The sequence below is a fragment of the Paenibacillus sp. NPDC057934 genome (assembly GCF_042887565.1).
GTDB lineage: Bacteria > Bacillota > Bacilli > Paenibacillales > Paenibacillaceae > Paenibacillus_AQ.
This window is the reverse complement of sequence record NZ_JBHVPB010000007.1, coordinates 230,686-346,028: the sequence shown is the minus strand read 5'-3', so window position 1 is coordinate 346,028 and position 115,343 is coordinate 230,686. Positions and strand designations below refer to the sequence as shown.

The 115,343-nt window shown below is 46.1% G+C and carries 95 protein-coding genes and 3 pseudogenes (2 of these 98 only partly in view); 80 read left to right on the top strand and 18 right to left on the bottom strand.

The features are described 5' to 3' along the window. From solA to ACFVRY_RS18245, 7 genes are all read left to right on the top strand, one after another. On the top strand, positions 1–592 hold the 3' portion of the coding sequence (gene solA / locus ACFVRY_RS18275; protein ID WP_387501692.1) for an N-methyl-L-tryptophan oxidase. It extends 536 nt beyond the left edge of the window; only the last 592 of its 1,128 coding nucleotides appear in the window; the start codon falls outside the window, past its left edge; it ends in the stop codon at positions 590–592. A 188-nt stretch (positions 593–780) separates the two neighbouring features. After that, positions 781–1,260 (top strand): DUF6530 family protein, encoded by a 480-nt coding sequence (locus ACFVRY_RS18270; protein WP_175372366.1) that lies wholly within the window; start codon positions 781–783, stop codon positions 1,258–1,260. Between the two features lie 2 nt (positions 1,261–1,262). Continuing rightward, the gene (locus ACFVRY_RS18265) at positions 1,263–2,471 is read left to right on the top strand and encodes an MFS transporter (RefSeq protein WP_387501690.1); all 1,209 of its coding nucleotides are present in this window, start codon (positions 1,263–1,265) and stop codon (positions 2,469–2,471) included. Positions 2,472–2,494: 23 nt separating this feature from the next. Continuing rightward, positions 2,495–3,622 carry an AAA family ATPase gene (locus ACFVRY_RS18260; protein WP_387501689.1) on the top strand — a complete coding sequence of 376 codons (1,128 nt, stop codon included), beginning with the start codon at positions 2,495–2,497 and terminating at the stop codon, positions 3,620–3,622. Positions 3,623–3,708: 86 nt separating this feature from the next. Beyond that, a complete protein-coding gene (locus ACFVRY_RS18255) occupies positions 3,709–4,716 on the top strand; it encodes a vWA domain-containing protein (protein ID WP_387501688.1) in 1,008 nt (335 codons plus the stop codon). A gap of 289 nt (positions 4,717–5,005) precedes the next feature. Then, on the top strand, positions 5,006–5,365 hold the full coding sequence (locus ACFVRY_RS18250; protein ID WP_387501687.1) for a GIY-YIG nuclease family protein: 360 nt from the start codon (positions 5,006–5,008) through the stop codon (positions 5,363–5,365). Between the two features lie 11 nt (positions 5,366–5,376). Further along, entirely contained in the window at positions 5,377–5,475 is a 99-nt protein-coding gene (locus ACFVRY_RS18245; RefSeq protein WP_387501686.1) for a DUF6530 family protein, read from the top strand. 74 nt (positions 5,476–5,549) lie between these two features. Here the strand turns inward: ACFVRY_RS18245 and ACFVRY_RS18240 are convergent, their stop codons facing one another. Then, complete coding sequence (locus tag ACFVRY_RS18240) at positions 5,550–6,194, bottom strand: class I SAM-dependent methyltransferase (RefSeq protein ID WP_387501685.1); 645 nt, start codon at positions 6,192–6,194, stop codon at positions 5,550–5,552. Positions 6,195–6,287: 93 nt separating this feature from the next. On the opposite strand from ACFVRY_RS18240, the gene yeiL reads away from it, so the two are divergent. The 4 genes from yeiL to ACFVRY_RS18220 all read left to right on the top strand — a co-directional run bounded on the left by yeiL (position 6,288) and on the right by ACFVRY_RS18220 (position 9,660). Further along, positions 6,288–6,950 carry a transcriptional regulator YeiL gene (gene yeiL / locus ACFVRY_RS18235; RefSeq protein WP_387501684.1) on the top strand — a complete coding sequence of 221 codons (663 nt, stop codon included), beginning with the start codon at positions 6,288–6,290 and terminating at the stop codon, positions 6,948–6,950. Positions 6,951–7,228: 278 nt separating this feature from the next. Further along, a complete protein-coding gene (locus ACFVRY_RS18230) occupies positions 7,229–7,708 on the top strand; it encodes a DUF6530 family protein (protein ID WP_175372361.1) in 480 nt (159 codons plus the stop codon). Between the two features lie 485 nt (positions 7,709–8,193). Further along, positions 8,194–9,087: a copper amine oxidase N-terminal domain-containing protein gene (locus tag ACFVRY_RS18225; RefSeq protein WP_387501683.1), complete on the top strand. Its 894-nt coding sequence runs from the start codon at positions 8,194–8,196 to the stop codon at positions 9,085–9,087. 15 nt (positions 9,088–9,102) lie between these two features. Further along, a complete protein-coding gene (locus ACFVRY_RS18220; RefSeq protein ID WP_387501682.1) occupies positions 9,103–9,660 on the top strand; it encodes a hypothetical protein in 558 nt (185 codons plus the stop codon). Positions 9,661–9,727: 67 nt separating this feature from the next. Here the strand turns inward: ACFVRY_RS18220 and ACFVRY_RS18215 are convergent. After that, positions 9,728–10,423, bottom strand: a pseudogene (locus ACFVRY_RS18215) (IS6 family transposase). 288 nt (positions 10,424–10,711) lie between these two features. Between ACFVRY_RS18215 and ACFVRY_RS18210 the strand changes: the two are divergent. From ACFVRY_RS18210 to ACFVRY_RS18180, 7 genes are all read left to right on the top strand, one after another. Beyond that, positions 10,712–12,463: a sensor histidine kinase gene (locus ACFVRY_RS18210; RefSeq protein WP_387501681.1), complete on the top strand. Its 1,752-nt coding sequence runs from the start codon at positions 10,712–10,714 to the stop codon at positions 12,461–12,463. A 5-nt stretch (positions 12,464–12,468) separates the two neighbouring features. Next, complete coding sequence (locus ACFVRY_RS18205; RefSeq protein WP_387501680.1) at positions 12,469–14,082, top strand: response regulator transcription factor; 1,614 nt, start codon at positions 12,469–12,471, stop codon at positions 14,080–14,082. A 159-nt stretch (positions 14,083–14,241) separates the two neighbouring features. Continuing rightward, a complete protein-coding gene (locus ACFVRY_RS18200) occupies positions 14,242–15,756 on the top strand; it encodes an ABC transporter substrate-binding protein (protein ID WP_387501679.1) in 1,515 nt (504 codons plus the stop codon). A 65-nt stretch (positions 15,757–15,821) separates the two neighbouring features. Next, on the top strand, positions 15,822–16,739 hold the full coding sequence (locus ACFVRY_RS18195; RefSeq protein ID WP_387501793.1) for an ABC transporter permease: 918 nt from the start codon (positions 15,822–15,824) through the stop codon (positions 16,737–16,739). Positions 16,740–16,755: 16 nt separating this feature from the next. After that, entirely contained in the window at positions 16,756–17,643 is an 888-nt protein-coding gene (locus ACFVRY_RS18190) for a carbohydrate ABC transporter permease (protein WP_387501678.1), read from the top strand. 46 nt (positions 17,644–17,689) lie between these two features. After that, complete coding sequence (gene bglX, locus ACFVRY_RS18185) at positions 17,690–20,212, top strand: beta-glucosidase BglX (RefSeq protein ID WP_387501677.1); 2,523 nt, start codon at positions 17,690–17,692, stop codon at positions 20,210–20,212. Between the two features lie 513 nt (positions 20,213–20,725). After that, positions 20,726–22,294 (top strand): MDR family MFS transporter, encoded by a 1,569-nt coding sequence (locus ACFVRY_RS18180; RefSeq protein WP_387501792.1) that lies wholly within the window; start codon positions 20,726–20,728, stop codon positions 22,292–22,294. Positions 22,295–22,378: 84 nt separating this feature from the next. Here ACFVRY_RS18180 and ACFVRY_RS18175 read toward each other — a convergent pair whose 3' ends face one another. Next, positions 22,379–22,576 carry a hypothetical protein gene (locus tag ACFVRY_RS18175; RefSeq protein WP_387501676.1) on the bottom strand — a complete coding sequence of 66 codons (198 nt, stop codon included), beginning with the start codon at positions 22,574–22,576 and terminating at the stop codon, positions 22,379–22,381. A 113-nt stretch (positions 22,577–22,689) separates the two neighbouring features. Between ACFVRY_RS18175 and ACFVRY_RS18170 the strand changes: the two genes are divergently transcribed. Next, complete coding sequence (locus ACFVRY_RS18170) at positions 22,690–24,939, top strand: glycoside hydrolase family 3 protein (RefSeq protein ID WP_387501675.1); 2,250 nt, start codon at positions 22,690–22,692, stop codon at positions 24,937–24,939. Positions 24,940–25,210: 271 nt separating this feature from the next. On the opposite strand, the pseudogene ACFVRY_RS18165 reads toward ACFVRY_RS18170, so the two are convergent. The 3 genes and pseudogenes from ACFVRY_RS18165 to ACFVRY_RS18155 form a co-directional block, all read right to left on the bottom strand. After that, positions 25,211–25,474, bottom strand: a pseudogene (locus ACFVRY_RS18165) (SGNH/GDSL hydrolase family protein); the annotation flags it as partial. Between the two features lie 191 nt (positions 25,475–25,665). After that, entirely contained in the window at positions 25,666–26,271 is a 606-nt protein-coding gene (locus tag ACFVRY_RS18160; RefSeq protein ID WP_387501674.1) for an NAD(P)H oxidoreductase, read from the bottom strand. A gap of 24 nt (positions 26,272–26,295) precedes the next feature. Then, a complete protein-coding gene (locus ACFVRY_RS18155; protein ID WP_387501673.1) occupies positions 26,296–27,300 on the bottom strand; it encodes an LLM class flavin-dependent oxidoreductase in 1,005 nt (334 codons plus the stop codon). A gap of 395 nt (positions 27,301–27,695) precedes the next feature. Between ACFVRY_RS18155 and ACFVRY_RS18150 the strand changes: the two genes are divergently transcribed. The 10 genes from ACFVRY_RS18150 to ACFVRY_RS18105 all read left to right on the top strand — a co-directional run bounded on the left by ACFVRY_RS18150 (position 27,696) and on the right by ACFVRY_RS18105 (position 39,294). After that, positions 27,696–28,052, top strand: a complete 357-nt coding sequence (locus tag ACFVRY_RS18150) for a winged helix-turn-helix transcriptional regulator (RefSeq protein WP_066364843.1) — start codon at positions 27,696–27,698, stop codon at positions 28,050–28,052. A 223-nt stretch (positions 28,053–28,275) separates the two neighbouring features. Continuing rightward, on the top strand, positions 28,276–29,634 hold the full coding sequence (gene bioA, locus ACFVRY_RS18145) for an adenosylmethionine--8-amino-7-oxononanoate transaminase (RefSeq protein ID WP_387501672.1): 1,359 nt from the start codon (positions 28,276–28,278) through the stop codon (positions 29,632–29,634). After that, entirely contained in the window at positions 29,631–30,377 is a 747-nt protein-coding gene (gene bioD / locus ACFVRY_RS18140) for a dethiobiotin synthase (RefSeq protein WP_387501671.1), read from the top strand. Before bioA ends, bioD begins: the two co-directional genes overlap by 4 nt. 5 nt (positions 30,378–30,382) lie before the next feature. Further along, on the top strand, positions 30,383–31,381 hold the full coding sequence (bioB, locus tag ACFVRY_RS18135) for a biotin synthase BioB (RefSeq protein WP_387501670.1): 999 nt from the start codon (positions 30,383–30,385) through the stop codon (positions 31,379–31,381). Between the two features lie 13 nt (positions 31,382–31,394). Next, a complete protein-coding gene (bioF, locus tag ACFVRY_RS18130; RefSeq protein ID WP_387501669.1) occupies positions 31,395–32,573 on the top strand; it encodes an 8-amino-7-oxononanoate synthase in 1,179 nt (392 codons plus the stop codon). Next, the gene (locus tag ACFVRY_RS18125; RefSeq protein ID WP_387501668.1) at positions 32,570–33,358 is read left to right on the top strand and encodes an alpha/beta fold hydrolase; all 789 of its coding nucleotides are present in this window, start codon (positions 32,570–32,572) and stop codon (positions 33,356–33,358) included. Before bioF ends, ACFVRY_RS18125 begins: the two co-directional genes overlap by 4 nt. Further along, entirely contained in the window at positions 33,348–34,214 is an 867-nt protein-coding gene (gene bioC / locus ACFVRY_RS18120) for a malonyl-ACP O-methyltransferase BioC (RefSeq protein WP_387501667.1), read from the top strand. Before ACFVRY_RS18125 ends, bioC begins: the two co-directional genes overlap by 11 nt. A 265-nt stretch (positions 34,215–34,479) precedes the next feature. Next, the gene (locus ACFVRY_RS18115; RefSeq protein ID WP_387501666.1) at positions 34,480–34,806 is read left to right on the top strand and encodes an ArsR/SmtB family transcription factor; all 327 of its coding nucleotides are present in this window, start codon (positions 34,480–34,482) and stop codon (positions 34,804–34,806) included. Between the two features lie 359 nt (positions 34,807–35,165). Then, entirely contained in the window at positions 35,166–36,167 is a 1,002-nt protein-coding gene (locus tag ACFVRY_RS18110) for an NADP-dependent oxidoreductase (protein WP_387501791.1), read from the top strand. Between the two features lie 19 nt (positions 36,168–36,186). Next, positions 36,187–39,294, top strand: a complete 3,108-nt coding sequence (locus ACFVRY_RS18105) for an MMPL family transporter (RefSeq protein ID WP_387501665.1) — start codon at positions 36,187–36,189, stop codon at positions 39,292–39,294. Between the two features lie 567 nt (positions 39,295–39,861). Here the strand turns inward: ACFVRY_RS18105 and ACFVRY_RS18100 are convergent. From ACFVRY_RS18100 to ACFVRY_RS18090, 3 genes are all read right to left on the bottom strand, one after another. Then, positions 39,862–40,383 carry a CcdC protein domain-containing protein gene (locus ACFVRY_RS18100; RefSeq protein WP_387501664.1) on the bottom strand — a complete coding sequence of 174 codons (522 nt, stop codon included), beginning with the start codon at positions 40,381–40,383 and terminating at the stop codon, positions 39,862–39,864. Between the two features lie 207 nt (positions 40,384–40,590). Next, positions 40,591–41,292 carry a response regulator gene (locus ACFVRY_RS18095; protein WP_387501663.1) on the bottom strand — a complete coding sequence of 234 codons (702 nt, stop codon included), beginning with the start codon at positions 41,290–41,292 and terminating at the stop codon, positions 40,591–40,593. Next, positions 41,285–42,523 carry a sensor histidine kinase gene (locus tag ACFVRY_RS18090; RefSeq protein WP_387501662.1) on the bottom strand — a complete coding sequence of 413 codons (1,239 nt, stop codon included), beginning with the start codon at positions 42,521–42,523 and terminating at the stop codon, positions 41,285–41,287. Before ACFVRY_RS18090 ends, ACFVRY_RS18095 begins: the two co-directional genes overlap by 8 nt. Positions 42,524–43,181: 658 nt before the next feature. On the opposite strand from ACFVRY_RS18090, the gene ACFVRY_RS18085 reads away from it, so the two are divergent. Together ACFVRY_RS18085 and ACFVRY_RS18080 are read left to right on the top strand one after the other, a co-directional pair. Continuing rightward, the gene (locus ACFVRY_RS18085) at positions 43,182–44,147 is read left to right on the top strand and encodes an NAD(P)/FAD-dependent oxidoreductase (RefSeq protein WP_387501790.1); all 966 of its coding nucleotides are present in this window, start codon (positions 43,182–43,184) and stop codon (positions 44,145–44,147) included. 13 nt (positions 44,148–44,160) lie between these two features. Then, a complete protein-coding gene (locus ACFVRY_RS18080) occupies positions 44,161–44,517 on the top strand; it encodes a HesB/IscA family protein (RefSeq protein ID WP_387501661.1) in 357 nt (118 codons plus the stop codon). Between the two features lie 126 nt (positions 44,518–44,643). Here the strand turns inward: ACFVRY_RS18080 and ACFVRY_RS18075 are convergent, their stop codons facing one another. Further along, complete coding sequence (locus ACFVRY_RS18075) at positions 44,644–44,898, bottom strand: DUF1450 domain-containing protein (RefSeq protein WP_387501660.1); 255 nt, start codon at positions 44,896–44,898, stop codon at positions 44,644–44,646. Positions 44,899–44,907: 9 nt separating this feature from the next. Continuing rightward, positions 44,908–45,558, bottom strand: a complete 651-nt coding sequence (locus ACFVRY_RS18070; protein WP_387501659.1) for a helix-turn-helix transcriptional regulator — start codon at positions 45,556–45,558, stop codon at positions 44,908–44,910. A gap of 216 nt (positions 45,559–45,774) precedes the next feature. Between ACFVRY_RS18070 and ACFVRY_RS18065 the strand changes: the two are divergent. Further along, positions 45,775–46,013, top strand: a pseudogene (locus tag ACFVRY_RS18065) (indolepyruvate ferredoxin oxidoreductase subunit alpha). Between the two features lie 68 nt (positions 46,014–46,081). Here the strand turns inward: ACFVRY_RS18065 and ACFVRY_RS18060 are convergent. Both ACFVRY_RS18060 and ACFVRY_RS18055 read right to left on the bottom strand, forming a co-directional pair. After that, complete coding sequence (locus tag ACFVRY_RS18060; protein ID WP_387501658.1) at positions 46,082–46,357, bottom strand: HesB/YadR/YfhF family protein; 276 nt, start codon at positions 46,355–46,357, stop codon at positions 46,082–46,084. 134 nt (positions 46,358–46,491) lie between these two features. Continuing rightward, the gene (locus ACFVRY_RS18055) at positions 46,492–47,091 is read right to left on the bottom strand and encodes a DUF4062 domain-containing protein (protein WP_387501657.1); all 600 of its coding nucleotides are present in this window, start codon (positions 47,089–47,091) and stop codon (positions 46,492–46,494) included. Positions 47,092–47,357: 266 nt separating this feature from the next. Here ACFVRY_RS18055 and ACFVRY_RS18050 point away from each other — a divergent pair, with 266 nt between their 5' ends. Further along, positions 47,358–48,209 carry an alpha/beta fold hydrolase gene (locus tag ACFVRY_RS18050; RefSeq protein ID WP_387501656.1) on the top strand — a complete coding sequence of 284 codons (852 nt, stop codon included), beginning with the start codon at positions 47,358–47,360 and terminating at the stop codon, positions 48,207–48,209. A gap of 107 nt (positions 48,210–48,316) precedes the next feature. Here the strand turns inward: ACFVRY_RS18050 and ACFVRY_RS18045 are convergent, their stop codons facing one another. Both ACFVRY_RS18045 and ACFVRY_RS18040 read right to left on the bottom strand, forming a co-directional pair. Continuing rightward, a complete protein-coding gene (locus tag ACFVRY_RS18045) occupies positions 48,317–49,822 on the bottom strand; it encodes an IMP dehydrogenase (RefSeq protein WP_387501655.1) in 1,506 nt (501 codons plus the stop codon). Positions 49,823–49,856: 34 nt separating this feature from the next. Then, a complete protein-coding gene (locus ACFVRY_RS18040) occupies positions 49,857–50,423 on the bottom strand; it encodes a TetR/AcrR family transcriptional regulator (RefSeq protein ID WP_387501654.1) in 567 nt (188 codons plus the stop codon). 226 nt (positions 50,424–50,649) lie between these two features. Between ACFVRY_RS18040 and ACFVRY_RS18035 the strand changes: the two genes are divergently transcribed. Next, positions 50,650–51,348, top strand: coding sequence for an SDR family oxidoreductase (locus ACFVRY_RS18035; protein ID WP_387501653.1), 699 nt, complete (start codon positions 50,650–50,652; stop codon positions 51,346–51,348). A gap of 183 nt (positions 51,349–51,531) precedes the next feature. On the opposite strand, the gene ACFVRY_RS18030 is transcribed toward ACFVRY_RS18035, so the two are convergent. Next, a complete protein-coding gene (locus ACFVRY_RS18030) occupies positions 51,532–52,410 on the bottom strand; it encodes a LysR family transcriptional regulator (protein ID WP_387501652.1) in 879 nt (292 codons plus the stop codon). 179 nt (positions 52,411–52,589) lie between these two features. On the opposite strand from ACFVRY_RS18030, the gene zwf reads away from it, so the two are divergent. The 3 genes from zwf (at position 52,590) to gndA (ending at position 56,679) form a co-directional block, all read left to right on the top strand. Then, complete coding sequence (gene zwf / locus ACFVRY_RS18025) at positions 52,590–54,110, top strand: glucose-6-phosphate dehydrogenase (RefSeq protein WP_387501651.1); 1,521 nt, start codon at positions 52,590–52,592, stop codon at positions 54,108–54,110. Between the two features lie 340 nt (positions 54,111–54,450). Then, the gene (gene fsa, locus ACFVRY_RS18020) at positions 54,451–55,116 is read left to right on the top strand and encodes a fructose-6-phosphate aldolase (RefSeq protein ID WP_387501650.1); all 666 of its coding nucleotides are present in this window, start codon (positions 54,451–54,453) and stop codon (positions 55,114–55,116) included. Positions 55,117–55,260: 144 nt separating this feature from the next. After that, positions 55,261–56,679: an NADP-dependent phosphogluconate dehydrogenase gene (gene gndA, locus ACFVRY_RS18015; protein WP_387501648.1), complete on the top strand. Its 1,419-nt coding sequence runs from the start codon at positions 55,261–55,263 to the stop codon at positions 56,677–56,679. A 132-nt stretch (positions 56,680–56,811) separates the two neighbouring features. Here gndA and ACFVRY_RS18010 read toward each other — a convergent pair whose 3' ends face one another. Further along, a complete protein-coding gene (locus ACFVRY_RS18010) occupies positions 56,812–58,941 on the bottom strand; it encodes an alpha-galactosidase (protein WP_387501647.1) in 2,130 nt (709 codons plus the stop codon). 354 nt (positions 58,942–59,295) lie between these two features. On the opposite strand from ACFVRY_RS18010, the gene ACFVRY_RS18005 reads away from it, so the two are divergent. The 32 genes from ACFVRY_RS18005 to ACFVRY_RS17850 all read left to right on the top strand — a co-directional run bounded on the left by ACFVRY_RS18005 (position 59,296) and on the right by ACFVRY_RS17850 (position 98,358). After that, entirely contained in the window at positions 59,296–60,306 is a 1,011-nt protein-coding gene (locus ACFVRY_RS18005; protein ID WP_387501646.1) for a LacI family DNA-binding transcriptional regulator, read from the top strand. A 180-nt stretch (positions 60,307–60,486) separates the two neighbouring features. After that, positions 60,487–61,890 carry an extracellular solute-binding protein gene (locus tag ACFVRY_RS18000; protein WP_387501645.1) on the top strand — a complete coding sequence of 468 codons (1,404 nt, stop codon included), beginning with the start codon at positions 60,487–60,489 and terminating at the stop codon, positions 61,888–61,890. A gap of 117 nt (positions 61,891–62,007) precedes the next feature. Continuing rightward, positions 62,008–64,902: an extracellular solute-binding protein gene (locus tag ACFVRY_RS17995; RefSeq protein ID WP_387501644.1), complete on the top strand. Its 2,895-nt coding sequence runs from the start codon at positions 62,008–62,010 to the stop codon at positions 64,900–64,902. 117 nt (positions 64,903–65,019) lie between these two features. Then, the gene (locus ACFVRY_RS17990) at positions 65,020–65,892 is read left to right on the top strand and encodes a carbohydrate ABC transporter permease (protein ID WP_387501788.1); all 873 of its coding nucleotides are present in this window, start codon (positions 65,020–65,022) and stop codon (positions 65,890–65,892) included. Positions 65,893–65,896: 4 nt separating this feature from the next. Beyond that, positions 65,897–66,772, top strand: a complete 876-nt coding sequence (locus ACFVRY_RS17985; RefSeq protein ID WP_387501643.1) for a carbohydrate ABC transporter permease — start codon at positions 65,897–65,899, stop codon at positions 66,770–66,772. A 16-nt stretch (positions 66,773–66,788) separates the two neighbouring features. Continuing rightward, entirely contained in the window at positions 66,789–68,243 is a 1,455-nt protein-coding gene (locus tag ACFVRY_RS17980; protein WP_387501642.1) for a gluconolactonase, read from the top strand. Next, positions 68,227–68,853: a Yip1 family protein gene (locus tag ACFVRY_RS17975; RefSeq protein ID WP_387501641.1), complete on the top strand. Its 627-nt coding sequence runs from the start codon at positions 68,227–68,229 to the stop codon at positions 68,851–68,853. Before ACFVRY_RS17980 ends, ACFVRY_RS17975 begins: the two co-directional genes overlap by 17 nt. A 17-nt stretch (positions 68,854–68,870) precedes the next feature. Next, positions 68,871–71,426: a DUF5696 domain-containing protein gene (locus ACFVRY_RS17970; RefSeq protein WP_387501640.1), complete on the top strand. Its 2,556-nt coding sequence runs from the start codon at positions 68,871–68,873 to the stop codon at positions 71,424–71,426. Next, a complete protein-coding gene (locus ACFVRY_RS17965; RefSeq protein ID WP_387501639.1) occupies positions 71,423–72,328 on the top strand; it encodes a carbohydrate ABC transporter permease in 906 nt (301 codons plus the stop codon). The genes ACFVRY_RS17970 and ACFVRY_RS17965 overlap by 4 nt, the downstream gene beginning before the upstream one ends. 18 nt (positions 72,329–72,346) lie before the next feature. Next, positions 72,347–73,354, top strand: coding sequence for a carbohydrate ABC transporter permease (locus ACFVRY_RS17960; RefSeq protein ID WP_387501638.1), 1,008 nt, complete (start codon positions 72,347–72,349; stop codon positions 73,352–73,354). Positions 73,355–73,805: 451 nt separating this feature from the next. After that, entirely contained in the window at positions 73,806–76,370 is a 2,565-nt protein-coding gene (locus ACFVRY_RS17955) for a carbohydrate-binding protein (RefSeq protein ID WP_387501637.1), read from the top strand. Positions 76,371–76,798: 428 nt separating this feature from the next. Continuing rightward, positions 76,799–77,575, top strand: coding sequence for an ABC transporter ATP-binding protein (locus tag ACFVRY_RS17950; RefSeq protein WP_387501636.1), 777 nt, complete (start codon positions 76,799–76,801; stop codon positions 77,573–77,575). A gap of 62 nt (positions 77,576–77,637) precedes the next feature. Further along, positions 77,638–78,489 carry an ABC transporter permease gene (locus tag ACFVRY_RS17945; protein WP_387501635.1) on the top strand — a complete coding sequence of 284 codons (852 nt, stop codon included), beginning with the start codon at positions 77,638–77,640 and terminating at the stop codon, positions 78,487–78,489. Between the two features lie 55 nt (positions 78,490–78,544). Next, positions 78,545–79,687: an ABC transporter substrate-binding protein gene (locus tag ACFVRY_RS17940; RefSeq protein ID WP_387501634.1), complete on the top strand. Its 1,143-nt coding sequence runs from the start codon at positions 78,545–78,547 to the stop codon at positions 79,685–79,687. Between the two features lie 28 nt (positions 79,688–79,715). After that, the gene (locus tag ACFVRY_RS17935) at positions 79,716–80,792 is read left to right on the top strand and encodes an LLM class flavin-dependent oxidoreductase (RefSeq protein WP_387501633.1); all 1,077 of its coding nucleotides are present in this window, start codon (positions 79,716–79,718) and stop codon (positions 80,790–80,792) included. After that, positions 80,789–81,397 (top strand): cysteine hydrolase family protein, encoded by a 609-nt coding sequence (locus ACFVRY_RS17930; RefSeq protein ID WP_387501632.1) that lies wholly within the window; start codon positions 80,789–80,791, stop codon positions 81,395–81,397. Before ACFVRY_RS17935 ends, ACFVRY_RS17930 begins: the two co-directional genes overlap by 4 nt. 2 nt (positions 81,398–81,399) lie before the next feature. Further along, positions 81,400–82,737: a zinc-binding metallopeptidase family protein gene (locus ACFVRY_RS17925; RefSeq protein ID WP_387501631.1), complete on the top strand. Its 1,338-nt coding sequence runs from the start codon at positions 81,400–81,402 to the stop codon at positions 82,735–82,737. A 56-nt stretch (positions 82,738–82,793) separates the two neighbouring features. Next, positions 82,794–83,282, top strand: a complete 489-nt coding sequence (locus tag ACFVRY_RS17920) for a flavin reductase family protein (RefSeq protein ID WP_387501630.1) — start codon at positions 82,794–82,796, stop codon at positions 83,280–83,282. A 13-nt stretch (positions 83,283–83,295) separates the two neighbouring features. Next, positions 83,296–83,805, top strand: coding sequence for an NADPH-dependent FMN reductase (locus ACFVRY_RS17915; RefSeq protein ID WP_387501629.1), 510 nt, complete (start codon positions 83,296–83,298; stop codon positions 83,803–83,805). A gap of 36 nt (positions 83,806–83,841) precedes the next feature. Beyond that, positions 83,842–84,927 (top strand): TetR/AcrR family transcriptional regulator, encoded by a 1,086-nt coding sequence (locus ACFVRY_RS17910; RefSeq protein WP_387501628.1) that lies wholly within the window; start codon positions 83,842–83,844, stop codon positions 84,925–84,927. Positions 84,928–84,960: 33 nt separating this feature from the next. Then, positions 84,961–86,490 (top strand): MDR family MFS transporter, encoded by a 1,530-nt coding sequence (locus ACFVRY_RS17905; protein ID WP_387501627.1) that lies wholly within the window; start codon positions 84,961–84,963, stop codon positions 86,488–86,490. Between the two features lie 233 nt (positions 86,491–86,723). After that, a complete protein-coding gene (locus ACFVRY_RS17900; protein WP_387501626.1) occupies positions 86,724–87,668 on the top strand; it encodes an iron-hydroxamate ABC transporter substrate-binding protein in 945 nt (314 codons plus the stop codon). Then, positions 87,646–87,879, top strand: coding sequence for a hypothetical protein (locus ACFVRY_RS17895; RefSeq protein WP_387501625.1), 234 nt, complete (start codon positions 87,646–87,648; stop codon positions 87,877–87,879). The genes ACFVRY_RS17900 and ACFVRY_RS17895 overlap by 23 nt, the downstream gene beginning before the upstream one ends. A gap of 79 nt (positions 87,880–87,958) precedes the next feature. Next, positions 87,959–88,627: a Crp/Fnr family transcriptional regulator gene (locus tag ACFVRY_RS17890; RefSeq protein ID WP_387501624.1), complete on the top strand. Its 669-nt coding sequence runs from the start codon at positions 87,959–87,961 to the stop codon at positions 88,625–88,627. 4 nt (positions 88,628–88,631) lie between these two features. Further along, on the top strand, positions 88,632–89,357 hold the full coding sequence (locus ACFVRY_RS17885) for a nucleoside phosphorylase (RefSeq protein ID WP_387501623.1): 726 nt from the start codon (positions 88,632–88,634) through the stop codon (positions 89,355–89,357). 5 nt (positions 89,358–89,362) lie between these two features. Next, on the top strand, positions 89,363–90,073 hold the full coding sequence (gene pnuC / locus ACFVRY_RS17880; protein WP_387501622.1) for a nicotinamide riboside transporter PnuC: 711 nt from the start codon (positions 89,363–89,365) through the stop codon (positions 90,071–90,073). A 204-nt stretch (positions 90,074–90,277) separates the two neighbouring features. Next, positions 90,278–91,657 (top strand): LLM class flavin-dependent oxidoreductase, encoded by a 1,380-nt coding sequence (locus ACFVRY_RS17875; protein WP_387501621.1) that lies wholly within the window; start codon positions 90,278–90,280, stop codon positions 91,655–91,657. 66 nt (positions 91,658–91,723) lie between these two features. Next, the gene (locus tag ACFVRY_RS17870) at positions 91,724–92,656 is read left to right on the top strand and encodes an ABC transporter substrate-binding protein (protein WP_387501619.1); all 933 of its coding nucleotides are present in this window, start codon (positions 91,724–91,726) and stop codon (positions 92,654–92,656) included. Positions 92,657–93,170: 514 nt separating this feature from the next. Continuing rightward, complete coding sequence (locus ACFVRY_RS17865) at positions 93,171–94,604, top strand: aldehyde dehydrogenase family protein (protein ID WP_387501617.1); 1,434 nt, start codon at positions 93,171–93,173, stop codon at positions 94,602–94,604. A 286-nt stretch (positions 94,605–94,890) separates the two neighbouring features. Then, on the top strand, positions 94,891–96,324 hold the full coding sequence (locus ACFVRY_RS17860; protein ID WP_387501616.1) for an MDR family MFS transporter: 1,434 nt from the start codon (positions 94,891–94,893) through the stop codon (positions 96,322–96,324). Positions 96,325–96,455: 131 nt separating this feature from the next. Further along, positions 96,456–97,637, top strand: coding sequence for an FAD-dependent oxidoreductase (locus ACFVRY_RS17855; RefSeq protein WP_387501615.1), 1,182 nt, complete (start codon positions 96,456–96,458; stop codon positions 97,635–97,637). A 40-nt stretch (positions 97,638–97,677) separates the two neighbouring features. After that, positions 97,678–98,358: a TetR/AcrR family transcriptional regulator gene (locus ACFVRY_RS17850; protein ID WP_387501613.1), complete on the top strand. Its 681-nt coding sequence runs from the start codon at positions 97,678–97,680 to the stop codon at positions 98,356–98,358. 83 nt (positions 98,359–98,441) lie between these two features. Here ACFVRY_RS17850 and ACFVRY_RS17845 read toward each other — a convergent pair whose 3' ends face one another. After that, on the bottom strand, positions 98,442–99,329 hold the full coding sequence (locus ACFVRY_RS17845; RefSeq protein ID WP_387501612.1) for a TetR/AcrR family transcriptional regulator: 888 nt from the start codon (positions 99,327–99,329) through the stop codon (positions 98,442–98,444). A gap of 148 nt (positions 99,330–99,477) precedes the next feature. On the opposite strand from ACFVRY_RS17845, the gene ACFVRY_RS17840 reads away from it, so the two are divergent. The 11 genes from ACFVRY_RS17840 to ACFVRY_RS17790 all read left to right on the top strand — a co-directional run. After that, positions 99,478–100,206: an MBL fold metallo-hydrolase gene (locus ACFVRY_RS17840; RefSeq protein WP_387501611.1), complete on the top strand. Its 729-nt coding sequence runs from the start codon at positions 99,478–99,480 to the stop codon at positions 100,204–100,206. Then, positions 100,206–101,333 (top strand): AbrB family transcriptional regulator, encoded by a 1,128-nt coding sequence (locus ACFVRY_RS17835; RefSeq protein WP_387501610.1) that lies wholly within the window; start codon positions 100,206–100,208, stop codon positions 101,331–101,333. Before ACFVRY_RS17840 ends, ACFVRY_RS17835 begins: the two co-directional genes overlap by 1 nt. A gap of 970 nt (positions 101,334–102,303) precedes the next feature. After that, a complete protein-coding gene (locus ACFVRY_RS17830) occupies positions 102,304–104,613 on the top strand; it encodes a glycoside hydrolase family 95 protein (RefSeq protein WP_387501608.1) in 2,310 nt (769 codons plus the stop codon). Positions 104,614–104,839: 226 nt separating this feature from the next. Beyond that, positions 104,840–105,250 carry a MerR family transcriptional regulator gene (locus ACFVRY_RS17825; RefSeq protein WP_387501605.1) on the top strand — a complete coding sequence of 137 codons (411 nt, stop codon included), beginning with the start codon at positions 104,840–104,842 and terminating at the stop codon, positions 105,248–105,250. 309 nt (positions 105,251–105,559) lie between these two features. Continuing rightward, positions 105,560–107,119 carry an MFS transporter gene (locus ACFVRY_RS17820; protein WP_387501604.1) on the top strand — a complete coding sequence of 520 codons (1,560 nt, stop codon included), beginning with the start codon at positions 105,560–105,562 and terminating at the stop codon, positions 107,117–107,119. A gap of 41 nt (positions 107,120–107,160) precedes the next feature. Beyond that, entirely contained in the window at positions 107,161–108,105 is a 945-nt protein-coding gene (locus ACFVRY_RS17815) for an ABC transporter ATP-binding protein (RefSeq protein WP_387501603.1), read from the top strand. Position 108,106: 1 nt separating this feature from the next. Then, positions 108,107–108,853: an ABC transporter permease subunit gene (locus tag ACFVRY_RS17810; protein ID WP_387501602.1), complete on the top strand. Its 747-nt coding sequence runs from the start codon at positions 108,107–108,109 to the stop codon at positions 108,851–108,853. A gap of 171 nt (positions 108,854–109,024) precedes the next feature. Then, positions 109,025–109,624, top strand: a complete 600-nt coding sequence (locus ACFVRY_RS17805) for an acyl-CoA-like ligand-binding transcription factor (protein ID WP_387501601.1) — start codon at positions 109,025–109,027, stop codon at positions 109,622–109,624. 1,445 nt (positions 109,625–111,069) lie between these two features. Next, a complete protein-coding gene (locus ACFVRY_RS17800; protein ID WP_387501600.1) occupies positions 111,070–111,669 on the top strand; it encodes an acyl-CoA-like ligand-binding transcription factor in 600 nt (199 codons plus the stop codon). Positions 111,670–112,664: 995 nt separating this feature from the next. Continuing rightward, a complete protein-coding gene (locus ACFVRY_RS17795; RefSeq protein WP_387501599.1) occupies positions 112,665–112,823 on the top strand; it encodes a hypothetical protein in 159 nt (52 codons plus the stop codon). 169 nt (positions 112,824–112,992) lie between these two features. Next, a protein-coding gene (locus ACFVRY_RS17790; RefSeq protein WP_387501598.1) for a condensation domain-containing protein crosses the window boundary here: on the top strand, positions 112,993–115,343 show its 5' portion. It continues 1,096 nt past the right edge of the window; the window shows 2,351 of its 3,447 coding nt (coding positions 1–2,351); the start codon lies at positions 112,993–112,995; its stop codon lies off the right edge, out of view.

The following is a 115,343-nucleotide window of genomic DNA, read 5'->3' as shown; positions in this document are numbered from 1 at the left end:
CAGAGTAATCATTAAAACGGACGAACAGACCTTTTACAGTGATGCATTAGTTGTTTCTGCAGGGTCATGGTCAGGGGGGGTACTCTCTACGATGCTCGATTTGGACCTTCCTCTTACAGCCGTGCGAAAAACATTTGCTTGGTTTGACGCTAATGAAAATATTTATAATCATGATCAGTTCCCTGCCTTTAACTTTGAGACTCCTGAGGGCATCTATTACGGTTTTCCAAGTATGGATGGCTGCGGCTTAAAGGTAGGTCGACATGATGGCGGAGATGAAATAAATCCAGATGAATCGATGCAAGAGTTTGGTGAAGTAGCAGGCGATAAGGAAGATTTGAGGGAATTTTTGAATGGATATCTTCCTGATATTGAGCAATTGAAGTATGGAAAAACGTGCATGTATCCGATGATCCCTGATGAAAAATTTATTATTGATTTACATCCAAGGTATCCTAACGTTGCAATTGCAGCAGGGTTCTCTGGACATGGATTCAAATTTAGCAGTGCAGTTGGACAAGCCTTGAGCAACCTGATTATTTCAGGTAAGAATGACATTGATATTTCGCAGTTTTCGCTCACGGGGCGATAACTAGAGCAGGTACTTAAAAGGTGACTTCTGAATGAATCAGAAGTCACCTTTTTTGTTCTTGTCCTATAATTCCCACTAAGAAGAGATTTCCAAAATTTAAAAGCGGCTTGACGAACGAAAAAGTTCAAGATATTATTGAGCAGTAAATTAGTAATTTAGTAAATTAGTAAATGAGAAGAGGGAGCAAGATGAAAATTCCTACAACGTTAAAGCATAAACCTGTAGTTGTAGTGGAGAATTATGAGAAGGTTGACGGCCGATTGGCGAGAAACACGGACGCGCAGGGCCTTTCCCTGGGATTGGCGCAGTGGAACGATCGGGGAAAGGTCGATATTTCGGCTAAAGTATGGAGATACACGGGAGAAAAGTGGTCAAGACAATCGGAAGAACTGCCTCTCCATCGTGTTCTGGATTTGTCCATTTTGATCTGCCGGACCTTGGCCCATTTTCAAGAGGCTTATCGCTATGAGCATTTATATGATCCGAAGCAGCCGGTTCTCGATCGTATTGCCCTGCAAGGTGATGCTATGACTGTGGCGGTCGATGTCGCCAATGAAAAGATTAATAAAGATATTCAGCTGTTCAGTCAGGCACTGAGTGATGATGATGAAATGATCAGCGAGCGTCTGAGTGCGCTATCGAAAATTTTAGAGGATATGGGGTATTAAAAATGTTTGCGAATCGCTATGTTCGAACAATTATCCTCTCCCGGGTCCTGCTGCAACTGGGGATATGGATCCGTAATTATGCTGTCCTGCTGTATGTTTCCGAACTGACGCATAATAATCCGGTGGATATATCATTGATTTCGGTTGCAGAATTTGCACCGATCTTTATATTTGGCCTGATTGGCGGAACCTTTGCCGACAGGTGGCGGCCAAAGAGAACGATGGTCTGGAGTGATTTGTTGTCTGGTTTGTCCGTTGGGGCTGTGCTGCTAGCGGTCATAAACGGCGGATGGGTTGCCCTTCTGATCGGGTCTTTTGTTTCTGCCAGCTTGTCGCAATTTTCTCAGCCTTCGGCGATGAAACTGTACAAGCGACATGTACCTGCTGAACAACTGCAGGGCGTGATGGCAATGTCTCAAACGTTGGTCGCTGTCTTTACGGTGCTTGGACCGGTCATCGGTACGTTTATTTTTATTAAGTTTGGGATTAACGTTTCTCTGATTTTGACGGCAGTGATGTTCCTGGGCTCTTCCTTCATACTATCAACCCTTCCGCGTGATGAGGCAGAACCGAAGTCAGAGAATGCCGGTGGCTTCATCAAGGAGCTGACGGCTGGACTACGTTATATCAAGAACAATAAGTCGTTAAGAACGCTGAGTATGACATTCTCAGCAGTCGGTTTGGCTTCCGGATTGACTCAGCCGCTGCAAATCTTCTTGGTTATCGAAAACTTGGGACGGGATAGACAATTTCTGCAATGGCTCGTGATGGCCAATGGTGCAGCTATGCTGGTAGGCGGAGCCGCCATTATCGCGATAGCCAAGAAGTTTAAGCCACAGACATTGCTTTTAGTCGGCTTGCTTGTCAATGCCGTCTGTACGGTGGGAATGGGCGCGTCCAAGCAAATTTGGCTGACTATTGTTCTGCTCGTAATCAGCGGTCTGTTCTACCCTTGTATCCAAGGTGGAATTCAGACGCTTCTTGTACGGAACACAGAGGGAGCGTTTATTGGCCGGGTATCCGGAACGATTATGCCGATTTTTATGGGGATGATGGTCGTTGGGATGTTCATCTCCGGTTATCTCAAGGATGCGTTTTCCTTACTAGGGGTATTTGCGGCGAGTGGTATGTTTGCGATGATCGGTGCGCTGTTGCTGCTTCCTATTGTTGTTAAGAAGAGTAGTAAAGCCGAAGCAGGCCCGACAGCATGACGGGCAAGAAGGAGAGATAAATAATGCAAGAACATGAGGAATATTATTTGTCACCTGAGAGATCATTGACGGATGCGGAAAAAAAGCTGATGTGGCAAAAGCCCATGTCTCATAAGCCCGGCGAAGAAGAACAGCGTATCAGTAACGAAGTGAAACGGAACTGGAATCGCGGTGAAATGAAAATTGCTAATATTCTATTAGAAGGCGATGCTGGTTCCGGCAAAACCCAATTGGCAAAAGCATTATCCGCTAATTTTGGGCTCCCCTACACAAAGGTGACCTGTTTTGCGGACATGGATAAATCGGATATCATTGGCGCGATTTTACCGGTAATTTCTTCTGAACAATTAGAGAAACTGGAGCCTGTAGAGCAAGCGGTTTTGAAAGCTCTGTATGAAAGCGACGGGTTTCAGAGCGCTACTGAAATTTTAATGGATGCTTTGGAGATTACCCAAGAAAAAGCAGGCTTAAAAATGAAGCAATTGCTGAAGCTAGCTGCAGAACAAAGTGATGGTGAAACTGTGGAGTACCGTTTTTACCCTTCAGAGATCGTTAGGGCTTATCAGCAAGGCTATCTTCTAGAAATACAGGAACCAAACGTCATTCGTGATGCAGCGGTACTCATGGCGCTCAACTCTGCTTTGGAACTGGACGGCAGCATTAATCTTCCTACTGAAATCATTCACAGACATCCCGACTTTATCGCAGTCATTACCACCAATCGGAGTTATGCTGGGGCGAGACCGCTCAATGAAGCGTTGCGGGACAGAGTCCAACATTCGGAGAAGATGAATCTGCCAACGAAAGAAGTCATGGTTGAACGGGCAAAAGTCAAAACCGGTTATCAAGATGATCGAGTACTCAGCGTATTAGCAGATACGATTATCATTTTGGATACTACAGCCCGGACCAATGCCATCAAAGGTGTGGCGGGAATGCGTTCCTTCTTTTACTGGGCAGATGCGGTTGCGGGAGGCACCTCGGCCAAAGAGTCTTTGTATCATAAGGTGATTTACAAAATAACCACCGATGCAGAGGAAATTAAAATTTTGGAAGAAGCGCTCGAAAAACATGGTCTGATCATAAGCTTAGAGACCGTTGCGACGAGTGAGGTAAAAAAAAACGAAAATCTAGCGATGACGCAGCAATAGAGATCAAGCTATGGGGAGATATTGGCGCTACTGAGGTTGATCATGACAACGGGGCAGACGAAGAGGGAATCGCACTAAAGAAATCTGTGGATAGTGAAGAGAACTCTTCCCGTGTATCCGATGACTCCACTGACATGAGAAGTACGGATACCGGAGAAAACGGCTCTCCGCAATACCATAAGGCCAACCCCGAACCGATGTCTGAGGAGGAGAAACAAAAAGAGCGCAAATTCCGTAAAAAACTAAATCAGACTGCAAGAGCGATGGTGTCAGATTCCATTCATGAGCGGGTTAAACTTATTGTTCATCGTCCCGATTACGATCAGAAACTCAAAGCGGAATATGCCACTCTAAGCAAGGAGCTTATGCCGATCGTGCAGGAAATTGCCAGAAAGACACTTCCGCTCCTGGAACATGAGACATCTTCCGATTTTGAGCGGAATCGTTACTATGGCAGTAAGTTTCAAGCAGACAGTGTGGCGTATAAGGATTATAGGTATTTTTCCAAAAAACGTCCTCCAACGGAATCCCCTTCCCTTGTGGTTGCTCTAAGAGTGGACGAATCCGCATCAATGGCAGCATTCGGGAGATTAGAAGTGGCCAAGCGAGCAGTCATCGCGGTATATGAGTTTTGTCAAATCTGCAATATTCCTGTATTAATCTATGGCGATACTGCGGATGTGTCCAGGTTGGAGCAAATGTCGATCTTTGCTTATGCGGACTTTGATAAACGAGATGACAATGACCGGTACAGGCTGATGCGTATTCAGGCTCGAAGCAACAATCGTGACGGAATGGCCCTTCGAATTATGGGAGAACGGTTAGCCGTTTCATCAGAACAGACCAAGCTGTTGATTAGTATTAGTGATGGGCAGCCCAAAGCAATGGACAATTATACTGGAAGATATGCCATTACAGACATGCAGCAGACGATAGAGGAATATGAACGGAAAGGCATCACCTTTCTTGCAGCCGCAATCGGCCAAGACAAGGATGTCATTAGTGAGATTTATGGTAACGAAAGATTTTTGGACATTACAAATTTAAGTGAGCTTCCTGCGAAGCTAGTGCGGATTATTGCCCGGTATTTGTAGGTTCGATGAATATTGATTATATAGATTGAACTGAAAAATAAAAGAGGGGGTAGGAGTGAAGGGAAGGTTTGGAACTGTAGGAGCGGTAGCGACCGCCTGAAAGCTTTCCGCAGGAAAGCTCGCATCGGAAGCATAGGCTGTACGCAGATTTCAACCGCAAGTAGCTTTGTAATTGAAAGAAATCTGGAAACAACAGCGGCCGAAAGTCCAAACATTTTCGAAATGACGTATTTACTCCAACTAAAGTTTTTAAGTTCAATTTATATAGCTAAGATGAGGAGAGAAAGATATGGATATGAAGAAGCGCAAGGAGCTGCTTGAGGAATACAAGCAAATTAAGGTTTATATGGGTGTCGCCCAAATCAAAAATAACGTCAACGGCAAAATCTTCATCGACAGCTATCCCAACTTGAAGAACAAATGGTTTACTCTCCAGATGCAGCTGGATCAAGGACGATTCGCAAATGCCCAGTTGCAAAAGGATTGGAAGGAATTCGGAGCGGATGCGTTCACTTATGAGGTATTACAGCAGAAGGAAACCGATAAGATCACGGATATACGGTGGGAACAGAAACAAATCTTGAAGCCTTGGCTAGAGAAGCTACAGCCCTATGAAGACAAAGGATACAATAAGCCTCCAAAGGAGTAAATGAATAATACATGGAAGAGAAATGGCCAAGGCAATCGGAGGAATTACTACTCCATCGCGTTCTTGATTTGTCCATTCAACTCTGCTGGGAGTGGCAGTTATTCGGATAAAGGTACATCCGCGTGCCTGCCACTTTTTTATAGAGTTCAAATCATTTCTCCGTTGCATTTACTCCTCTAATTTATTAGTAAAAGCTCATGGGTTTAGTCCCAATGAAATAAAAACCATTCGATGAATGACCGTTCATTGTTGTGAAAATAAGATGTTCATATTTAACGGTAGAAAAACCAGATAAAAGCTTGTGTAACCATCCCTCATCATGGTGCCTGCATATAGCCCCTTCTGGGAGTTCAAAGACTCCATACCTCCCATACTTATCTTGAAATTTTTCATAACGTTCTACATTACGCTCATCCGTATTTAACAAGAAATCATTGACATAGAGCACGCCATTTGGCTTTAATACTCTATTAATCTCATCTATAAGAATTTGTTGTTCTTCATTAGTCTTAATACAAGTCAGGACTGCAAAAAGGATGACCGCATCAACGCTTTCATCTGGAAAATTTAATTGATCAGTTTCTTTCACTCTCAAGTCCAGATGGGGGAATTGTGATTGTCCCCTATTTATCATGCCTTCTGAAAAATCAATTCCTATTAAATTGGCATAGCCTAACTGATATAGTTCCTCTAATGTACGTCCGTAACCACAGCCGACATCCAGAACCACTTTTTTCTTGTCGATATATTTAGCAAATTCCTTAGCTTGAAAAGGGGTGGTAAATTCTTTCTTTTCGGATGCATCATTCCAATAATCTCTTTGTTTCATGTCTCCCGGCCCTTTCTTTTTTGATTGTATTTTATCAGTCGGGGCGTTAATATAGCATGAGAAATCTCATGTCATTTGAGTTAGGAGCTTCATATGAAGACGATTGAAAATCCAACGATTTTGGAAGAGTATTACAATAATTTCCCGCTTTCTGATTTTTTTAACTTCGGTGTGAAGCCCTATGTTTCGATTGTTAAATTTGATAGTGACGAAAGTATATTAAAAGAAGGAGAAGTTCCTTTTTATTTATATTATTTATTGGATGGCCGGGCAAAATTGTACTTGTCCCATGAAAATGGCCGGGTTTCTTTAATTAACTTTCTTACCGCGCCTAGTTTTATCGGTGAAATGGAATTGATAGGTGCGCAGCCGATCTCAAAAGGAGTAACTGCAATTACCCCATGTACTTGTTACGCTATTAATATAAAAAATTGTAAAACGTCCATCCTCAATGATACGAAATTTCTCCGTTATCTCAGTTTTTTTCTAAGCAAAAAAGCACTCGACAATACGTATCATTATTCGAAAAATCAAGCATATCCACTAGAAAATCGTTTAGCGACTTTTATTTTGATGGCTGCACACAAGGATACTTATCGTGAGCGTCATACAGAAGTTTCTGAATTTCTGGGCGTTACTTATCGGCATCTGCTGTATGTAATATCAAATTTCGTGAAAAAAGGGATTTTGGTTAAAACAGAGCAAGGATATGTAATTAAGGATAAAGCAGCTTTAAGTAATATTTCACATCTATAAAAAGGCCAAAGAATCGCTACATCATAAGGTCATCTACAAAATAACCATCGATGCAGAGGAAATAAAAATTTGGAAGAAGCGCTCGAAAAGTATGGTCTGATCACTAGTTTAGAGACCATTATGAGTGAGGTGAATAAAACGAGAATCTCGCGATGAGACCTAGAGAAGTTCAGCCCAAGCCTGCCCAGAGACGGATTTGACTAACGCTGAAATTAAAGATAAGATGAAACCGTCGTTTACTAAATTAGTAAATAGGTAAATGGAATGAGGGAATTATAATGAAAATACCTACAACGTTAAAACATAAACCTGTTGTCGTGTCGGAGAATTATGAGAAGGTTGACGGCCGGATGGCCGGTAACACGGACGCGAAAGGTCTTTCTCTGGGACTAGCCCAGTGGAACGATAGAGGAAAGGTCGATATTTCCGCTAAGGTCTGGAGATATACAGGAGAGAAATGGTCCAGACAATCGGAAGAACTGCCACTTCACCGTGTTCTTGATTTGTCCATTCTAATCTGCCGGTCTTTGGAACATTTTCGCGAAGCGTATCGATATGAGAATTTGTATGACCCAGAGCAGCCCGTGATCGACCGGGTTGGCCTGCAGGGGGATGCCATGACGGTATCAGTATGTACGGACAATGAGCGGATTAATGAAGATATTAAGCTATTCAGCCAAGCGCTAAGTGATGACGACGAGATGATCGGTGAGCGTCTGCGTACGTTATCCAAAATATTAAAGGATATGGGATACTAATATTTCCCTACCCGATATCGGCACTCATGGAGTCCTGCCTCCATGAGATATAGAAGACCCGAAGAGAAATCTTCGGGTCTTTATCATTTTCATAGATTATAGAAGAGCTAATTTGATTTCTTCTTTCATGATAAGTTCTAATTTGTCTTGAAAAAAACCATTTCCATATTTTTTCAGTAGATTAGATAGACCTGATTCGTGCAGAGTAGTAGTTTTCATGGAGTAAGGTCCTTTCTTGGTGGTTTCGCAATCCCGAGAATACCCTGCTTTTTTGTTGTCAAGGAAGACTCCAAATTTTGTTACACAAACTATTTTACTTCATCGGGACTACCTGTGATTCGATTATAAAGGATCTTTATAAAGAGTATTTTTTATGCTAAGATACTGTAATTACAGAAAACATTGAAAATTCAGAGGATATTCATGCAACACTAGTGGTAATGTATAGAATTTCATTTTGGATAATTTAGGAGGCCAACAGAACAATGAATAAGAAAATAATTGCATTAGTTATGTCATTGCTATTAATTACAGCACCAGTAACGGTATTGGCACAAGAATCTGTCTCAAAAGAGGTTGCAATCAAGGTAAATGGTTATAAGATTCAGATCTACGAAGCACCTGCTTATATTGACGCAAAGTCTAACCTGACTTATGTACCTTTGCGCTTCGTATCAGAAGCATTGGGTGCAGAGATTGAGTATGTTAATGCTAAGACTCCAATTACGACCTCAATCGACAAGTCAATTCATCATGAAGTAAAGGTTTTACTTGATAGTAAAAAGGCTGAATTTGATGGCAAGGTTGAAACTATCGAAGGCGCACCTAAGCTCAATAATGGTCGTACTATGGTTCCTCTCCGCGTGATCTCAGAGGGTCTTGGTGCCGACGTTAAATGGGTACCTAATAAAGGCGGAAGTGGTACAGTAGAAATCAATACGCCTTGGGAAACTCCTAAGCCGGAGCAAAGTAGTTTATCTTGGAATCCTGATAAAATCCAGAAAGAATACGCGCAAAAAGTATTCAAAGAATTCAAGTGGAATGATTCAACTCGCACTTTGAGCTTCAATATTCCTAAGATGGATGGGGTTAATCCTCTCATTGCTATTAAGTACGGGACTACTGAAACGCCTATCACTCTTGGAAAAGACTATACATTCAAGAATTTGCCTGCTGAATTCAAAGTCTACGTACCTATATTCTCTGACGACACATTCACATCTGTTTTGGATAATTATATAATCATGTCTTATGGCTACGCTAATAATCATAAATGGGCTGAAGGTCTTTCATCTAAAGACCTTGTAGTTCAGGATCAGTATGAAAAAAATGTATCCTTAACTGCGGTACAGAGAGTTCTTGGAATTTCTAAGTACTAGGAGGTCAACAGAACAATGAATAAGAAAATAATTGCATTAGGCATGTCATTGCTATTAATTACAGCACTAGTAACGGTATTGGCACAAAAGTCTGTCTCACCTAATAAAGGCGGAAGTGGTACAGTAGAAATCAATACGCCTTGGGAAACTCCTAAGCCGGAGCAAAGTAGTTTATCTTGGAATCCTGATAAAATCCAGAAAGAATACGCGCAAAAAGTATTCAAAGAATTCAAGTGGAATGATTCAACTCGCACTTTGAGTTTCAATATTCCTAAGATGGATGGGGTTAATCCTCTCATTGCTATTAAGTACGGGACTACTGAAACGCCTATCACTCTTGGAAAAGACTATACATTCAAGAATCTGCCTGCTGAATTCAAAGTCTACGTACCTATATTCTCTGACGACACATTCACATCTGTTTTGGATAATTATATAATCATGTCTTATGGCTACGCTAATAATCATAAATGGGCTGACGGTCTTTCATCTAAAGACCTTGTAGTTCAGGATCAGTATGAAAAAAATGTATCCTTAACTGAAGTACAGAGAGCTCTTGGAATTTCTAAGTAATATTGACGCATTTACTATCTATATTGTGATTCAACTATGCCATTATACGAAATACTATATTGAGCCATTAAACAGTAGAAAGGACAGACGAATTATTTTCCGTCTGTCCTTTCCTAATCATACGCATGGCCTCGATCACCTTCAACGTCTGTTCAGCAGTGCGAAATGTTTTGGAACCAAGTATTGGTTTCGTAATTTCCTTTATGAATCGATGATATTGTTCCACAATGTTGTTTAAAAACTTTGTCTATCTAACCAAAGTTTCTTTTGGAATAGCTTTTTCATTTATTAATTCTTGTATGGCTGGTGGATAAGCAGGGTTTTTATCCAAAGTGATCACACGTGGGAATTGATTATGTGGTGAGGTGAATGCTTTTGTAAAGAAACGCTTAGCTGCTAGTATATCTCGATTTTCAGATAACATAAAATCAATCGTTTTCCCCATTGAATCAACTGTTCTATATAAATACTTCCATTGACCTTTGACTTTGATGTAAGTTTCGTCCGTTCTGTACGTATCATTTGTAGGTCTTAAATAGGGGTGGATTCGTTTATCTATTTCGGGCCCAAACTCATGGACCCATCTCATGATTGTCGTATGGGAAAGATCTAATCCCCGCTCGCTCATTATTTCTACTATGTTTCGATAGCTTAAACTATATTTTAAATACCATCGAACTGTTAGTAAGATGATTGACGCTTCATACTGCTTCCATTTAAATAAATCCAGTTTGGTTTCCGTATTAAGTTGCTCAAATCCCATGACTTTATTATCAGTTACGTTGTCATGAATTAGAGCTTTGCACCACAACCTATTTTGGCGAGGTTAAGACAAATCTCAAGGACAATTTATACCGTATCGAAACGTTAAAAGACGGATGCTCGAGGGCAACCGTCTTTTATTTTATCGGCAGCCCGTGCGAGCATACAAATGGTCTACCTCATATCACGAATAAGTCGACATTCTGTTAGATGATATAAGTAGGAATACTTTAAGATAGTCTATATTGGGGTATCATGGCCATTTGAGACAAAAAGAGGAGCGATCTTTATGACAAACAGTGTTTTTCGGCTTACCTGGAATTCCATTCGTTTTAAGCTGGTCGCAGGTTTGCTGCTAATCACGCTGCCGACTGTTGCGCTTCTTATCTATAACAACGACTATGCGATCCGCGTCGTCCACAACCAGGTTGCGGAATCCAGCCACAGTCTGATCTCGATGTATATGGCCCAAATCGACAATAACTTGAACGACGTCGACAAGTATTTGACGAACCTCGTCGTGAATGACAAAGATCTTCAGGAAATGGAATACCATTCCTCGGAGCAGGATCGTACCTTGGCCAAAGTCCGCTTGGACCACAAGCTGAACGGAGATATCGCGACGTTCCAGTCTGTTGATTCGATGTTCGTGTACTCGATACCCGGGCAGGATTACTTTGAGGTGTTTCAGGATTTTGAGGGCGTACAGGAGAGGGGAGAGGTCAGGAGCTATATTCGAGACTTGCTTCGCGAGCTTCAAAGTACAGGTGAATTCAAGATTCGAAAATGGTACGTCAAACAAATCGGCCAGAGCTACTACTTATTTCGGGTGCTGCAGACGAGCGAGGCCTATGTGGGCGCCTGGGTAAATATCAATAAATTGTCGATCTCGCTGGATTTGCTCAAACTTGGGGAGAACGGGGTTTCGCTTTTCGCTGACGAGAACGGCAAGCCGTTGACTTATGCACACGCCGTGCGAGAGAATGGCATCGATTTAACTCGCGGCGTCCAGCAGTATTATTTATCCGGAAAACCCAATCCATTCCTGGTCGTAGGCGAGAAGTCGGCCAAGGGCAATTTCAGTCTCATTGCTCTCATTCCAGATAAGTATATTTTAGAAAATTTACCTTATATAAGGAAAATTTCTTTCGTGATCCCGATCGCCGCGATCATCCTGGTGCCCGCCTGCCTGTTTCTGCTTCGTAAGATGGTGCTAAGGCCACTCAACCGGATAATGACGGCCATGAGACGAATCGGAGAAGGAAACCTGAATACCCGGATCGATCCGTATCCGACGTCTGATGAATTCCGGATCGTGAACGAAACGTTCAACAAAATGATCAAACACGTTCAGGAGCTGCGCATTCACGTCTATGAAGAACAGTTGAGCAAGCAAAAGGCCGAGCTTCAGCACCTGCAACTGCAGATCAACCCTCATTTTTTCATGAATTCATTGAACATCATCTATAACCTAGCCCTTGTCAAAAATTACGGACTAATCCAGGAGATGGCATTGAGTTTGGTCCAATATTTCCGCTACATGTTCCGAAGCAATTTAACGTTCGTGCCCCTGAAAGACGAGCTTCAGCATGTACGCAATTATAATCGCATCCAGGAGCTGAGGTTTCCCGGTAAGCTCGTCTTCGAGGTATCGGCTCCCGATTTCCTGTTGGACACGCGGATTCCGCCACTGATCGTTCAGACGTTCGTCGAGAATTCGATCAAGCATGCAGCAATCGTCAGCTCTTCGATCCAGGGATCCGTCCGTATTGATCTGGACGATTCCGGCCCGGATCCCCGGCTTTTGATCGAGATTCGGGATACCGGCAAAGGCTTCGCAAAGGACATCTTGGAGCAAATTAGCGCTGGAGAAAAAATAGAAGACGAACAGGGAGATCATATCGGTATTTGGAACGTGAAGCGGCGACTCGGCTTGCTATACGGGGATGAAGCCCATATATCGTTCTCGAACGTCGAGCCGTCAGGAGCTCTCGTCGAGATATTGCTCCCACTGAACCCGGAATCGGAGAAAGGAGAATAATGAACATGTCTCGGTTGTTACTCGTAGACGACGAAGTTCATGCTGTGGAAGGCATCAAAGCGGCTGTAAACTGGGCGAAGCTTGGTATCTCCGAGGTGCTTACTGCTTATGACATCCATCAAGCAAGAGAAATCTATAACAGAAATAGCCCCATAGACATTATGCTGTGCGACATCGAAATGCCTATGGGCAGTGGCCTGGAGTTGCTGGGCTGGGTCAAGGAGCATTCTCCCGATACGGAATCGATTTTTCTGACCTGCCATGCAGATTTCCATTATGCAAAGCAGGCAATCCAGCTCGGCAGCTTCGATTACTTGCTGAAGCCGATGCCGATCCCCGAACTGGAAAGCGTCATCGCCAAAGCAATCGACAAGAAGGCCGAGGAAAGCAAAAAAACGGCGTTCAGCCAATACGGCCAGTATTGGATCCAGCATCAGCCGCTGCTCATTGAACGGTTCTGGCTGGATATCTTAAACCGGTCGATTCCGTCACGTTCGGACACGATCCGCATCGCTGCGGAGGATCGGAACATTCCCTACTCGGAGCAAATGAGATTTGTTCCAGTAATGATCACGGTGAAGCGGTGGCACAAAAGCTTGAATATGCGAGATGAGAAAATTCTCGAATACGCGCTCCGGAATTCCGCTGAAGAACTGCTTCTTAAGCTGGGCAGTTACGGACAGCTCCTTCCCTTAAGCAAAGGCAGCTTGCTAGCTATCCTTTCATTTGAGTCGTGGACGGACAATGAAGCGCAGCGACTAAGGAAAAACTGCGAGGCGTACATTCGCTCGTGCCGCCAATATTTCTATTGTGATCTGAGCTGCTATGTCGGCAATCGGGCCCGTGCGCACGAATTACCGGTGATGACCGATCGGCTGCAGGATCTTGATCGAAACAATGTCGCGTTCGACAACCTCGTACTTCTCGTGGAAGGACAACCGTCCGCGCCGCCCCCCCCATACGAGCCGGAGCTGCAGGTATGGTCCGTCATGCTGACGGAGGGTTCTCCTGAGAAGCTCGCTGAAGAAGTCGCCCGCTACTTGAACGGGTTAACACAGGTCGCAGGGTTGGATGCGAAGCGACTGCACCAGTTCCTCCAGGATTTCCTGCAGATGGTGTATTCTTTCTTGCAGTCGAAAGATATTCAAGCCCGTCAGCTGTTCGGTGACGATGAGTCGATGGAGATGTCGCTACATGCATCTCGTTCGGTGAAGGATATGATCGATTGGAGCCGCCATATTGTCTCCAAAGCGACGGAATATGTCCGGTCGGTTGAACGATCCGCGTCCGTCGTCGACCGCGCGATAGGCTATGTGGGGCAGCATCTGGACAAGTCATTGACGCGGGACGACATCGCCAAACATGTCTATCTGAATCCTGACTACCTGGACAGAATTTTCAAGAAAGAGACGGGGATTTCCGTCACGGAATATGTCGTCCAAGAGAGGATGGCTGTCGCCCGTCGGCTGCTAAGCAATTCAAATCTCCCGGTATATGCGGTAGCGCTGCAGGTCGGATTCACGAATTTCTCGCATTTCGCGCGTATTTTCAAGAAATATACGAACCGCAGTCCGCTCGAATTCCGGCATGAAGAATTGACCCGTTCCGATGACCGATAGAAGAATCGATAGAGGTCGACCACATGTCATTACAAAGTCGACATCTCGGTAGTTGAAGTTTCTGCGATGAATTATGATGGTTTTAGATCCGAACCGGGAATACGGCCGAGGGCCAAACGAACCGTACCGAATCCAATTATAAAGTAACGGAGGGGTCACATGAAACGGAAGTTAAGTTGGATCAGCGCTTTACTCGCCATCACTCTTTTACTTGCCGCGTGCAGTACGAACAAAGTCTCAAATGAAGCGGCTAGCTCGTCATTAAGTGAGGCGGCTACGAGCGAGGACGCCGGAGAACCTTACCAATTGACGATGGCGTATTACACCTTCGGCAGCGTACCGAAAGATCAACTGCTCGTGGAGGAAGAAATCAACAAGATTACGGAAGCCAAGCTGAATACGACCGTGAAATTGCTGCCGATCAGCATTAGCGCCTGGACAAACCAAGTCAACCTGATGCTGACGAGCAACGAGAAGCTTGATGTGTTGCCGATTTTCGGAAGCACGTACGCAAATCAAGTCTCGAAAGGCCAAATGGTTCAGATCGACGATCTACTCTCGAAATATGGGGAAGGGATTGAGAAGGCGCTCGGTCCGGATTACGTTAATGCGGCCAAAATCGACGGCAAAAACTATGCCGTACCTACCATCCGCGATCTGGCCCAAAGCTACGGATTCCAGATCCGTAAGGATCTCGTGGACAAATACAATCTGAATCTGGGTCAAGTGAAGAAGTTGGACGACCTGGCGCCGATTCTAAAGGTGATCAAGGAAAATGAACCGAAAATGATTCCACTCATCAACGCCGCCAACCAATCACCGATCGCTCCTTTCAGCACGCGGGATTCTCTCGGCGACGATATGGGCGTGCTGCTGAATAACGGCCAGGACTTGAAAGTTGTGAACTGGTTCGAAACGGAAGAGTACGCGGCCAGCCTGAAGATGATGAGAGAATGGTACCAAGCCGGATACATCGCCAAGGACGCGATCACCAACAAGGAATCGGAGTCTGACATCATCAAAAGCGGCAAAGGAGCCGGTAATCTGGCAAACATGAAACCGGGCTACGATGTCCAAGAAACCCGTCAAGCCGGAATGCCGATCGTTTCCGTCGAGATGATGCCGGCGGTCGCGAAGACGAGCACAGTCACAAATGTCATGTGGGGAATCGCGAAGAACTCGGAAAACCCGAAGAAGTCGATGCAATTCCTAAATCTGATGTATTCGGACAAGGCGCTCGTCAATCTGCTGGTCTGGGGAATCGAAGGCAAACACTACGTGAAAGTATCCGATAACGTTATTGATTACCCGCAAGGCGTAACCGCGGACAATGTCGGCTATTCGGGATTGGGATGGTTGTTCGGAAATCAGTTTCTCTCCTATATCTTCAAGGGAGATGACGAGCAGCTCTGGGAGAAGATGAAGCAATTCAACGAAAATGCGATTAAGTCGAAGGCGCTTGGCTTTACATTTGATTCGACCGTGGTGAAAACGGAATTTGCCGCCGTCTCCAACGTTTTTAGCCAATATCGGATCGCGCTCGAATGTGGAGCTTTGGATCCGGACAAAGTGCTCCCCGAGTTCATCACGAAGATGAAGGATGCGGGCATCGACAAGATTATCGCGGAGAAGCAGAAGCAACTGGACGCATGGGCTGCATCCAAGGACAAATAAGCAAATTCATATAACTCTATGACGTTTATTCAATCCAATCAATTCATGAAAAGGTAGTGAACAACATGGGCTTCTCGGCCAAACGACTCAAAAAGTTCGCACCGCTGTTCCTGCTCATGCTGCCAGGGCTAGCGTATTTGATCATCAACAACTACCTGCCCATGTTCGGGATGATCATCGCCTTCAAGGATTTCAATTTCGCCAAAGGAATTCTCGGCAGCGATTGGGCAGGGCTTAAAAACTTCGAATATTTGTTCAAGACGCAAGACGCTTATATCATTACTAGGAACACGATCCTTTACAACGGTTTGTTCATTGTCATCAATACGATCGGGGCAATAGGAATTGCGATCCTTCTGAATGAAATCCGGAGAAAAATTTTCCAACGATTCTACCAGAGCATCATTATCCTGCCTCACCTGATCTCAATGGTTATCGTCAGCTATCTCGTGTACGCCATGCTTAGCAGTGACACGGGACTGATCAACAAATCGATTTTACCGCTGCTTGGGATGGAAGATATCTCGTGGTACTCAAGTAAAGAATATTGGCCGTACATTCTGACCGCCGTAAACATCTGGAAAGGCATCGGCTATCTGAGCGTGATATATTTGGCATCGATCATCAGCATCGATCCCGAGTATTACGAGGCTGCCACCCTCGACGGCGCATCGAAATGGCAGCAAATCAGCTCCGTCACGGTCCCGCTCATCACACCGGTCATCACGATGATGACGCTGTTGGCAATCGGCCGGATTTTCTACTCTGATTTCGGTCTATTCTACCAGGTACCGATGGACTCGGGCGTCCTGTCGGAGACGACGAACGTTATTGATACTTATGTATACCGGGCGTTGATGAATTTGGGTGATATCGGTATGTCGTCAGCCGCGGGCGTCTATCAATCAATCGTCGGGTTCTTGCTCGTGATCTTATCTAACTATACGGTCCGTAAATTCAGCAAAGACAATGCTCTATTCTAGACGGAGGTGAAAGACAATGGCGCACGATAGCAGATGGATCAGGTGGACCGCCCACGTTGCACTTTTGGGCTTCTCGATCGTTTGTCTCATTCCCTTTATTCTGCTGATCATGTCCTCGATATCGAGCGAAGACAGTATCATCCAGCACGGTTATTCATTTTTCCCGGAACATTTCAGTGGCAAGGCGTTCGAATACCTATGGGCTCATAGGGGAGAGTTGGGACGCGCTTACGGCGTGACCGTGTTCATTACGGTATTCGGCACCGCGGCCAGCCTCGCGATGACGTCAATGCTCGCGTATCCGATGTCGAAGAAGGATATCCCGATGAAGAACTTCTGGGCATTCCTCGTATTCTTCACGCTGCTGTTCAACGGAGGGCTTGTCCCGACCTATATAATCTACACGCAGGTGTTCGATATCAAGAACACGATCTGGGCACTGCTCGTGCCGGGCCTTCTCATGAATGGCTTCAACGTGCTGCTCGTCCGGACGTTCTTCATGACCTCGATTCCACCGGCTTTGATCGAGGCCGCTCAAATTGACGGTGCGGGAGAGATCAAGGTGTTCTACAAAATCGTCCTCCCGCTTTCGAAGCCCGTCATGGCCACGATCGGTTTGTTCGAAGCAATTCTTTACTGGAACGACTGGTTTAACGGCATGACCTATGTAACTAATCCGAAGCTTTTCAGTATCCAGAACATTCTGAACCGCATCATCTCGGACATTCAGTTCCTATCGAGTAACAGCAACCTTTCGTCGACTGCGAGCAGTGCCATGGCGGAACTGCCGAGCACGACCGTCCGAATGGCGATCGCCGTCGTTGGGGTGCTTCCGATTCTGATAGCGTACCCGTTTTTCCAGAAGTATTTTATCAAAGGCATTACGATCGGCGCCGTGAAATAAAGTGTTTGTGCAACACGAATCAAACTTATTCGAGGAGTGGTAATGAATGATTGGGATTTGGAACGCGAGACTCAAGTTGAATGGGTCGACAGTAAAAATGATTTTTTCGGTGGAGGTGAACGAAGGGTACAGGCTAATCGTGAAGACGGAACCGACTCCGTTCTTCATCCAGCCAATGGACGCGGTCGTCGAAGGGAATCAACTGAAGGCGTCCGGGCGCACTTACTCCTCGACCGATCCGGTGATCGTCTCGCTTGAGTTCGAGGAAGAGACGTTCAGTGGCACGGTCACGCTCCCTTCTACGGGTGAGATTCAAGTTCACGGCGTGAGGGGACGGGGCGCTTCCTTGGCTGCGGAGCTCATTCCTCTTGTGGCTCCGTACCGGAAATTGGACGTGAAACCGCGATCGGACGAGGACATTTGCCGGGAAGTTGACCGGCTGCTCACCAGGATGTCCATCGCCGATAAGATCGGGCAGATGAGTCAGATCGGGGCGTCTGACTTCTCCTTCGGCTCTGACGTGAAATCCGATCCTCCGGAGAAAATGGTGGCGGAAGGAAAAGTTGGAACGATTCTCGGCGCCTTCGACAGCAAGCGAGTGTTTGAGTTGCAGAAAATCGCCGTTGAGCAATCGCCGCACGGCATTCCGCTCCTATTTAATGCCGACTTTATCCACGGCTTCCAGACGATTTTTCCCGTACCGCTAGCTTGGGCGTGCAGCTGGGACATGGATGCGATTAAGCAGGCTTGTGCCATCACGGCTAAGGAAGCATCGGCTTCCGGCACAATGTACAACAACGCTCCGATGGTCGATATCTCGCGGGATCCCCGCTGGGGACGTGTCGTCGAAGGAGTGGGCGAGGATCCTTACTTGGGCGCACTTATCGCGAAAGCCCAGGTGGAAGGATTTCAGGGAGAGAGCCTGTTCGACAACGAGACGGTCATCGCTTGCCTGAAGCATTTTATCGGTTATGGCGCGGGGGAGGGCGGACGTGACTACAACACGGTCGACATCTCCGAAGGGACGATGCGGAACGTTTACTTGCCGCCGTTTAAGGCGGGAATCGATGCTGGAGCGGGTTCTGTCATGAATTCCTTCAACATTTATCAAGGTGTTCCGGTCGCGGGGAACTCCGATCTGCTGAAGAACCTGCTCCGGGATGAACTTGGTTTCGAAGGTATCCTGATATCCGATTACGGATCGATCAAGGAAATCTTAGTTCATGGCGCGGCCCAAGACGAAGAAGAAGCGTCCAAGCTCGCCTTGAACGCAACGATGGACATCGAGATGGTGACGCGGTTGTACTACAAGCATCTACCAAGTCTGATCGATAAAGGCCTCGTGAAAGAAGAACAATTGGACGAGGCGGTGAGGCGCATCTTGTCTTACAAATACAAAATCGGCATCATGGACGATCCGTTCCGGTACGTGCAGCCGGAGAAAGAGTTGGAGTATCACTTTAGCGCTGCGAACCTGGAAGCAAGTCGCGACCTAGCCCGCAAGTCGATCGTCCTGCTTAAGAACGATAATGTGCTGCCTCTTGCGAACGACGGACGTAAAGTCGCGCTCGTTGGACCGTTCTCCGCCAGCAAGGATCTGCTTGGTCCTTGGCAGTTTTCACGGTATAGTATCGAGACTGTCACCGTAAAGGAAGGGATTGCCGGGAAAGGATTCGATCAGTACCGATTGCTCGTTGCGGCGGGCTGCGGCGTCGACAGAGAAATCGAAGGCGGTTTCGAACGGGCGATCGCTTGCGCGAAGGAGGCGGACGTCGTCATCCTAGCGCTCGGCGAGGATAGTAACATGTCGGGCGAAGCCGCGTCGCGGACGAACATCGCGCTGCCTGAGGTTCAGCAGCGGCTGGCGGAAGAGATCGTTAAGCTGGGCAAGCCGACGGCGCTCTTGCTCGTGAACGGCCGCCCGCTTGTGCTGGATTGGTATGAGCGTAACGTGGGCGCGATCGTAGAGACGTGGTTCTTAGGCTCGCAGGCCGGCCATGCGATCGCCGACGTATTGTTCGGCGACTACAATCCTTCAGGCAGGCTGACAATGAGCTTTCCACAGCATGCAGGTCAGGTGCCGATTTATTATAACCATTTCAACACAGGGCGTCCTGTCACGCCGAAGAAGAAGCATGTGAAGTTCATTTCTAAATACTTGGACTGCCAGAACGAGCCTCAGTATCCGTTCGGCTTCGGACTCAGCTATACGACGATCGAGTACTCGGAGCTTCGACTGGACAAGAATGAGATAACCCGTTCTGACGAGTTAACAGCAAGCGTCACGGTAACCAATGCCGGCGATCGCGCGGGAGAAGAAACCGTTCAGCTGTACATTCAGGATGTGCACGGCAGCGTCGTGCGGCCGGTCAAGGAGTTGAAGGGCTTCCGGAAAATACGGCTGGAGCCGGGGGAAAGCAGCGAGGTTGTGTTCACTATTACCGAAGAGGATCTCAAGTACTACTTACCAGACCGGAGCTTCCGTGCTGAGTCCGGAGGGTTCAGGTTATACGTCGGACCGAACTCCAGAGACGTGAAGGAAGCGGCTTTCAAGCTGATTGAAAGCTAATCAAACATGACAAAGCAGTTATAATGGGAGGAATCGGAATGGAACGCGACTTGAAGACATTGATTTCTCAGATGACACTCATCTAGGCCATTTGAAGTTCTGCCTAGAGTGCTTGACCATCACGTACAGTGGCAGACTAAGACTTTATTTTCGAGTCCTAGTCGCTGCTGTATCATTTCCTGGACCCATTCTAATGCTTAATTTAATAAATCTGACGATAATTCAATTTATAAACCCCGTAATATCAAGGGGTTTAGTCTAGTACAATATTTTTTAAAGACAATTCGAAAGCTTGTTGAAGGATCGGTTTTTCATCGGTTATGCGCTGTCCTTGGGCCGACCAGTTCTTCCTTCGCTCTACAAAGCAAGGGGAAATCGGCAGGTAGTGCGGAGGCATTTCTTGGCGTCTTGTCATTACTTTTCGGAGCTGTAACCTGATTAAGCACTTGTTAATTACTCAAATTTGAAAAAATAATTAACATTAGGTATTAAAGTGAAAATGAGGGTGAAATGATGGTTAACAAAAAATCTAACGTCCGTCTGACGATCGTCGGATTAATGCTGGGTCTGTTGCTGGCTACACTAAACCAAACGATTGTCTCCACGGCGATGCCAACGATCGTTGGAGAGTTAGGGGGCTTGGATAAGTTTGTGTGGGTATTCTCCGCATATTTGATTGCGAATGTCGTATCGATGCCGATTTTCGGTAAATTGTCCGATATGTACGGACGCAAGAAATTTTTCCTGCTAGGCTTGGTCGTGTTCATGATCGGCTCTGTCTTATGCGGGACTTCAACGAGTATGTTTCAATTGATCGTTTATCGAGCGATTCAGGGTATTGGCGGTGGTGCTCTGATGCCGATTACGTTCACTATCGTATATGATCTCTTTCCACCTGAGAAGCGGGGGAAAATGCAGGGTTTGTTCGGTGCCATTTATGGAATTTCAAGTGTGTTGGGACCACTGGCCGGAGCCTATTTTACGGATTATGTGAATTGGAAATGGATATTTTTCATTACCTTGCCGTTGGGCGTAGTCTCTTTCTTGCTGATCACTTTATTTTATCACGCGACACTGCCAAATAATCCGAATCAAAAAATCGACTGGTGGGGCACCATCACTTTTGCCGCATCTGTGTTGTGCCTGATGTTCGCGCTAGAGCTTGGGGGAACGGAGTTCACCTGGAACTCTCTGCAGAGCTATGGCTTGTTTAGCGGTTTTGCCATTTTTCTGGCGTTATTTCTCTGGATCGAGACTAAAGTATCGGCTCCTATCGTACCGCTCAAATTGTTCCGCAATAAGCTGTTTACAGCGAGTATGGGAACAAGCCTGTTCTATGGAGCGATCCTGATATCTGCCGCTTCTTACATTCCACTGTTCATACAGGGGGTGTATCAAGGCTCAGCTTCGAGTGCTGGACAAGTGCTGACTCCGATGATGCTGGGTGTTGTCGTCAGCAGTGTATTTGGAGGCCGCTTTGTAAGTAAATTGCCTTACCGTAATATATTGCTAGTATCGTGTGCACTTTTGCTTATAGCAACCTCATTGTTATCGACGTTGTCCTATTATTCACCTGCGTGGGTCCAATCGATGTTTAATATATTTGGAGGTACGACTCCACAGCTGACACCAAGACCATTGGTTATCTTTTATATGATTCTTATGGGTCTGGGGATCGGGGCATCCTTTACTGTGGTCTCAATGTCGTCGTTGCATAATGTAGGCTCTGAGTCTCGCGGTACCGTGATGTCCATGGTTACCTTTTTTCGTTCGATCGGCTCGGCTATCGGGGTGACCATACTTGGAAGTGTGCAGACGGGTGCACTGACTTCGCGGCTGACAGAGCTGCTTCCAGGCTCCAATATGACACAAATCGATCCGCGAGCACTATTACAGACTGATGTGAGAGCTGAGATTTCACCGCAAGTATTGGAAAAGCTGACGATTGGGTTGGCAGATTCGATTGCTATTGTTTTTCAGTGTACACTGATTATGGCGGTGGTCGCCTTGATCTGCATTTTGCTGATGGGTAAGGCGAGAATGGAAATTCCGTCTCATACGAAGCAAAAGGCAGTGTCATAACTCGATATCCTCAGAAATAAGGTGAGTGCTCCATGTCCATGAAGCTGGTTATTCTCCGGTTTTAATGGAAAAAGAAAGCCATCCCTACGAAATCAAGCAGACAATGATGGATATAAGCATGGTCTCACCCAGCTGCACTGGCTGGAGCGTCTGGTGAAGGAGGCCATGGGAGCGCGACTGAGCGAGAAGACTTTTCACTGGATGAGCAGGCGTAGTCTCCATATTTTTGAAAAAGGAAGCCTCCGGATCGCTGCAAAGCGGAATGGAGGCCTCATTTTTCATATATCCATATGCCGGATCGGACCATATGCCGGATTTCACCAATTGGCAAAGTTTTGTTTCAAAATACTGAGTTAGCTTTCTGTGAAGATATCATAATCTTAGGAGTGAATATCATGTCTAAAATTAAAGCTAAGGATAATATCAATTATATCAAAAATACGAATGGACCGACACTAGGCTATTCTACATTATCTGGAGTAGGAGTTATCAATGAAGATGGAAAGTTCTTTAAGGATCTTAATAAAGACGGAAAACTAGATAAATACGAAGACTGGCGGTTGTCGCCTGATGAGAGGGCGCAGGACTTAGCCTCCAAAATGTCTATAGAACAAATCGCTGGTATTATGCTATATAGCACCCATCAGGCAATACCTGCAAGCCTGGGCTGGTCCCCAGCGACTTACAACGGAAAGAGCTTTGTGCATAGTGGTATGGATCCTGATGATCTATCTGACCAACAGAAGGAGTTCATCACGAAAGATCATATTCGGCATGTACTTATAACAGCTGTACAAAGTACAGAGACAGTTGCTTACTGGAATAATAACATTCAATCATTGGCAGAAAGTTCAGACCTGGGTATCCCCATTAATAACAGCTCGGATCCACGGCACACAGCGGACTCATCGAAAGAGTTCAATGCTGGTGCGGGAGGTAAGATATCAATGTGGCCGGAAGCTATTGGGCTCGCCGCGACGTTTGATCCTTCATTAACTGAGAAGTTTGGTAGTATAGCCGCGAAAGAATATCGTGCACTTGGGTTGACAACAGCACTATCGCCTCAAATTGATATCGCAACCGATCCGCGTTGGAACCGTTTCGGTATGTCTTTCGGGGAGGATCCGATGCTGGCTGCAGATATGGCACGTGCTTATATTGATGGTTTTCAAACCTCGGTTGGAGATACTGAAATTTCAGGAGGTTGGGGAATTGAAAGCGTGAATGCCATGGCTAAACATTGGCCAGGTGGCGGTTCAGGCGAAGCCGGGAGGGATGCTCATTTTGGCTATGGTAAATACGCTGTATATCCGGGCGATAATTTCGAACAGCACTTGATACCCTTTACGGAGGGAGCATTTAGGCTAGATGGTCCGACGGGGCATGCTTCTGCTGTTATGCCCTATTATACAATTTCCTACGGACAAGACCCTAGTGGAGAGAATAGTGGTAACTCCTATAACTCTTATATCATACAAGATTTATTACGAAACAAATTCGGTTATGATGGGGTTGTTTGCACAGATTGGGGAATCACTAGCAACGAGCCGGAGGACATTACCCGTTTAGGTGGCCGCTGTTGGGGGGTAGAGGAAGGTTATTCGGTCGCGGAGCGCCACTATAAGCTTTTAATGGCTGGTGTAGATCAATTTGGTGGCAACAATGAAATTACCCCTATAATCGAGGCATTTCAAATCGGCGTAAAAGTGCATGGTGAAGTTTTTATGCGTAAACGCTTCGAACAATCAGCAGTACGACTGCTCCGCAATATGTTTCGTCTGGGGTTATTTGAGAACCCTTATTTAGAGGTAGACAAATCGGTAGTGACAGTCGGTAATGCTGAATTTATGGAAGCTGGATTCGATGCACAATTGAAATCGTTAGTGATACTCAAGAATAAACATGGAGTACTGCCACTCCAACGTAACCAAAAAGTATATATTCCGCAAAGATATCGCCCTAGCTCAACGAACTGGTTTGGCATACCTACACCTGAAGTGAAGAAACTTCCGATTAGTGAAGAACTTGTAAGTAGTTATTTTGATTTAACAGATAATCCAGAGGATGCAGATTTTGCACTTGTTTTCATTGAGAGCCCGATCACCACTTATGGTTATAGTAAGTCTGATATCGAGGTTGGTGGGAATGGTTATGTTCCAATTAGCCTCCAATATAGACCGTATACAGCGGAATATGCCCGAGAAGAGAGTATCGCTGGTGATCCTCGTGATATATTAAACCGAACATACAAGAATAAAACTGTTCAAATTGTAAATGAATCTGACCTTGACGCAGTGTTAACAACTAAAGAACGAATGAAGGGGAAACCTGTAATTGTATCCCTTCAAATGAATAATCCAGCTATAGTAAACGAGTTTGAACAAGAAGTAACTGCAATTGTGGCTAACTTTGGAGTTCAGGACCAAGCTATTTTAGATGTATTAGTTGGCAGAGTAGAGCCCACTGGACTCTTACCTTTTCAAATGCCTGCAAACATGAGAACCGTCGAAGAGCAATTTGAGGACGTGCCTCATGATATGCAAGTCCACGTGGATTCCGAAGGTAACGAATATGACTTCGCGTTTGGATTGAATTGGAAAGGTATTATCAGGGATGAGCGTACATCCAAGTATACAATCAAATAGAAAATACTATTAAGTCGTGACACGAGTTATTTAAAAGCTACAAGCTGGTGTCTATAGGTATAGACACCAGCTGTTTGTGATGAGAACATTATCTCATTAATGGCCAGAAGATCATCTGTCTGAGGCGCTATATGGTTCATAAGCAAACTAAAATGACGTTTCCACCGAAGGAGTAGAGGAAAAAGAACTATCGAGAACGGATGGAAAGTCTTATTATATGATATTAGGCGTTATTTCTTGGTTTTAGTCTTATTTATAGATATTACGCACACCAGGCGTCATTGGCCCCTATTAAAATGCTAATCACATCAGGCTTCAGTGCGATGGCATCCTCATTCCAGCGAGCATATAAATCCGAAACACGATTGCCGCTGATTCCGCGATTGATAATCAAAGGCTGTTTCTCAGCCAGATCATAACCAAGCTTAGATCCAATCAGATACACGTAGCTGTGTCCCAAAATATGATTCGGATCATCACTGCGGCCTCTTGATCCATCTGTGATGGAATCGCCTTGGAACAGTATCGTTGTCATCGTCCATTCCTCCAAAAATAATAAGTATTCGTATCCTAATCTGTAGTATATACGACAAGCCGCTTTGAACCAATACGGTCAGATATTAGATTCTACAATTGCCTGCGCAATCTATTTTAAGTCGCTAATGACGGCGCCATAATGAAACGAAAACAGCCCGTTAGAGGAAGTTCTCTAATGGGCTTAACCTGTTAAAATTGTTGGCCAATACGATAAGCTTCGTTTAAGATAGCGTCGTAATGTCTTTTCTCTTTTTCCGGATCGTCAGGGAATTTCTCAATGGTCTCATACAAGTAGTGAACCCCTGCTTCTTTAACTCCAACGTAATCCACCAAGTAGGTCAATTCTCTATTTATTGCAACATCATGTCCGTGTTTCTCGAAATGCGGCTGTGTTCCTCCAACTAATGACACCCAACTTATTTTTTCTACCGGCAAACGGTATCTTTCATTGGTAACACTATCTTGTCCGTAGGCAAATCCATTATTCCATACCCGGTCGATATAGCCCTTCAGCATGGCAGGTAAGCCAAACCACCACAATGGGAAGACGAATAGAATGGCATCATTGTTTCGGGTGCGCTCTATTTCCCGCATTACTTCTTCTGAATATATTTTATTCGGATTGTCCCAATCCGGCTCATCAGCTTGATAAAGGAGAGGGTTAAATCCTTCTGCATACAAATCTGCTATTTCGTATTCATGCCCAGCTTCCGTGAGGCCCTTTATTAATTGTTTCGTGACGCTTCCCGTTAATGAATCTTGTCTTGGATGCGTTACTACCACTAGTACCTTCATTATATAATTCCTCCACTTTGTAAGTTAGTTGAGATTAAAGGCATCGGCCAGTAACCGGTAACCTTCGATTTTTTGTTCGTAATCAGGCGTCAGAGATACAAGCATAAATTCGTCTACGGAATAGGTGGCTTGCAGTTCTTCCAGTTGTGCTTTGATCGTTGCTGGGGAGCCTACCAGAACTCGATTTCTATTCTCCCGGATTCGCTCTAGAAGGCCAGGCTCCTTGGGTAATTGACTCGCGGTGGCTAAGCTTGGAATACCTTGAAGCGTCACACCCGATTCGATCAGAATTACCGCCCAATCTGTGCTTTGGGCAAGCTCCTCTGCCTGTTCATCCGTCGCTGCTGTCACGGCTTGGATGCTTACGACGACTTTGGGCTTTGGGTAATAAAGGGAGGGCTTAAAATGATCCATATAGTATTTGACCGCAGCTCTTCCGTCATAAGCATTAATAAAATGGGCGAAAGAGAAGGGAAGACCTTTTTCAGCGGCAAGCTCGGCAGTATAGCTACTTGAGCCTAACATCCAAATGTGCGGATGGTTTGTCAACCTCGGTGTCGCATGCAATCCCTGGAATCGATGCCCTTCCGGCAGCTCTCCATGCGTATAAGCCAGTAATTCGTCAACTTGCACGGGAAAATGCTTGTTATTTCGAGCTTGGCCGTCTTGCAAAGCCAGTGTAGATAGTGGTGCTCCTCCAGGCGCTCTGCCGATACCCATATCAATTCTTCCTGGAGCAAGTGCTTCCAGTACATTGAAATTTTCTGCCACTTTATATGCGCTATAGTGAGGCAGCATAATTCCGCCGGAGCCGATTCGAATCCGCTCTGTCTTAGCCGCCAGGTGGGACACGAGAACTTCAGGTGAAGAGCCAGTTAGGCTAGGAGTGTTATGATGTTCAGATACCCAGAACCGGGTATAGCCAAGTTTGTCAGCTTCTTGGGCAAGCTTGATTGTATTTTGTAAGGCTTCTGCTTGTGTTTGTTGTTCAGCGACGGGCGATTGATCAAGAATACTTAATTGAATCAAGTTGTGCCCTCCTTTCTTTTTGTTAATCATTGTCTGAATGCTATTATGTAGTATGGATGTTAAAATAGGAAGTAGGCACTATATTGTTCTATAGGCACATAAAAGGTCTCTATAGGCTATTTCGAACCTTTGTTTATTATTTGATTTTGGCTCTATCCAAAAATCAGAGGTTGAAATTTCGCAGACATTAGAGCGGAGGATCGGAGGGATTCTGGAGAAACGATAGTGTTCACCTTTAAAGCCCGATTTCAATCTATGCATCTTTTTACAATCAAGAAATCGGGTTTTAACAGTGATCAGAAGAACCCTCCGCATCCGTAGCGGTCTTTATGGAGCGTCAACCACTGATTTTGGTTTTGAGCCTTAATTTTGATGTAAATTAGGAGGACTTAGATATGAATAAGCAAAATAAATATATGATTGGCGTTGAGGTTACTCTGGAAGTGATCGGGGGGAAGTGGAAGGGGGTCATCCTTTACCATCTGACCAACGGGAAGAAACGGACGAACGAATTACGAAGTTTAATGCCTGAAATCACGCAACGAATGTTAACCAAGCAGTTACGGGAATTGGAACGAGACAAAGTGATTAATCGTCATATGTACAATGAAATTCCACTTCGGGTAGAATACGAGCTTACTGAATATGGCTTGAGTCTGAAGACGATCTTGGATCACTTTTGCTTGTGGGGGGAGAATCATTTAGAACATATCCATGGAAATAAAGACTTGCTTGAGCAGTGGAAATATTGATTCGTAGAACCTAATTTAAATATTCCCAGATTGGCCCTTTTGCGATTTATGCAGAAGGGTTTTTGGTGTTTTATATCTTTTTCGTGAAGCAAATGGTCAATCTTTCACTTTGAATTGTCTTTACAGAGGCGTCCGGGTCTGCTAAAATGACCAAATCCGATTGTGAACCTAAATTTATATTTTGGTTTACAATTGAAAAATTAACGGATGGTGATAATTTGTGATGACGAATTACGAACGGCTTGCTGCTATGAATAAGGATCACTTATGGCATCCTTTTACGCAAATGAAAGACTACAATAACTCTGATCCACTCATTATTGAACGCGGCGAAGGCATCATGCTGTATGACGTCCAAGGGCGTGCTTATTATGATGGTTTCTCATCCGTTTGGCTCAATGTACATGGACACAACGTGCCGGAGCTAAATCAGGCCATCACAGAGCAGTTAGGGCGAGTCGCCCATTCGACCCTTCTCGGCATGGCCAATGTACCAGCAATTGAGCTTGCAGAAAAGTTGGTGGAGATCACTCCGGAAGGGCTCAACAAAGTGTTTTACTCAGATTCAGGAGCAACGGGTGTTGAGATCGCGATTAAAATGGCGTTTCAATACTGGCATAACAAGGGAGTAAGGGGTAAAACGAAGTTTATCACGATGAATCAAGCTTACCACGGAGATACAGTTGGAGCCGTAAGTGTCGGTGCGATTCCGCTGTACCATGAAGTGTTTCGGCCCATGCTATTTCCTTCCCACACCATTCCATATCCCTACTCTTATCGCCATGAGGGCGGTGAGACGAAGGCGATGGAAGATACACTAACCGCGCTACGTCATTTGCTCGAGACTCGGGCGGATGAGATTGCAGCTCTCATAGTGGAACCAATCGTTCAAGGAGCTAGTGGCATCATCGTCATGCCCCCAGGCTGTTTAAGCCAAATGGCTAATCTGTGCCGGCAGTATGGTGTGCTGCTCATCGCTGATGAGGTGGCGACCGGTTTCGGCCGGACCGGGGCTATGTTCGCTTGTGATCTCGAAAATGTCTCACCTGATTTGCTGGTGATCGGGAAAGGGTTGACTGGTGGTTATTTGCCTGTAGCGGCGACGCTTGCCACTGACGAGGTGTATGAGGCGTTCTATGCGGATTATCAAGAGCAGAAAACATTTTTCCACGGCCATTCCTTCACAGGAAATCCCCTCGGCTGTGCGGTTGCTTTGGCCAGCTTGAAGCTGTTTGAGGAGCGCAACTTGATCGAAGGCGTGCAAGCAAAGGCGTCATTTGCCCAGCAAAAACTCGCAGCACTAAAGGATTATCCGCATGTCGGTGAAATCCGGCAAAAGGGACTAATGATTGGAATCGAGCTCGTACGCGATAAAATGTCGCGTGAGCCGTACGATTGGGGAGATCAAATCGGCGTTCGCACAAGCTTGCGGGCCAGAGAACTCGGCATGCTGACGAGACCGCTTGGCAATGTGATTGTCTTCATTCCTCCGCTGGTCAGTACTGAAGCTGAACTTGCTGCCATGATAGATATTTTGGCGGAATCCATTGTTCAAGTCACTGAAGGTGGTCCGGTTAAATGAATAAAACGAACCATGAAACGGTACGTGGATTATTTGTGACAGGTACAGATACTGACATCGGGAAGACGGTGATAACCGCAGCTATTACCGCTACGCTCCGATCCGAAGGGGTGAATGCTGGTGTTTGGAAGCCGATTCAATCGGGTGCACCTCTTGGAAGCGGACTTACCGATGCTGAACGACTGCTGAAAAGCACGGGAATTAATGAACGGCCCGAGGCAGTCGCACCCTTTACCTTTGAAGCTCCACTTACTCCAATGCTCGCCGCTAGACAAGCTGGGGTAAATCTTACACTACAGGAAATTATCGCCGCAGGTCTGCCGCTGACTAAACGTTTCGAGGCATTACTTATCGAAGGCGCAGGCGGCGTCGCTGTCCCGCTAACCGATGACGCTCTCATCGTGGACTTCATCTCAGAGCTTCGGGTACCTGCATTAATTGTCGCCCGTTCTGGCCTAGGCACTATCAATCATACACTTCTGACTGCTTCATTCCTTCGGGATCGCGGGGTTCCAATTGTTGGCATCATATTGAATGATGGGGAGTCAATGGAACCCCACGATGATCCAAGTGTGGCTACGAATGCACAACTCATTGAACAATACAGCGGTCTAAAGGTTCTCGGCCGATTTCCCCGTTTACAGGCCGAAGCAGCTCCAGAGACGTTGATATCCATCGTACGAGAAACCATACAATTCACGCCTATCAAAGAAGCAATCGCAAATCAAACTATAGGAGGATGATTAAGATGAATACAGTTGCAGCGGAGACGGATTGGCTAGCGTTTGCCCAAAAAGCTTTGAACGGAGAATGTTTAACGGTAGAGGAAGGGCTTGCTGTGCTAGGCGCCGACAATGATGAGGTCCTACTGCTTATGCAGGCCGCGTTTAAGGTGAGAAAGCATTTTTACGGTAAAAAAGTGAAGCTCAACATGATCATCAATGCCAAAAGCGGCCTTTGTCCTGAGGACTGTGGCTACTGCTCGCAATCGATTGTTTCGACAGCCCCGGTTGAAAAATACACCCTGCTTGATAAGGAGACGCTGGTATCAGGTGCACGTGAAGCGCTGGCACGCAAAGCCGGAACCTATTGCATTGTAGCGTCCGGGAAAGGTCCGACAGACAAGGAATTAGATCAAGTGGTGGACGCGGTCAGAGAGATCCGTAATACAATGCCACTGAAAATTTGCGCATGTCTGGGGATTCTCAAGGACGATCAAGCCGAACGTCTAGCTGAAGCAGGCGTACATCGCTACAACCACAATTTGAACACCAGTAAGGCCAACTACCCCTCTATCACGACGACCCATACCTATGATCAACGTGTTGAAACCGTAGAGAAGGTAAAGACACACGGTATGTCCCCTTGCTCTGGTGTCATTATCGGCATGGGTGAGACCGATCAAGAAATGGTTGAAATGGCATATGCACTCCGCGAACTAGATGCGGATTCAATTCCAATCAATTTCCTGAACGCGATACCGGGAACACCTCTGGAACATGCAGGCCGTACACCGGCAATGAAAGCGTTGAAGGTACTAGCGCTACTTCGTTTCATCTGTCCTTCGAAAGAAATCCGCGTGGCAGGTGGCCGGGAGGTCAACCTTCGTACGCTGCAGCCCTTATCTCTGTACGCTGCAAATTCACTCTTTGTAGGTGACTATTTAACGACAGCAGGTCAAGACGTTACCGCAGATCATCAGATCATTGAGGATTTGGGCTTCGAGATTGAATTAAATGCCCTTTAAGGCGGTGCCAACCATGTACTGGATGGAAAAGGAACTTGAGTTATTGACGGATGCTTCATTGGAGCGTTCCTTGCGTACAAGTCATTCCGTATCCGGATCTCCCGGCTACATGCTGCGCGGAGAACAAGTGCTACTCAACCTGTCCTCCAATGACTACCTTGGACTCTCCCAGCATACTGCGATACTTGAAGTCATGCGCGAGGCGCTGCTTACAGAGGGAGCTGGCTCAGGTGCTTCACGCCATGTGACAGGTAACCGGGGTCCTTATAGCCGTCTGGAAGAAGCACTGGCTGATTGGCAGAACTGCGAAGCTGCACTGGTTCTTGCTAATGGATACATGGCGAATTCAGGTGTCATTAGTGCACTAGTAGGCCGGGGAGATGTTGTTTTCAGCGATCAGTTCAACCATGCAAGCATTGTGGATGGTATCGGGTTGAGCCGGGCGGAGCATGCCCGGTACCGTCATAACGATATGAACCATTTGCGCACACTATTGGAAAAGTATCGTGATAAACGGCGGAAGCTGATCGTTACAGATGCTGTGTTCTCCATGGATGGCGATCAGGCTCCATTGCGAGAACTTGCTGCGCTCAAACGCGAGTACGGAGCGATGCTCATGGTGGATGAGGCACATAGCGGGGGGATCTACGGGGGGCGAGGCCAGGGATTATGTTATGAGCTCGGGCTGAAGGATGATGTAGATATACATATGGGAACCTTCAGCAAATCCTTCGGCGTCTATGGTGCTTATATTTGTGGCAGCCGCACATTAATCCGATGGTTGGTGAACAAGACCAGACCACTAATCTATTCAACGGCGTTGCCGCCTTCTATTGTAGCTGGAATTTCAAAAGCGTTGGTGTTGGTTCAAGAGGAGCACTGGCGCCGAGAACGGCTTTATGCGGCTAGCAGGTTATTTCGGTCCTTGCTTGGCGAAGCCGGGTTTAACATAAGTGCCGGTGATTCCCCGATTGTACCGTTAATCATTGGAGATAACGATACGGCATTACGCTTCAGCGGAGCTCTTGAAGAAGAGGGAATTGCAGCGATTTCCATTCGTCCACCTACTGTGCCTGAGGGCACAGCTCGTATTCGCTTTTCCTTGTCAGCCGTTCATACGAATCAGGAGTTGGCCCTTGCAACCGCACGCATCCACAGTATCGGACTTCGATTAGGAGTGTTGAAGTCATGATTGGATTGGATGATATTTCAATGAAGGCTCATCCAAAGACAAGCGGCACTATATTATGGTTGTGCGGATGGGGGATGCCGGATGCGGTTTTCGATGTGACTCGGGAGTTACTTCCAGATTTCCAGCATGTTTCTGTAGATTACAGTGATGCTGGTTCTCCAGAGGAAATGCTACTCCTGACTGAAATAGCAGTGAACAATTTGCTGTATCCAGATGGAGAGGCGTGCAGAACAAAGGCTTTTCGCAGTTCGCTGTTGATCGGAGGATGGTCTCTCGGAAGTTTACTGGCAATGAAGCTAGCGATCAAAGGGCTCGCTGATGGCCTTGTGTTGTTCGGGGCAACGGCCCGATTTACTAGGTCGCGAGAGGAGTCTGACCTCGGTTGGGCAGATGTATACGTCAGGAAGATGATTGCAGGACTCGCACAGAACCGACAAGATGTTGAAGCAAAGTTCCGACAGCTCATTTCTACGGAGGCGGAAGGGGAGGCTGGTCTTGCCGAAAGCCTTCCTCCAATCGGTAGCTGGACCACCCCAGCGCTAATCGCAGGCCTTCAAATCTTGCGAAGCGAGGAGTGCCTGTCTCAACTGAAGAGTATCACTTGTCCGGTATTTCTCGTGCACGGGACGGAGGATCGTATTTGTTCTTATGGCGCTGCATTGGAGCTGATGGCCCAGTTACCCAAAGCAAACTTACTCACGATACCTGACAGCGGACATGCCCCGTTCTTGGGGAGGGAACATCAAATAGCTAACGAACTGAGGAGATGGTGGCATGAGCAGTAGGATAAGTGATGTCCGGCGTCAATTTAACCGGAATGCAAATTCGTATGACGCTCACGCTCATATTCAGCGTTTGATGTCAGATCGGCTTGCACAGTCTTTCTTAGGGCTGAAGAACAAAAGTAACATCGCCGGGCTTAACATTCTGGAGATCGGCTGCGGTACGGGGAAGCTGACCGAAACGTTAGTCACTGAATGGCCCAGTGCTAGTATTACTGCCCTTGATATTGCGCCTGAGATGATCAAATTGGCTGAACAACGTCTCCTATCAGCTGATACGAATTTTAATGGCATCAGGAAAAAATCTTCGGATTCTTTACACTTTCTTCATGCGGATGTTGAAATGTGGGCGCCAGATGCTAAGTCAGCTTCGTTTGATCTCATTGTCTCCAATGCCTGCTTTCAATGGCTGAGCAATCCTGGGCCAACACTGGGTCACCTTCGGCGGATGCTTCGTCCAGGGGGCTCGCTACTATTCACGACATTCGGGCCTGACACATTCTGCGAGATGCATGAGGCGTTTAATGAAGTTTATCGAGTGAATGGAATGGAGCCGCAGCGGCACGGATTGCGCTTTCTATCGACCGATGAATGGAGCAGCTTACTCAAGGAAGCAGAATTTTCAAGCATCCATTGTGAACGCTGGGTGCAAACGGAAAAGTATGCTTCAGCAAGAGATTTTCTCCACTCGGTAAAAGCGATGGGAGCCAGCACTTCTGAGGCTATTACTGTGCGTGGTCTCAGTTCGCGCCGCCTATTCGCCAGCATGTATAAGGAATACGAGGAGAAGTTCAGCATACAGGGAGGTGTTGCTGCCAGTTATGATCTTCTATTGATCCAAACATTAGCAGACGGGTAAATAAGCTCTATAACTGACAACAGCAGTCCAATAACGGCAGCGGCGTCTAGAACATTGTATTTTATGTTCCAGACGCCGCTGCCGTTATTGGTTTTTCTATAGTGAATACTTTTTTTAATGAAAAATGCTGATACTCAATTTAATTTGTATACCTCTACTAAGAGAGTAAGTGCCTGTCTACCTCGAGTTTGCGCTTGATTTTATTAAGAAGATGTTTATAATATGTTTATGTAATTAAACGGATCAACGAAAGGGAGGGAGTGGTATGTGCCAGGAGACTGAGCTTATTGTGGAACAATTTAAAGAATGTATTCCTTTGCTGGATGTGCTGACAGATGAGAAGCGTCAAGCAATCATTTTACTGCTTGCTCAGCATAAAATGGGACTTAATGTTAACACTATAGCGGAGCATATCAATTTGTCCAGGCCTGCCGTTTCCCATCATTTGAAGGTGTTGAAACAGTCTGGTTATGTTAGTTTTGAGAAAAAGAGTGTAGAAAATCACTATATCCTGACTGTTCGCAAACCATTAGAGCAACTCAAATCATTAATTGCGGCCATTGAAACCCAGTGTCAAGACATTAATAATTAGTTATTGATTTAACTAAGTTTTTCTTGCATAATAGGTCCATATGTTTAAACTAATGATCATATGTTATACAAGACGAAAAAAAAAGTAATAAAGAGCGAGAAGGAATGAAGGGGAAGGCTTGGAACTGTAGGAGCGTTAGCGGTCGCCTTTGTAGCCAGATTTCAACCGCTAAAAGCGGTTTATAAAGAAGAAATCTGGCTACAACAGCGACCGGAAGTCCAAACATTCACCGTAGTGACGACCGAGCCTTAAGTGAGAACCTTAAACTCGTCTTAAAGCAAAATGCTGTTGCCAAAACTAAAATTGATGCGCTATTCGTTCGTTTGTTTAAACTTATGATCTTAATAGGAGTGATAGAAATGAAAGCTATGTTGATTGAGAAATACGGAAAAGATGTGCCTTTATTGATGAAAGACAGACCTATGCCTGAGATTGGAGAAGATGATGTACTGGTTGAAATTCACGCAGCCAGCTTGAATCCTATCGACTTTAAAGTAAAAGGGGGAAAAGCAAAATTCCTGCTCAAGTATGATATGCCTTTAATTTTAGGCAATGATTTTGCGGGAGTGATCACTAAAGTTGGCAGCCGAGTGAAAGACTACAAACCTGGGGATGAGGTGTACGGGCGACCGCGCAAAGGCAGAATCGGAACTTTAGCTGAGTATATAGCCGTTCATCAGGATGATATTTCACCCAAGCCACGGAACCTAAATTTTGTAGAAGCAGCCTCCATACCGCTGGTCGGACTTACGACGTATCAAGCCTTTCACGATATTTTGAAGCTGCAAAAAGGACAGAAGATCTTAATCCACGCCGGAGCAGGCGGTGTAGGCACCTTCGCTATCCAACTGGCTAAATTAATGGGTGCTTTTGTCGCCACGACGGCAAGTGATAAAGGATATGAATTGGTCAAATTGATGGGTGCCGATCAGGTTATCAATTATAAGAAAGAGAATTTTGAAGAACTGCTTACGGGATACGATGCTGTGTATGATACCTTGGGTGGCGAAGCCTTGGAGAAATCATTCCAGATCCTGAAGCCATATGGAAAAATCGTCTCTGTCTCCGGTCTTCCTAACGCAAGGTTTGGGAAAGAAGCACAGCTAGGCTGGTTGAAGACAACCCTTTTATCCTTCGCCAGTCATAAACTCACTGCACTCGAGAAGAAGACTCAGAGTAGTTATCATTTCCTTTTTATGAAACCAAGCGGAGCGCAGTTAAAGATCATTAAGAAATTTATTGAAGAAGGCCACATTAAGCCGGTGATTGATAAGGTGTTTGATTTCAACAATGCCGCGCAAGCGCTGAAATATTTGGAGGGCGGAAGTGCCAAAGGAAAAGTTGTCGTTAAAATAAAGTGATTGCAAAGGGAGACTAATAATGAAACTGATATTGAAATGGAAATGGCCCATTGTGGCAGTTTGGATTGTGGCTGTAGCCTTGTTGATTCATTTTATGCCGGATATGGAGCAGCTTGTTCGCGAAAAGGGTCAGGCCGGTGTTCCGGAGCGGTACTCTTCCAAACAAGCAGAACGGCTGATTCACGAGTTAAATGGAAAAGCAGAGAACGCGAATGAAATGTCAGTCGTCGCCGTTTTTTATAGCAAGGATAAGCTGAATACAGAGCAGATGGATCAGATTGGGTCAGGAATCCAAACGCTGGAGCAGCAAAAAGCGGACTTAGGTATTCGTACCATTTTGTCACCGGATAATGAGGATATGAAAGAGCAGCTTCGCTCTAAAGACGGAACTACGGCTCTTGCTGTGGTCACAGTGGATATAGGCAACCGCTCGAAAGAAGAGATCAGAAATCTTCTGATGGACAAATTAGCCCCTGTGCAGGTGGAACATTATCTAACTGGATCTGATCTGATTATGGAGGATTTCGTCAAGACCACCCAAGCCGGTGTTAAGAAAACAGAAGGTGTTGCAGTCGTCTTCATTATCGTCGTTCTGATCTTAATCTTCCGCTCACCGGTGACTCCGCTTATTTCGCTTGTTACCGTGGGAATAACCTTCCTAATCTCGTTAGGTATCGTAACACAGTTAGTCGATAAGCTCAATTTTCCATTCTCCGGATTTACGCAAATTTTCTTGATACTGGTCCTTTTCGGAATTGGCACAGATTATATCATTCTCTTATTTATGCGATTCAAAGAAGAGTTGTCCCGGCAGGAATCCACATTGGAGGCCATTATTCATACCTACAAAACCGCAGGCCGGACCGTATTATATAGCGGCATAGCGGTACTGATCGGCTTTAGCAGTCTGGGACTGGCTGAATTCCAATTGTTCAAATCAGCGTCAGCAGTCGGCATCGGTGTAGGAATCTTGCTGTTGGCCTTGTTCACGATTGTACCGATATTTATGGGACTTCTGGGCCGCATAAGCTTCTGGCCTTCCAAAGCAGCCGGTGAACATAACGGAAATAAACTGATCTCTGGTATCACAGGCTTTGCTGTAAAACGCCCCATTTGGGGGATTCTTATTACAATCGTGATTGCGGTGCCTATCTCTCTGTTCTACTCCGGGCATTTGAGCTACAACTCGCTGGACGAGATCAAAGATTCATACCCGTCCGTCAAAGGAATTAATATTGTTTATGATCATTTTCCGGCGGGTCAGGCCTCTCCGACAACGGTGGTCCTGAAGACTGGAGAGTCCCTTAATTCTTCAGACAATTTGGCTTTTATCGACAGGGTCACCGAGCAATTAACTTCTATTGATGGCGTAGATAAAGTATTTAGCGCGACCCGGCCTCATGGCGAGAAAATCAAAGAACTATATACCACTGATCAGTCCGCCTCACTAAGTGAAGGTATTGGAAAAGCGAATGGCGGAATTGGCACGATTAAGGATGGATTATCTGGCGCAGTGGATAAGCTGGCAACTGTTCCGCTGGATCAATTCAGCAAAGTGAATGATTTGGTTACTGGTACCAAGAAGGTGCAAGAAGGAATTAATCAGTCCATTACAGCATTGAATAAGATTTCTGCTGGGCTGGAGAAAGGAACGGTTGGAGCAGGGGAGTTGAAACAGGGCTTACACAGTCTGAATGGAAACTTAGTGAAGCTGAATGAGTCAACAGCCAAGATAAGCTCCGGTTTCCCCAAAATTACAGAGGGATATAATACACTCTACGCACAGTATGACAATATCAAGAAGTCGCTCGATAGTATCTTAGCAGTCTCTAGAGGCATGAACGATACCATCGGCCGCTTGGAAGATTCCAATGATGACTTGAAGAATAGCTCTGACTTTGTAGTATTGAAGAGCACGTCAGCAGCACTTAGTGAACAATTGGCAAAACTAAGCCAAGGGATGAACCAATTAAATCAACAGTTCAATATCGTGAACGGTCAATTGGTTACTGTTCAGCAGGGCATGCAGCAAATTCAGCTCGGGCAGGATAAGATCAGACAAGGATCTGTACAATTGGAGACCGGTGCTGCCAAACTGCAAGATGGTCTTACTCAAGGTAGTGAGGGGCAGAAACAGGTTACAAGCAAGATGCCTGCTCTAGCAGAAGGAATGAGTAGCATCGTACAGGGGCAAGTGGAGTTAAATAAAGGACTGAGTAATTTAGCAAGTAACCTTCCTCAGCTGAAAAATGGGCTAGGGGATAGTGTGAACGGATTGCAGAAAATTTCTGATGGATTGACGAGCACGACTAATTACTTGAACGAAGTTGTTCGAACAGGCGCCTCCGAGACCTTCTTTATTCCAGAAGAGGTGCGTACGGGAGCAGACTTCGCCAAGTCGTTGGATACGTATATGTCTTCGGACAGACATGAAGCCCAGTGGACCATTCTTCTGAAGGAAGATCCTTATTCCTCGCATGCGATGGAGACTGTAAAGCAAATTAAGGACAGATTTGACCAATTGCTTCAGCAGTCCAAATTTGCCAAGGCTGAATACGGTATTGGGGGAATATCCTCGCAGAACCAGGATCTCAATACGATGTCCACGGGAGATTTTACGAAGACAGCGGTTATTATGCTCATTGGGATATTCATCTTCCTGGTGATTATCACGCGGTCCTTTTGGATTCCGCTCGGGGCGATCATTTCGTTGGTACTGGCGTATCTTACGGCATTGGCAGCAACAGAATGGATCTTCGGTACATTCACAAGTCATAAAGATCTGACCTGGACCATTCCGTTCTTCTCGTTCATTATGATCATCGCTTTGGGAGTGGATTATAGTATCTTCCTGATCATGCGATATCTGGAGTATAAGGATCGAAATCCGCGTCAAGCGATCTATGAAGCCATGAAGCACACGGGTGGGGTAATTATCTCGGCGGTCTTTATTCTTTCAGGCACGTTTGCCGCTATGATTCCATCAGGCGTCTTAACCTTGCTGCAGTTGGCTACGGCAGTTATTATTGCTTTGGCTTTACTGGCCTTGTTGCTTCTGCCTCTGTTCTTACCAGCGTTTATTAGTCTTTCTACAACGTCATTGTTCAAGAAAAAGACTGATCAATAAAAACCGGCTAAATCAATAAAACTAGACAAATATGAGTATGATGGGGAAAGTGGGTTGGGTCGTTTATAGCGGAGGCAATAAAAACAAAGCTCAAAAAATTTCGTGAGAGTTTGTCATAGCGTGTTGCAATTCCACGAAATTGCTTGAGTTTGTTGGAAAAACATTCCAAGTACATGACGTTCTTTATAGTCGTGAAAATCACATGCCCAAGGATCTTTCGTATTGGACTTGGGCGGGATGCAAAATGTGGAATTTTGGGATTCGATATACGCTCGAATTCATTACAGGGGTCATCCTTCCGGTCGATAGTGGGCTATCGCATAAAAGCGGCTTTGCCACCCTCCCGATCAGACCTATTTCTGCCCCATCAAGAATCCCGCACAGCACAGGCTGCAAATCAAAATCGGAACGAATAGTTAGTTTTGAGGAGAATCCTAATGCTCGCTACTACTGGGGAAATGGAGTAAAAACCCGCGTTAAGCGCGGGTTTTTACTTTGCCACTATAGTGATGGTGATATAGAGTACATAGATACGTACATGGTGCCGGAATTAACGGATTTCATACCTCAGTTTAACACGCGCTGATCCTGGAGCTCCGCACCGATTTTTACTCGCTTTACTTTAACAACTACACCGCCGATTCGAACCACTACCATGGCTATAGCCATCAGGACGAATGCCGGTGCAATTAAATTCAGGTCAAAATGATGCTGAACCGAATAGAGATAAGCCTTCTCCATATGATGTGTTACCCATTCGACCAGTACAATACGCAGAATGAAAGCAATTGCCATTACGGCAACGCTAGCAATACCGGTTGTTACATACGTTTTACCTTTGTTATCACGTTCGACACTGGCGAGGGGAATCAGCACGGCGCCGATCAGAGCGCCGATCAGGATAGATGCTGCAAGAAGCCAGCCGTTGTTGCCGCCGGTCGGCACATCCTTCAGGTAAGTGGCGCCGAAGTATCCGAGGATGCCGACAGGAATGAGAAGACGAATGCCGTTAAAGGATTTACGTCCGAAAGTGCTGAATACGATTACTGCAAAAGTGGCGAAGATGGAAATCCAGGTACTATTTGTCATTTATTGAGTTCCTCCTTGGTTGTTGTTTCGTTTTGGGATGTCTTCATCTTACCGAACTTAAGGAGGTACCGCGTCCATCGGTGGATGGATTCTGCTGTCCGCGCGAATCAATCTGCAGGTGGATAGACGAGTGAATGATTGTTTTACATAGTCCTGGATCCATAAAAAAAGAACCGGCATTTACCGGCCCTTGCTCATGAGAAATACCTACTTAACGATTCCATTTCGGATAGCGTAGACGACCGCCTGCGTACGATCCTGGACGTCAAATTTCTGCAGAATACGATGGACATGAGTCTTGACTGTGCTTTCGCTGACAAACAGCTTCGCGGCAATTTCTTCGTTTCGCAGGCCGTAGGCCATCTGCTGGAGCACCTCTAGTTCACGGTTGGTAAAAGCCTGGATCAAAGACAAGTCTCCCTCTGTGTCTCCTCCGTGTTCCGATGTTTCAACGCCGGCTTTCGCAGCGGCATCTGCCTGCAGCTTCTGAAATACCTGCCCGATCAGCTTTGCGGCAAGTGCGGTCCGGAAGATGACCTCGCCTCGCAGCGTAGCGCGGATGGCCATCAGCAGCTCTTCCGGTTCCGTGTCCTTGAGAAGGTAGCCGATTCCTCCCGCACGAATCCCTTCATAAACATACTCTTCTGTATCGAACGTTGTCAGAATGACGATCCGGCAGTCCGGCTGCTGCGCCAGAATACGCCGGGTTGCTTCAATCCCGTCTAACTCGGGCATCTGCACATCCATGAGAATGAGATGCGGCATGGTCTCCTGCGCCAGTCTCACAGCATCGAGACCGTTGCCCGCTTCGCCGGCCACCTCCATGTCGGACTGTGCCCCAATAATATATTTTATGCCCTGCCTGACAAGCGGTTGATCGTCCACCAGCAAAATACGCGCTTTATCCATACGTTTCTTTCTCCTTCAGTGCTACCAGAGGCAGCCAAATATTCATGCCGAAACCGTGTGGTTCCTGCGCTCCGATCTCACAACGTCCTCCCGCCTCCGCACAGCGCTTGCGAATGCCGTTTAACCCGAAGCCTTCATGCAAATCACTACCAGATGCAAGCTCTCCGTCGTCGCGGTAATGAAGCATTATTTCTTCTCCGCTCCGCTTTATAGAAACTTCAACCCGTTTCGCTTGCGCATGGCGGATGGTGTTTGTCAGCGCCTCCTGAAGACAGCGGTACAGCACGACGGCAGTATCGAGCGGCCAGGTATCCTGATCTTCGCTTTCGTCCAGGTCCAGAGTAATGTCCAGATCAAATGATGATGTGGTCTGCTGCACTAGACTGCGCAGCGAAACGGCTCCTGCCCCGGTCTCATCCATACCCATATTGTGCACGACCGTACGTACCTCCTGCAGACAGCTGCGTGCGACCCCTAGTACATTTTTCACGATTTCCGCCGACTTAGCTTCATCGTTTCTCAGCACGTAAGGCAAGGCCTGGAGCTGCACAATGACAGACGTCAGCCGGTGCCCGATACTGTCGTGAATATCCCGGGCGATCCGGCTCCGTTCTTCAAGCACCGCATAACGTAGCGACTGCAGCGTCGCCCGCTCAAGTTCCTCGTGCGCCCGCCGAAGCTGGTCATGCGTCTGCGCAAGTTCGGCGTGGACAACGGTCAGCGCCTCCGCATTACGACGCTGTTCTTCTGCATGCTCCATCCTTTCTATATCCCGACCCCGATTGATCCGAACCATGCGCATCAAAGCGTACAAACCGATATGAATGAACAGTTCCTGCCGAAGTAGCGACACCCATGTATAGTCTCGATCATAAACGAGCAGGACAAAGGTAATCATCAGGAAAGTCCCTGCTTCTAGTGCAGAAAGCAAGTCCGGGAGTTTGAGGGCAATAAAGCTGGTAAGAAACCCCTGCAGGATTAAGAGCAGGGAAAACTGATCCTTGAAGAAAAAACCGTAAGCGAGCGCCGCACCATATAGCAAGGCAAATACCAGAGACAGGGCGCGTAGCGAAGAGAGCTTAAAAACAGCGCCTAACCCCGCGACATACAAGAGGCATAGTCCGATCGTCGCCCACCGGGCTGCAGGCGCATCGGGAAGCATTTGAATGCAGACATAGATCAGAGCAATACTCACGGCCATATAACCCCTGCTATAGGACAAAGATTTCATCAGCAATTTCCCTTCCGGTATAGACTAAAAGCAATTTCTCTCAATTCTATCACAGCGGGCGAATTGTTACGCAGAGATTCTATCTGGCAAAACGTCTTCGTTGTAACCCTACTTAATCAAGAAGATATCACTGCATTTAACTGCCCATTAAGCGTGTTGCAATTCCACGAAATTGCCAGTCCTCGTCGTTGATTTCGTGGCGTCTTAGTATAATTTCACAATCTCCTTATGATTCATTCCTGTGAAATTATGCTACGTTTTCGCTTATGAAGCAATATCTAGTTTTCAGATACGCCCTAGATAGCAGCATTGTGTTTTGACTGTTAGGGGGGCAAAAATGCTCTTAATTGCGAATAGAGTGTCATTTATTGTCTTTAAAAAGTCTAGGGAAACAGTAAAAGAAGGCTTCAACGTCACTCAGGGGTCCGCCCCCGATGATTATCAACATCAGAAAGTATATTGCAAGGCCTCAATATAGCAAACTTCCTGTGTGGGAGCGGATATGAAAACTAAGACTATATAGTATTTATATTTATTATATATTATAATATATAAAGTATTTTTAATATCGTAAAAGGAAGTGGAGAACATCTTGGTAAACGATCAAACCAAAACTACAGCAACCACAGAACGAACAGAACCCACAGAAACCACAGACATGACGATTATTGGCGGAGGGCCGGCAGGGATGTTCGCAGCTTTTTATGCGGGGATGCGTCAAGCCAGTGTGAAAATCATTGATAGCATGCCACAATTGGGGGGCCAGCCGATCGCGCTCTATCCAGAGAAATTTATATATGATATTGCTGGTTTTCCTAAAACTACGGCAGCACAGCTTACACAAAATTTAGAGGAACAGATGAGTATGTTCCCTGTAGAGATCTGTCTGGAAGAGAAGGTTCAACAAGTCATCAAGAGAGATGAGCGCCATTTCGAGATTATTACGAATAAATCCATTCACTTCAGCAAGTCTGTTATTGTGACTGCAGGCGTTGGAGCGTTCGAGCCGCGGCGTTTAGATTTGTTGAATGCCGAGCGGTATGAAGGCACGAACTTGTATTATTTTGTGAAGGATCTCCAGCAATTTGCTAATCAGCACGTCATCATCAATGGAGGCGGAGATTCGGCAGTGGATTGGGCACTTATGCTGGAGCCGATTGCCAAAGAGGTCACACTGATACATAGACGAGACAAGTTTCGGGCGCACGAACATAGTGTAACGAAGCTGATGGCCTCGAAGGTCAAGGTTATCACTTCAGCAGACATCATGGAATTACATGGGGATGAGCGAATTGAGGAGATTGCAGTTCACTTGAGCAAAACAGGGGAGACGCTGAGCATTTCATGCGATGCCCTTATTGTTAACTTTGGTTTTGTGTCTTCCATTGGACCGATTGCCGAATGGGGGCTGGACGTGCAGAAAGGCTCCATTGTTGTCGACACCCGCATGGAAACAAGCATACCGGGGATTTTCGCTGCAGGTGATATTACCACTTATCCGGGAAAAGTAAAGTTGATCGCTGTGGGCTTCGGTGAAGCACCTACTGCTGTCAATAATGCCAAAGTATACATTGATCCAACTGCGAGATTATCGCCGGGACATAGCAGTAATTTAAAATTATAGGGGAGTGATCAGGATGATCGAAGTTAGTGAAGAAGCGCAATCGGCTATTCAACAGATGATCCGTGAGAATGAAGGCTCCAATCTTTTTCTCCGAGTAGGTATTGAGGACGGTGGATGCAGCGGATTGTCTTACAGTCTTAAGCTAGACGATGAGTTGATGGATGAAGATGAAGTGTTGCAATATGAAAGCTTTAACGTCGCATGGGATAAACGGAGCATCGAGTTTTTGGAGGGTATAAAGATTGATTATACAAATCAAGGCATGGTTGGCGGTTTTACGATAGACAATCCTAATGCCAGAACGACATGCGGCTGTGGTGCAAGTTTTAGAACAGCGACTTATAGAGGGAAGCGCCAAAAGTGTGATTAAGGATGGCATCCAGTGAGTGAAGCCCGAGGTATGTATATAAAAATAAGTCCCCTTAAGCTAAAAAACTGCTAAGGGGACTTATTGATTTCCACTCTTTATTTTCAAGTATCCGATAGAATTAGCTGCTTATGCTTCCCAGAAAGCCTTTATCTCTTCAGCAATAGCTTCTTTAGCTAATTCAAGGCACTGATCTTGTGTTTTTGCGTGAACTCTTTTATTGCCGACCATCACGTAGGGGACAGCCCGGCACATATTGCACATCGTCAAACAATCCGTTCTCATAACCGCAACTTCAGGAAATTCGTCCTCTAAATCTTCCAGGGGAAGCGCAGCGATGGAATTTCGGGTGCATACTTCAACTACAACAAGTCCTAATGACATAATGATCACCTACTGTAAGTTTTGCTTTTTAATAGAATACGTGCAACGTTGTCCGCCTTCTCCCAAACATTCCAATCTTTTAATTTCGGCATCGCCGAGCAAAGACTGGAACATTTTTAATTCACAATGGCAGACGTTTTTGAATTTGGTAGCAACATGTTCGATCGGGCAATTATGTTCCGTCAACAAGAACTCATCCTCGCTGACCTTCTCCAGCTCAACCATATAGCCGTTTTCATTTTGAATATGGGCTAAGACCTCTACGCGCTCAGCGATATCTTTTTCCTTCATGGTCTCGCCATATTTTTCAATCAATTTATTCTTACGACTGTCAAAAAGCTTCTCAACGGCCTCTGGTCCAAAATGCTCCTCCAGTTCAGTCAGTAGCTCCACAGTCAGTGTGTGGTAGTTCTTGGGAAAGAAACCGCCTGCTTGTTCGGTTAAATGGTACACAGTGGTTGGCCTGCCTAATGTTTGCCGGAGCATTCTAGAAGATATAAGATTATCACGCTCAAGTGATTGTATATGCCTGCGAACCGCCATGATGGTTATTCCGAGCTCATCGGTGAGATCCTTGGTACTCATGTCTCCTTTGGTTTTAAGAAGATGGAGTATAATTTCCCTAGTCGGAAGCTGTTGTATCACATCTGGGGTAGTCATCTATGATCACCTTCCGTAAAGTAGTGTGTGCTTGTAAATGCTATATCCAAAATATTATATGCTAATTTATTTAGTATGTCTAATTAAGTGTGAGTGAAGAAGAGGATAAATAATACTATATATTAAACTTAATATACATATATACTGAAAAAGTATTCAAATGGGAGTATATTCTTAACGTAGCATTACATAAAAAAGTAGGGAGGAGCCAGCTAGATGCCATTTGTAATAACAGAAGCGTGTATTAATGAAAAAGCGGCAGATTGCGTGAATGTGTGCCTGTCGATTGCATCGTAGAAGGAGATGACCAATTCTTCATTAATCCCGATCTATGTATTGATTGCGGAGCTTGCGAAGTGGAGTGCCCGGTGAGTGCTGTTTTCTATGAGGAAGATTTACCAGAGCACTATTTAAAATATATTGATAAGACAGCGGAGTTTTTCAGAACCAAGTAAACGGTTAGTCGTTATACTAGAAAAGGCCGGAGCATGATGCCCCGGCCTTTTTTTATCGCTGTTCCTATTCAGTTTCGGATAAACGTAATTTCATCATTAATGCTATCAATGGTCAGTTCCTTCCCGTCCAAATACCAAGTATCATTGTCAACCATAAAAAAGGTAATTCCGCCTGACTCATAGCTGATACTCATATCTTGAGGGTCTGCCTTCATAATTCCAAAAGCAAAGGCATCTTCTCCACCCCCGCTATACCGTACGAAAATTCGTATGAAATCCCCTTGCTGGAAATCCCACTCCGCCGTAAAACAATGCACTGCCGCCTCTGTAACCGTAAGCTTCATGTATGGTTCCCCCCTGTTTGTTGCGTCTCTCTTTATTTTTTAAATATATTAAACATTTATGTATGTAAATTATGTTGAAAAATGATCATTCTGTCAACCCGTGGGGGAAATGAGGCTTAAGGGAAGGGGATGGTTCATCGCTCTTCCCTTTTGTGTTTGTCTAACTCAGCATGTAATCGGGCGTTTTCTCTTAATAAATCTGCATTTGCTTCAACAAGTCTCTGTACATCCGGAATGGCTTTGCCCGATACCCAACCAGGCAAATCCTCTCTTCTTGCATACTCTGGCAGCTTGTCCTTAATCACCATATGAATGTGCTGTCCGACTTCAATATGAAAGACAGGAACTTGCTTAACCACGGATTCCTTAAAGGCCTGGAATTTCGGATAGTTCTCCATCATGACAAAATCGTATGGCTTCTGTCTTAAGGCATCATCTGTAAGGACAAAAGCAAATCTAGGCTTACCGAGTTCTCCGGCATACTCAAATTCCCAGTGGGTATAGCTCTTGGATTCATCCGGAAGCATTAGACCATACGAGCCTCCGAGAATCAGAATGTAGATATCCGACTCCTGAATCCACCGCTCGATCAATTGTGTTTGATTATCCTTCAAAATCAGTTCCAAACCCGCAGGGATGTGGCCCGCTCTGAGCACAGCCTGCACAGCAGCTTGTCGTTCTTCTATTAAATCGTCAAAAGTAGATGAAATGAAGACTTGCAGTTTTTTGGTCATAAGCCACCTGTATTACATAAAATTTAGTATAAATCGTAGCATTGGATGACTTTCTGCGTCAATTGAATGGTTTATTGAAGCGACAGATATCTATTTTGAATTTGATAAGTGAGCAGTTGTAGTTATGATATTGTGTTTTACTAGCTTCGTTTACAGTAATAATATCATATGTTACTATGATCATAGTGTACTGATAACAATCTAAACTTATAAAATCAATAGGGTTGTTCTATACCTGTACTAACTCCAATAGAGGTGGAAATTTCATGGATCAAAAATCCTTGTACAAAACGGAAGCAGGGAAAGCTGCTGTTCTGAATATATATCATCAACTGCTTACCAAGCTTACGGTTCCTTATGAAGAATTGTATTTAAACACACGCCATGGAAAAACACATATTATCGCCAGCGGAGCGAAATCTTCACCACCGCTTATTCTTTTGCACGGGTCAGGTTCCAACGCCACCATGTGGGTAGGGGATATCGCGCATTATTCCAAGAGCTACAGGGTATATGCCGCTGATATTCCAGGTGATCCCGGAAAGAGTGAAGACATACAGCATTCGCTAAAGAGTCCGGCGTATTCCGAATGGATGGACGATGTGCTGCGCGGATTACAGCTTGAACAAGCAACACTGATCGGAATCTCGTTAGGGGCTTGGATGGCTGTTAATTATGCCGTGAAGCATCCGGAGAAGGTGGAGAAGCTTGTGCTGTTGTCGCCTTCCGGCATTGGGCCTCAGCGGGCGTTGTTCCTCTTCAAGGCCATGCCGTTTTTGCTCATGGGTGAGAAGGGGAGAGACAAGGTCTCGCGGCTTGTAAATGGAATTGTGGAGCTTCCGGAAGAGTCTTTGCAAAATACGAAGATTATCGCCCGCCATTTCCGCTTTCGCTCAGAGACGATCCCGATCTTCACAGATCAGGAGCTTAATCGCTTGACCATGCCTGTTCTCTTAATTGCCGGGGAAAAGGATGTTATGCTTCATTCGCAAAAGACCGCAGCCCGGCTATCCAGCCTGCTGCCTCATGCTAACATTCAGCTGCTTCCGGAATACGGTCATGTTCTGATCCGGCAGACACCCCGGATATTGCCGTTCTTATCAAGCAACTCAAAATAAGATACAAGAGCAGCAAATGAATTAAAAAAAGAGCAGAGGCCCTATCGGTGAAAGCGATAGAAGCCTTGCTCTTTTAGCATACCGTTATGTTTTTTTACAATTCTCAATCAATCCACATGAAAGGTAGAAGTATTCTCTTTCAGGATGACATCATGCGCTCCGCCTTCTACGAGACTCGTTGCAGATACGAGGGTAATACGCGCTCTTTCTTGCAGATCGTGGATAGATAAAGACCCGCAGTTACAGAAGGTCGATTTGATAATTCCCAGCGATTTATCCAAGTTTTCACGCAGGGTGCCTGCATAAGGAACATAAGAATCTACACCTTCTTCGAATAATAGTGTAGTTTTGCCGCCGGTATCGTATCTTTCCCAGTTACGTGCCCGATTCGATCCTTCTCCCCAGTACTCTTTGACGAAGTTGCCGCCAATCTTCACTTTTTTCGTAGGGCTTTCATCAAAGCGGGCAAAGTATCTGCCGAGCATCACAAAGTCTGCACCCATGGCAAGGGCAAGTGTAATATGGTAGTCATGCACAATCCCGCCATCCGAACAGATCGGAACATAAATACCGGTCTCCGCATAATATTCGTCTCTGGCTTGGGCAACTTCCTGTACAGCAGAGGCTTGTCCCCGTCCAATACCTTTCTGCTCGCGCGTAATGCAGATGGAGCCGCCGCCAATACCTACCTTGATGAAATCAGCACCGGCTCCAACCAGGTAACGGAATCCTTCACGATCCACCACGTTGCCGGCACCGATGACGACATCAAAGTTCTCTTTTACATATTGAACCGTCTCTGCCTGCCACTCTGTATAACCGTCGGAAGAGTCTATAACAAGCGCATCTACGCCGGCTTCAACCAAAGCGGGAACCCGTTCTTTATAGTCACGGGAGTTAATACCTGCGCCGACAATATAGCTTTTTTCGCTATCCAGCAGCTCATTCGGAAACTCCTTGTTTCTGTCATAGTCCTTGCGAAAGACCAGGTAGACCAGATTTTGCTTATCATCAATGAGCGGTAATGAATTGAGTTTGTGTTCCCAGATCAGATCATTGGCTTCTTTCAAGGTCATGCCGACTTTGCCGCAGATCAATGTTTCAAATGGTGTCATAAATTCACTTACTGGTTTGTCTAGTGGATCGCGCGAAATCCGGTAATCTCTCCCTGTAACGATTCCTAGCAGCTTACCAGTCGCTGTTCCGTCTTCCGTTATAGCAATGGTGGAGTGGCCATGCTGCTCCTTTAGCTCCAGTACATCTTTAAGTGTATCCTGTGGTTTAAGGTTAGAGCGGCTGATGACGAAGCCTGCTTTGAACGCTTTCACTTTCCGCACCATTTCCGCTTGGCTGCTGATGGACTGGGAGCCGAATAAGAAGGAGATCCCGCCATTCTGGGCAAGTGCAACCGCCAGCCGGTCATCAGATACGGCTTGCATAACAGCAGAAGAAAAAGGAATTTTAATCTCTAGAGAAGACTTCTCTCCGCGTTTGAATTTTGCAATCGGCGTAGTTAGATCCACTTTGTCAGGTGTACAGTCTTTTGTAGTCAAGTTCGGGACGAGCAAATACTCACTGAATGTACGTGAAGGTTCTGAATAATAATAGGCCACTTGGTAAATCCCCTCTCCGGTTTTAAAAGTCAATTCAATCCATTATCATGGCTTTGGCCTGCTGTCTGCCGGCCTCAAGAACTTTGTCACTCTCGCTAAGATTAACAACCGAGCGGGCCAACATAAGAGTGCCGACCATTGTACTAAGAAGCGCACTGCTTGCTGATGTGTTTTTCCCAGACACATTAGCAATAAAGTCAATAAATCGGTTCAGCTCACGGTTATAGATCAAGCGAATCTCCTGCGAAGACCTCGTTATTTCACTGGTGAGAATGGGGAAGAGGCAGCCTGTCTTCGCATCGTCCCGGTGAAATGTACTTAAATAATAGTCGATAACAGCATTGATTTTGTATCCGTGAGATTCCTTGTCGGCAATCTGTCCAAGAAGCTCCAGCGTTTCACTTACAACATGATGGCAAGCTTCTGAGAGCAGCTGCTCTTTGCTGCTGAAGTGCGCATAGAATCCGCCATGTGTCAGTCCCGCCCCTTTCATAATAATAGGAAGGCTGGTAGCCTGTATTCCGTTTACACGAAAGGCAATCCCTGCGCTTTCTATAATCTCTTTGCGAACCCTTTCTTTATGTCCTTCGGGGTAAGGCATGGCGGTCAGTCCTTCGTTGAAATTTTAGAGAATTATACTGATCATAATAAAAGATGTCAAATAAAATTTGAGATCAGGATATTCTCAGATATAGGGATTGACAAATATGATGAGTAAAATATATTATGATCACAATATTTAAAGGGAGGGATAATACATCAATTGAATGGATTCAGAATAACAGGCAATGATTAAAAATAAATAAATGATAAAGGAGCAAGCTACAATGAATATCTCACAACAAGTCGCACTGATCAGTGGTGCTAACCGGGGACTCGGCAAGAAGCTGGCATTGGAACTGCTGGACAGAGGAGCCAAGGTATATGCAGGTGCCCGTAATCCGGAAACAATTGATTACCCTGGGGTTATCCCGGTTCAGCTTGATATTACCAATCCGGAGTCGGTGGCTGCTGCAGCAAAGGCGGCAGGAGATGTGACACTGCTGATCAATAACGCAGGAGTTTCCACTAAGACAGATCTGCTGACAGGGCCACTCGAAGATATTAATCTGGAATTCAATACGCATTTCTTCGGCAATCTCTCCATGATTCGCGCCTTTGCACCAGTTATTGAAGGGAACGGCGGCGGTACGATTCTGAATATTCTATCGGTATTATCCTGGTTTAGCATTGGAGCTGATGCTGCGTATTCTTCGGCGAAATCAGCTGAGTGGGGAATGACTAATGCGCTTCGTCTGAGCTTGGCGGACAAGAACATTAGAGTAGCTGGCCTGCATGTCGGCTTTATGGATACAGATATGACTGCTGGCATTAATGCACCCAAGGCCGATCCGAAAGATATTGCGAAGATTGCCATTGACGGGGTTGAAGCGGGACTTTATGAGATCGTTGCTGACGATATCAGCAAACAGGTGAAGGCCGGACTCTCTGGTGAACTCTCGGGGCTGTATCCGCAATTTAAATAAGGATTATTTCCAGAAGATGACTCAGGGCTGTTTTCACGCTGTGATTCCGTAACAATCTGCGCCCTTTTCTAGAACGATAAGTCTCAAATTGTCAAATTCGTTTCAGTAGTAATAACCTTAAGCTGCGCCCTAAAGTTAGAGTGAAAAACTAGCTTTGAGGCGCAGTTTTTTATGTGCAGATGATTACTGGACCTGCTTGATGAATTTGCTGGCTGCTTGGGTTAGAGGCATATTACGCATGGTCATGATTCCGACATGAGTAGGGGGGAGAGTAATATCTAATTGGATTTCGAACAGAGAACCTTCCTCCAGTTCTTTCGCTACAAATTCTCTGGTCACATATGAGATTCCGAGTCCCCTGCGCGCAAACTCAATGAGCAGATCTACACTTCCGACCTCAATCTCAGGCTTTAACGTATAGCCATAGCTCTGGAATAGCTCCGTAATCGCCATCCGTGCCCGGCTATTACGTGAGAAGAGGATCACGGGGTATTGAAGCAATACTTCTACGGATAGAACGACATCTTTTAAAATGGCATATTGCGGGCCGGCGACAAAGCAATCTTGCAGTTGGATGGTCTCTCTGGCTTCAAGCTGGGGGTCAGCGATAGGGAGACGGACAACACCCAGATCAATGGTGCCTTCTTTTAAAAATGTCATAACCTCCGGCGTTGTTCCGTGGTTCAGGTGGAGCTTGATCCCCGGATGGTTCTTATGGAAGTCTTCCAGATAAGGAAGCAAATAATGCTTGAACAAAGAATCGCTTCCGCCGATTCGCAGTTCGCCATTGTCCAGATTTTTCAGCGCAGCCATCTTTTCTTCGGCCATGGAGATCAGCACCTGGGACTGTTCAATGTAAGAATAGAGGATGGTGCCTTCCTGGGTTAGAGAGACACCTTTGGAGTTGCGGTAAAAAAGAGTAATCCCAAAATTCTGCTCAAGCTGCTTAATCGCATGACTGACGCTGGGTTGGGTAAGATACAATGCTTTGGCTGCTTGCGTCAAACTTCCCGTCTTTGCGGCCCAATAAAAAACCTTATATAACTCATAATTATTAGTCATAGATGGTGTTTATAGCTCCTGTGAAATTTATTAATTACATGTATAGCTCCTAAAAGTATTATAGTGGAACTAAAGAAGAGAAACCACTGCTTAAAAGTTGTCAGAATGACTCAAAGTGCAGTTGCGGTTCCACTAGCATATCTCAGATATGCAGTGGCGCTATTGGAAGGAGAGATGACATGGATTCACATACCCTTGTTTTATTTGGAGCAACAGGCGATTTAGCCAAGAGAAAAATATACCCGGCCCTTTTTAATTTATTTATTGATCATAAACTGGCCTCACCATTGTCGGTGATTGGTCTGGGAAGAAGAGAGTGGTCGGATGAGACCTTTAAAAAGAATGTAGAGCAGTCGCTTAGGGATTTCTCCAGAAGAGCCCCTCAAGATGAAGCAGCTTTACAGGCATTTCTAGAAGCATTTCGCTATTGCACGTTGGATATAGGCAAAAAGGAAGATTATCAGAAGCTGCTGAAGCTCATTGAGCATCGGGAAGAAGAGCTTAGCCTTGAGCCGAACCGTCTCTTTTATCTGTCGGTGGGACCTGAGTATTTCGAAACCATTGCTGCCCAAATTCAGGACAACGGACTTGGTTCGGATGAGGGCTGGAAGCGTCTTGTGATTGAGAAGCCTTTTGGTCATGATTTGAAATCCGCTAGAGTTCTGAATGAGAAATTAAGTGTTGCCTTTGCTGAATCTGAAATTTTCAGAATCGATCATTATCTGGGTAAGCCGGTCGTGCAGAAGCTCGAAGCGCTACATCAAGCCAATCCTGAGATTAAGGCGCTATGGAGCAATCGGAAAGTGGCCAATGTACAGATTACGGCAAGCGAGACGGTAGGCGTTGAAGAGAGAGCGGGTTATTACGATCATGTCGGTGCGGTCAGAGATATGTTCCAGAACCACATGCTCCAGCTGCTCATGATGGTTGCCATTCATATTCCGGATAAGGTGAGCGCTGATGAGGTAAATGAGGTACATCTTCACAAGAAACGGGTAATGAAATCTCTGGAGCCGCTGCACAAGCACAGTGCTGCTGCTGGTATCATTCGGGGGCAATATAAGGAAGGCAGTATTCAAGGCAAGCCGGTTGCCGGTTACACGTCAGAGCCAGGCATCACGCCGGACTCTATGAATGATACTTTCATTGCTGCGAGATTGCAGATTAATGATAGCGACTGGGAGGGTGTACCTTTCTATATCCGCACCGGTAAACGAATGATGGACAAATCTACGAGAATCGTAGTGGAATTCCAAGAGGAAGCTACGCAATTGGCTGCAACTGCTGAGAAGAGCAAAGCTCCGAACCTGCTGGTACTGGAGATGAGCCCCGGCGAAGGAATTACGCTGCAATTTAAAGGGCCAGCCTTTGAACCTGCAGGGGAGTTTAGCCCGATTCAAGTAGAATTGCCGGAAGGACGCGGTGATGGCCGCGAAGCTTATGAGAATCTGATTCATGATGCCCTGCAGGGAGATCCTTCATTCTTCGCCCATTGGGATGAAGTCGAATTGTCCTGGGAGTGGGTACAGCCGATTCTTGATGCCTACGAAGAGAACATGGTTCCTCTTCAACTGTATGCCGCAGGAAGCTGTGGTCCTGCTGAATCGGATGCTTTGTTAGCCAAGGATGGATTCCATTGGTGGTTCGATGATAGCGCGAAGCAAGAGAGTAAGACGCTGAAAGAGGAGTCGCTGGTTTAAAGGCGCACCGCTAAATAAGATGAATTTAAGATTCAAACATAAGATCCGGCGCCTCGTCGGTGAAGATGGTCTTTCGATCGCTTTTGTCCCCCTGGACTTCATAAAGATCATCAAAGACATGGAATTCCCAATTAACAGCATTTTTGTATCTTATATTTCTTGTTTTTAGGTGAAATGAGGAATTAAGAGCATTATTGTAGCTTGTTTTGCGAAAAATACCTTACAGGGCCGGATTCTGAAGATATAACATACAAAAATGCCGCTATTTACACTTGGCAGCAGCGTTTTCTCAGAGAATAGTCAACTTAACACACTACACCCAAAAACGGAGGTTATTCAAATGAAATTTTTTATCGATACAGCAAATGTGGAAGATATCAAGAAAGCCTACAAAATCGGTGTTCTTTCTGGCGTAACCACCAACCCGTCTTTGGTTGCCAAAGAAGGCGTGAAGTTCGAGGATCGTATCGCTGAAATCCTGCGTGAAGTGCCTGAGGTCGAATCGGTATCTGCGGAAGTTACCCCTGATGCGGTAACGGCTGAAGAAATGATCGCCCAAGCGAATGAACTGATCAAGATCAACAACAATGATAAGAACATTACCATTAAACTTCCAATGACGCTTGAAGGACTGGAAGCCTGCCGTTACCTCACTAAAAAAGGCGTGAAAACCAACGTTACGCTGATCTTCACCGTGAACCAAGCGCTGCTCGCTGCTCGTGCCGGTGCCACGTATGTATCACCATTCCTGGGCCGCCTGGATGATATCTCTGAAGACGGTGTGCAATTGATTGTGAAGATCGCTGAATTGTTCCGCATTCATCAACTGGATGCCCAAATTATTGCGGCTTCCGTTCGCCATCCGGACCACGTTACACGTGTAGCACTGGCAGGTGCACATATTGCGACCATTCCTTTCGCTGTTATTGAACAGCTGTCCAAGCACCCACTGACTGATCAAGGGCTGGAGAAATTTGCTGCGGACTGGAAGAAATCAGTTCAGTAAGAAGAAGTAAGTCACAAGTGAGTGTTAAATTTGATTTGATTATTCTAACGCACTAACGTTTTGAAGAACAAAAAGAGGTGCTGAACAAACGCTTATCAGCAGGTTCTGCATCTGAGCAGAAGTAACATTGGGGGAGAAGTGAACATGAAAAAACAGCAGATTGGTGTAATTGGTTTGGCAGTAATGGGGAAAAACTTGGCACTCAACATCGAAAGCAAAGGATTCTCTGTGGCATTGTTCAACCGTTCAGCAGATAAAACAAAAGAATTGCTTGCGGAAGCACCAGGCAAAAATTTTGTCGGTACTTATAGTGTTGAAGAGTTCGTGCAAGCCCTGGAGGCGCCTCGTAAAATTCTGATCATGGTCAAAGCAGGCGAAGCTACAGACAGCACGATTAATCAATTGCTGCCTTACCTGGATCAAGGGGATATTCTGATCGACGGCGGGAATGCTTATTTCCCTGACACCCAAAGAAGAAATAAAGACCTGCAAGCCCAAGGCTTCCGCTTCATCGGCGCTGGCGTATCCGGCGGGGAAGAAGGCGCGTTGAAAGGCCCGGCGATTATGCCAGGCGGACAAAAGAGTGCGTATGAATTGGTGGAACCGATTCTGACTGCAATCTCTGCTAAAGTGAACGGGGACCCATGTTCCACTTACATTGGTGAAGATGGTGCGGGCCACTATGTGAAGATGGTGCACAACGGAATCGAATACGGCGATATGCAGCTGATTGGCGAAGCGTATCACCTCTTAAAAGATGTGCTGAACGTGAGCGCAGAGGAATTGCATTCGATCTTCTCAGAATGGAATAAAGGCGAGCTGGATAGCTATCTCATCGAGATTACGGCAGATATTTTCGCTAAGAAGGACCCTGAGACCGGCAAACCTATGGTGGATGTCATTCTGGACTCCGCAGGTCAAAAAGGAACCGGCAAATGGACCAGTCAAAGCTCCTTGGATCTTGGCGTACCCTTGTCCATTATTACAGAATCCGTATTTGCACGCTTTATCTCTGCCATGAAGGAAGAGCGCGTCGCAGCAAGCCAGAAGCTAAGTGGTCCTTCGGCAGCAGGCTTTACTGGTGATAAAGAACAATTTATTGAAGCGGTCCGTAAAGCATTGTATGCCAGCAAAATCGCCTCCTATGCGCAAGGTTTTGCTCAAATGCGTGCGGCTTCCGAGGAATACAACTGGAACCTCAACTATGGCAGCATTGCGATGATCTTCCGCGGGGGCTGTATCATTCGCGCAAGATTCCTGCAAAATATCAAGGATGCGTATGATCGTGATCCGGCACTCAAAAACTTGCTGCTCGACGAATACTTCGCTGAGATCGTACAAAATTATCAACAGGCTTGGAGAGAGGTTATCAGTATTGCTGTTACCCGCGGAATTCCGGTTCCGGCCTTCACTTCTGCATTGGCATACTATGATAGCTACCGTACGGAAAGACTTCCGGCGAACCTGCTTCAGGCACAACGTGATTACTTCGGTGCCCATACCTTTGAACGTGTAGATAAAGAAGGCAGCTTCCACTTCCAATGGATGGACAACAACGAATAAGATATAACGGATGGTTGCAAATAGATAAAATCCCCTCAGGGTGACGGTGAAGAACGAGCACATGATAATGTGTGTTCAACACCGTCGCCAGAGGGGATTTTTTCATGGCTAAGTTGCCTTGCGGGTTTATGTTTAGCCGGAGATTTCCGTAATCTTAACCATCTTGCTGGACATATCGGACCACAGGTCCAAATCAAGGCCCCGGTTCATCAGTGCGCTGCCGCTTAGCGGCTGCTCGAAGCCGTCGACCTGATACAGCGAATCATTCTTTAGGCCGCGCAGGTAGATGCGAGGGGAGTGATTTTGGAATTTCTGCGGATGCATCAGTGCAAAGAGTACGGATTCCCGCTTGTCTGTAGTCACATACTGCACAGCAGTCGTGCTGCCTTCTCTTGGCGAAAGCAAGCGATACTGGTCACCTTTTTGAATGATATGGCGCGTCGCTTTGTACTCCTCCACCCATTTCCCGGATTCTTCGAGCTCTTCCTCAGACCAGTTCAATAGGTTACCGCCAATACCCAGGGACCCCATCATCGCGGAATGGAACCGGTAGGCGACAGATGCTGCACGGTTCTTCACCCATTTACCTGCGTCGGCAACCCAGCACATCATGGATTGCGCATTGTAAGCGAGCGAGTAGCCTTCTTGGATGAAGAGACGCTCATAAGGATCAGTATTGTCACTGGTCCAGACCTGATCGGTCAATTGCATAATGCCGAGATCGATCCGTGCACCGCCACCGGAACAGGCCTCGAACGCGACAGCCGGATGCTTGGCGCGCAGACGGGCAAAGATGTCATACAGCCCTTGCACGTGACGCACCCATACTTCTTTGTGTGTCTCCTGTGGAGCGTCCAGCCAGCCAACTTCGCTGAGAGAGCGGTTCATGTCCCATTTGACAAAAGCGATATTGTTCTCGCTCAGCAAATTGTCCATCATCTCGAAAATAAAGGATTGTACCTCTGGGTTTGCCACATTAAGTACCAGTTGGTTTCTGCTCTCGGTACGCGGACGATTAGGGAAATGATACACCCAATCCGGATGAGTTCTGTACAGGTTGCTGTCGGGATTGACCATCTCCGGCTCCACCCAGATGCCGAATTTCATTCCCAGTGACTCGACCTTATCAATTAGCGGCTTCAGGCCGTTGGGGAATTTCTCCGGGTTGACTGTCCAGTCGCCGAGTCCGGCACGGTCATGATTGCGCTCGCCGAACCAGCCATCGTCAATAACGAACAGCTCCACGCCCATCGCAGCCGCTTTTTCCGCCAGCTTCGTTTGTCCTTCTTCGTTAACATCGAAGTAAGTCGCTTCCCACGAATTGTACAGTACAGGACGCAATCCTTCTGAAATTGGCTTAGGCAGTACATGTTCGCGCTGGTAACGGTGGAAGTTGCGGCTTGCTTGGCCGAAGCCCTCACGCGTATAACCGCCGACAAAAGCAGGAGTCTGGAACTTCGTGCCTCCAGCCAGATGCCAGGAGAAGTCGAAGTCGTGAACGCCGCCGCTCACCTGTAGCAGCTTGAACGGACTGTATTCCACAGTAATCTTCCAGTTGCCGCTCCATGCGAGCGCCCCGAACCATACTTCGCCATGGTCTTCTGTCGCCGTTCCACGGTCGATGGCAAACCACGGATTTGCCTGACAGCTAGTATTCCCGCGTCTGCTCTCCAGCGTTTTCTTGCCAGGGGTAATCTCGTCCTGATAGATTTGGGTCTCTTCAATCCATTTGCCAGCCAGATGGGTCAGCCGGTAACGGTCGCCTCTTGGCGCATGCCATGTTGCGGAGAGAGATTGATCCAGCGTGATGGCTTCCTCACCAGTATTTTCGATCACAGCATAACGCTCGAGAATATCATGCTTCGGATAGAGACGGTAGTGCAGATGCACAAGCAGCGGATAGACGGTATCTTTTAGTACGATGATTAATTCTTCGTGTTCATCGCCAAGGATAATCTCATGATCTTTGTAGACCAGTTTAGTGTCCCGTACCTGATCCGGGAAGGTCGCTTTCAGGCAAGGTTCATAATAGTACATCCCGCCCCAAGCCGGGAATTCCTGCTGAAGAATCCCTTCGGATGGCTCGAAGGAAGAATGACGAACGATTGATTTATCAGAAGCCGGTAGGTCTGTAAGGTAAGGAAGCTTTGGGCCGTAGTATAGATGCTGTAAAGTGCCGTTCTCATGAACGCCCAGACCGTACGATAAGTTGGTTCCTTGAAGGAGCCAGCGTGATGTTTCTTTGTCATATAACAATGCCAATGAAATCGCCTCTTTTCTTTAGTGAATATTTACTTAATAAATATATAATAATTAACTAAAAAAAGAAAATGATTTTTATCATCTTGAGTATAACTAATGAATATTGATATAGAAAACGCTTTTAAGTATATAAATGTAAATAATTATTGCTAAGCGGAAAATGATCTGCTATTATTTAATCACTGAATAATTAATTTAATTCACTAAATAAATAGTCTCCTCACCCTACTTTTTTCACTGTCGCAGCTAAATGAAATATGGTGGTGTTGTTTTCACTGTGGTGGAAATAAATTGTTAACTTCCATGAAATCATTTAGAATTAAGTATTAATCTACATATAGACAGGGTGAAATCATGGCAACGATTCGTGATATTGCAAAGCTGGCAGGGGTGTCAAGTGTGACCGTCTCCAGAGTACTTAATAAGGACAACACATTGTCGGTATCTGACGAAACCAGACAACGCATACTTACCATCACCGAGGAACTGAACTACCAGACGCCGCGTAGCCGCAGGGCAGCGAGCAGCAAGGAAACGCCAGAGGACTCCGAGTTTTCGAACATTAAAATTGGCACGGTGATGTTTTTGACCGAAAATCAGGAGGAAGATGACCATTACTTTCATGCGATCAGACAGGGAGTCGAGAAAGAGTGTGTAGCATCCGGCATTAGAACGGCTGATATCTTCAGAATGGAGCTGTTTGAGAGCCCGAAGATGGAATTCGGTGATGTCGACGGTGTGATTTTTATCGACAGATCGTACGATTTCAATATCCAGAATGTAAAAACATTAAAGCATGTAGTCTTTGTCGATTCCGCTCCCGATGTGGAAAGCTTTGATTCCGTGGTGATTGATTTCGAACGAGTGGCAAAGCTTGCACTGGATCATCTGTTTGGTCTTGGACATACAAAGATCGGTTATATCGGAGGTAATCGTACTTACGGCAAGGACCAGCGGCAATTCTACTTTGAGCGCTATATGAAAGAAAGGGAACTACTTAATCCAGAGCATGTTTATATGGGGGGCTGGTGGATTCCGGAAGGTAACCGGTTAATGAAAGAAGCCATTTCGAAAGGTGATTTGCCGACAGCTTTTTTTGTTGCTAATGATGCACTGGCAATCGGAGCGATTCATGCTATCAAGGAAGCGGGGCTGCGTGTACCTGAAGATGTGGCGATTGTCGGGTTTAACGATATTGATATGGCGGAGTATACGAGTCCTCCACTTACAACTATCCGAAGTCAACCTGAGCTGATGGGACGAATGGCAGTGAAACTGCTGATCGATCAGATTAAGGGCAGAGAAGCCCCGGTACAGGTGGTTGTACCTGCCAAACTAATTGTGCGTAACAGCTGCGGGTCTTAGGCCCGCAAGCTTATTAAAGGAGGTGAGTACAATGTAAGGCTGCTGCTTAGTGAGGATGGGATACTTGCATAGGAGACGGGGCAGTTGCGCGCTTGAGGTTTATGTTCTTATTTTTCTAAGTTGATAAATAGTATTCAAGTGTGGTCAGATCATGGAAAATTGACGAGGGGTGTTTAACAAATGCATAAATTGAAACCGCTTTCATTGATTTCTTTGGTTTTTGTTTTGCTTTTCTCGCTGACGGCTTGTAGCGGCGGTAATCAAAATTCGCCTTCTGCTTCCCAGAATGCAGGTAATACAGATAAAGCGGATGCTACTAATGAACCGGTAAAAGAAGAAGAACAACAAGAAGCCAAGCCGGAAGAGACTTACGACCTTGGCGGAAGAGAAATAAAAATTGGCGCTTGGTGGGATGGAACACCAAAAGCTGACACGCCTGAAGGTGAGAAAGCGATTCAGAAGCAAGAAGAGGTCGAGAAGAAGTACAACGTCAAGATCAAATATGTCGCTGTAGACTACTTTGAACTTGCTGAGAAATTTACTTCTACCGTGATGGCGGGCGATCCATTCGCTGACATTATGCTGGCACCTGCGGCTTATATACGAAGCTTTGTGAAAGGTGGATATTTGACAGCGCTTGATGACGTGATGAATGTCAAAGAGGAAACGAAGCTTTCGGACAGCATCATTAAAGCAGGTGGTTACGGAACAGGCAAAACCTATGGCTTTGTAACAGGTCCACCACTCTTCGATAACACTGGAGTTCTGTACAACAAGCGTCTCTTCGAAGAAGCGGGCGTACCTACACCTGAAGAGTATATCGAAAAAGGGGAATGGACTTGGGATACCTTTGTAGATGTCGCGAAGAAATTAACGAAGAGCAAGGGCGGTAGTGGAAAAATCGATCAGTGGGGCCTCACAGGGTCGCCGTTTTCTCTATCTACAGCTTCAATCTATTCTAACGGTGGCGTAATTTTTGATGAAGATACACAAAAGGTAGCAGTAGATTCTCCTGAAGCGATCGAGGGCCTTGAGTTCGCGAATAAGCTCTACAACGAATACAAAGTAGTCAAAAAAGATGAGGGTAACGACTGGGAAGATCCAGCGAGATACTTCAGAGAAGGGCAAGTTGCCATGTATCCGGTGCAATTGTTCGAAGTCGCTCCGCGCTTCCAAAACCAGATGGTAGACCCATATGTATTTGTACCTTTCCCAAGCGGACCTAAATCTGGCGGCCAGTTCATTATGGGGATGCCGCAATTGCACGTGAATGTCATTCCACGTGGAGTAAAAGAGGCGAAGGTTGTCTACAAAATTTGGGAGGATCTGCAAAGCTTCGATACCATTGATGAAGATAACCAAACGATTGCTGAGTCCTGGTTTGATGATGAAAATTCTGTTAACAACGCAATGAATACATTTAAGATTATGAAATTTGCGCGTTATGCTGGCCTTGGTGTCGAAGATAACTTGAGCCAGTTGTATCGTGATATCATAGCTGGAAAAACAACTCCGTCAGCAGGGGTAGCGAAAGTGTTCCCTGCTCTGCAATCAGCAGCAGATAAAGTTCTAAAAGGCGAATAGTCTATTTTGGAGAGAAGGGAGTAGACAACCGGGTGAAGGATGCCTTTGAGAGCTGCTCCCTAAGTTGTACAAGTGAGGAACTTAAATTATCAGGCAGGGTAGGGGATTGCGTTGAATATGCCTAAGATGTTGCGCGTCGTTATTGCATTTGCCATCCTGTGTACGACTGTGATTCCCATGAAGGGAGGAACAGATAACGGGCAACAGATCCATGCGGCAGGAGAGAGCAAGACGGAACAGCCGGAAATTATGGAAGCGTTTCAAATGGATAGCTATGACAGCTATTTACAGGAACATAAGGATGCAGGCAGACCATCACAAGATATCGTAATTCATGGTGGGGATTACGTGAAGTTCGATGGCTCAGAACCGAAGAAGGTAAGTTCGATCGGAGATCTGGAGGGGTCGTTCGTAGAGAGTTATGATACGGGTTCGATCTCATGGGAGGTTAGTGTCCCTGAAAGCGGACTGTACAACATGACTCTTAATTATTACACCCTCGAAGGCAGATCGTCTTCTATCGAGAGAGAACTTCTGATTGACGGGAAGCTCCCGTTCGCTGGCGCAAGAAGTTTTATCTTCCCAAGGCTTTGGATGAACGAGAAGCCGCAGGTTGAACAGGATAATCAAGGGAATGACATCCGTCCCCGCCAAATTGAGGCTAGTGGTTGGCAGGAGATTCCTTTCCGGGATGCAGAGGGCTTTTATGAGAAGCCGTATGCTTTTTATCTGTCGGCTGGTCAACATACAGTTACGCTGAACTCTATTAAGGAGCCGATGGTGATCGGCGAGATTAAGTTCGGTCAGTTCGATACACTGCCTACTTATGAAGAGGTGAAGGAACGTTATCAGAAGCTGGGACTACTAGAAGCAAAGGGACAACAAGTGAAGGTACAGGGTGAGAATGCAATCTTCAAATCCGCACCAACATTGTACCCGATCACAGATCGTACCAGTCCAAGTACGGAACCAAAATCCATTTCGAAGATTCGTATGAATACCATAGGCGGCAATAACTGGCGGATGCCGGGCGATTCCATTACTTGGGTGATTGAAGTGCCGGAGGATGGACTTTACAAGCTTGGCATCAAGAGCAGACAGGAGTTTTTGCGCGGGGTGTACTCTACTAGAACCCTGTATATCGACGGTGAAATTCCTTTTGATGAAGTGCGGGAGATTCCTTTCAATTACTCAAGTGACTGGAGGATGACTACGCTTGGGAGCGAGCAAGAGCCGTATCAATTCTATTTGACTAAAGGAAGTCATGAGTTGAAACTTGCGGTCAGCCTGGGTTCCGTTGCCCCGCTGATCCGTCAGGTACAGAGTAGTATTCTAGAGCTTAACTCCATTTATCGGAAAATATTGATGATTACGGGTAGTGTGCCGGATCCGTTCCGGGATTACAATCTGGAGCAGAAAATTCCAGAGATGACGGCTGTCTTTGAGAAACACAGTAAAATTCTAACAGGTGTATCCCATCAATTAAACGAGATCACAGGTGAGAAAAGCGATCAGGTGGCAATTTTGACGAAAATGGCCTATCAGCTTGAAGACTTGGCTAAGCATCCAGAGACACTGCAGAATCGTCTGGAATCTTTCAAAATCAATGTTGGCGGTCTCGGAACCTGGGTTCTGCAGGTTAGAGAGCAACCACTCGAAATTGACTATATCGTTCTCGCTTCCCCTGAGCAGAAGATGCCTAAAGCGGCGGCATCCTTTGTTAGCAAAGCCAAGCATGAGGTAACGAACTTATTTAGCTCGTTCTTTACGGATTATAACAGCATGGGGAATACGAGTGAGAGTGAACGGGCAGTAACGGTTTGGGTAGGAACCGGACGTGACCAGGCACAGGTAATTAAAGCGATGACTGACGATACATTTACTGAGCATACCGGAATTAGTGTGAATTTGCGACTAGTCACTCCTTCTGTACTTATGCCCGCTACCCTATCAGGACAAGGGCCTGATGTAGCGATGCAAATTTCGAATGATATTCCAGTCAACTATGGGATGCGGAATGCCATTGTGGATCTGACTCAGTTCAATGATTACGAAGAGGTTGCCAAGCGATTCCGGGAGAGTGCGATTACCCCGTACAAATTCCATGATGCTGTATTCGGTTTGCCAGAGCAGCAGGTGTTCCCTATGCTGTTCTATCGCAAGGATATTCTGAACGAGCTTAACTTGAAAGCTCCACAGACCTGGGAAGATATGTATGAGATCATTCCAGTGCTCAAGAAGCATCATATGGATTTGGCGTTACCCCTGGCTCAGACCGTTGGGGTCTCCACACTTGAACCGAGCAAAGCCTTTGCGATGCTGTTGTATCAGCAAGGCGGCGAGTTCTATAACAACGATGGCACTAGAAGTGCCCTGGATTCTGAACCGTCTATGCAGGCTTTCCGCCAGTGGACTGACTTCTTCGTGAACTATAAGTTCCCGCTTCAGTTCGATCTAACGACTCGTTTCCGGACAGGTGAGATTCCAGTCGCGATCACGGATTACACATTCTATAATACGCTGGCGGTATCCGCTCCAGAGATTAGAGGACTGTGGGACTTTACGGTTGTTCCTGGACTTGAACTGAAAGATGGAAGCATTAAACGGGATGTATCAAGCGGTGGCTCGGCTGTCATTATGATGGAGCAAACGAAGGACAAAGAAGCAGCTTGGGAATTCATCAAATGGTGGACCAGTAAGGAAACACAGGTACGCTTTGGCCGGGAAATGGAAGGACTCATGGGTGCAGCAGCCCGTTATCCAACCGCGAATGTGGAAGCTATGGAAGAATTACCATGGCCAAGTAAGGATCTCCAGAACCTGAAAGAGCAGTGGGATTGGGTGAAGGGCGTTCCTGAGGTGCCTGGTGGGTATTACACCGGTCGCAACCTTGATAATGCTTTTAGAGAAGTCATTAACAATAAGACGAACACGAGAGACGCTCTCTATGATTACGTGGAAGAGATCAATCGGGAGATCGAGTTTAAGCAAACAGAAATCAATCTGAAGTAGAGACCGAGGTGATCTGAGTTGCAGCAAACCAATACATTACCGGCATCCGCGGGTGAGACTTCGCCGCAGAAAGGCGTGAGCACCAAGCAGAGTAAACTCCGGTTTAATTTGAAGCGAATGAAGAATGACAAGCATCTCTACGTGTTGATTGCTCCATATATGGTGCTGTTCTTCATTTTCACTGTGCTTCCGGTTGTCATGTCCATGCTTATCAGTCTTACGTACTTTAACATGCTGGAGTTTCCACGCTGGGCAGGCTGGAGCAATTATACAAGGTTGCTGCTAGATGATGATATTTTTCTGATCGCTCTGAAAAATACGCTGATCTTCGCAGTGATTACGGGTCCGGTCAGTTATATTGCCTGCTTCGTATTTGCCTGGTTAATCAATGAGCTTAGGCCAAAGGTTCGGGCCTTTATGACCCTTGTCTTCTATGCACCTTCGATTTCCGGGAATATCTATTTCGTATGGCAGATTATGTTCTCTGGGGATTCGTACGGTATTGTAAACGGTTTCCTGATGAGGACCGGTTTTATTAATGAACCGATCCTATGGTTCCAGAATCCGAAGTATACGCTGATGATCATTATTATTGTTCAGCTATGGCTAAGTCTCGGAACGAGCTTTCTGGCGTTCATTGCCGGTCTGCAAACTGTCGATAAGACGTTGTTCGAGGCGGGAGCGATGGACGGTATTCGCAACCGGTGGCAGGAACTATGGTATATTACGCTGCCTTCTATGCGGCCACAGCTGATGTTCGGGGCGGTTATTCAAATCACGGCATCCTTTGCAGTGGCAGACGTAGCGATGAACTTAGCGGGATTCCCAAGTGTACAGTATTCCGCACATACCATTGTTACCCACTTGATTGACTACGGTACAATTCGATTTGAGATGGGGTACGCCTCAGCGATTGCCACAGTATTGTTTGGTATTATGCTGTGTTCCAACCTGGTGATTCAGAAAATGCTTAGAAGGGTGGGTGAATAGGCCGGTGAGACTAGCACTTAAATTCAGATTGAGCGGGGAGAAGAGAATTAACCGCTCGTGGCAGGTGGACCTTTTCTTATTCCTTCTTCTAGGCCTGTTCGGCGCCTTTATGGCTATTCCATTGATCTATGCGATCAATAATGCGTTCAAGCCGCTCGATGAGCTGTTTCTGTTTCCGCCTAAAATTTTTGTGCGGAATCCTACCTTTAATAACTTTCCTGATTTGTTCCATCTGATGGCCAAATCGTGGGTTCCTTTTTCACGCTACATTTTCAATACGGTGTTCATCACCCTGGTCGGTACGGTCGGGCACGTTCTGCTCGCTTCGGCAGCAGCCTACCCGCTGGCTAAGTACAATTTTATCGGTTCTAAGACCCTCTTCTCGATTGTTGTACTGTCGCTGATGTTCTCCTCGCAGGTGACGGCGATCCCGAACTATATGACGATGTCCTGGCTGGGATGGATTGATACCTATTGGGCAATTATTGTTCCAGCGTTTGCGTTTCCATTGGGGCTGTACTTGATGAAGCAGTTCATTGAGCAGATTCCGATGGCATTGATTGAATCCGCTAAAATTGACGGCGCAAATGAATACCGTGTATTCTGGACGATTGTTATGCCGCTGGTGAAGCCGGCGTGGTTCACGTTGATTATCTTGTTGTTCCAGATGCTATGGGCAACCGATGGAGGTAGCTTTATCTATAGTGAGGAACTAAAGACCATGCACTTTGCGATGGGACAGATTATTCAAGGCGGTATAGCCCGGGCAGGTGTAGCAGCAGCGGTAGCTCTGCTATTGATGAGCGTTCCGATGGCGATGTTCGTGATCACTCAGAGCCAGATCATTCAGACGATGGCATCTTCCGGAATGAAGGAATAGCACGGGAGGAACGAAAATGAAGCTTATTAAGTCAATTGGCAAAATAGTGCTTGTCTTAACAACGGTAAGCTTATTGGCATCACCGCTTCAAGCGGGAGCTGCTCCCTATGAGGGCTACAGCTACTCTTACTGGGGAGATAGTGTGAGTACCCCTAATGCTTACACTCCGGCAGGTACGATTGATGGCACTGAGCAAGGCATTGGTAAGCTTTTGGAACCGAGCGATATGTATGTTGCTGAGGACGGCTTGCTATATGTATTGGATGCAGGGAACGGACGAATTGTCGTCTTTGATCAAGACTGGCGGGTTGTTCGAGAGATTCGCGGCTTTGTTCAAGATGGACAGAAAGAGAAATTCAATAATCCACAAGGGATCTTTGTTACGAAGCACAATCATATCTATATTGCCGACACTGAAAATCGCAGAGTGGTGGAACTAACAGGAGAAGGGGAGTTTGTGCGTGTCATTGGAGCCCCGAAGTCTGAAGTCATCCGCTCCGGGTTCGAATATTATCCGATTAAGGTCTCTGTAGATAAAGCCGGTCGAATCTATGTTGTCGGCAGAGGGGTCTTTGATGGAATTATCGAGCTGGATTCGGGCGGCAACTTCACTGGTTTTATGGGAACGAACCGGGTGAAGTTTGATGCATGGGACTACTTCTGGAAGAAGATGTCGACTAAGGAGCAACGCAGTAAGCTGGAACAATTTGTTCCACTAGAGTTCAACAATGTGGATCTGGACAGTGAAGACTTTTTGTATACGACGACATCTGAGCTCACCTCTAGCGATCCGATTAAGCGGCTGAACCCTGTCGGAGAGGATGTCTTGCGGCGCCAGGGCTATTGGTTCCCGAGAGGGGACATTTATTCCATGGGAAATAGTGAAAGTTCGCTCTTGATCGATGTTAAAGTCGGTGAGAACGGGGTATATAGTGCGCTTGATTCCCGGAAGGGGCGTGTATTTACCTATGACCAGGACGGGAATTTACTGTACATTTTCGGTCGGATGGGCGAGCAGGAAGGCACGTTCCGTACCCCTGTTGCTTTAGAGCGTAGAGGGGATCATTTCCTGGTGCTTGATAAGGCGATGAATCGAATCAGTATTTTCAAGCCTACCCGTTATGGTGCATTAATTAATGAAGCGAATGAACTGCTGTTCTCCGGCAAGTACGATGAGGCAGAACGCAAGTGGAGAGATCTGCTTAAGCTAGATGCCAATAATGAAATCGCTTACGTAGGTATTGGCAAGGTGCTGCTCCGCCAAGGAGAGAACAAGCAGGCACTGGAATATTTGAAGCTTGGTTACGACAGGGAGTATTATTCCAAGGCATTCGGCAAATATCGCAAAGAGGTAGTGCGTGAATACTTTGGGACAGGGATGACCATCGTGATCGTCTTGGGTGTAGCTCTGGGGGGCTTCAGCTTCTTCAGAAGAAGGGCGAGAGGGAAGGTGAATGCAAATGTTACGTGAGATGACCAAAACCCCGTTTTATGTGCTGCTTCACCCTTTTCAAGGGTTCTGGGATTTGAAGTATGAGAATAAGGGCAAACTGCGCGTTGCCCTGTCCATGCTACTACTGCTGACGGTGGCGACCATTCTGCTACGGCAGTACGCAGGTTTTGTTGTTAACTTTAATTATCCCTATGATCTCAATAGTATTAATGAACTGCAATATATTGTTCTGCCATTCTTTCTATGGTGCGTAGCGAACTGGTCTTTGACGACACTCATGGATGGTGAAGGAAAATTCAAGGACATTGTGATGGCCACTGGCTATGCGCTGCTTCCGCTGGTCTTGATGAGATTTGGGAATGTGCTTATCAGTAACATCATTACTACGCGCGAATCGGCCTTCTATTACATGATAGATTCCCTATCTGTACTATGGTTTGTCTGGCTGCTATTTATCGGCACGATGACGGTACATCAGTATACAGTTCTGAAGACTATTGTTACGATGCTGCTAACCTTGCTTGTTATGGGCATTATTATGTTCCTGGGGTTGTTATTCTTCAGTCTGCTTCAGGAAATGATCGGTTTCGTGGTATCCATCTATAATGAGATTTCATACCGCATCTAGGAAGGAGGCTGGCAGACGTGAAAAACAAATGGAGAGCGGCAGTTGCTGTGGCAGTTGTAATTAGCTTGGTAACTGCTGGAAGCGGGTCAATCGGGCAAGCTGGAAATGTTGCTGCTGCGCCCAATTCCCTGGATGCGCCGTTAACTCAAAGTGATTCGTCAGAACAGGAGATTCATTCTTCAGATGCAGCCGCGGCAACGGCTGTAGCGTCAATGACGCTGGCTGCTGAGAATGAAGCATTGGCACTTTACTATAGTCCCAAGACGACAGAAATTGCTGTCAGTAATAAGAAGGATGGTACTGTCTGGTTCTCGAACCCGCAGGATCGGGATCAGGACGGTAAGGCGTCTGGGATGAATAAATCCATGTTATCCAGCCAATTGCTGCTGAATTTTTCGGATAAAACAGGCAAGCCGCAGCAATATAACAATTTCAATCAGAGTGTAGAGTACGAGCAATTTGAAATTGAGAAGCTGGGTGACGGGCTTAAAATCGTCTATACCATCGGGGAAAAGCTGCGCGGTGTAGAGCAGATTCCAAAGTTCATAAGTGAAGAACGTTTCCAAACACTGATCCTGGATAAGATCAAGGATGAGAAGAAGCGAAAAGATGTCCTGAGCAGATTCAACTTAAACGAGAATAGTAAGCTCTATGAGCGGCGTGATACGGCCTTGAAAGGTATGGCCCTAACGAAGATGCTGCGTACGCTAGAGGAAATCGGATATGGCGAAGAAGAGATGGAGATTGACCGTAAGAATAGTGACGCTGTCAGCCAGGCCTCATTCGTGATTCCGGTTACTTATCGTCTTGATGATGATCAGCTCGTAGTGAATGTATCCGCTGAGAATATTCAAAACAAAGGTTTCTATCTGCACTCGGTTTCTGTGTTGCCTTACTTTGGCGCTGCGGGTACCAAGGATCAGGGCTACATGTTCGTACCTGACGGCTCTGGGTCGCTAATTCATCTTAATAACAATAAGCTGACTGCCTATGGTTATAATGTGCCGTTGTACGGAGCCGATTCCGTTAACTTGCCGAAAAAGCAGGTGTTAGGCGGATTAACGGCTCGTTTACCGGTGTTCGGCATGAAGAAGAACGATGCAGGCTTTGTAGCCATCGTAGAAAATGGGGACGGAATCGGACGTATTGAAGCCGATATAAGCGGACGGGCGAACTCGTACAATTATGTGTTCAGTAGTTATGAGATCACTGGTTCTGATCCGCTTGCGCTGACAGGATTCTGGATGCAGCAGTCGGTTCCCAAATTCCAGGAAAGACCTTATAACGGCGATATTACCGTTCGCTACGCTTTCTTGCAAGAAAAGGATGCAAGCTACAGCGGGATGGCTTCCTATTACCGTTCGTACTTCATTAAGAAGTATGGGCTTGCGAAGCTGCACGAGCAGCAGCAAATTCCGTTCACTGTGGAATTGATTGGTGGTATTCCAACGAGGAAATTCTTCTTGGGTATTCCTTATAGTTCTTATCAGCCACTTACTACGTTCAGTCAGGCACAGGACATTCTTAATCAGCTTCAGACTGATGGTATCCACAATATTAAAGTTCGCTATACCGGATGGTTCAATGGCGGGCTTAATCAGAAGATCCCATCCTCTGTATCTGTGGATAGCAAGCTAGGTGGTAAAAAAGGATTCGCGGAACTACAGGATTTTGCGGGCCGTAACGGAATTACGCTGTATCCGGATGTATCATTCATGAGAGTGCTTCAGGATAAAGGGGATTTCAAACCGAAAAGAGATGCGTCACGCACGATGAATGGCGTAGTAGCAACCGTCCAACCCTACGATTTGGCTAGTTATTACAAGCTTACGTATTTGGAGCCGACCTATCCACTCTCTCCTGCAAGGCTTCCTGTAGTAGTAGATAAATTTATGACCCAGTACAACAAGCTTGGGCAGAAGGGCTTGTCTCTACATGATATGGGAGATGAATTAAATTCCGACTTTAATACAAAGAATGTCCTTACCCGGGAAGAGAGTAAGAAGGCGGTGGAAGAGCAGCTAGCAAAGCTGCACACGTATCCGAATCTGATGGTATCTGGTGGTAATGCTTACACTCTGCCTTATGTAGATAGTGTCGTTAATGCACCGCTTGAGAACAGCGGCTATAACCTTACGGATCAGAGTGTGCCTTTTTATGAGATGGCGCTGCATGGATATATCGATTATGTGGGGGAAGCACTCAATCTCTCGGATGAGCAGGATACTCGTTATCATGTTCTAAAATCACTGGAGACGGGCTCCGGGCTGTACTTTACTTGGTTCTACGAGAAACCATCTCTGGTTAAGGAAACCGGGTTCGACTATCTGTATTCTGCGAGCTATCAGAATTGGATGGATGAGGCGAAGTCGACCTATGCCGAAGTGAACAATGTGCTTAGTAAAGTACGGACTCAGATTATAAAGGATCATCAAATGCTAGAAACAGGTGTCTATCAGACCACCTATGAGGATGGAACATCAATAGTAGTCAACTATAATGATTATCCATTCAATGTAGGGGGCGCTGCTGTTGAAGCGATGGGATACCTTATGGGAGGCGAGCGCAATTGAAGCAACCTAGAATCGGGCTAACGCTGCACCAGCGGCAAAAGTATAAAGGAGTATGGTTTATTCTCCCATGGTTTGCCGGATTCCTGTTATTGTTCCTTGTGCCGCTTATTAATTCGCTGCGCTATAGCTTCAGTACACTGAAGGTGAACGATAATGGATTTTCTATGCAATCTGTAGGTTGGGCTAATTTTAAGAATGCTTTGTTTCAAGATGAGCATTATGTACGAACGTTGACTGAATCCATGGCGAACATGGCCATCAATGTACCGCTCATTGTTATTTTCAGTTTGTTCGCAGCGGTCCTGCTGAATCAGCAGTTTAAAGGAAGAGGACTGGTTCGGGCCATATTCTTCTTGCCGGTCATTCTGGCCTCTGGCGTTATTGCGGCTGTCGAAAGCGGGGATTACACCCAGGGGATCATCAAAAGTGCAACTCAGTCTTCAAGCGGTGAGTTTGCGATGTTCCGTAATCTAGAGCTAGCGAAGCTGCTGCTAAACTCGGGAGTTAATTACCAAATAGTTCAATACCTGGTCGAGGCGGTCAACCGGATTTATCAGATCATTACCGCCTCTGGCGTACAGATTCTAATCTTTGTAGCAGGCTTGCAATCCATTTCCGGATCGCTTTATGAAGCCTCCAAAATTGAAGGTGCAACAGGATACGAATCATTCTGGAAAATTACGTTTCCGATGATCAGCCCGTTGATTTTGACGAATGTGATCTATTCGATCATTGATAACCTGCTTACAAGCCCAACGACCCAGCAAATTCGGGATACGGCCTTCAAGTCGTACCAGTTTGGACTTAGTGCAGCAATGGCTTGGATCTATTTCGTCGTGATCTCGATCTTCTTATGGCTAGTTACGATGCTCATTTCCAGAAAAGTATTCTACTACGACTAAGTTAGGAGGGAGCCTGCTATGAAAGCTGAAAGTATTAGAGAAAAGGCGGCGCATGTGCTACCTTCTTCCTTGGAGCGCATGTCTCATAAGAGTTTTTGGATGAATCATGTGAAAAATTGGCTTTGGGTTATTGTTCGAAGTGTTCTTCTTGCCGGTATTTCCTTTATTATCTTGTATCCCATTCTGATTAAGGTCATGATTGCGATCAAAGATCCTGTTGATCTGTATGATGCCAGTGTCGTCTGGATTCCTAAGCACTTCACGTTAAGGAACTTTCTGTTAGTTAGCGAATCGCTGAATTATCCGAAGGTTCTGCTCAATACATCGCTATTGTCTATTCTGGTCATGGTGTGCCAGACCTTGTCTTGTGTACTCGCCGGTTATGGGTTCTCAAGAATGAAGTTCCGGGGTAGCGGTTTGTTGTTCGGCTGCGTGATCTTTACGATTCTAGTGCCGCCACAAACGATTATGATTCCAACCTATTTGACTTATAAAAACTTTGATATTCTAGGCATCATTACCTTCTTTACGGGTAAACCCCTGAATCTCATCGATACGTACTGGCCGTTCTTTATTTCCTCTATTCTAGGAATGGGTCTGAAGACAGGACTATTTGTATACATTTTCCGGCAATTCTTTAGAGGGATTCCTAAGGATTTAGAGGAAGCGGCTTGGGTGGACGGATCAGGCACCTTCGGTACCTTTATGCGGATTATTTTGCCGAATGCCATTCCGGCCCTGGTGACCGTCATGCTATTCTCCTTCGTATGGCAATGGAACGATTCCTTCTTCACCGGGATGGTCCTGAATGAGACGGGTGTGATGTCTTCCATGGTATCTGGCGCGTGGGGACAGATCATGTTCTACCTGAGATACACAGAAACCTCTCTCGGTATGGACCCGCTGTATGCATCCATGATTCGTAATACTGCGGTGTTGATGGCGATTCTGCCGCTAATTATTATGTACTTGTTCGTACAACGTCACTTTGTAGAAAGTATGGAACGCAGTGGTCTGGTGGGTTAATCGCTAAATAGATTGAACTAAAAAACTAACATAAGGATGCGGAATGGAGGGGGATTTTGGAACTGTAGGAGCGATAGCGTCCGCCTAAAAGCTTTCCATAGGAAAGCTAGCATCGGAAGCGTAAGCTGTCTCCGGATTTTATCCGCGAATAGCGGTACAATCTCAAGAAATCTGGAGACAACAGCGGCCGGAAGTCCAAAATTCTCCGCAATGACAGCCTCAGTCGATGTGAAAAACTTAAGTTCAATCTATATAGTTCCAATATGAATAGGGTGCAAGAAGGTTGATGGCTTCTTGCGCCCTTGTTCTACGAAAACAGGAGGAAGGGTGATGGAGGCTGATAAAGAACAGGAAGCGAATACTTGCCGCTCTGCTTCTTATCATTGGAGGCGTTGTTGTTTTTGTATGGCTTAGCAGTCTCCGGGGGGAGGGGAAAACTATAGACTCGCAAGTGAAAGATACGGTAGTACAGGGACCGGAAGCTGCTGAAGAATCGCCAGCGGCGATTGCAACCGAGCCACCAGCACCGACCCTATATGAATTTCAAGCTAATGATTCGCGGAACACTTTGAAAGGACCGCATACAGAAATTGCTGATTGCGCACCGTGTTCTGATGGTAAACAGGTAGGAGGTCTTTTCGAAGGTAGCTCAATTCAATTCAATGATGTAGAAGTACCAGAGCCGGGGAAATACATTGTAACTGCTTACTATGTATCCGGTGATCCACGCACTTTTTATGTTAAGGTGAATGACAAAGATCCAGAGAAGATCGACTTTCCAGAAGTTGCGAAAGACGACTGGGATTCATTAGGCAGCTTTGATTTTGAGATTGAGCTAAGCGGTGGCAGCAATGTCCTGCTGTTCTCTGACGGGGATTGGTACTCTCCGAATTTGGATCGGATTGTGATCAAGAAGGCACCTGAAAGCGTTAATATTGGACAGAATCCAGTGTTCCAGTGGGGCGATTCTGCGAATATTGGTGAGCTGGCGACGACTTTGAAGGTTGGAAATATTACAGTAGCGCAGCATAGCTCTGGATTTACAGTGGACAGTGGTATGTACCAAGTGCTTTATAATACGACAACTGGTTTATCGTCATACGCCTGGGATGGCAAGGTGATTGCCAAGGGGGTATACAGCAGTTTCAAGCTGAATGAGGATCTGTTCTACAGTAATGAGTATGATTCGCACACGTTGCTATCTGATCAGGTAGAACAGATTCAGGATGGACACGGGAAAGGGATCAAGCTCATTGTCCGTAATGAGAAGCCAGGGCAACCGACACTTGATCAAATCTATTATGTGTACGAGAAAAGTAACTACTTTATCAAAGCTGAAGAAGTGACCAGCAGCAGCGAGTTAAGTACGAATGAGATGGCTCCAGTGGTGCTGGAGACTGCTGGCGGGGTCGATCTTGGACAGTATGGGGATAACCGGGTGCTCCTCGTGCCATTTGATAATGATGCTTGGGCGCGTTATGATTCCAAGTCGATGAATACACACTTGAACACGAATAGTAATATTAGTTCTGAAGTGACGGCGATTTTTGATAATGTCAGCCGTAAGGGTCTGATCGTCGGATCGGTGACTCATGACACATGGAAGACAGGCATTCACTGGAGCGGTGCAGATAATCGTCTGGATCAGCTTAAGGTATTCGGCGGTTTTACTTCCAAAAAAGTCACCTATGACAGCTTGCCGCATGGTGCGATTACAGGGCGACTACTGAAGTCGCCGCAAATTTTCGTCGGTTTCTACAGCGATTACCGTGACGGGATGGAAGCTTATGGTCGCGCGAATGCAGTAGTGGCGCCTCCGCTCTCCTTCGGACCGGATATTCCGCAGGGGGTTCCCGTTGGCTGGAATAGCTGGGGAGCATATGCCGAACATCTTTCGTACGATAATCTGATGGCAGCCTCTAACTTTTTCCATGATCATCTACAAAATAAATCCTTCAACAATGATGGTACGGTGTACATGAATATGGATTCCTTCTGGGATAATCTGTCGGATGAGCAGCTTGATGACGCTGTGGTGAAAATCCGCAAGAACGGACAGATTCCTGGAACCTACCATACACCATTTGTATATTGGGGTAAGAATATGATTGCTGAAGTGGAAGGGACAGAGGGGAAGTACACTTATGGTGATATCGTACTCAAGGATAGTGAAGGGAAGCTCGTACCGTATGGTAACGGAATTGCCCTTGATCCTACGCATCCTGGTACGAAGATGAAGATTGATTATGATATTGCCCGTTTTAAAGCACGTGGTTATCAGTTCATTAAGCTCGACTTTCTCACCCATGCTTCGATGGAAGGTGATTTCTATGATAAAAATATCACGACAGGGATACAGGCATACAACGAGGGAATGTCCTACTTACTGAATCAGCTTGGGGACACGATGTTCGTCAGTGCTTCTATTGCGCCGATCTTCCCGAGCCAATATGCCCACAGCCGTAGAATCTCCTGTGATATTGACGGTTCGATTTCCTCTACAGAATATCAACTGAACAGTCAGACGTATGGCTGGTGGCAGAACGGAACGATCTATCATTATACCGATCCCGACTACATGACGCTGACTAAGGGCGAGACCTTCGAGGGGGCACAGACCCGGGTCAATGCGTCGGTCATTTCGGGAACGGTCTATCTGAATTCGGATGATGTGCAGAGCGTAGAAGCGCAGAAGCTGATGAAGAAACTGCTGACCAATCCACGGGTAAATGAATTGGCGATTAAAGGCAAGGCTTTCCGCAGTGTGGAGGCCAATACGGGAACCGCCGCTTCAGAGACGTTTGTCTTGGAAGACCAGGGGGCTTACTATTTGGCTGTGTTCAACTATAGCAAGGATTCCGCAGAGAAGAACATCGATCTTGGTCGTGCAGGGATTCCGGCGAATGTCAGCATCCTTGATCTGTGGACTAATAAGCCGGTTCAATCTCAAAATGGTAAGCTTACGCTCACACTTAGTGGAAGACAATCCGTGCTGTACAAACTGGCTTCAAATTAAAGGCTGACTACAAGTATTGAGATTCAAGAGTTGATTGGACATTGTCCAGTCCGCTCTTTTTTTGTGCTCCTAGTATGAGCCGGACTAAACTTCTCCATCATTTATTGTTTAATTAAAAAATCAAGCGCACGATTTCTAATCAAATTTATTATCTCGGGTTATTTCTTTCTCTTTTGTACAAGTAGATGTATAAATGAAGTTTTTCCATGAAGGAGTCATATCTATGTTAAATAACATACCACATTGAAAAGATTTTATATATAAAATATGTATATAAAGACTATTTTTATATGTTTATTCAATAAAAATAAATTATATGTGTCATGTATATTGACGCAATTTTTGGTTCGTGCTAAATTGTATTCAAAGTTAATCAACTCATCAAATAATTTAATTAAAAAATTAAAAAAGAGTTGGGGGAGAGAAAGATGTCGGTCATATTGGTGGAGAGCTTGTCCAAGAGATTTTCGCGCAAAGGTCAGTGGACCGAAGCCTTACGTAACATCAACTTGGAGCTGGACAGCGGCACATTCGTCAGTCTGATTGGGCCGAGCGGATGCGGCAAATCAACGCTGCTGCGTATCATAGGCGGACTGGAGACCGCTGATGTTGGTAAAGTGAGCATCGGTGGAATGACCCCGCTAGAGGCACAGGCGTCGAAAGTGTTCGGATTTGTCCCTCAGGCGCCGGCTTTGTTTCCTTGGCGCACGATTATTGAGAATATGCAGCTGCCGCAGGAAGTGAACCGCAAAGGAGGCGCAGCCTATGAGAGCAACCGCGAAGATGAGACGGAATTGCTGCGGGCTGTTGGTCTCGGCGACTTCACCAACGCATATCCGAAGGAGCTATCGGGCGGCATGCAGCAACGTGTAGGTATTGCGAGGGCGTTCGCGAGTGGTGCGCCGATCCTGCTCATGGATGAACCCTTCTCCGCCCTTGATGAAATCACAAGAGAGAAGATCAGTCACCAGTTGATGAGTATCTGGGAGAAGCATCAGAAAACTGTTGTGTTTGTTACTCATAACATCCGTGAAGCTGTATTTCTATCAGATAAAGTTGTTGTCATGTCGAGCCGTCCTGGGCGAATAACCGAGATTGTCGACATTAATCTGCCGCATCCTCGAACGAAGATGGAAGAGAATGATCCGATTTTTCATGATTATGTACATCAGATCCGGGCTTTGTTGCAGGAAAGGTGGGATTGACTATGGTGGTCGTAGGCAAACAAAACACATCGAGACTAAACGCAAAAGGAGCAGGTGTAACGATGATGGAGATTAAATTGAATGCCAATAGGGAGTCTGGAATTACGTTTGATCCGTCGTCCGTACCTTCCAAAAAGTTTTTGAAGACCCGTCGGGCCTTGTCGTCATCGGCACCTCCGACGGTTGCTTTCATCGGCTTCTTCCTCGTCTGGGAGGCGCTGGTCCGCCTGATCGGTCTCAATGCGCTAACGCTCCCCGCACCAAGCTCCGTGCTTTCAGAACTGTTTGGACACTTATCCTTCTACTTGCCCCACGCTTGGACAACGCTGTACGAGGCGATTGGAGGATTTCTCCTTGGCTCTGTGCTGGCGCTAACGGGTGGGATTATTATGGCACACTCACGTTTGATTGAGCGCTCGCTGCTACCGCTCGCCGTCCTTGCCAATGTGACACCGATCTCGGCGATCGCTCCACTACTCATGATTTGGTTTGGTTTCGGGGCATTGCCCAAGGTGCTAATCGCGGCAATCGTTACCTTTTTCCCGATGCTGGTCAACTCGATTACTGGCTTCCGCTCTGTTGATGCTAATAACTATGAATATATGAAGTCACTTCATGCGAGCAGGATGGAGATTTTCTTGAAACTGCGTCTGCCGAACAGTCTGCCCTATCTGTTCTCCGCCGCTCGTACCTGCGTTAGTTTGAGCGTGATGGGGGCGGTTGTCGGCGAATGGAGCGGTTCGACGGAAGGGCTGGGCAACCTTGTAATGCTATCAAGTAATAACATGCAGATGAATCAAGTGTTCGCTTCGATTCTACTACTTGCACTGATGGGGATTATACTGACGAATCTTGTCCGTTTGGTCGAACGCAGGGTGCTTTCATGGCATAGCTCCGAACAGTCCAAAGGGTAACCTAACTTACAGCATCACCGAGTAAGCGATAACAATAGATATGGAGGTCTGGAATATGGCAAAGAATAAGGTCTTTTCAACGGTGAGTTCGGCAGGTGCACTGCTAACGCTGTTCGCGATGGTATTGGCGGGCTGTGGAAGCAATTCTGGCAATTCCAGCAGCTCCTCTTCTTCGGCAGCAGCATCACCTACCGCAATCGCGTCGGCACCTGCTTCGGCGGGATCGGATTGGGCAGCACGCAAGGCGTCCAACGAGAAGGCGGGGAAAATCAGGTATATGACGGGATTTTACTTCGGGGCGTCGCCGCCTGATCTGGAAGTCGCTGTTGCGGATGAGCTCGGATACTTTAAGGATTTGGGCCTCGACGTTGAGATTCAGGGTGGTCTTGATTCCGAAGGGATGAAGTTCCTTGCAGCGGATAAAATACAGATCGCCAGCGCAGGCGCACCTAGTCTTGTCATTCAGTCTGTCGCTAGTGGTGCTGGTATTAAGGGGATTGCCACCTTTGGCGCCAAAGGCAACAGTGCGCTGATGGTCATGGCTGACTCAGGCATCACGAAACCACAGGATCTGGTAGGTAAAACGATAGGGTACCACGGGGCGTTGCCGCCAAATTATACAGCCATGTTCAAAAATGAAGGGATTGATCCGACTTCGGTTAAAGGCGTCTCGGTCGGTTACGACCCGAGCGTTCTGAGTTCCGGAAAGGTCGACGCGCTCACTGTCTACAAGTCTAACGAACCCCATATTATGGAGAGCAAGGGGCTGAAGGTAAATCTGATTGATCCTGGCGACTACGGCGCTAAGACATCGTTTGGCGTCATCGCAGCTAATGACGAGTTCGCCAAGGAGCATCCGGATACAGTTACGGATTTTCTCCGTGCCGTTGCCAAAGCTCATGATTGGGCGCTAGCTAATAGTGAAAAAGCACTCGATATGTTGAAGAAGCGTTCACAATCAGGGTACGATCTGGCCTCCGAGACTAATCGCTGGACTGTTGAAAGCAAAATTGTTAAGGATGCACAAGACCCGAAACACGGAGTGGGATGGCAAACGGACACACAGTGGCAGAATGAGATCGACATGCTGAAGAACGCAGGCGTGCTGACGAAGACGCTAGCGGTTACAGATGTTATGGACAACCAGTATCTCAATTCCATCTACGACGGAGCTAATCTAATCTGGCCAAACAAATAATAGACACTAGCTGCAGGAGGATACGAATATGACAAAAGCTATTGATTATAACAATGTGGACTTCGGCGTCTTTTTACCTATCACGAATGGAGGTTGGATCATATCGGATTCTGAGCCACGCCCAGACGGCAGCTATTCACTCAATCGCGCAGCCGCTGTGATCGCAGAGGATACCGGATTTGATTTCATTATGTCGATGGCGAAGTGGAGGGGATATGGCGGTACGACAAATCACTGGGGCACTTCACTTGAGTCAATGACGATGATGGCGGGTCTGGCTGAGGCAACCTCTCGGGTCAAAGTGTTCGCTACGGTGCACACGCTGCTCTATCATCCGGCTGCCGCTGCCAAGATGTTTGCGACGCTCGATCAAATCAGCGGCGGACGGGTCGGCATGAATGTTGTGTCTGGCTCTTACGCGGGAGAATTCAGACAGATGGGGACATGGCCGGAGCATCTGGATCATGATGCCCGCTATGACTTGGCCCGTGAATGGATGCAGGTCGTGAAGAAGCTGTGGAAAGAGGAGCGCGTCAATCATAAGGGCGAGTACTTTGAACTGATCGACTGCGAGTCTAATCCGAAGCCGTTGCAGCAGTCGCCCCGTCCACCGATCATCTGTGCGGGTCAATCTGAGAAAGGTATGGGCTTCACTATTGAGGAAGGCGATGCCTGCTTCATCGGCGGCCGTGACCTTGACGATTTGGCAGCCTTGTCCAAACGTGCCAAGGAGATGGCTGCGGAGCGCGGGAAGACGATCAAGACGTACTCGATGTTCGGTGTGCTCCCGGCGAATACGCAAGAGGAAGCGGAGGCCAAACTGAAGCACTTTCAAGATGGTGCTGATATTGAGGCGATAAAAGGGCTGCTGCGCAGCTACGGAATGGATCCGGATGGCCGCGAGAATGCAATGCAAGCACGTGCCAAGAACGTGTTCATGAATGAAATGCTCGTGGGTAATGCAGAGACACTCGCTGCGCAAGTTCGTAACATTATTGAACATACGGGTATCGACGGCATGATGCTGACGTTCTCGGACTATACCGAAGATCTCCGCTATTTCGGGGAGCAGGTACTGCCGCTGTTGCGCAAGGGGGAACAATGAAGGCGGCTCTGCTGATTATCGATGTGCAGCGTGACTTCTGCGCACCGGACGGTGCGGTAACGGCATTTGGTGCGGATCTGTCCACAATCGATGGGACGGTGGACAGGATTGATCGTTTGATCGGTGCAGCCCGTCGCGCTGGAGTAGATATTATCTTCATCCGGCTTGAAACAGAGCCGGAGCTGGACTCGCCCGCAATGCTGAGATGGTACGAGCGGCAGGGCATCGATCCGTTGGTGGCGGCGGCTGTATGTCGCAAAGGGGAACCGGGGGCGGATTATTATCGCCTCTTCCCTGAACCGGGCGATACAGTTGTCTCGAAGACGCGGTATAGCGGCTTTGTTGGAACGAATCTGGATGAGGTGCTACAAAAGAAGGAGATCGGTATCGTGTACGCGACAGGTGTCACGACCGAATGTTGTGTGGAATCGACTGTGCGCGATGCATTCATGCGAGATTACGAGGCGTTTGTCGTAAGTGATGCGTGTGCAGCATACGAGGAAGAGCTTCATCTCTATTCGCTGCGTGTGATGGCATTGAACTTCGCCACGCTAATTGACACGGAGGCGCTGCTGGCAGAGTGGGCAGATATCGAGGAGGTATAAATATGGCGGAACAACGGAATCTCATGAGTGGGGAAGACGGAACCGGAGCAAATGCAGGGAAAATCGACGAGATAGCAGCGCTCATCCGGCGCCATATCGACATTGATGAACTGACTTCACTTATCCTGGAGCTATGTAACATCCGCAGTCTGGCTGGTTATGAGAAAGAAGCCGGTGACTATGTATTCGCCTGGATGGAGCGGGAGGGCTTCGCTCCGAGTCGTGTTGGTATGGTCGAGGATCGATTCAGTGTCGTCGGCAGACTCGGTGGAGAAACGCCGGAGGCTGGCAGGAATTTACTGTTCACAAGCCATCTGGATACGGAAGCGCCGCAGTATAATTGGCGCGATCAGTGGAAATACCGCGCAGGTGGTACAATCGATGATCCGGGTTGGACGACGGCTTCACTAGTCGAGGGGCGCTTCTCCGGGCATCCGGTGGAGAACGATCGGGGGCCGATGGCATGTTTTCTTATAGCAGCCAAAGCATTGAAATTAGCAGGTCTACCCCTGGCGGGGCATCTGTATCTGACCGCTTGTCCGGCGGAAATCGGCCCCGAGCATGTTGAGGAGTTCAAGGGTACACAGTATCTCGGCAAGGAGATCGGTGCGCACTATATGATGACACATGGTGGTGTTGCACCGGACTACGCGATTGCAGCTGAGGGTACTGACTTCGGCATCTCTTGGGTAAGCTGCGGCCATGCGTTCTTCCGCATCGATGTCTATGGTGAGGATGTGTTCACGCCACTGCTACAGCATCCGAATGAATTGAAGGATCATCCGAGTGCACTTGTACGTGTTGCGCCGCTTATCGGGGATGTGCAGCTATGGGCTGCAGACTATGAAATCCGGCAAACGTACCGCTCGCCGGGCGGTACGGCAGTTCCGAAGGTGCAGATCTCGGCCATTCGTGGCGGTGATCCTCACATCTTTGGCGGAGGAAGTGAAGTCTGTTCAATCTACATTGAAGTAAATCTAACTCCTGCTCAGACCGTTGCTGATGTGCAGCGCGAACTGGAGGCGTTACTGAAGCGCGGCAGTTATGACGGCGCTGTACGGCCGATAGTCTATCGCCAAGGTTTTGAAGCAGACGCAGCGCGGATCGATCCTCTGCGCAGTGCGCTGGCCGCAGCGGGTGAAGCAGGCGGACGCGGTGCGGCGCCGATCGCGCACCCGGTCTATTCCAGCATGTGGCGGGATCATAACGTGTTTAACATGTACAACATCCCGTCGGCGACTTATGGTCCGACCCGTTTCCAACCGAGTCTGCAGGATATGGTTGATGCTGCCGTCGTCTATGCCGTAACCGCCTGGCAGGTATGCAACAGCCGAAGATAGCCGGAATGTCAGTGAACAATTGTAATTTGGCTTCGATTGATTGGGAGGGATAGAGTATGGAAGGTACTACATGGAGAAGCATGATGGGGAAGTTCGCCACGGGAGTTACAGTAATTACAACGCTCGATGAAGAGGGGCAGCCGATAGGTATGACTGCCAATGCATTCACATCTCTGTCGCTCGAACCGTCTCTGCTCATTATCTGCCTAGATAAGGGAAGCAGCACACTAGTTAGTCTGCTTGCAACGCGGAAGTTCACGGTCAACTTCCTGGCCGATACGCAGGAGGACCTATCTCGGTGCTTCGCACGAAAGAGCGAGACTGACAAATTCGCAGAGATTGACTATCGTGAGGGCAAACTGGGTCTGCCCATACTTGGCGGCTGCCTAGCTTCAGTCGAGTGCAGTTTGGCGGATACGCTGGACGGAGGCGACCATCTGATTCTGGTTGGACAAGGTGAGTTTCTATACGAGTCGGCAACGCAATTGAGCCCCTTATTATTTTACCAGGGTAAGTACAGAGCGCTGCAGGCGCTGGAGGTCTAGGGAGGATTCATATATGCACATCGCGGTCATTGTCGGTAATCCGAAACCGTTATCAAGGACCTATACAATCTCGCTTCGCCTTGCCGAAGCGATCGCTGAGTATGCCGAGCATACGTCACTTCATGTGACCTATGAATTGATCGATTTGGCGCCACATGGTGGCTCACTTCTATCATGGGGGGACCCTGCGGCAGCCGAACTAAATGAGCGTATTGCCCGTGCACAAGCAGTTGTATTCGCTAGCCCTACATATAAGGCTACCTATACAGGGCTCCTGAAGCTGTTTGCGGATCAGCTGCCGCCGGAGGCGTTGGCTGGCAAGTTAGCTATTCCTCTGCTCGTGGGAGCGGCTCCGCATCACAGTCTGGCTGTCGAGCTTCACCTGAGGCCGCTGCTCATCGAACTGGGGGCTTCCTGCCCGACAAAGGGTCTGTACGTGATGGACTCTCAGTTGGACGACTTCGGGACAATCGCGAAAGAATGGGTGTCACAGAACGATAAGTGGCTGCTGGACCGGGTTTGAAGATATACTTTAATAAATTGGAAAGGAGGAAAGGAAATGATTGGACCAGGTCCGGCAGAAACCAAAATAAATGTTCAGGAACGCATTTTAATAGCTGCAGAGGAGGTTTTTTCCGCTTGTGGCTTTGCGGGAACGCGTATTAGTGAGATCGCGGTCAAGGCTGAAGTTAATCAGGCGCTTATCCATTATTACTTCGAATCGAAGGAGAAGCTATATGAGGCAGTGCTCGTCAGTCTATTCCGACAGTGGGAGGAGCACGTTAATAAACTATCCTGGAGCGGGATGAACGCGCCGGAATTTCTGGCAACCTACATTCGTGCACAATTCCGTCTTAAGTGCCAGATTCCGAATCTGTACAGAATATTCCATTGGGAAGCGATGGAAGAGGGTGATCTGTTCACTAAATATGCCTCCTCTACCTGGTATGAGGATTTCTTGAAGCACACAGAGATGATTCTCGATTGGCAACAGGAAGGTGCGTTAGACGCGGGTATGAATAGGAAGGCGTTGCTATTCCTGCTGTGGGGCATGATGAACCAATTTTACTTCCGTTCGGAAGATAACTTGCGAGAAATCGTAGGGGGAGACGGCGATCTGGAGTCACTGCAGGACCAGGTAGCCGATCAGATGATCCGGCTGACGCTGCACGGTGTCGTGCCTGCCCTATACGGCGGAGGGAATAAGGAGGCAGGCCCCAAGTGGCGCGAGAGTGATCTCATTTACAGTGTTGGTTCTGCCTCAGTTGAGGAGGGCAGTGAGTGCGCAGATATGTGCCTCTGGTTACAGGATTCACTTCGTCAGCCGTTGCTGGCGTGGGAGGAGGAACGTAATAAGAACGGAGGACGGGTGGAGAAGCTGATGTTTGTATTCGCTTCCACTCAATATGGCGAAATGCCGCCGCATATCGTCTCGTGGTTGGAGGATTTGGGGAAGAACCCCAATGTGGAAGAGGTAACCGTCGGTATCTGGATAGAGCGCGGGAGTGCAGGATCCGAGGCACTGCAGCGCCTATTAGAGGATGCCGTCAATAGAATCGGCGCCTATGCTGTAGCTCGTACAGCGGATATAAGCCCGCTGAATTATGCCAAGCGATGCCTCAAATGGGCTGGCCTGCGGGGGTAGAGACCACTTATTAGCGAAACGGAGTGAACGACGATGCAGATGAAGGCTGCCCTGCCCGGCAAATCAAGACTCAACTGGACGATGGCCGGCTTATTCGTCAGCATCTTTTTGACGCAACTTGATCAGACGATCGTCTCGACAGCTCTTCCCACGATTGTGAAGGAGCTGCATGGATTGCCACTGATGTCCTGGGTGTTTACGATTTATATGCTGACTTCTACAATGATGATGCCGATCGCAGGCAAGCTGTCGGATTTGTATGGCCGCAAACGGTTTTATATGTTAGGTCTTGTTGTCTTCATACTCGGATCAGCGCTGTGCGGAATTGCTCAGAGTATGCCGCAGCTGATCTTTTATCGGGCGGTTCAGGGCTTGGGTGCAGGCTTCCTCATCCCTGTCACCTACACGCTGGTGTTCACGAACATGCCAAAGGAACGTGCAGGTATTTATCAGACGCTATATATGGGCGTATTCGCGGTGTCCTCCGTAAGTGGACCGGCGCTCGGCGCCTGGATCACGGAGCACTTGGACTGGCGTTACAATTTCTATATGAACATACCGCTCGGCATACTGGTTTTCGTGGCTATGGTCCGGCTGTTGCCGGTAACGCCCAAGTCGGATGTCAAGCCGAGCGTTGATAAGAGTGGAGCCTTACTGCTCGCCGTATCCACATTCTCCATCTTGCTGGGGCTCAAGCTCGGCGGCGAAGGCGAGGGCTGGCTGTCCTGGCAGGTGGCCGGTTTGCTCGGCTTGGGGTTAAGCTGCTTGGTGGCATTCCTGCGGGTTGAGGTCGTCTCGCCGGAGCCGATCTTACCCCTAGCCATGTTCCGTAACCGGGCCATTAGCGGGACGCTGGCAGCGACCTTCCTGCAGGGCGCGATAATGTACGGATCGCTCATATACATTCCGCTTTTCGTCCAAGGTAGCCTGGGCGGTGATGCCTCGGACACCGGAGGCGTCTTAACGCCGTTCATGTTTTCCGTTATGGTGGGGGCCGCAGTCAGCGGTTCGCTTATCAAATGGTGGAGCTGGCGCGTCTGCATCTTCGTTGCTATGCTGATCAGTGCCGGGGGGCTGCTTGGGATGACTGCGGCCAGCCTGAATATCGGCCCATGGCATATCCGCTTCCTGATGATTCTGATCGGTGTTGGCGTTGGCATCATGATGACGGTCGGACAGATGGCTGTCACCTTCAGTGCCGATGAGCGGATTAAAGGGGTCGCGACTTCATCTGTAGGCTTCTTCCGCTCGGTCGGAGGTGTGTTTGGGACGGCTGTCATGGCGGCTGTTATCAACATGCGGCTTGTCCGCGAGCTTCCCGCCGGAGCAGCGGGTGAAGGAAGCGCCGATCAGCAGATTCAGCGGTTGCTTGAGGGGAGCAGTATGAATGGGCAAAGTGCCGCCGCTACGAAGGAAGCACTGGCCGCAGCCGTGCATGCAGGCTTCTGGTTTCTGGCAGCCGCAGCTGCGCTCGGTCTTGTGGCAGCATGGTGGACGGGCCGCAGCCGTTTCACGGACACGACCGCCGAGGAGTCACGAGTAGACATAGTATCGGTGGGCTAATCTCGTTGGTGAGTCCTGGTGGTTGTTCATGTGGATGTGACATATCAGAAAATTATTTGATTAAAAATAGGACGATGTTCTCGGCAAAAGTACGATATGCCTTGGACAGCGTCCGTTTTCAGTGCAATTATTAGATTTGTGAATAAGCAGAATTTATTGACAATATTTCTTCTCTATGACTAAATTAATAATGATAATCAATATCATAATAGAGAAGGGGCGTAAATTTGAAAGTGAATAGAAAACGTATTATTCCGTTGCTTATTTTATTAGTAGTCATGATTAGCGGGTGTGGAGCTCAAAAGGCTATGAATGATTCCTCTTCCCCAAGCCCAAGTGAAGCGGCAGCTTCCAATCAGGCGGGAAATAATGATACAATCGTCTATCAATCGGAGCGTGGACCGGTAGAAGTACCTGCTCATCCCAAGCGCATTGTCGCGCTAACTAGTGCATCTAACGTACTGTCGCTCGGCATACCACTTGTTGGCGTTGATGAATGGACTTATGGTAATTCTCTATTCGCAGACAAGCTGCAAGGGGTAAACGTGGTGTCCGATGAGAATGTTGAGAGTATTCTGGATCTTGAACCGGACCTGATTCTCGCAGCGGCACACAACAAAAATATTGATAAGTTCGAGAAGATTGCTCCGACTGTAGTCTATACGTGGGGCAAAAACGATTATTTGAAGCAGCACCTGGAAGTCGGGAAGCTCTTGAATAAGGAGAAGGAAGCGCAGGCCTGGATCGATGATTTCACAGAGCGTTCGCAAGAACTGAGCCGCAAAATCAAAGCCAAAATCGGGGAGAATGGAACCGTGTCCGTGCTGGAAGGCGACAACAAGAGCTTCTACGTCTTTGGTAATAACTTCGCGCGGGGAACGGAATTGCTCTATCAAATGATGCAGCTGAATATGCCGGACAAAGTGAAGAAGGATGCGCTCGGCCCAGGTTTATTTGCCGTATCTAATGAAGTGCTGGGTGATTATGCCGGAGACTATATCGTCCTGAGCAAAAATGCCAAGGTCGATAATTCCTTCATGGAATCGCCAATCTGGAAGAACCTCCCGGCTGTTGCCAATCATCATGTGATTGAGATTGACACGGAATCCTCCTCATATAGTGATCCCATCACACTTGAGAATTTATTCAGCATTTTTGAAAAAGGATTTTTGCAGTAACCGTTCAACTATTACTAGTAAGTATGAAGTTTCAAAAGCTGATTGGACGCCGTCCGATCAGCTTTTTTATTTGTTCACAGCAAGTGGTGCAGTTGTATGGGAGCAAAAAGTTCAGGGAAAGCTTGGGGAATGGACTGACTATTGGGCAATACTGGAACCGATTTTTTCAGGTTTGAAAAATGTCGCAATTCATCATAAAAATAAGATATAAATCCATTCATATCAAGCCCTTTGTCGTAGCTTTTATGCTTTGTGTTTGAGAAAATATAACCCAAGGAGATTAGAAAAAGATGCTTACAGACATCGATGCAATCGCTTGCAATCATCCTAGAATGCATACGATTTTAAAAGATTGTCCCTTTGAAGTTTTACGTGAAATGGAGATTCAGACGTTCAAGAAGAACAAGTTTTATTTACCACAAGGGGAGATGCATGCCTTCGTCTACATTGTTGTAAGCGGGAACGTTAAAGTCTATGTCATGAATGAAAGCGCTAAACAGGTAACGCTTGATATCTATTCTTGCGGTAATTTTATTGGTGAACAAGAAGCCATGATCCAGAAACCATTTAGCGCATCAATAGTGAGTATTAGCGAAGTGACTTTAATAAAGATACCTGATAAGGCATTTTTATATTGGCTCTCAAAGGATGCTAATTTCAATCAGATTGTTATTGCTTCTCTATGCGAACAAATGTATAAGCTTACCAATCGGACGATAAAATACAGCTTAGACAGTGTGCGATCACAAATCATTTCATCACTTCTTGAAGAGAGCAATGGGCAGAAATCAGCGATGATCCAGAAGAAGGTCATTTTAGATTCGGTCTCCTCTACCAATAGAAGCGTCTATCGTGTCTTAAATCAGCTTGAAGTGGAAGGGAGTATTGTCATAAGCGGTGATGAGATAGAGATTGTAGATCGTGAGAAATTATGGATTGACCCTGAAAGGAAGAGATAAGAATATGACAGACACACAAGCACACATTCAACTGGACAGCTCGATTAACGTACAAAAAGCCATTTTGGTTGGCGATCCGGCCAGAGTAGATAAAGTTGGCGCACTGATGGATAACGTACAACCCCTGGCATACAATAGAGAATTTAAATCGATCAAAGGCAGTTATCAAGGCGAAGAGATATTAGTTATTTCTACAGGGATCGGGGCCCCATCTGCAGGCATCGCGATGGAGGAGCTGCACAATATAGGGATTACCACGGTCATCAGAGTAGGAAGCTGCGGCGCGATGCAAAAGAACATTCCGCTAGGGTCATTAATTATTGCTACAGGAACTGTTCGAGATGATGGTCTATCCAGTAAATATGTTCCACCCATTTATCCGGCCATTCCAGATCCAGACTTGTTACAGCTAGCTAAAAAGCATTATCCTGAGGGCTATTTCGGTATCACCAGAGCACATGATGGTTTCTATATGGAGAGCAATGAGGCTACAGAACAAGAATGGTCTCAGTATGGTGTATTGGGCGGTGATATGGAGACCAGTATTATCTTTGTATTAGGCACATTGCGTAAAATGAAGGCCTTGTCGATTTTAAATAATGTTGTGTTATACCGTGCTGATCTGTCTGCTGGGGTCAATCATTTGGTCTCAGGGGAGAATACAGTGGCACAAGGCGAACAAGCATCGATTCAATTGGCATTAAGTATTCTAACTGAGCAGGGGGATTGAGCGACATGGAAAATACACAACAACAATCATGGTTGTATAACCAATTCTTTACCGGATGGAAGAAATTCGAGGTGACGTATGCGATTGTTCTGATCCTTTTACAGGTGGTCGCGTACGTAATTGCGCCTGATTCCATTATTGGGATGGTTAGTGGTGTGGCTGGTGTCATTTGTCTAGTATTTGGGATGAAGGGGAAAAAATTAACCTTTGCCTTCGGCTTGGTCCAATGTATAGCCATGACCATGATTGCTTGGCAAAGCCACGCTTATGGCGCATTCGTCATGAATATTTTCTATGTGATCTCCCAGCCAATCGGGTGGTTCTTATGGGGAAATGATGAAGCCGTAAATACAATTAGCGCAAAAACAAAACGGCTCATTTTCCTCGCTGCATTTGTTGCCTGGGCAGTAGGCTGGTTTGTACTAGCAAGAACAGGCGGTCAATTGCCGTATTTCGATAGTATTAATCTCGTGATTTCATTTATTGCACAGGTATTATATATCTGTAAATACAAAGAAAACTGGTCACTATGGATTATTGTCAATATTGCTAATTTGGCTTACTGGTCTGTCCTAACCTATCAAGTAGCGACTGGTCATACCGATGTTGGGACTGTAGGCGGATGTTTATCCCAAGTAGCGCTTCAAGCGGCATTGCTGTTCAACAGTATTTATGCCAATAGAGTCTGGAAATCGTACGAACAAAACCTGAAATGAGATAAAACATTTAATTCCGATAAGAATTATATAAAATGATTGACAAACGCTCATTCCCAGTAATATTATTAGTTAAAATTATTAATTAGTAATTTTCGTTTATTGTATTTTAATAATGTGGACCCACCGTACAGATGGAGGTCTTATGTTCCGAAAGGGACATGAGGCCTCCTTTTTTTGCAAATTTGGAGGGAGGATGATTACATGAGTGAGCAGAAAAGACAAAAACAAATGGTACTTGGAGCAATGATGTTTTTTCCGTCCGGAGGGCATATTTCCAGCTGGCGGCATCCTGAAGTAAATGCGCAAGGACTGCTTGATTTCAACTACTATAAACAAATCCTTCAGACCGCAGAACGTGGTAAATTCGACATGTTCTTCTACGCAGATGAGCTGTATGTGTGGGATCGCTTCGAAACGGGTATCAGTCATGCCAACAGCATTCGTCCAGAACCGTTCACCTTGCTCTCGGCGCTGGCAGTAGTTACGGAGCATATCGGGCTGGCTGCGACAGTCTCCACCACCTACAATGAGCCGTATCATATCGCCCGGAAGCTGGCGACGCTCGATCACCTTAGTAATGGGCGGGCGGCCTGGAATATTGTCACCTCCCAGGCGGATGAGGAGGCGCGCAATTTCAGCCGCGATAAGCATCTGGAGCATAGTAAACGCTACGAACGAGCTGTAGAATTCGTGGATGTGACGCAAGGGCTGTGGGACAGCTGGGAAGATGACGCCCTGCTTCTGGACAAAGAGAGCGGGTATTTCGCGGATAAGGATAAGCTGCATAATATCCAGCACAAGGGAGTCCATTTCCAAGTGCAGGGTCCACTCAATGTGACACGACCCCCGCAAGGTTATCCAGTGCTAGCCCAGGCAGGCGCTTCGGAGTCTGGCAAGGAGGTGGCCGCAGAGAAGGCGGAGGTCGTCTTTGCTCCAATTCACTCCTTCGATGCTGAGGGATTATTGGCTGGTCAGCAGCTCTATGAAGATATTAAAGGGCGAATGGCCAAGTATGGCAGAAGCCGTGATGAATTAAAAATCATACCAGGCATTATGCCGATTATCGGCCAGACGGAAGAGGAGGCGAAGGAGAAGCTTGCTGCGATTGAAAGTTTGCTGCCAGAGCAGCTTGGTCTGGATCTGCTCTCCCATTATCTCGGACAGGATATTTCGTCCTATCCGCTGGATGAGCCGTTGCCATTCCGGCCGGATCTCAGTCAATTTAATCAGAGCAAGAGTGCACTGGAGCGTATTCTTGAGATGATGGACAAGGAACAACTGACGCTTCGTCAGCTGTACCAGCGTTCGACCAACAGACGCGGACTGGCTGGGACACCGGAGCAGATCGCTGATTTCCTGGAGGAATGGTTCCTGAAAGGAGCGGCGGATGGTTTTAATGTTCAGTTCTCCCACCTGCCTGGCGGCTTGGATGATTTCGTGAATCTGGTTGTTCCCGAACTGCAGCGCAGAGGAGTGTTCCGCATCGAATATACAGGGGGGACGTTGCGTGACAATCTGGGACTAAAGCGTCCCGATAACCGTTTTGTTTCTGTCCGCGCAGATCATTTGGCTCATTCATAGCACTGCGTAGTAACAATGAAAGACTTGTATCCATAAACGGAAGATCAATGGAGAGGGGATAGGAGTATGAAGAACAATCAACTTTTTAAACAGTGGGGAAAGAGCAGGAGGGCTTTCCTAGCCATAACTGCAGCAATAGTGCTGACGATTGGAATTTCAGGTTGCTCCAAAGCAGGAGGCGCAGGTTCGGACACGATTCAGATCGCCACCAAAGGGTTTGCGGAGTCCGATATTTTGGCAAATGCCTTAAAGCTGCTTATTGAAGATAAGACTGACCTGAAGGCAATCGTCAAGAAGCTCGATAACAATCTGCTATGGACAGCCTTAAAGGGGAATGAAGTAGACACTTATGTGGAGTATACAGGAACGGCACTCATTAATATTTTGAAAGACAAACCTGAATATGATCCGCAAGTGGTCTATGAGAAGGTGAAGAAGGAGCTGAAGGAGAAAAATCAGATTACAGTGCTGGATCCATTAGGCTTCACTAACTCCTATGCATTCGGAGTGCGCAAGGAGATCGCAGAGAAGCTGGGTCTCAAGACAGGATCGGATATTGCCGCGAAATCCTCAGAGCTGGTCTTCGGAGCAAGTGAAGAGTTTATGAACCGTCCGGATCTCTGGCCGCCGGTTGTCGAGAACTACAAACCTCAATTTAAGGAGATCAAAACGATAGCAGGAGGCTTGGCATATCAGGCCATTGACCAGGGAGTGATCGATGTAGCGATGGTGCAAACCACCTCCGCGCAGGTTCTGGTGAGGCCGATTACGGTGCTAGATGATGATAAGCATGTGTACGTGCCGTATTTTGCCATCCCGGTTGTCCGCGATGAAGTGTTGAAGAAGCATCCAGAGCTGGAGCAGGTTCTGAATTCACTGGCAGGAAAACTCACAGATAAAGAAATGCAACGCCTCAATGGTGAGGTGGAAAATAAGCAACGGGCTCCGATTGAGGTAGCGAAGGAATGGCTGATTGCTATTGGTTTGTTAAAAGGGTAAAGGCATTGCGGTAATGGTATTATAAAATCTCTTTTGAACTCGTGGAATCAGTTCTAAATATGATATGTCTTGAAAAGCAGGGGGGCGATCCCCCTGCTTTTTGATTTTACTGCTATATAAGATAAACAAAAGAAATTAACGAAAAGCGAGGAGGAACGAAGGGGGAAGTTTGGAACTGTAGGAGCGTAGCGCTCGCCTAAAAGCTTTCCGTAGGAAAGCTCGCATCGAAAGCATAAGCTCGCCAGATTTCCTCTTTTCAACCGCTAGAAGCGGTTAAAAAGAGGAAATCTGGACACAACAGCGACCGGAAGTCCAAACATTCCATCGTAATGACGACCCAGCCTTACGTTTGGAGATTGAGTTTGTCTTATATACTCTCCTCGATTTGACTTAAAGTGAACTTTAACTTGTAGAATATGAATTGTGGCTCGGGACCAGAACGTAAGGAGAGCCTTTAAGTTATCCTGGTTGCTTTTCTAAAGTTTGTACAAACTGCGAAATGGGAGGCATGACAATGAACTTGTACGATAAGATTTATATTAATGGGCAATATGTTACACCATCAGGTACAGAAGAGATGGAGCTTATCAACCCTGCGAATCGGCAAATCACCGGCAAGGTCGTATTGGGGAATGTTGGGGATACTCGAAATGCCATTGCGGCAGCCAAAGCTGCATTCAAAACATTTTCGAAGACGAGTGTTGAGGAACGGGCCGAATTTCTGTTCAGGCTGCATAAGTCCCTACTAGAACGGTCCGACCGATTAACAGAAGCTACCGTTAAAGAGTATGGTGCTCCGATTTCCGTGGCCAGAATGTTGACTCATATTGCTGTACATGCATTTTTGCATACGAAGGAAAGTCTTGAATCCTATTCATTTATACGGACGGCTGGTTCGGCAAAAGTTCATATGAAACCCGTCGGTGTCGTTGGGGCCATCACGCCATGGAATGCAAATGCAACACATATGGCGAACAAGATAGCGCCAGTACTCGCAGCAGGCTGTACCATAGTTGTTAAGCCAAGTGAGTTCAGTGCGGCACAAACGGAAATATTTATTGAAGCCATCCATGCCGCCAACATCCCCCAAGGTGTTATCAATATCGTTAATGGCAAGGGAGAAGTAGTAGGAGAGGAATTAACCCGCAATCCAGATGTCACAGGCATAACATTTACAGGTTCTACTCAAATTGGGAAACGGATTGCGGAAGTTGCCGCTGCCAATCTTAAACGGGTCACACTTGAGCTTGGCGGCAAATCTCCAACTGTCATTTTAGAGGATGCTGACTTTACCAAAGCAATTCCTCTGGCAGTAAGCGCCGGATTCATCAACAGCGGCCAGGCATGTCTGGCGGGTACAAGAGTGCTTGTTCCAGAGCCGCGTTTGGAGGAGGTAAAGTCCCTGATGGCTGCTACCATTGACGCCCTAAAAGTCGGGGACCTCTGGAATGATGCTTCAGTGATTGGACCCATGGTGAACCAGAAGCAGTATGATCGGGTTCAACATTATATTAATCAGGCGATCGAAGACGGAGCTGAGGTGGTTGCTGGAGGTGTAGGCAGTCCTGGAGGATTAGAAGCGGGATATTACGTGAAGCCAACGGTGTTTTCTAATGTAACTAATGATATGACAATTGCTCAGGAAGAAGTATTTGGTCCGGTGCTGTCCATTATTACTTATAAGACAGAAGACGAAGCGATAGACATCGCGAACGATACAGCATACGGTCTGCAAGCCTTCGTCTTTTCTGGAAGCAAAGAGCGGGGCAATCACGTGGCTGAACAGATTGTAGCTGGCCGGGTTTCCGTCAATGGCTTGCATGACGAGCCGAAAGCGCCTTTTGGCGGGTTCAAAAATTCCGGTATAGGTAGAGATCATGGTACCTATGGTATCGAGGAATACTTGGAACCTAAGTCGATTTTGGGATACGATGCAGTGATTATATAAGTTAGTCGGTACGAAAGCTGGCTGATAGTACTACCACAAGAAGGATTGTCTTCTTGTGGTTTTTTATTTCACCTCAGGAAAGAGGTGTGAACATGGTTGAAATCATTTTTTTAAAATTTAACGAACTATGTACTTTACGAACACTGTTCGTTATGGTATAAATAATGTGTAAACAAGATAAACGAGAACAAAAGGAGGTCGGTGCGCTACTACGATTGGTTCTAAATAAGCACGCGAAATTTCAAGTTGATGATGACTATGATAAAGAAAAGAGGTGGTTCTTCTTTTGAACACACAAGCACAAGCTCAAGGTGCTCCATCCGAATTCTCAATGAAGAAGATCCTGCCGATTCTGCTTGCAGTGGCAACGGGAATGTTTCTAATTATTTTGGACAGTACAATCATGAATGTAGCGGTTCCCAAATTAGTGGACACCTTTCATTCCAATCTCGGTACGATTCAATGGGTGATAACAGCGTACACGTTGGCGCTTTCGGCGGTCATTCCGCTCGCAGGGTGGTTTTCGGATCGCTTCACACCTAAGCGTATGTTTCTTGCAAGCATTGTATTATTTGTTATTGCATCAATGCTTTGTGCACTGGCTCAAACACCAGAGCAGCTGATTATTTATCGCATCTTTCAAGCGCTAGGCGGTGGAATGGTCTCACCAATCGGTATTGCCATGGTGTTCAAGGTATCGCCTCCAGATAAGCGCGGTTCCGTGATGGGGATCCTCGGTATTCCTATGCTGCTCGCTCCGATTTTCGGACCTATATTGTCCGGCTGGTTAATCGAATTTATTAACTGGCACTGGATATTCCTTATTAATCTGCCTGTTGGAATCATTGCTTTCTGGATGGCATGGCGTTACTTACCGGCTTCAAAGCCAGGTAAAGAAATGAAGCTGGATATCTTGGGTGCAATTTTAGCCCCGATTGCCTTTGCTTCGTTAGTGTTCAGTGTGCACCAAGCCGGGGAGAAGGGTTGGCTCGATGATTGGACATTGGGCACGTTGGGACTGGGCGTTGTTACCTTGTTACTATTCATTTGGAATGAGCTTAAACAAAAGCATCCCCTTCTGGAGTTAAGAGTGTTCCGCTCGAAGACATTCACGCATGGCATCATTCTGGCCTGGATGAACCAAATGGCATTATTCGGGAGCATCCTGCTGTTTACCCTCTATTTGCAACAGGCTAAGGGACTTTCACCTCTGGAAGCCGGATTGTACGTGATCCCGCAAGCGATTATGTCAACGATCGGGATTAATATAGGCGGGAAGCTATTTGACCGGTACGGAGTACGCCCGATTGCCTTCATTGGTATTTTTTCTTTAGCGGGTGCACTTTTCGCCTTAACGCATATTAGTACGAGTACTAGTTCATTTTATATTATGTGCAGTTTTGCTTTTGTAGGTCTTGGTCAAGGGTTAACCATGATGCAACTGAATACGCATGTGCTTAAATCAGCTCCAATAGAACTTGTAAACCGTGTTACACCTATTACAACTTCTGCGCAGCAGATTATGTCTTCCTTCGGAATCACAATCACAGCCGCGTACCTGTCTAACCAAATCAGGAGCTTACCGGCACAGCACACTTTGGAACAATTAGGACAAGCATTTGGTCACACGTTTTGGATCACATTATCCTTTGCGCTCATTGCTTTGGTGTTGACGTTCTTTCTTCAAAAATCGTCGGCTCCTCCTAAAAAGGCACGCTAACAGGCTGGCGAATGTAGGAGGACACAATATTTTTTTGTTATTAACGAACAGCGTTCTTTAAGAACGGTATTCGCTGGCTGTTTAAAGCTTAATCTCGTCTTATATAACTTACATGAAGGAGATGCATTACAATGACAACAGTATCTAATGAACAAAAGCGGATTGGGATTATCGGAGCGGGCCCAGGGGGCTTGACACTTGCCCTAATCTTGCAGCGCCAAGGCATTCAGTCCGTTGTTTATGAGCGGGAGCTTCATGACACTAGCCATGAAAGGGGCGGTACTCTTGATATTCACGAAGAATCCGGTCAAAGAGCACTTAAAGAAGCTGGGCTGTTGGAGGAGTTCCAACGTACTGCCCGCTTTGAGGAAGAAGATTTCCGGGTAGTTGATAAAAACGCGAAAATTTATGTCGATGAAGATTCAGATGCAGAATCAGGCGGAGCAGGGACTCGTCCCGAGATTGACCGCGGCGTGCTGTGCGATTTGCTGTTACGAGATCTTGATCAGGGTACGATCAAATATGGTTATAAACTCGTAAAGGCTGTTTCGTTAGAGAACGGCATGACCGAGCTTCATTTTGATAATGGTACTGTGGATACGGTTGACCTCTTGATTGGTGCGGATGGAGCCTTCTCACGTGTACGTCCATTGCTCACAGATGCGGATGTTGAGTACTCCGGTCTGACCATGATTGAACTAAACATCCTGAACGCAGCCCAGAATCACCCGGAATTAGCAGCGTTTAATAAACGTGGTAAAATGTTTGCATTGGATGACAATAAAGGTATCCTTGGTCAATTGAACGGAGATGGACGGATTAAGGTGTACGCTAGTCTTAGAGTGGAAAGAGACTGGTTAGAGACGAGTGGTATTCCGTTCGACCAGCCTAAAGAAGCTAAGGAGCGGTTATTAGAGCTATTCAGTGATTGGGATGAGCAGCTAAAAGATTATATCCGTTACGCTGAAGATGCTATTTTGACCAGACGGATCTATATGCTTCCTATCGGGTTTAAGTGGAATTACAATCCTGGAGTAACCTTGATCGGGGATGCTGCCCATGTCATGTCGCCATTTGCGGGTGAAGGTGTGAATATGGCGATGTATGATGCCTTGGAGCTTGCACTTGCTATTGCCCAGAATCGTGATGATTATGCCAAGGCAATCTTGGATTACGAGGAAAAAATGTATGCATTCTCATCCGTCAAGGCTCAGGAATCGGATTACAGCCTGCAACTTACGTTCTCTGATAATGCCGCTGCCAAGATGGCTGAATTAATCCAGTCCTTCCAAGAGCAATTCGAAGGTCAATAAACATGTTGAATTTCTGACTATGCTATATTATAAAGAGACTATGAAGAATTCTAATCGAATTATTGTAAGTCGTCGTGACCGTCCGGCCAAAGAGCCGTTAAGCCGTGAGCTCATCGTTAAAACCGCCTATGAACTTCTCAAAGAGCAAGGGATGGCAGGGATGAGCATGCGTAAAGTAGCAAAAGCATTGGATACAGGCCCTTCTTCATTGTATGTGTACGTTAATAATCTGGAGGATTTAAGCTCTTATGTTCTGGATTACGGACTTGGTGAATTAGTGCTGCCTGATTCCGAGAAGGGTTCATGGAAGGAAAGATTGTTCGGAGCTCTTACTGCGTATTTCCTGCTATTAATCGAGCAACCAGGTCTCTCTGAGATTTCACTGTCCACGATGCCACGGGGAGACCAATACCTTGAGTTGGTCGAATACCTCCTTACCGCGCTGCATGAAGGTGGAGCCAAATCGGCGGCAGCAGCCTGGGGAGTGGATCTGCTACTGTTATACGTCACATCTACAGCCTTCGAGAAGCATTCCTGGAGGAAACATGGCACTGTGGAGATGCCTGCCATCAAAGAATCCTTTAAAAAAGCAGACCCTGTTCGTTTTCCGTTCATTCACAGTCTGACTGAAGAATTATTCTCGGGAGGCGAGGTCGTCATGGACCGGTTCCATTGGGGACTTGAAGTGATGTTACAGGGAATTAAGCTGGACAAGAATTAAGAGGAAGTAATCATATTCAAACAAGGAAAAGCAACTGATTAATTTCGGTTGCTTTTTCTTTATGATTTGCCTTGTTAAATTGTCTAACGGTTCAGCATGAGATTGAGCTGGCGTATATAAGGTGCTAACTCGCTGACAGAATCCAAAAAGTTGGTGTATACCCGCAGAAGGGTACCATTAGGCTTTGATTGTCCTAACTCCGTCTTCAGTAGTTCGATGACCTCCAGTAATTCAATCCGAATATGCTCTGGTTGTGGCAGCTCGTGGATCTTATCGGCAAAAAACTTTAGAAATTCATCCAGGTTGTTCTGCCGGGTGTCGTTATCCATTGGATTGATTTGATTGAAAAAAGCACTTGAGGTCTTAAGCACAGGTTCAGGCTTACTGGCGATCAAGTCCCCGATGATGATATCCAGCCGGTCCACGAAGAAGCCTGCTAATTCGGCCATGGGAACAGCAATCAGAGCTTGGACCGCATGCGACAAATATTCTTTGATCATACCGCGGAAGATGGTCACAACATCCCCCAGATAAGGAACAATCGGCTCACCATACGCTTCATAGAAGCAATCCTGATGTAATATCAGCAATGAGGCGCGTTTTTTTCGCCACTCCACTACAAAGTTGTCATTGCTTGTGATTGGGAGCTCTTTAAACTCACTGGTGAAAAAATAATTTTCAAGCATATATTGCATCTGATGCTCGATCTTAAGACGCAGCACTTCCTTCGGTGGAAGCCCCTCAAGCGAAAGTCTCCGATCTAGCTGCCTGGCCTCTTCGAATAGAATTCTGTGTACCTCGACAAATACGCCAGTAAATAAATCTTCTTTAGATGGAAACACTTTATAGATGCTGGCCTTGGCCATGCTACAAGCTTCTGCAATATCCTGCATGGAGGCAGCGAAATATCCGTTTTCCCTAAAAATGCACATTGCTGTTTCAATAATTTGTTGTCTTTTGAATTGTTCCAACTTAACCACCCCTACACATTCTGACATGTCCCTTCCATGTGGTCAATAAAGGAATTTGACGACAAAACCCGAAAGTCATATAATGAACTTGTCAGTTTTATGAATTTATTCCTAAGGAGGTGAGCCAGAGCATTCGCTTTGGCGCAACATGAAAATTAACGATCAGATTGAAATGCTGGTGCTTACTCTTAAGATGGGTGAGCATGACTTTATCATTAACCCGGTGGCGATCCGTGACGAGCAATCTTATGTATTGGTGGACACCGGTATGCCTGGTTCTTACGGCCAAATTACGGAGCTTTTGACCCAAGCGGGAATTGACCCTGCGGCCCCTCATTCCATTATTTTAACCCATCAGGACGTCGATCATGTAGGCAGCTTGCCGCAGTTCAAGGGTGAAGGCATAGAAGTGTATACTCATGGAGATGACCAGCCTTACATCGATGGACTGAAGCCGATGATTAAATTCAGCGGAGAACGTAAAGAAGGGCTAATTGCCTCTCTTCCGCAAGATCTTGCTGCTGCATTTGAAGCTACTTTTTCTGGAAAAGAAAAGAATGTGACCACCTTACTGGCAGACGGGGAAAAGCTGCCATTCGGAGGCGGATTGACCGTAATCCATACACCAGGACATACGCCTGGACATATCAGTTTGTACCATGAGCCGAGCAAAACGCTTATTGCCGGTGATGCATTGAACGTTGAAGATGGTAAGTTGATCGGTCCTAATCCGGCAGTTACGCCAGATATGCCATTGGCACTGGAATCACTACGCAAGCTGAAGGCTTATCCAATCGAGACTATAATTTGCTACCATGGAGGCATTTTTAAAGGCGATGTTCATCAGGCCCTCGATAAAATAACGGAGAACCTGTAATGAACGGTACCGGCCATTCAGCCCGGGATGCGTTATGGAAGGAGAATAAGTGGGTCCGTTTTCTGGTGACATGTGCCATTGCCGTCCTTGGCGGATTTGTTTTTCAACTGATCCACATGCCAATTCCATGGCTACTCGGCTCGATGGTGTTCCTCGTTATCGGCTCCAGATTATTTAGAGGGATTTCCTTTTACTGGCCTGGTCAAGTGCGCGATACCGGTATGATTATCATCGGCTATACTTTGGGCCTCTCGTTCACCTTGTCGACCTTAACGCAGATCGGACTTCAGCTGCCCACAATGATTCTGTTCACAGCGCTGCTGTTGTTATGTGCCGGGGCCATCGCGTATTTAATTTCGAAATTATCCGGTATTCCTTTCCCAACGGTGCTTATGGGCAGCATTCCCGGAGGCCTCAGCCAGATGATTACATTGGCTGAAGAAGTGAAGGGCATTGATATCACTGTCGTCACCTTTTTGCAGGTATCCCGGCTGATGATGATTATTTTCTGTGTACCGCTGCTGATCTTCAGTCCATTGTTTCATGTCAGTGGTAGCCACAATGCCGTAGCTGCTGCTGCGAGCGGATCTGCTGGATATGCTGTTTTATTTCCGCATATCTTGGTTTTTGCCGCAGTATGCATAGGGAGTGCGTTCATCGCCAAGAAAATCAAGATGCCAACAGCCTTTCTGCTTGGACCAATGATTGGCACGATCCTGCTTAATTTGACCGGGTATGAGGGTCATGCACTGCCCCCCATCGTGCTCAGTCTTTCACAGCTGATGATCGGGGGCTACATTGGGCTGCTGTTGGATCTGGAGAGCCTAAAGAACAAGACAAAAATTGTCTTGCTCGCAATATTGAGCGGAGTGCTGCTGATTGGGGTCTCGATGGGACTTAGCTTCCTGCTGACACAAATGCATGACATCACAATGGTCACCGCGTTTCTCGGCTTATCGCCAGGCGGTATGGACCAGATGGCCCTTATCGCTAAGGAAGTGAACGGCGACCTGTCGATAGTTACATGCTATCAGCTCTTCCGAACGTTGTTTATCTTCTTTGCGGTGCCGCCGGTGCTGAAGCTGGCTTTCCGGTCGCTGCTGAAGGGGAAAAAAGCTACTATATAAAATGAACAAGAGAATGAGTAAGAAAGGCGAGCAGGATTGAGGCTAAGGTGCGAGAAGGTGTGGGGAGGAAGAGTGGGTCGAGAGGTCGATGGTGACTTGAGTGTGATTCACGTTGACCTAAGGGTAACTCACGGCGGTTCATATGTGAGTCTATGGTGAGGCAAAGGGTGGCCTCAAGGGGTCCCAAGTTGCCTCAAGATTGCCTTCATGGTGCCTCGTGCCACAAGAGGTCTTAAGAATGTCTAAAGGGTTACTTAGGGGGCTCAAAAGTGCTTCAAAGGTGACTCGAGGTGTGCCCAGGGTAACGAAAGAGTGACTCAAGTACCCCCGAGCACCATCCAATCACCGCCCAATTATCACCCAAGTGTAAATAGAGGCATTTATGTACCTTAATTATAAGGAACGAAGGGGCTTGCTTCAATTAAGGGCAATTTTGTATGTTAATTCTTACAAATCGTGCTCAATAGCGTGTTTTCACAAAATTAAGATACAATAATGCTCTTATTTTCTTATTTTCCCTCAAAATGGTGAAATTAAGGTGCAAAAATGCTTCTAATTGGGTACGTGATGGGTTGGCGGCTACTTAGATTAGGAACGGGTTGGCAGTTACTTGGCTTTTTGAGATCTGGACTACTGCGGCCTAATGTCCTACCTCTACTCTATCCGCTGAATTAAATCCATGGATCATTTATAGCAGCCAGGGCAAATCTTCTTTTGCTCTGGCTATATTTATGTCCCGTACGCAATCACCAGTCACCATCCAAACGCAGTCCTCAGCTATCATCCATACGTACTCGCCAAATATCACCCAAACGTACTCACCAACTATCATTCCTATGTACCCACCAGCCGCCGCCACCCATTTCTCCGTTTTCGATAAAAAATAATAGTTTCGTACAAAGCTTTTCCAGGAGAAAACCACTAATATAACAACTGTATATAATGAAGATACTTCTGGAGGAAATATGTGATGAGTACACAGAAATTGTGGTATAACAAACCAGCGGCTTCATGGTCCGAAGGTTTTCCAGTCGGAAATGGAAGATTAGCTGCAATCGTGTATGGCGGAGCAGAACAAGAAGTTTGGAACATTACGGAGTCGACCTATTGGTCTGGAAAAAGAGAACCTATTACGAGCCAGTCCTCTGGCAAGGATGATTTGGCACGACTGAGACAGCATTTTTTCGATGGGGATTATGAAGGCGGCGAGCGGTTAGCGAGCCAATTACTGGAGCCAAGCAAAGCGAATTTTGGAACCAATCTGCCTGTATGTGATGTAATCTTGAAGTTTAAAGCTGGCGGACAAAATGTTGTTCGAGAGCTTAATCTTGAAAACGCAATCACAAAGACGACTTATGAAATTGAAGGTGTCAAAATACACCGCGAATTGTTTGCTTCCCATGCAGATGGACTTATCATTTGCAAGTTGTGGAGCGAATCTCCGGATGGCGTTTCATTTAATATCCATTTGGAAGGAAAGACAGATCTATTCGAAAGTTGGAACGAGCCACAGGGCGAGGGCAGGCTCTCCTTTAAGGGGCAAGCTCTTGAGCAATTGCATAGCGATGGTGAATGTGGTGTTCGTTGTCAGGGAAGCATTCACGTTGAGACCCAGGGTGGAACCATTAGCGGAGACGCCGGATGGGTTGAAGTTACGAATGCGCAGGAAGCTATTATTTATTTTGCGATAGATACAGACTATGGCGTGACCGGCGATGACTGGCTGAGTGTCGGGGACAAAAGAAACCTACTAGCGAAAGCGAAGGGATATGAGTCTCTTAAATTGAATCATATTGTGGACTATAACAGTCTGTATGACAGAGTCAGCTTAGAATTGGAGACATCTGAACAAACGCTATTACCTACGGACACAAGAATCCGCAATGTATCACAGGGCAAAGGCGAGGACCCTGCGTTATTCGCGTTGTTTTTCCAATATGGCCGCTATTTGACCCTCTGTGGCGCAAGGAAGGATTCGCCTCTACCGCTGCATTTACAGGGGATCTGGAACGATGATCAGGCTTGCCGGATGGGCTGGACCTGCGATTACCATATTGATATCAACACGGAAATGAACTACTACCCGACGGAAACAACTCATTTGTCTGAGTCTCACCAGCCGTTAATTCGTTACATTGAACAGCTAGCAGAAAGCGGGAAAGCAGCGGCTCGGGATTTCTACGGTTGTGACGGCTGGGTTGCGCATACGGTATCCAATGCTTGGGGTTTTACAGCACCGGCTTGGCAAAATTCTTGGGGACTCAATGTCACTGGAGGCTTGTGGATTGCCATGCAGCTGCGTGATCATTACGAATATACGTTGAACGAGCAATTTTTAAGTCAAACGGCCTACCCTATTTTAAAAGATGCCGCGCTATTCTTCCTGGATTATATGGTCCTGCATCCGAAGAATGGCTGGCTGGTGACGGGACCTTCGATCTCCCCGGAAAATACCTTCCACGCCAATGGGACACAGGTACATCACTATCTGTCCATGGGAACAACGCTGGATCAGGTATTGGTGAGCGATCTGTTCGAATTTGTTTTGGAGTCAGCGGAGAAACTTGCGGTGGATGAGCAGCTACAAGCGGATTTGAAAAAAGCTATTGCGTTGCTGCCGCCACTTCAAATTGGTCAGAGAGGGCAGCTGCAGGAATGGTTGGAGGATTACGTTGAGGCGCAGCCTGAACACCGTCATCTGTCCCATCTACACAGTCTATTTCCAGCTTATCGAATCACACCGCAGCACACTCCTGAACTTAGTGAGGCTGCGCGTGTTACCTTAGAGGCTCGTAAATCAACCAACAATCATGAGGATGTGGAGTTTACGGTAGCTGCCTTTGCAGGTTGCTACTCCCGTCTACATGATGGGGAAAACGCCTATGAGCAGATTTCACATCTGGTTGGAAACCTGTGTTTTGATAACCTGTTGACTTTCTCGAAGCCTGGTATTGGCGGTGCGGAAAGCCCGATCTATGTGGCGGATGGCAATTTTGGGGGTACGGCTGCGATCGCAGACATGTTACTACAAAGTCATGCAGGAGAACTTCATTTGCTGCCAGCCCTCCCAACTTCATGGTCTTCGGGGCAATATCGCGGACTTCGGGCAAGAGGTGCCTTGGAGGTAGATGTTACCTGGTCGGAGGGACGATTGGTTGAAGCATCTGTGCACGCATTGGCCACGGGGCATACCACGCTGCGCTATGGCGGACAGACACTGCCATTCAATTTTGAAGCAGGACGCAGTTACAGCATGGATTCCGAACTACGGATACAGTAAAGAGCATATCGCAACATCCCCTCCTAATAAGGGCGAATGACTATAGCAAGAACTCTGCAGGGCTGTCTCATACGTGGATTTCCACGATAGAGGCAGTCTTGTTTCATTAGTTTAGTAACCTCTCTCTTGGATGGATAGGTCCCTGATGGATTTGACTTAAAGTTCAGTTTAATGCTTATAATAGAGGGAGTTATATTATGAACACTGGACTTGGGAGGAGAGCACTTTGTTTACAATTAAGGAAGCATCGGAAAAATTAAATTGCGCTGCTCACACGATCCGATTTTACGATAAAGAAGGGTTGTTGCCCAACATACGCAGGGACGATCATGGCAACCGCATGTTTGAAAAAAGAGATCTAGACTGGATTCGCTTGATGACTTGTTTCCGTGCAACAGGAATGAGCGTAGCGGATTTGAAACAGATCGTTGACCTTGCTTTGCAGGGGGATGAAACGATTGGGCAGCGCAGGGCCATTCTGGAAGCCCATCAAGAAGAGATCAAACGTAAGCAACAAGTGCTGGATGAGGCCTTTGAAGCCGTTAGCCAGAAACTTGAAGTGTATAACAATATCGAAAAAGGAAATCCAGAAGAACGCTTTCTCACTTACATAGATAAGTTAGATTCATCCATATAAGATTTGAATTTAGAAGAAGTCATCCTCCTTAGGAGTGGTGGCTTTTTTTGTTATGAAAGCTCTTTTCTTAAATTGCACTTTAAGATGCCAAGTGGGATTGATGAAAATAATAATTAATCAGAAAAGAGAAAGTACGAGAAGACGGGATGAATGATGTAATAATCTTGATCGTACTCGTCATATTGATTTTTTTAATTCTTAATTATTATCCCCGCTTGGTGGAAAAAGCTTGGGGGGGAGAGTCGGCGTCGATTCATGAATTCGTTAATTAAATATTGACAGTCAGACTTAAAAGATATAAACTACATAATGAAAGTTAATGCCAAAATAAGAAAGGGTGCTTTCAACATGAATTCGCAATATAAACAAAGATGGTGGGTACTGGCTTCGCTTGCTTTCGGAATTCTTGCAGTTGGACTGGACATGACGATCTTAAATTTGGCTTTGCCGATTTTGTCCAAAGATATCCACGCGACAAATGTCGAGCTTCAATGGTTTGCCAATGGTTATAATCTTGTTTTTGCGGCATTATTGCTGCCAATGGGTATGTTAGGGGATAAAGTCGGGCGCAAGAAGATGCTTCTTGTCGGATTGTTCACTTTTGGTCTAGCCTCTCTTGCGTGTGCGTATGCAGTATCACCATGGCAACTCATAACAGCGCGTGCCTTTCTTGGCTTAGGTGCTTCCATGATAGTACCTTTGTCCATGGCTGTTATTCCAGTGATGTTTACAGAAAAGGAAAGACCGAAAGCAATTGCAGTTTGGATGATGGCCAATGCAGTCGGAATACCACTAGGTCCTATTCTTGGCGGCTGGCTCCTTAACAATTTTTGGTGGGGCTCGGTATTTATCATCAATCTCCCACTAGTTATTGTAGCATTAATGGCAGTATCTTTTCTTTTACCTGAATCACGGAGCGAGGAAAAGCGTCCTATAGATTTACCAGGAGTGTTAATTTCAAGCACTGGATTGGTAGCCTTAACGTATGGTGTTATTAAAGCAGGTGAAAGAGGATGGAGTGATGTATTTTCATTAACGTCAGTTCTTGCTGGTATACTTCTCTTAACATGTTTTGTTGTATATCAAAATCGAGCCACTCATCCATTGGTTGATTCTTCACTATTCCGTTCTCGGAGTTTTGCAGGTGGAACATTAGTAGGTTCTATAATCTCTTTTGCTCTATTTGGCGTATTGTTCGCTTTGCCTCAATATCTTCAGGCGGTATTAGAAGTAGATGCGCAAAGCGCTGGTTTGAGACTATTACCACTAGTTATAGGTCTATTGATTGCAACGCCTATATCCGATGCTCTGCAGTCACGCTTTGGAACCAGGACGGCAATTGTTATTGGATCCGTACTGCTTGGAATTGGGTTGGCGATGGGGAGCACGACAGACATATCGACAGGATACGGATTTACTTCTATTTGGATTTCGGCAGTGGGTCTTGGAATTGGATTTGCACTTCCGGCAGCGATGGATGAAGCAATCTCAGCACTTACACCAGAAAGAAGTGGTGTGGGATCTGCACTTCTTATGACCATGAGACAGGTTGGTGGGACGCTAGGGGTTGCAATTCTAGGGGCTGTTTTGAACGCTGGCTATCGCAATAATCTAATCCTGAATGAATGGCCTGCGGAAGCTGCTGAAGTCGCACAACGAAATGTGTCTGCCGGTATGGCGGTTGCGCGTCAAGTAGGTTCAGATTCACTCGTTCATTCAGTTAAAACCTCTTTTATCGGAGGCATGAGTAATATGTTATGGGTATGTGTAGGAGCTGCGGTTGTTGGAATTATTTTTACAGCAGGTCTTTTAAAAGCACGACCAGTAGAGAGCAGAAACTCCACGACGAGTCTTGAAGCTAAGGAATAGTTTAGTGGTTTCTAATCATTTTTGGAAAGGAAGTGGTCGAGTTGGAGTGCAAAAAAACGGTAGCCATTCATATGAACAATGTAACTAAATCTTATGGTTCCGAACGCGGAGTGACAGATTTAAATCTTACCGTAAAAAAAGGTGAAATTGTTGGATTTATTGGGCCTAATGGAGCAGGGAAGTCGACCACGATTCGTTTACTAATGCAGATGATCAGCCCTACGTCAGGGAATATCTCTGTTCTTGGCGAACGAATAAAGAAGGAAAATCCAATGGTACGCAGCCGAATCGGTTATCTGCCTTCCGAGATTAGACTTTACCCGGATTTAACTGGAAAACAGATGCTGGAGCTTGCAGCAGGTATTCATGGGGTTGATTTGAAAGAAACAAGAATTCCCGAATATGCCCAGAGAGTGCAATGGGAGATGAAACCTCGGATTCGAAGCTACTCATTAGGAAATCGAAAGAAACTAGGCATACTGCTAGCACTTTTGCATGAGCCTGAATTACTTATCCTGGATGAACCGACCTCCGGGCTTGATCCTCTCGCTCAGCAAAGCTTCTTTGAAATTGTTCGGGAATTAAATGAAACAAACGGTACAACGGTATTCTTGTCCACGCACATATTAACTGAGGTGGATAAGCTCTGCCATAGGGTTGCTTTTATACGAGACGGGAAGATTATCCAAGATTCTTCTGTTCCCGAACTATCCAGAGGAGGAGCCCATCTGTTCGAGGTAGTCTTCAAAGATTCAGGTGATGTAAGGGAAAGATATGGATTGCTAAATATAGATTCCAAGTCGAAGTATATAGATGGAGTTTGTTGCGGAAGGGTAGAGGATGATTGCCTAAATGAATTTCTCTCTATTCTTGCTGATAAGCCCATTAAAGATTTGAATCTTAGAAAATTGTCGCTTGAGGAGAGATTTATGGAAAAGTACAGTCAAGACAAAGAAACGAAAGCCGAGGTACCCAATGATGAGTAGGTTGTTTGAATTGGAGTGGCAGCAGAATAAACGGAGTTTTTGGATCGCCCTTTGTGTTATTGCAGCGCTTCAAGCAATCCCAGCTGCTGCATCCAAGGCTTATTTAGATAGCCAAATCTACAGCGGAACAGATCGTGTGGGTTCCGCTACGCTTTCAACTTTTGAAGGATGGATGGCTGGTCAACCATTTATGTTTTTCGTGCTTCTTCTAGGATGTTTCGCAATAAACTGGTCAATAGGATCCATTGTAAAGGAGAGAGATCGTCAAACTGCTGAATTTCTTTTCTCAACCCCTCGTAGTAGAACCGATGTCTATCTTGCAAAATGTGCTGCACATGTTGTGAAAGTCGTGATTATCGCTGGCGTATCCACAGTTATTGTGTTGCTGATCGGTAAAAGTTTAGGTGTAATGAATGACGTTGTAGCTGTAAGTAGCGTTATGGTAGCCGGTCTGTTGATTATTCTCGGATTTATGGGAATAGGTTATGCACTAACGTCTTGGCTCAGTTCCGAACGCGGTGCGTTATCGCTAGGAATCGGAATTGTGTTTCTCATGTTCTTGCTTTACATGCTTTCTGATTTGACAGCGTTGAAATGGATGGGGGGTCTGTCACTCTTTAAGCTGTTTGATGTGTACGCAATAAGCCAGGGTGACGGAATTGCATGGGGCTCTGTAATTGGGGCGCTTGCCGTATTTTTAATCGGTGGTTGCGTGGGTTGGGGGAGATTAGTGCAAAGAGATTTGTAAGATAAATAATTGTTTTAATACCCTAACATGCTCTTTTTCTGATTACGGATCAATGGAAGTTGATGCTGTATGGACTTGAGTATATAAGTTGACTTTGACCCCAATTTAAGTGACAATATGCTTGAAGTCACGGTTTCGAATTTGATTTGAATGGGTTAGGAGTGCAAAAGGATGTCTAAGGTTGCTAAACAAAAAGTCGGTTTACGTGAGCGGAAAAAAGCGAAAACTATGGCCAATGTTCAGATGCATGCATTAAGGCTTTTTAGAGAAAATAGCTATCATGCAACAACAGTTGAACAAATTGCTGAAGCAGCAGAAATCTCTCCGAGTACATTTTTTCGTTATTTTGCAACAAAAGAGGATGTAGTATTAACCGATAACTATGATCCCTTTCTCGTCACGGCATTTGAAAACCAACCATCGGAGTTGAGTCCTTTGCAAGCAGTTCGAAATGCAATGATTTCGGGAATTACCGAAATAACTGACGATGAGTGGGAAACAACACGTCAACGAAATCAACTGATCATGGCGGTTCCGGAACTGCGTGCGGCAGCCCTTAATAACTTTACTCAGATGATGCAGTTATTAACACAGATTGTAGCCAAACGAGTAGGTAGTCATTCTGATGATCTAGCAGTAAGAACCTTTGCCGGTGTGGTGGTTGGGGTAAATATATCGTTAATGGAATATAGTGCTGAGGTTACCAAATCAGAGTTTGCAAAATTATTGGATGAAGCGTTAGAAGTAGTTGATAAAGGCTTGCTGATATGATAAAACATGAAAACTCAATTCTTTGTCTTACTCTCATATTGTGTGAAATAACAGATGATTGGCGATAAGCGGCGCTGATCCAATGAATGGCAGGCAGGCAGTTTCATCTACCAATTGATAGGCTGCCTCTTGCTCCAATGACCGTAAGCTTGAGCGATCGACAAACTGAGGGGTACGAGACGGGGGATTAAAAACCAGAAAAAAATGGAATACGAGCAATGAATTTAGGATGGATAGTTGACTTATCAGTTAGTCCATCAAGCTGGCGGTATCCACACTAACTCTCCTCGGCTCTTCATTACAGAACTAGAGGACTCTCTGAGCCTTCCTGAATCGCCTTCTCAATATTCTCATCAAAGCTTTCTGACATTTCGATACCTTAATCGATGTGACGGTGAGGTCTTAGCCTCAACCAACTCAGAAAAGAGATCAGACCCTCGTATTGCTCCAATAGTTTCTTCAGTTCCAAACCTTCTCTACCAACGCAAACACCAACCACAAGACCTTAGCCTTCCTGATTCCAGTTAGGAGTAGGCACCGCAGTATCGGGCAGAACCGCCACGGAGAACCTTTAAATTCCAACTCAGAGCATCGCTTATTTCGTATCATTTCTTTATGTCCTTATTTTAACATGAAAATGCAATGACATTTTGTAACAATTAGAGGGTAAGTTTGGTGCGCGCGATGTTCCGTAGTAGTTATTGATGTTATGATTGTAGATTGTAGTTGTTTTTTCAATACATATAATTTACCGATTGAAACACTTTTTTCTTCCTGCATAGTGATATTGATGATTGTCATGTTTGTTATTGATGAGATATCTGCGGTCTCTGTTTTCTTGGACACACTAATCCAACTCGTCGTTAGGCACGTACCATTCTAGAACTGGTGCGGATTTTTTGTTGTCTTTGTCCATCACTCCTGTATTGTTTTTTGAAAAAGAACTGTCAAAACGAATTTGTGCTAACTCCCTTAGCATCCTGTTGGGGCATATTCTCGTGGGCTAACGCCTTAAAAATTATCTCTAAGAATGGGATTTTAGACGATATCCGTGAATATTCCACATCTTCTTTATCATCCCAGAAAAATGGTGCTGGATTAATTTAAATCATGACTTTGCGTTAATTGGCGGGACGATAGGTAATACCATTCTGGGAACTATGCTAAGTACGGTATATCGTGATAAACTGAATGTGGAAGAAATGCTAAGAGGTGCCTCTAATTTGTAAGATAGGATAATGTTCTCAGAGGGTGCTGCCGCCCAGAATATTAAATCTACAGTATTACTAGAATCGATACATTCCACTTTCGTTAAAGGAATGCAAAATGTTATGGGTTTGCGGAGGAATCGCTGCACTTGAAATTAATTTTAGGCGTGCATTCTTGCAGCTTCCATGAAACAAGAAGGAAGGTCAGCCAAAAAACGTCGTTAGGAGTTGAGAAGATTGTCAGCAGATGAGGAACGGAACATCGGCCTACGGGAGCGGAAAAAGGCCAAGACCATGGCATTGGTTCAAAAGCATGCACTTCGTCTTTTTCGCGAACTAGGCTATAATGCTACGACCGTTGAGCAAATTGCGGAAGCAGCAGAGATTTCCCCAAGTACGTTTTTTCGTTATTTTCCAACGAAAGAGGACGTAATGATCATGGACAATTACGATCCTTTGCTAATTTCAGCATTCGTACAACAGCAGCCTGATTTGAGTCCATTGAATGCAGTGCGTAATGCAATGGTTTCAGCGACGGAGGACTTGTCAGTTGAAGAACTGGTGACGTTACGTGAGAGGAATCAGTTGATTATGACCGTTCCGGAATTACGAGCTGCTTCGCTGAACAATTTGATGCAAACCATGCAAATGATTACGGAAATGATCGCGAAAAGAGTGGGCCGAAGTCCGGATGACATAAATATCCGTGCTTTTGCGGGTGCGGTCATAGGGATTAATATTTCCGTGATGCAGTATCATGCCGAGCATCCGGATTCTGTTTTTGCTGTTTTGCTAAATGACGCATTACACAAGTTGGAATCTGGCCAATTGTTGTAGGAAATAAAAAGATGTAAGGTGCACTTTCCTGCGGTCTTTGAGCAACAGATGCCGTTTAGTGATAACAGTAAAGATAGACAATACCCCTCACTATAGGCAAATAAACAATTTATCTATTTAATTTGAAAGAAAACAGTCCAACTCTATAAGGGTTGGGCTGTTTTCTTTGTGATGCGACGCTAGGCCTAGCATTTAACTAGTCTGTGAGAGGTTTCTATGGTGGATGGAAGTTGGCAACCATTAGCCAAGGCAAGGATGTTGGTGTTAGGTGAAATCTGAAGGAAGCTGAAATTCCGATCTAAGAGACTTGAATGATATCAGGAACGAAGGGTAACAAAAGTTCGTCAGATGTGCGATTGACATGTACCTCTTTGCAAAGACGAACATCACCGCAGAAAATATTGGAACATTATTACATATTGCATCAAAGAAAGGGCTCTTTAAAGTAAACAAAGAGAAAACGGGAGTTGTCTGCATTCGCAAAATCAAATTCTTGTGATACTAAAGCAGTCCTCAAATTTGCATGCACAAGAAAAAACTATTGGTGGACTACTAATAGCCAAAATCTTTAAAAGTCTCTGTAATAGATGCTCGCCTAATAGAAGCAGGGCACGAATTCTTAACGAAATTTATTATAAGACTGTACGACTATAAACTTGAGAACCTCTGTATACCTATCGTTACGTACAGTAGTTTGGAAGAGTATCCCCCTTATTAGCTTGAAGAAAACAAAGGCTATTACAATATTATTACAAAAAACACTATTGCTTTAAAATGAAACATTTGTTATTATTATCCCCAATAAATGGTATTGATTTTTTATCTTTTTTTTCGCCTATTATTAGGTCAAGATTTTAATATTTTTGAAGAGATGAATGATAGATTGTAATGCAACGCAACGGTATACATTTAGTGTTAAAAATAGAAAATAGGAGGTCGCTAAAACATTTATAAGCGAAATACGATGCATGCTTTTGTACCTAAACGCAAACTCTATGAACGTTAGTAAGGCAGAATGTATGAGGCTTGCAAGATACGATAGTGTTCTCATAGCATCGTTCCTTCAGTTTATGGGACTGCACAGCATCATTGGTTTTTCTACGATCTATTTTGATGAAATGAAGAACGATGTTGCGTTGTGCACGGTCAATTGAAAGTCTAAGAAGATTAAAGCTATTGATTAATTATAAAATCTTCAAAATATGCTAGGCTATATCAAATGATAGTTTCATTCATATATATAATACAATATCTATCTAATAAATGCATCTTAATTTTTCAAAAAATTGTTCCCATAAGAGAAGGGAGTCTGAGTATCAATTCATGTCAATTTTTCGCCAGAACTTGAAACACAGTTGTGATGTGATGGAAAGGGAATCAAATGGATCAATTGTTAACGATATAGCTATTATTGGCATGTCGGGACTATTTCCATTGGCTTCAACACCAGATCATTTCTGGAATAATCTTATTGCCGGGGTGGACGGGATTGGCACCCTTCCGGTCAACCGTAAAGAAGATTTACAACGATATTTGCAGTTTATTGGCGCAAGGGAGTTAACCGATTCTGATGGGATATCAAACGGATATTTAGAAGAGATTGATAAATTTGACCATAACTTCTTTCATTTATCCCACGAAGAGGCTTGTCTAATGGAGCCAGTTCAGCGCTTGTTCTTGCAAGTGGTCTGGCATGCTTTAGAGGATGCTTCCTATGGGGGGGATCGGCTATTCGGGTCAAATACAGGTGTCTTTTACGGTGAGAGTGATCAAGAGGAAATTCAATACAAACAAATAGCAGGTAAAATCCTTCCTGAATCACGCTCCGAAACTCTTCTCGGAAATAGGTCCGCATTTATCCCGGGACGCATTTCCTACCTCATGGACTGGAACGGGCCAAGTATGGTCATCAATACATCCGGTTCTTCATCGTTAGTGGCATTGCATCAAGCATGTCAATCGATTCGAGCGGGGGAATGTGAACAGGCTGTGGTAGGCTCAGGCTATGTGAAAGTGTTTCCAACACCGAGGTCCGTGGGGCACAACCGATATGGAGAAGGAGTTTTCGCGTTGCTGATCAAGCCCTATTCAAGGGCAGTTGCTGACGGAGATCATATTCATGCAACGATTAAAGGATCAGCGGTTTGTCAGAGTGGACGTACTGCTGGGACAAGCTATCAAGATTTATTTTTGCAAGCATGGTCCAACGCAGGTATCCATCCTAATACCCTATCCTTTATCGAAACAGATCGATTGTCTTCCTTGCAGCAGGATTCACCCGAATGGGGTAGTTTACTAGAAGCCGCATCTCGATATGAAGGGGTAAAACCAGGTTGTGCTTTGAGCGCTCTGCCGTCCCATATTGGGGCGCTATCTCATGCATCAGGGTTGGCGGAAATCATCAAATCCATTCTAGTTCTGAAGCACAGAGTACTTCCGCCAGCACCGACAGGTCCGGAGCAAGCCAGCAATATTGCATCGGACGATTCTCCATTTTTTGTATCCGATCAACAGATTACCTTTCCAAAAAATGATCAGCCTTTGCGGTGCGGTGTTAGTTCTTTTGGGGCAAACGGTACAAATTGCCATATGGTTTTAGAAGAAGCAACATTGGCTATGGAGGGAACCTCGCCCACAAGCGCGGAAATGATTTTTACTCTTTCGGCTAGAACAGAAACAGCCTTGCAGGAAATGGTAGTTCGCTATACCAAGTGGATCTCCTATAACAAGGACTTTCGCATACAAGATGTTTGCTATTCTACGAACACTGGAAGAGGGCATTATGCTTACCGATTAGCGATGGTGGTCAGCAGCCTTAGAGAATTACAAGATTTACTGGAGGCTTTGTCCCAAGGAGATTGGCAGAATTTGAGTCAGAGAGGGATTTATTATGGTCGAACAGGGAATCAACAGGCTTTCGTTTCACAAAGCAATTTGGATCTGATGATCTATACACAGGCTAATGATCAGGAGGATAGGAACGAAAGGTTTGAATTGTGTAGGGCTTATGTTCAAGGAACAGAAGTAGATTGGAGCTTGCTGTATGGACAACCGTCCAATTATCAGAAAGTCCCTTTGCCCGGATATGCTTTTGAGAAGATCCGTTGTTGGATAGAGCCTCTTGAGAAAATACACGCTGCGGAGGAATCAAAGGAACCGGCAACGCTTAGTTCGGAAATGTCGGTTGAAGCCGTGGTAATGAAATACTTCCAAACCTATTTGGGATTCACAAATGTTAATGAATCAGCGAACTTTTATGAGTTGGGCGGAGATTCCATTACCGCTATCAAGATTGTAAAAGATGTGAATCGGAAATTACATACCGAATGCAAAGAAATTGATTTGTTGAAACATCCATCGGTGATGGAATTCAGCGAGTTTTTGAAGCAAGTCTTGAATGAGTCATCAGCTGTGGTTCATGGGATTCCAAAGGCAGAAAATAAAGCGTATTATCCGTTGTCTTCAGCGCAAAGCAGAATTTTTATTATGAGTCAATACAATCCTGATTTTACGATGTATAACACTCCTGTAGCGCTAATTCTGGAAGGTTGGGTAGATCCAGTCCGATTACAGAACGCCTTGAATAAGGTCATTGGGCGGCATGAATCCCTTCGAACATCCTTCGGGATGGTCGATGCTGATCCGGTTCAGACGATTCATGAGGATCTTACTAT

Excerpts from the sequence above, each read along its gene's own strand:
- ACFVRY_RS18270 (WP_175372366.1), top strand. The coding sequence starts at position 781 with ATGAAAATTCCTACAACGTTAAAGCATAAACCTGTAGTTGTAGTGGAG.
- ACFVRY_RS18265 (WP_387501690.1), top strand. The coding sequence starts at position 1,263 with ATGTTTGCGAATCGCTATGTTCGAACAATTATCCTCTCCCGGGTCCTG.
- ACFVRY_RS18260 (WP_387501689.1), top strand. The coding sequence starts at position 2,495 with ATGCAAGAACATGAGGAATATTATTTGTCACCTGAGAGATCATTGACG.
- ACFVRY_RS18250 (WP_387501687.1), top strand. The coding sequence starts at position 5,006 with ATGGATATGAAGAAGCGCAAGGAGCTGCTTGAGGAATACAAGCAAATT.
- ACFVRY_RS18245 (WP_387501686.1), top strand. The coding sequence starts at position 5,377 with ATGGAAGAGAAATGGCCAAGGCAATCGGAGGAATTACTACTCCATCGC.
- ACFVRY_RS18240 (WP_387501685.1), bottom strand. The coding sequence starts at position 6,194 with ATGAAACAAAGAGATTATTGGAATGATGCATCCGAAAAGAAAGAATTT.
- yeiL (WP_387501684.1), top strand. The coding sequence starts at position 6,288 with ATGAAGACGATTGAAAATCCAACGATTTTGGAAGAGTATTACAATAAT.
- ACFVRY_RS18230 (WP_175372361.1), top strand. The coding sequence starts at position 7,229 with ATGAAAATACCTACAACGTTAAAACATAAACCTGTTGTCGTGTCGGAG.
- ACFVRY_RS18225 (WP_387501683.1), top strand. The coding sequence starts at position 8,194 with ATGAATAAGAAAATAATTGCATTAGTTATGTCATTGCTATTAATTACA.
- ACFVRY_RS18220 (WP_387501682.1), top strand. The coding sequence starts at position 9,103 with ATGAATAAGAAAATAATTGCATTAGGCATGTCATTGCTATTAATTACA.
- ACFVRY_RS18210 (WP_387501681.1), top strand. The coding sequence starts at position 10,712 with ATGACAAACAGTGTTTTTCGGCTTACCTGGAATTCCATTCGTTTTAAG.
- ACFVRY_RS18205 (WP_387501680.1), top strand. The coding sequence starts at position 12,469 with ATGTCTCGGTTGTTACTCGTAGACGACGAAGTTCATGCTGTGGAAGGC.
- ACFVRY_RS18200 (WP_387501679.1), top strand. The coding sequence starts at position 14,242 with ATGAAACGGAAGTTAAGTTGGATCAGCGCTTTACTCGCCATCACTCTT.
- ACFVRY_RS18195 (WP_387501793.1), top strand. The coding sequence starts at position 15,822 with ATGGGCTTCTCGGCCAAACGACTCAAAAAGTTCGCACCGCTGTTCCTG.
- ACFVRY_RS18190 (WP_387501678.1), top strand. The coding sequence starts at position 16,756 with ATGGCGCACGATAGCAGATGGATCAGGTGGACCGCCCACGTTGCACTT.
- bglX (WP_387501677.1), top strand. The coding sequence starts at position 17,690 with ATGATTGGGATTTGGAACGCGAGACTCAAGTTGAATGGGTCGACAGTA.
- ACFVRY_RS18180 (WP_387501792.1), top strand. The coding sequence starts at position 20,726 with ATGGTTAACAAAAAATCTAACGTCCGTCTGACGATCGTCGGATTAATG.
- ACFVRY_RS18175 (WP_387501676.1), bottom strand. The coding sequence starts at position 22,576 with ATGAAAAATGAGGCCTCCATTCCGCTTTGCAGCGATCCGGAGGCTTCC.
- ACFVRY_RS18170 (WP_387501675.1), top strand. The coding sequence starts at position 22,690 with ATGTCTAAAATTAAAGCTAAGGATAATATCAATTATATCAAAAATACG.
- ACFVRY_RS18160 (WP_387501674.1), bottom strand. The coding sequence starts at position 26,271 with ATGAAGGTACTAGTGGTAGTAACGCATCCAAGACAAGATTCATTAACG.
- ACFVRY_RS18150 (WP_066364843.1), top strand. The coding sequence starts at position 27,696 with ATGAATAAGCAAAATAAATATATGATTGGCGTTGAGGTTACTCTGGAA.
- bioA (WP_387501672.1), top strand. The coding sequence starts at position 28,276 with ATGACGAATTACGAACGGCTTGCTGCTATGAATAAGGATCACTTATGG.
- bioD (WP_387501671.1), top strand. The coding sequence starts at position 29,631 with ATGAATAAAACGAACCATGAAACGGTACGTGGATTATTTGTGACAGGT.
- bioB (WP_387501670.1), top strand. The coding sequence starts at position 30,383 with ATGAATACAGTTGCAGCGGAGACGGATTGGCTAGCGTTTGCCCAAAAA.
- bioF (WP_387501669.1), top strand. The coding sequence starts at position 31,395 with ATGTACTGGATGGAAAAGGAACTTGAGTTATTGACGGATGCTTCATTG.
- ACFVRY_RS18125 (WP_387501668.1), top strand. The coding sequence starts at position 32,570 with ATGATTGGATTGGATGATATTTCAATGAAGGCTCATCCAAAGACAAGC.
- bioC (WP_387501667.1), top strand. The coding sequence starts at position 33,348 with ATGAGCAGTAGGATAAGTGATGTCCGGCGTCAATTTAACCGGAATGCA.
- ACFVRY_RS18115 (WP_387501666.1), top strand. The coding sequence starts at position 34,480 with ATGTGCCAGGAGACTGAGCTTATTGTGGAACAATTTAAAGAATGTATT.
- ACFVRY_RS18110 (WP_387501791.1), top strand. The coding sequence starts at position 35,166 with ATGAAAGCTATGTTGATTGAGAAATACGGAAAAGATGTGCCTTTATTG.
- ACFVRY_RS18105 (WP_387501665.1), top strand. The coding sequence starts at position 36,187 with ATGAAACTGATATTGAAATGGAAATGGCCCATTGTGGCAGTTTGGATT.
- ACFVRY_RS18100 (WP_387501664.1), bottom strand. The coding sequence starts at position 40,383 with ATGACAAATAGTACCTGGATTTCCATCTTCGCCACTTTTGCAGTAATC.
- ACFVRY_RS18095 (WP_387501663.1), bottom strand. The coding sequence starts at position 41,292 with ATGGATAAAGCGCGTATTTTGCTGGTGGACGATCAACCGCTTGTCAGG.
- ACFVRY_RS18090 (WP_387501662.1), bottom strand. The coding sequence starts at position 42,523 with ATGAAATCTTTGTCCTATAGCAGGGGTTATATGGCCGTGAGTATTGCT.
- ACFVRY_RS18085 (WP_387501790.1), top strand. The coding sequence starts at position 43,182 with ATGACGATTATTGGCGGAGGGCCGGCAGGGATGTTCGCAGCTTTTTAT.
- ACFVRY_RS18080 (WP_387501661.1), top strand. The coding sequence starts at position 44,161 with ATGATCGAAGTTAGTGAAGAAGCGCAATCGGCTATTCAACAGATGATC.
- ACFVRY_RS18075 (WP_387501660.1), bottom strand. The coding sequence starts at position 44,898 with ATGTCATTAGGACTTGTTGTAGTTGAAGTATGCACCCGAAATTCCATC.
- ACFVRY_RS18070 (WP_387501659.1), bottom strand. The coding sequence starts at position 45,558 with ATGACTACCCCAGATGTGATACAACAGCTTCCGACTAGGGAAATTATA.
- ACFVRY_RS18060 (WP_387501658.1), bottom strand. The coding sequence starts at position 46,357 with ATGAAGCTTACGGTTACAGAGGCGGCAGTGCATTGTTTTACGGCGGAG.
- ACFVRY_RS18055 (WP_387501657.1), bottom strand. The coding sequence starts at position 47,091 with ATGACCAAAAAACTGCAAGTCTTCATTTCATCTACTTTTGACGATTTA.
- ACFVRY_RS18050 (WP_387501656.1), top strand. The coding sequence starts at position 47,358 with ATGGATCAAAAATCCTTGTACAAAACGGAAGCAGGGAAAGCTGCTGTT.
- ACFVRY_RS18040 (WP_387501654.1), bottom strand. The coding sequence starts at position 50,423 with ATGCCTTACCCCGAAGGACATAAAGAAAGGGTTCGCAAAGAGATTATA.
- ACFVRY_RS18035 (WP_387501653.1), top strand. The coding sequence starts at position 50,650 with ATGAATATCTCACAACAAGTCGCACTGATCAGTGGTGCTAACCGGGGA.
- ACFVRY_RS18030 (WP_387501652.1), bottom strand. The coding sequence starts at position 52,410 with ATGACTAATAATTATGAGTTATATAAGGTTTTTTATTGGGCCGCAAAG.
- zwf (WP_387501651.1), top strand. The coding sequence starts at position 52,590 with ATGGATTCACATACCCTTGTTTTATTTGGAGCAACAGGCGATTTAGCC.
- fsa (WP_387501650.1), top strand. The coding sequence starts at position 54,451 with ATGAAATTTTTTATCGATACAGCAAATGTGGAAGATATCAAGAAAGCC.
- gndA (WP_387501648.1), top strand. The coding sequence starts at position 55,261 with ATGAAAAAACAGCAGATTGGTGTAATTGGTTTGGCAGTAATGGGGAAA.
- ACFVRY_RS18005 (WP_387501646.1), top strand. The coding sequence starts at position 59,296 with ATGGCAACGATTCGTGATATTGCAAAGCTGGCAGGGGTGTCAAGTGTG.
- ACFVRY_RS18000 (WP_387501645.1), top strand. The coding sequence starts at position 60,487 with ATGCATAAATTGAAACCGCTTTCATTGATTTCTTTGGTTTTTGTTTTG.
- ACFVRY_RS17995 (WP_387501644.1), top strand. The coding sequence starts at position 62,008 with ATGCCTAAGATGTTGCGCGTCGTTATTGCATTTGCCATCCTGTGTACG.
- ACFVRY_RS17990 (WP_387501788.1), top strand. The coding sequence starts at position 65,020 with ATGAAGAATGACAAGCATCTCTACGTGTTGATTGCTCCATATATGGTG.
- ACFVRY_RS17980 (WP_387501642.1), top strand. The coding sequence starts at position 66,789 with ATGAAGCTTATTAAGTCAATTGGCAAAATAGTGCTTGTCTTAACAACG.
- ACFVRY_RS17975 (WP_387501641.1), top strand. The coding sequence starts at position 68,227 with ATGCAAATGTTACGTGAGATGACCAAAACCCCGTTTTATGTGCTGCTT.
- ACFVRY_RS17960 (WP_387501638.1), top strand. The coding sequence starts at position 72,347 with ATGAAAGCTGAAAGTATTAGAGAAAAGGCGGCGCATGTGCTACCTTCT.
- ACFVRY_RS17950 (WP_387501636.1), top strand. The coding sequence starts at position 76,799 with ATGTCGGTCATATTGGTGGAGAGCTTGTCCAAGAGATTTTCGCGCAAA.
- ACFVRY_RS17945 (WP_387501635.1), top strand. The coding sequence starts at position 77,638 with ATGATGGAGATTAAATTGAATGCCAATAGGGAGTCTGGAATTACGTTT.
- ACFVRY_RS17940 (WP_387501634.1), top strand. The coding sequence starts at position 78,545 with ATGGCAAAGAATAAGGTCTTTTCAACGGTGAGTTCGGCAGGTGCACTG.
- ACFVRY_RS17935 (WP_387501633.1), top strand. The coding sequence starts at position 79,716 with ATGACAAAAGCTATTGATTATAACAATGTGGACTTCGGCGTCTTTTTA.
- ACFVRY_RS17930 (WP_387501632.1), top strand. The coding sequence starts at position 80,789 with ATGAAGGCGGCTCTGCTGATTATCGATGTGCAGCGTGACTTCTGCGCA.
- ACFVRY_RS17925 (WP_387501631.1), top strand. The coding sequence starts at position 81,400 with ATGGCGGAACAACGGAATCTCATGAGTGGGGAAGACGGAACCGGAGCA.
- ACFVRY_RS17920 (WP_387501630.1), top strand. The coding sequence starts at position 82,794 with ATGGAAGGTACTACATGGAGAAGCATGATGGGGAAGTTCGCCACGGGA.
- ACFVRY_RS17915 (WP_387501629.1), top strand. The coding sequence starts at position 83,296 with ATGCACATCGCGGTCATTGTCGGTAATCCGAAACCGTTATCAAGGACC.
- ACFVRY_RS17910 (WP_387501628.1), top strand. The coding sequence starts at position 83,842 with ATGATTGGACCAGGTCCGGCAGAAACCAAAATAAATGTTCAGGAACGC.
- ACFVRY_RS17905 (WP_387501627.1), top strand. The coding sequence starts at position 84,961 with ATGCAGATGAAGGCTGCCCTGCCCGGCAAATCAAGACTCAACTGGACG.
- ACFVRY_RS17890 (WP_387501624.1), top strand. The coding sequence starts at position 87,959 with ATGCTTACAGACATCGATGCAATCGCTTGCAATCATCCTAGAATGCAT.
- ACFVRY_RS17885 (WP_387501623.1), top strand. The coding sequence starts at position 88,632 with ATGACAGACACACAAGCACACATTCAACTGGACAGCTCGATTAACGTA.
- pnuC (WP_387501622.1), top strand. The coding sequence starts at position 89,363 with ATGGAAAATACACAACAACAATCATGGTTGTATAACCAATTCTTTACC.
- ACFVRY_RS17875 (WP_387501621.1), top strand. The coding sequence starts at position 90,278 with ATGAGTGAGCAGAAAAGACAAAAACAAATGGTACTTGGAGCAATGATG.
- ACFVRY_RS17870 (WP_387501619.1), top strand. The coding sequence starts at position 91,724 with ATGAAGAACAATCAACTTTTTAAACAGTGGGGAAAGAGCAGGAGGGCT.
- ACFVRY_RS17865 (WP_387501617.1), top strand. The coding sequence starts at position 93,171 with ATGAACTTGTACGATAAGATTTATATTAATGGGCAATATGTTACACCA.
- ACFVRY_RS17855 (WP_387501615.1), top strand. The coding sequence starts at position 96,456 with ATGACAACAGTATCTAATGAACAAAAGCGGATTGGGATTATCGGAGCG.
- ACFVRY_RS17850 (WP_387501613.1), top strand. The coding sequence starts at position 97,678 with ATGAAGAATTCTAATCGAATTATTGTAAGTCGTCGTGACCGTCCGGCC.
- ACFVRY_RS17840 (WP_387501611.1), top strand. The coding sequence starts at position 99,478 with ATGAAAATTAACGATCAGATTGAAATGCTGGTGCTTACTCTTAAGATG.
- ACFVRY_RS17835 (WP_387501610.1), top strand. The coding sequence starts at position 100,206 with ATGAACGGTACCGGCCATTCAGCCCGGGATGCGTTATGGAAGGAGAAT.
- ACFVRY_RS17830 (WP_387501608.1), top strand. The coding sequence starts at position 102,304 with ATGAGTACACAGAAATTGTGGTATAACAAACCAGCGGCTTCATGGTCC.
- ACFVRY_RS17820 (WP_387501604.1), top strand. The coding sequence starts at position 105,560 with ATGAAAGTTAATGCCAAAATAAGAAAGGGTGCTTTCAACATGAATTCG.
- ACFVRY_RS17805 (WP_387501601.1), top strand. The coding sequence starts at position 109,025 with ATGTCTAAGGTTGCTAAACAAAAAGTCGGTTTACGTGAGCGGAAAAAA.
- ACFVRY_RS17795 (WP_387501599.1), top strand. The coding sequence starts at position 112,665 with ATGAACGTTAGTAAGGCAGAATGTATGAGGCTTGCAAGATACGATAGT.